The sequence below is a fragment of the Oerskovia enterophila genome, from assembly GCF_001692445.1.
Taxonomy (GTDB): Bacteria; Actinomycetota; Actinomycetes; order Actinomycetales; family Cellulomonadaceae; genus Oerskovia; species Oerskovia enterophila.
Genome location: NZ_MAQA01000018.1, coordinates 1 through 82,414, shown reverse-complemented (window position 1 = coordinate 82,414; position 82,414 = coordinate 1). Strand labels below are relative to the sequence as shown.

Below are 82,414 nucleotides of genomic sequence, written 5' to 3'. Positions count from 1 at the left end.
GTCCCCCGCTGCTCCCGCGTCCCCGGCCCCGACCGGGCCCTCCCGGCTCGTCGTGACCGCGGGCCCGCTGCGCGGGACCACGGTCCCGCTCTCCGCGTCCTCGATCCTGCTGGGCCGCGCCCCGAGCTGCACCCTTGTCCTCGACGACGACTACTCGTCGTCCCGGCACGCCCGGATCTTCCCGCAGGGTGGCACCTGGTACGTGGAGGACCTCGGCTCGACGAACGGCACCTACATCAACGAGCAGCGCATCACCGGGATCCAGCCCCTCGCCCCAGGAGTGAGCGTGCGGGTGGGGCAGAGCATCGTCGAGCTGCAGCGGTAGCGCGCCATGAACATCGCACTCAGGTACGCCGCGGTCTCCGACGTCGGCCTCGTCCGGTCGAACAACCAGGACTCCGGGTACGCGGGTCCGCACCTCCTCGTCGTCGCGGACGGCATGGGCGGGCACGCGGGCGGCGACGTCGCGTCCTCGCTCGCCATCGCGGCGCTCGCGCCTCTCGACGGGGAGTCGCACGGGCCCGACGACGCCCTGTCCCACCTCGAGGCGTCGATCGACAGCGCGCGTCTCGACCTGGTCGAGCGCAGCGAGCTGACCCCCGAGCTCGCCGGCATGGGGACCACGGTCACCGCGATCCTGCGCAGCGGCAACGCCCTCGCGATGGCGCACCTCGGCGACTCCCGCGCGTACCTGCTGCGCGACGGTGTCCTGAACCAGGTCACGACCGACCACACGTTCGTCCAGCACCTCGTCGACACGGGCCGCATCACCCCGGAGGAGGCCGAGTACCACCCGCAGCGCAACGTCGTGATGCGGGTCCTCGGCGACTTCGACGTCGACCTCACACCGGACATGTCGGTACGCGAGGCGCGCCCCGGCGACCGCTGGATGCTCTGCTCCGACGGGTTGTCGGGGTTCGTGAGCATCGAGACGCTCGAGCACACCCTGAGCACCGTCGCGGACACCGACGAGTGCGCCGACCACCTCCTCCAGCTCGCGCTCCGGGCCGGCAGCACCGACAACGTGACGGTCGTCGTGGCCGACGTCGTCGACCTGGACACCCTGGCCGACGGCGCGGGCCCGTCCACCGTGCCGGTCGTCGTCGGCTCGGCCGCGATCGACCGCGACCGCCCGACCTCGGCGCAGGACGGCCCCGCCGCGCGCGCGGCCACGCTCGTCGCCACGGCCTCGGCCGAGGAGTCCCCGGAGGCCTCGGCCGACACCGCCGAGACCCCCCAGGACGGCACGGATGCTGCGGGCGACGACTCCGACGTCCGCCCCGGCAAGCGGTCGCGCCGCTGGATCGCGCCCGTCGTGACGATCGCGATCATCGCGGTGGTCGGCGCAGTCGGCCTGTACGGCTACCGGTGGACGCAGCAGCAGTACTACGTGGGCGTGTCCGACGGCCAGGTCGCGGTCTTCCGGGGCATCCCGACCAGCGCGGGTCCCCTCACGCTCTCGACCCCGATCGAGCTCACGGGGGACAAGGTCGACGACCTGCCGCCCTACGTCGTCGACCGGCTCACCGAGACCATCAGCGCCACGTCGATCGACGACGCCCGGGACCGCGCGACGCGCCTCGTCGCCGACGCCCGGGCCGAGGCCGACGCGAGCGCGCAGGAGCCCGCGGGCACCGGCGCGACCACGCCCCCGGTCGACCCGGCGACGGACCCTGCCGCCCCCGCCGACGGCACCACGACCGAGACCACGACCGACCCGCCGGCGGCCCCGTGATGGCGACCGTCGAGCCCCACGAGGTACGTCCCTCGCGGCGGGCCGAGGCAGGCCTGCTCGTGCTCGCCCTCGCCCTCGGCATCGGGGCCTACGCGTCCGTGGGGCTGTCGATGCTGGGCGAGCTGCCCACCAACTTCTACGTCTACAGCGCGGGACTCGTCGCGCTCGCCGTCGTCGGCCACGTGGTCCTGCGCCTCAAGGCGCCCTACGCCGACCCGGTCATCCTGCCGGTCACGATCGCCCTCAACGGGATCGGCCTCGGGATGATCAACCGCATCGACATCGGCGGCAAGATCGTGGGCCGCGACCAGGACCTCGCGTCCAAGCAGCTCATGTGGACGGCTCTGGGCGTCGTCGCGGCGTGCGTGGTCGTGTGGCTCCTCAAGGACCACCGGACCCTGCGGAAGTACTCGTACACGGCCATGATCGTCGGCCTGGTGCTCGTCGTGCTGCCTCTGCTCCCCGTGATCGGGCGCAACATCAACGGCGCCCGCATCTGGGTCAACATCGCCGGCATGTCGCTCCAGCCCGCGGAGTTCGCCAAGATCGCCTTCGCGATCTTCTTCGCGGGCTACCTCGTGACCAACCGGGACACGCTCGCGCTCGCCGGTCCCAAGGTCCTCGGGCTCCAGCTCCCGCGCCTGCGCGACCTCGGGCCGCTCGTCATCGTCTGGGCCGCGTCGCTCGCCGTGCTCATCTTCGAGCGCGACCTGGGGACCTCCCTCCTGTTCTTCGGCCTCTTCGTGGCCATGCTGTACATCGCGACCGAGCGGTTCAGCTGGGTCGCGATCGGTCTGAGCATGTTCGCCGTGGGCGCGGTCGTCGCGGCCTCGGCGTTCCCGCACGTCCAGGCGCGCGTCGACGTCTGGCTCCACCCCCTCGACCCGGAGATCTACGGTCGTGACCCGGGCGGCTCGGGCCAGCTCGTGGGCGGCATGTTCGGCCTCGCCAACGGCGGGCTCACGGGCACGGGCTGGGGCGAGGGCTACCCCCGCCTCGTGCCGTACTCGTTCTCCGACTTCATCTACACCTCGCTCGGCGAGGAGCTCGGGCTCACGGGGCTGCTCGCGATCCTGGTCATGTACCTCATCCTGGTCGAGCGCGGTCTGCGCACCGCGATCGGCGTCCGCGACGGGTTCGGCAAGCTCCTCGCGGGGGGCCTCGCGTTCGTCATGGCGTGGCAGCTCTTCGTCGTCATCGGCGGGATCACCCGGATCATCCCCCTCACGGGTCTGACCATGCCGTTCGTCGCGCAGGGCGGGTCGTCGCTGCTCGCGAACTGGCTCGTGGTCGGGCTCCTGCTGCGCATCTCCGACAACGCGCGCCGGCCGTCCTCCCTGCCCGTGCGGGGACAGGTCGCCCCGTCGCGCGCGACCGAGCGTCCGGACACGGGCCCCCAGCCCGTCGCGGTCCAGGCCGGCGCCCACGGCGCCGCCGACCTCGCGGACGGGCGCTCCGCCGTCGGGCAGCGTGAACCCGGGGCGCACGGCGCGCTCCCGGACGACCAGCCCACGCAGGTCGTCCGCACCGCACTGCCCGAGGTCGGCGGTGGCCCGGACACCGGAGCCACCGAGATCATCGAAGACACCGAGTGGAAGACCCCGTGAACGTCCCTCTGCGCCGAGTGGCGACCGTCGTGCTGGTCATGTTCCTGGCACTCATGGTCTCGACCACCTACATCCAGTTCGTCCAGGCGGACTCGCTCAACAACGACCCCCGCAACGTCCGCCAGATCTACCAGGAGTACGGGAACTTCCGCGGCCCGATCGTCGTCGCGGGGGAGTCGGTGGCCCTCTCGACCCCCATCGACGACCCGTACGGCTACCAGCGCTCGTACACGAACGGGCCCCTGTACGGCCACGTCACCGGGTTCTTCTCGATCGTCAACGGGACCAAGGAGATCGAGCGCACCGAGAACGAGTTCCTCAACGGCCAGGCCAGCACGCTGTGGATCGACCGCCTCCAGGGCCTCATCACGGGCAAGAAGCCCCAGGGCGCGTCCGTCGAGCTGACGATCGACCCCGCAGCCCAGCAGGCCGCGTACGACGCCCTGGGCGACCAGCGCGGCGCGGTCGTCGCGATCGAGCCGACGACGGGCAAGATCCTCGCGCTCGTCTCCAAGCCGTCGTACGACCCCAACCTGCTCGCGACCCACGACACCAAGGCCGCGCGCGAGGCCTACACCTCGCTCATCAACGCGGACGACGACCCGCTCGTGAACCGCGCGATCTCCGGCAACACCTACCCGCCGGGATCCACGTTCAAGCTCGTGACCGCGGCCGCCGCGCTCGAGAGCGGTCAGTACACGCCCGAGACCGTGATCCCCGCACCGGACGAGTACCCGTACGCGAACTCGACCCAGACCATGAAGAACTTCGGCGGGGCGCGATGCTCCCCGACGGGCGAGCAGACCCTCGCCGACGCGATGCGCATCTCGTGCAACACCGCGTTCGCGGACCTGGGCGTGACGCTCGGGGGCGACGCGATGCGCGACCAGGCGGAGGACTTCGGTTTCGACTCGAAGCTCAGCATCCCCATGACCGTCACGCCCAGCCACTTCCCCGACGCGGAGGTCACCGACGACGCGGGACAGCTCGCGCGTGCCTCGATCGGCCAGGGCGACGTCCGCGTGACCCCGCTCCAGATGGCCATGGTCTCCGCGGCCATCGCCAACGGCGGCAAGCAGATGACGCCCTACACCGTCGCGACCGTGCGCGGCGCGGACCTCGACGTGGTCCAGCAGAACGAGCCGTCGCTCCTGCGCACGTCGGTCTCGCCGACCGTCGCGTCGCAGCTCACCTCGATGATGATCAGCGTGGTCGAGGGCGGCTCGGGCAAGGCCGCGAAGATCGACGGCGTCCAGGTCGCGGGCAAGACGGGTACGGCCGAGCACCAGAGCGGCGCCGCCCCGCACGCCTGGTTCACGGGCTTCGCCCCGGCCGAAAACCCTCAGGTCGCGGTCGCCGTCATCGTGGAGAACGGTGGGGACAGCGGCAACGAGGCCACGGGCGGCGCCGTGGCCGCCCCCATCGCCAAGGCCGTCATGGAGGCGGTGTTGAACAAGTGAGGCCGGTCGAGGGGCTCTGGCTCGGCGACCGCTACCGCCTGGTCCGGCGCATCGCGATCGGCGGCATGGGCGAGGTGTGGGTCGCCCACGACAAGGCGCTCGGCCGCGAGGTCGCCGTCAAGGTGCTGCGCGAGGAGTACGCGGGCAACGAGGACTTCCTCGAGCGCCTGCGCACCGAGGCACGCAACAGCGCGGCCCTGTCGCACCCGAACATCGCCCAGATGTACGACTACGGCGAGCAGAACGCCTCGGGCTTCCTCGTCATGGAGCTCGTCATGGGCGAGCCCATGGCGGACCTGCTCGAGCGCGAGCCCGTCCTCATGCCGGCCAAGCTGCTGCCGATCCTCGCGCAGACGGCGCGCGCCCTGCACGCCGCGCACGTCGCGGGAGTCGTCCACCGCGACGTGAAGCCGGGCAACATCCTGCTCGAGCCGCGGGGGGTCGTGAAGATCACCGACTTCGGGGTGTCGCTCGCGGCGAACCAGATCCCCATGACGGCGACCGGCATGGTCATGGGCACGGCCCAGTACCTGTCGCCCGAGCAGGCGATCGGCCAGGCCGCGACCGGGGCGTCCGACGTGTACGCGCTGGGGATCGTGGCCTACGAGTCGGTCGTGGGGAACCGGCCGTTCACGGGCACGACCCCGGTCGACATCGCGGTCGCGCACGTCAACGAGAAGGTGCCGCCGCTGCCCGCGCACGTGCACCCGTCGTTGGCCTCGCTCATCTACGCGATGCTCGCGAAGGACCCCAAGGCGCGCCCCATGCCGGCCTCCGCGCTCGCCCAGACGCTCGACGACCTGGCCGAGACCATCGCGCGCGACCCGTGGGGGGCCACGGCCCGGTCCGGGGCTGCCTCCGGGAGCAGGCGTTCGCGCCGCCCCCTGCCCGCACGGCACGGCGCCGCACCCGCGCCCAGCTCGCCCACGCCCCTCGAGATCCCCGCCGAGCTGCGCTCGCGCCCGCTGCCCACGGTCAGCCAGACGCCGGCGGCCGACGTCGCAGGGACGGCCACCTCCGGCTGGTCCGCACACTCCGGGCACTCGGCGCTCTCGGCGCCGTCGGGCTACTCGGCGCTCTCCGCTCCCTCTGCGGCGTCGGCCGCGTCGGTCGCGCGCGACGACGCCCCGTACGACGGCCAGGCCGTCCCTCCGCCTCCGCCGCCGCCTCCACCGTCGGTCGCGCCGTCGTCGGATGCGGCGCACCCTGGCCAGGCGCTCCCCTGGGAGCGCTCGGACGCGGCGGGCGGAGCGGAGCCCGCTGCCGCCCCGCGCTCGTACCCGCCCCGCCGGGAGATGCACGGCGCGGCGGCTTCTCGTCCGCGGCGCCCGGACGCAGGCCCGACGACGTCGCGCACCGCGGGGTCCTCGGCTCCCGCTCTCGCGGGGGCCCAGCCGGGCGGGGTGACGCGCGCCGAACGACGACGCGCCTCCCAGGAACCTGTGGGTGGCCGCACCTCGACGACGACGGGACAACGGATCGGCGGGTTCGCCAAGGGCCTGTCCTGGCCGCTCGTGGCCCTGCTGATCCTCCTGCTCGTGGTCCTCGTGGCGACCCTCGTCACGGGTGGCGGGGACGGCCCGGACGATTCAGCCGCAGCGACCGTGACCAGATCGTTGTACTCGTCCCAGGACTCGACGTCCAGCGATGGGATGATGCTCAGTACTGTGCCGGAGGCCTCTGCGTCCTCGGCTCCGACAACCTCGAAGGATTCCTAAGTGGTGGACAACGCTCCCCGGGTACTCGCCGGCCGGTACGAGGTCGGTGAGCTCATCGGCCGAGGCGGCATGGCCGAGGTGCACATCGGCCACGACACGCGCCTCGGACGGACCGTGGCGATCAAGATCCTGCGCTCCGACCTCGCGCGCGATCCGTCGTTCCTCGCCCGCTTCCGTCGTGAGGCCCAGGCCGCCGCCGCCCTGAACCACCCGGCCATCGTCGCCGTGTACGACACGGGCGAGGACACCCACACCGAGCCGGGCGGCGGGACGGCGCACGTGCCGTTCATCGTCATGGAGTACGTCGAGGGCCACACGGTCCGCGACATCCTCGGCGACGGGCAGGCCGTCCCCATCGACGAGGCCATCGAGATCACCGCCGGCGTGCTGTCGGGCCTCGAGTACTCCCACCACGCGGGCATCGTGCACCGCGACATCAAGCCGGCCAACGTCATGATCACGCCCACGGGCGCGGTCAAGGTCATGGACTTCGGCATCGCGCGCGCCGTCGCGGACTCCGCCGCGACCATGACCCAGACCCACGCCGTGATCGGTACGGCCCAGTACCTCTCGCCCGAGCAGGCCCGTGGTGAGACGGTCGACGCACGCAGCGACATCTACTCGACCGGCTGCCTCCTCTTCGAGCTGCTCACCGGCCGCCCGCCGTTCATCGGGGACTCGCCCGTCGCCGTCGCCTACCAGCACGTGCGGGAGGCCCCGGCCAAGCCGAGCGACCTCGCCCCCGACGTGCCGGAGGTCCTCGACCGCATCACGCTCAAGGCCCTCGCCAAGGAACGGACCGCGCGCTACAGCAGTGCCGCCGAGTTCCGCAACGACCTCGAGAACGCCGTCCGCGGCGGGCACATCACAGCCCCGGCCATCGGGGCGGCGGCCGCCGCGGCCGCGGGCGCCGTGGCAGGAGCCGCGGTCGCTGCGACCCAGGTCCAGCAGCCGCTCGAGAACGCGACCCAGGTCATGACCCCGGCCGTCGCGACGCCCCCCAACCCGTGGGAGACCACGGGCGCCGCCCCGGCAGCGGTCCCTCCGGGCCAGCCCGGCAACGGGCTGTCCGCCGAGGAACCCGAGGAGGAGCCGGCGAAGCGGCGCGGCCTGATGTGGGCCCTCATCGCCGTGGGTGTCCTGGCCCTTGCCGCGATCATCACGATGATCGTGATCAACTCCCGTCCGGACGCGCCCACCGAGGTGCAGGTTCCTCAGTTCGACGCCTCCACGACCCAGGAGTCGGCCAAGCAGGCGCTCGAGGCGGTCGACCTGGTCTACCTCTACGCGCGCGACACCGAGTCGACCGAGCCCGAGGGCACCTTCACCAAGTCGAACCCCGAGAGCGGGACGTCGGTCGCCACGGGCACCGAGGTCGAGGTCTTCTTCTCCGCAGGGCCGGACACCGTGCTGGTCCCCGACGTCACGGGCCTGACCCAGGAAGAGGCACGCTCCAAGATCACCGCCGCGAACCTCGTGGTCGACCCGACGGTCGAGGCCGAGGACAACGGGACCATCAAGAAGGGCCTCGTGACCCGGACGGACCCCGCCAACGGCGAGAGCGTCGCGGCCGGGGGCACGGTCAAGATCTTCATCTCGAGCGGCAACGTGAGCGTGCCGGACCTGATCGGCATGACCGAGGCGGACGCCACCAGTGCTCTCGCCAAGCTGGGTCTCACCCCGGTCATCAAGGAGCAGGAGAGCACCAAGACGCCGGGTACGGTCATCGACCAGACGCCCAAGCCGGGACCGACCAAGCAGGGACAGCAGGTCACGATCGTGCTGGCCAAGGCGATCGTGCCCGTGGGTCCCGAGAAGACCACGGTGCCCGGTGACCTGGTCGGCATGACCAAGGACAGGGCCATCGAAGCCCTCTACGCCAACGGGCTCAACCCCGGGAACGTCACCGAGAAGGAGTCGGCCGACGTGCCCAAGGGCCGGGTCATCTCGACGAGCCCCGGCGCGGGCGACGAGGTCGACGAGGGGACCAAGGTGGACCTGGTCATCTCGAGCGGTCCGCCCACCGGCGGTGGCGGCGGGGACGACGACAAGTCCACCCCCTGACACACTGATGCGAGTCGTGGTCGACCGCGCCGGCACGGCGTCGGTCGACCACGAACGTCAGGAGGGCCCGGCACCATCTGGTGCCGGGCCCTCTTCGTGCTTCAGCTGCGGGTCGTCGAGCCTCGCGGAGCGCTCAGAGGCGCACGAGGGGCGCGAGCCCCTGGGCGCGCTCGACCGCGTCGAGCGACCCGCACACGGTCAGCCAGTTCGCGAGCAGCAGGTGGCCCCCCTCGGTGAGCACGGACTCGGGGTGGAACTGCACGCCGTGCAGCGGGAGGTCGCGGTGCTGCAGGCCCATCACCACCCCGTTCTCGGTCGTCGCCGTGACCACGAGCTCGGCGGGGACCGTCTGGGGCACCACGGCGAGCGAGTGGTAGCGGGTCGCGGTGAAGGGTGAGGGGAGGCCGGCGAGGACGCCGAGGTCCTCGTGGACGACCGGGCTCGTCTTGCCGTGCATGAGCTCGGGGGCGTGCGTGACGGTCGCGCCGTAGACCTCGGCGAGGGCCTGGTGCCCCAGGCAGACACCCAGCATGGGCGTCCCGGACGCCGCGCACGCGCGGATCACGTCCTCGCTCTGCCCCGCCTCCTCGGGGGTGCCGGGACCGGGGGACACGAGGACGCCGTCGAACACGCCGTCACCGTCCCGGAACCGGCCGTCCGCGCCCACGGCCGGGACCGCGTCGTTGCGGACGACCACGGTCCGGGCCCCGAGCTGGTTCAGGTACCCGACGATCGTGTAGACGAACGAGTCGTAGTTGTCCACGACGAGGATGCGGACCATCCCTTACCCACCTGTTCCTTCGGATGTCGTTGCGTTGAGGCGCCCGGACGCCGCGCGGGGGGTGCGGCTCGTCCGGGGGGGTCGGGCGGGGCCCGGCCTGCTCATCATTGTCCCTGCTGCGTGGGGCCGGAGACCGTGTCCACGTGCGGGCCGGGCCGGTCGTCGGGGTGCGGGGTGGGCGTGCCCGTCCCCAGGCCCGACGGCGTCACGCGCCCTCGTCCTCCGAGCCGGTCACGCGCGCGTACTTCAGGTCGGTCGCACCCTCGAACACGGGCATGAGGAGGGATTCCGACTTGTCGACCTTCCACCCGAGGCCGTACTCGTCCACGTACTGCTTGTAGATGTCGATCGCCTCGGAACGATCGAGCGCCTTCTGGAGCTGGGCTGGGTCACCCACCGCGGACACCGTGTAGGGCGGCGAGAACACCCGCCCGTGGAGGTTGAGCACGTTCCCGACGCAGCGGAAGGCGGTCGTGGGGGTGACGCGCTGGCCCTGGAGAGTCATCGCTTCCGCACCTCCGGCCCAGAGCGCGTTGATGACCTCCTGCAGGTCCTGCTGGTGGACCACGAGGTCGTCCACGCGCGCCTTGGGGTGGTCCTGGGTCATGGGGGCGTCGTCGAGCGTGACGCTGAGTCCCGGACCCGTCACGGCGACCGCACCCGACACGATCCCGGTGCGCTCGACGAGCTCGGGCGACTCGGTCTCGGCCCCACCGGTCCCTGCCGCGAGGGTCGACACCTCTACCTCGAGGCCCACGACCTTCTCGGTCATGTCCTTGACCCGGCGCTCTTCGCTCTGCACGAGGTCCGTCAGGTTCTCGGGGTGGCGGCCGTCCTGGCCCTGCGCGAGCCGGGCGCTGGCCGAGAACATGAGCCCGGACAGCGAGAGCACCAGCAGCACCGTGACGCTGGACCGGATCCGACGCGCTCGTGTGGGGGGCTGGGTCGCCGCCGTGCCCACGGGCTCGCCGGCGTCGGCGCGCTGAGCGTCCCCGACCCCAGCGCCCTCCATGTCGTGCGTCGCTCCGTGGCGGCGATCCATCTGGCTCACTCCCGGCTCTCGTCCATCTGCCCGTGCACACGCTATTCTGTCCGCCCACTACGCTAGATGACGAATGGCGTCGCCGTTCACGACGTCGCGCAACGGCGCTTCGTCCCACCCGACACAGCTCCTGCACACGACTGGTGCCAGGAACACGCATCCCGAGGACAGGAGCCAGCTCTCGTGCCCGAGTCGAAGTCCCGTAAGAAGCCCGCCAAGGTCAAGGCGCCGCAGGTGAAGAAGCCTGAGACCGGCAACCCCCGCTGGCTGGTGCCGACCATGCTGACCCTGATGCTCCTGGGCCTGGCGTGGATCGTCATCTTCTACCTCACCAGCGGTGGCCTCGGCCTGCCGATCCCGGCGCTCCACAACTGGAACCTGGTGATCGGGTTCGTCCTGATCATCGCCGGGTTCGCGCTGACCACGCGCTGGAAGTAGTCGCTGGACGGCGTGCGTCCCGCCCACGTCGGCCTGGCTCGGTACAGGAGAGGGTGGGGCCCGCAGAGCTGCGGACCCCACCCTCGTGCCTGTCACCAGCGTGCGCGGGACGGACGGCTGTCCACAGATTCCTTGCCCTGTGGATAACTACATCAGTGTAGTTCCACACCTGTGAGTAACTCTGTGGATAACTATCCGAGATCGAGCAGTCTGCTCAGGACAGCGCGAACTGCGGGGCTGAGGCGTATTTCAGGACCGTGAGAACGACGAGCACCACCGCGACCGCGACCGTGATGCCGATGCTCCACAGCCTGCGCCGTTCCTTGGGCGCGTAGGCGTAGCCCGCCCCGAGCACGAGCCCCACGACGAGCCCACCCAGGTGAGCCTGCCAGGCGATGTTGCTGACCATGAAGCCGATCGCGAAGTTGATCCCGATCAGGACGAGGATCTGGGCGGCGTTCCGCCCCAGGCGCCGCAGCACCACGAGGATCGCTCCGAAGAGCCCGAACACGGCCCCGGACGCACCGACGACCGGCGTGAACCAACCGCCGTCCGGCGTCGGCTGAGCGAGCAGGACGACGCCGACGGATCCGCCGACAGCCGCGAGCACGTACAGCGCGATGAACCGTGCCCTCCCGAGCATCTGCTCGAGGAAGGGCCCGGTGATCCACAGCGCATACATGTTGAACAGGATGTGGAAGACGCTCGTCGAGTGCAGGAAGGCCGCGGTGAGGAAGCGGTAGGGCTGCACGTCACCGATGAACGGCGCGAACGCCAGCCGCTGGGTCCACTCGCCCCCGGTGGCCAGCTGGAGCAGCCAGCTCACGACGCACAGCGCGATGATCGTCAGCGTGACGACCGGGCGCCCCGTGCGGACGGTCCCGCCGAGAGCCGTCTTGGTCTGGGGTGCGGACCGGGCCTGCTCGCGCACGCAGTCGACGCACTGGATGCCGACGGCCGCCGGACGTTGGCACTCGGGGCAGGCCGGACGTCCACAGCGTTGGCAGCGGACGTACGAGACGCGGTCTGGGTGTCGGGGACACACCGGGGCCGGCTGCGCCGGCCCCGGTGTCCCGAAGGCGGGGACGGAGATGGTCAGTCCTCGATGGTGACCGAGGTGATGACGATGTCCTCGACCGGGCGGTCGCCCGGACGGGTCCGCGTCGCGTTGATCGCGTCCACGACCGCGCGGGACTCGTCGTCGACGACCTCGCCGAAGATGGTGTGCTTGCCGTTGAGCCACGGCGTGGGGACCGTCGAGATGAAGAACTGCGACCCGTTGGTGCCCTCGACCTCACCCGAGACCGGGTTGCGACGCGAGCCCGCGTTCGCCATGGCCAGCAGGTACGGGCGGTCGAACTGCAGCTCGGGGTGGATCTCGTCGTTGAACGTGTAGCCGGGCCCACCGGTACCGGTGCCGAGCGGGCAGCCGCCCTGCAGCATGAAGTCCTGGATCACGCGGTGGAAGATCAGACCGTCGTAGAACGGGTCGTTCCGCTCCGCGCCCGTGCGCGGATCCGTCCAGGTCGTGGTGCCCTTCGCCAGACCGGTGAAGTTCGCCACCGTCTTGGGCGCGTGGTTCGGCAGGAGCTCGATACGGATGTCACCAGCAGTGGTGTGGAGGGTTGCGAACATGCCCCCATTCTCACACGGTCGCCTGTGCCCCCGCCCTGTCGCTCGGCTCGTGTCCCGCGCCACGGCGCGCTTGCCTCGCGAGCCTCCGGGCACGGTGGCAGAGTGGAGTTCCAGCGCCTACAGCCCGCATCACGAACACCTGGAGTCTCCATGTCCGACCGAACCCGCCGTTCCGCACGCGCCGTGACCGACACGATCGATACCGAGAAGCTCAAGGATCAGGCCGCTGAGGTCGCTGCGCTCGTCGGGGAGGCCGGCGCCAAGGCACAGACGACCGCGGTCCAGCTCGCCGACCAGGCCAAGGGGGCCGCCGGTCAGGCGAAGGAGTGGGGCAGCCCCAAGGTCGAGGCCTTCGTCGAGTGGCTGACGCCTCGCGTCGAGAAGGCATGGCAGGACAGCCTCCAGGCCGCTGCACCACGCGTCGAGAAGGCCGCCGGGAAGGCAGCGCCTGCGATCGACACCGCGCACGACAAGCTCGTCGACGAGGTCCTGCCCAAGATCGTGGCGAGCTTCAACGCGGCGGCCGCAGCGGCGGCCGAAGCAGCGTCCCGCGCCGCCGACGCCGCGGCCGCCGCCACGGCCGAGTCCGCGGCGGCCACCGAGACCCTGTCCAAGAGGGCCACGAAGAAGGCCGCGAAGGCCGCGAAGAAGGGCATCGACGCCTCGGCGGCGTCGGCCAAGAAGGCTGCCAAGGCCGCACCGGCCAAGCTCACCGCAGCCGCTGAGGCCGCGGACCCGCAGAAGAAGAGCAAGGCCCTGTGGTGGGTCGTGGGCGGTGTGACCGCTGCCGGCGGCGCCTACGTCCTGTGGCGCCGTGCACAGCCGACCACGGACCCGTGGGCCGAGCCCTGGGACCAGGTTCCCGCCTCGACCTTCGACGACGCACGAGCCGCCGTGGGCAATGCCGCCGAGGCCGTCGGAGAGGCCGCCGGCGCCGCCGTCGCCAAGGGCCGTGAGACGGGGGAGAAGGTCCAGGGAGCCGTCGCCGACGCCGGTGACAAGATCTCCGGCAAGGTCCAGGACGCCGTGACCGATGCCAAGGAGGCGACGCGCAAGGCGACCGGACGTGCCAAGGACGCGGCGTCGTCGGGCAGCGAGGGAAGCACCGAGGGCGAGGACAAGAAGCCGACCGCCTGACCCGTACGAATGCGTGAGGGGCCCGTCCGGCGATGCCGGGCGGGCCCCTCTGGCATGTAAGGCTCGAACCCGACCGCCACGAGGGCCGGAACACGCAGAAGGCCGCCGGTCAGGTCATGGACCCGGCCGACGGCCTTCTCACTGTGTGGAGCCAGGGGGACTCGAACCCCCAACCCCCTGCTTGCAAAGCAGGTGCGCTACCAATTGCGCCATGGCCCCAGAACGCTCGGAACCGACGTGCAGAGAGCCGTCACTCGAAAGTGTCGGTGACCTCTGCCCAGAGATCGCGCTCGTTGTTGTCCTCGGACACCTTGCGCCAGATCAAGAATCCAGCGCCAGCAACGAGCAGCAGTACGAAGAACTTCTTCATGACGTTCCCCCTCGGGTGGGTTTCCGGCAGTGGGCCTAAGAGGACTTGAACCTCTGACCTCTTCCTTATCAGGGAAGCGCTCTAACCGTCTGAGCTATAGGCCCTTGCTGTGCTGCGGCAGCGCTTGAGACTATCGCACTTCTCGGGGTGTACCCAAACCGGGACATCGTCGGGAGCCGTCCGAGACCGCTCACGGCCTGCGACGACGCCCCGGTCGGGGGACGTTTTGCCCTAGTCGTCCGTCATCGTGAGGTGGATTCCGCCCACCATCGCGGCAACCAGGTTGTAGATGAACGCCATGATCGTGGACAGCGCTGTGATGAGCACCATATTCACGATCGCGATCAGGGTGGAGAGTGCGACGACCCGGTTGAACTCCACGAACTGGAGCACGTCGACGGGGCTCTCCTTGCCGACGATGCTCTCCACCAGGGAGTTCACCTCGGTGAAGACGCCCATGCCGTCCAGCACGGTCCAGAAGACCGCGGTCGCGACGACCGTCATGATCCCGATGGCCACGGCCAGCAGGAACGACAGCTTCATGACCGACCACGGGTCGACCCGCGACACCGTCAGGCGGACCCTGCGGGGACCGTCGGACGCCGGCCGTGAGGCGGGCTTCGCGTCCGTCGAGGGCGCCGCAGCGGCGGTGGCCGCCGCGGGCGCAGCCGTGGCCGGAGGGGCCGCCGCAGGAGTGGTCCCCGTCACCGGGCGGGCAGTCCCGCTGAAGCCGGCGGCCGTGTAGTGCATCGCCGGGACCTCCTGCGTACCGCCAGGAGCGGTGGTGCTCGTCGAGCTCTTCGTCACGCGCGGCACCGTTCGGTCGTCGATCTCGGTCGTGGACTGTGCGACGGGCGTGGCCGGCGCAGCCGCTGCGGGCGCCGGCCTCGCCGCGGGCTCGGCGGGCGCCGGGCTGGTGGCCGCCGTCCTGGCAGTCGCCGGAGGAGGGTCGGACAGCTTCTTCGCGGCTGCCTTGGCCGTGGCCATGGCGGCCGCGGCGGCCTTGAGCGCTCCGGAGCGCGCCGTGCCACCGCTCGAGGCGGGAGGCGGCGGGACGGGGGCATCGCTCCCGCCCGCCGGACCGCTCGTCGCGGGAGGCGGCGGTACCGGGGCGTTGGCCCCGGTCGGCGCACCGCTGGTCGTCCCGCCCCCTGCGGGCCGTGCCGTGCCGTTGGTCGCCGCAGGGCGGCTCGCGGTACCCGTCACGTCGTCAGGACGCGGCGGCACCACCTTGGGCACGATCGTCGGCGGGGACTTCTTCTCGCTGCTCATCTACCATCCTCGGTGGCTCCGGGGGCCGCTTCCGACGAAGCCTCCTGCCCGGTGGTGCTGGCGGGAGAGGCGACGTCAGGCTGCCCCTGCTCGGATGCTTCCTCGTCCACGGTATCCCGATCCTCCCCCAGTCGACGTTCGACATTACGGGCAACGGCGATGATCTTGTCGTTCTTGTCCGGCTTGGCGAAGATCACGCCCTGCGACGTACGACCCGTCGGCTTGACCTCGTCGACGGACGACCTGACGATCTTCCCCCGTTCCATGATGACGAGCACCTCGTCGTCGGCGTCGACCACGAGCGCACCGACCAGGTCCCCGTTGCGCTCGGGCAGGTTGGCCACCTTGATGCCGAACCCGTTGCGGCCCTGGACGCGGTAGTTGTCCTCCGTGAGCTGGGTCCGCTTGGCGATACCGCCCTCGGTGACCGTGAACAGGAACGCGTCGTCCCGGACCACGTCCATGGCCAGGAGATCGTCCTCCTCACGGAACTTCATGCCCGTCACGCCCGAGGTGGACCGGCCGAGCGGACGCATGGCGTCGTCGTCGGCCGTGAAGCGGATCGACTGCCCCTTGCGCGAGACCAGGATCAGGTCGTCCGTCGCGTCGACCAGCCGGGCCGAGACCAGCTCGTCGGTGTTGCCGTCCTGGTCCTCGCGCAGGTTGATCGCGATGAGACCGCCCGAGCGCGGCGAGTTGTACTCCGAGAGGCGCGTCTTCTTGACCAGACCGCGACGGGTCGCGAGCACCAGGTACTCCGCGGCGTCGTAGTCGCGCAGGTCGAGGACCTGGGCGATCTTCTCTCCGGGCTGGAACGCCAGGAGGTTCGCGACGTGCTGGCCCTTGGCGTCGCGCCCGCCCTCGGGAAGCTCGTACGCCTTGGCCCGGTACACCCGACCGAGGTTCGTGAAGAACAGGAGCCAGTGGTGCGTCGTCGTGACGAAGAAGTGGTCGACGATGTCGTCCTCGCGCAGCTGCGCGCCGCGCACGCCCTTGCCACCGCGCTTCTGCTGACGGTAGTTGTCGCTGCGCGTCCGCTTGGCGTAGCCACCACGCGTGATCGTGACGACGACCTCCTCCTCGGCGATGAGGTCCTCGATCGACACCTCTCCGTCGTAGGGCAGGATCGTCGTGCGACGCTCGTCGCCGTACCGGGCCACGATCTCCTCGAGCTCGTCACCCACGATCTGACGCTGGCGCTCGGGACGGGCCAGGATGTCGTTGAGGTCCTTGATCGCGGCCTCGAGCTCGGCGTACTCGTCGATGAGCTTCTGACGCTCCATGGCCGCGAGGGCACGCAGCTGGAGGGTCAGGATGGCACGGGCCTGGATCTCGTCGACCTCGAGCAGCGCCATGAGGCCCTCTCGGGCGTCCTCGACCGTCGCCGAACCACGGATGAGCGCGATGACCGCGTCGAGCGCGTCGAGCGCCTTGAGGTAGCCGCGCACGATGTGTGCCCGCTCCTCCTTGGCGCGCAGGTCGAACCGGGCGCGGCGCATGACGACGTCCATCTGGTGCGTCGTCCAGTGCCGGACGAACGCGTCGATGCTCAGCGTGCGCGGCACTCCGTCGACCAGCGCGAGCATGTTCGCGCCGAAGTTCTCCTGGAGCGACGTGTGCTTGTACAGGTTGTTCAGGACGACCTTCGCGACCGCGTCGCGCTTGAGCACGATCACGAGGCGCTGCCCCGTACGACCGGACGTCTCGTCGCGGATGTCCGCGATGCCCTGGACCTTGCCGTCCTTGACCAGGTCCGCGATGCGGAGCGCCAGGTTGTCGGGGTTGACCTGGTAGGGGAGCTCGGTGATGACGAGGCAGATCCGGTTCTGGATCTCCTCGACGTTGACGACCGCGCGCATCGTGATCGAGCCACGACCCGTGCGGTACGCCTCCTCGATGCCCTTGTGGCCGAGGATCGTCGCACCGGTCGGGAAGTCCGGGCCCTTGATCTTGGTCAGCAGCACCTCGAGGAGCTCCTCCTTGGAGGCCTCCGGGTGCTCGAGGTGCCACTTCACGCCGTCCGCGACCTCACGGAGGTTGTGCGGGGGGATGTTCGTGGCCATGCCGACCGCGATGCCGGCCGAGCCGTTGACCAGCAGGTTCGGGAACCGCGAGGGCAGGACGACGGGCTCCTGGGTACGGCCGTCGTAGTTGTCCTGGAAGTCGACCGTCTCCTTGTCGATGTCCCGGACCATCTCCGTGGCCAGCGGTGCCATGCGGCACTCGGTGTATCGGGGGGCCGCCGCCGGGTCGTTGCCGGGGGACCCGAAGTTCCCCTGGCCCGCAGCGAGCGGGTAGCGCAGCGACCAGTCCTGGACCAGGCGGACCAGGGCGTCGTAGATCGACGTGTCACCGTGCGGGTGGAACTTTCCCATGACGTCACCGACGACACGGCTGCACTTCGAGAACGCGCGGTCGGGGCGGTAGCCGCCGTCGTGCATCGCGTACAGCACGCGACGGTGGACGGGCTTGAGGCCGTCCCGCACGTCGGGGAGCGCTCGACCGACGATGACGCTCATGGCGTAGTCGAGGTACGAGCGCTGCATCTCGAGCTGCAGGTCCACCTGTGCGATCCGGCCGTGCTGCACCGCGACCGCGCCGTCGGCCCCCAGCGTCGCCTCGGTCCCGTCCCCGGGAAGGGTCCCCTGGTTCTCGTCCTGCTCGGGAGTCTCGTCCGTCACCGTCGTCTACCTCGTCCTGTCGTGGTCCTGCTGTGTGGTGAAGCTGTCGTCGCGGCTCGGAGGAAGCACGCCCGGTCGACCGTGAAGGTCTCCTGGTGGGCCGTCCGCCGTGTCGTCGCGCGGTAGGTCGTGGTCGGCGCGCGGACGGCCGGGTCTTCCACCCGGCCGTCCTTCGCCACCGACCACGTCCTACCCGCTAGATGTCCAGGAACCTCACGTCCTTGGCGTTGCGCTGGATGAAGTTCCGGCGCGACTCGACGTCCTCGCCCATGAGGATCGAGAAGATCTCGTCCGCGGCGGCCGCGTCGTCGAGCGTGACCTGGTTGAGCGTGCGGTGCTCGGGGTCCATGGTCGTGTCCCACAGCTCCGAGTAGTCCATCTCGCCGAGACCCTTGTAGCGCTGGATCCCGTTCTCCTTGGGGATGCGCTTGCCCGCGGCCTGACCCGCGAGCAGGAACGCGTCGCGCTCCCGGTCGGAGTAGACGTAGTCGTGCGGCGCGTTGGACCACTTGAGGCGGTAGAGCGGCGGCTGCGCGAGGTACACGTGGCCGTGCTCGATCAGCGGGCGCATGTACCGGAAGAGCAGCGTCAGCAGCAGCGTGCAGATGTGCTGGCCGTCGACGTCGGCGTCCGCCATGAGGACGATCTTGTGGTACCTCAGCTTGGCGATGTCGAAGTCCTCGCCGATGCCCGTGCCGAACGCCGTGATGAGCGCCTGGACCTCGTTGTTGCCCAGCGCACGGTCGAGGCGTGCGCGCTCGACGTTGAGGATCTTGCCTCGCAGCGGGAGGATCGCCTGGTTGTGCGGGTTGCGTCCACGGACGGCCGAGCCGCCTGCCGAGTCACCCTCGACGATGAAGACCTCGCACTCCTCGGGCCGGTTGGACTGGCAGTCCTTGAGCTTGCCCGGCATGCCGCCGGACTCGAGGAGCCCCTTGCGTCGCGTCGCCTCGCGCGCCTTGCGGGCGGCGAGCCGCGCCTGCGAGGCCTGGATGGCCTTGCGGATGATGTCGCGCGCCTCGGTCGGGTGCGAGTCGAACCAGTCCGTGAGCTGCGAGCGGACGACGCGCTGCACGAACGACTTGGCCTCGGTGTTGCCGAGCTTGGTCTTCGTCTGGCCCTCGAACTGGGGTTCGCCGAGCTTGATCGACAGGACGGCCGTGAGGCCCTCGCGGATGTCGTCGCCCGTGAGGTTGTCGTCCTTCTCCTTGATGATGGCCTTGGCCCGCGCGTACTCGTTGACGAGCGAGGTCATGGCCGCACGGAAGCCCTCCTCGTGCGTGCCGCCCTCGGTCGTCGAGATCGTGTTGGCGAACGTGTGCACGGACTCGGAGTAGGCGCTGGTCCACTGGAGCGCGATCTCGACCGAGATGCGCCGCTCCTTGTCCTCGGACTCGAAGTCGATGATCTCGTCGTGGATCAGCTCGACCTTCTTGGCCGCGTTGAGGTGCTTGACGTAGTCCACCAGCCCCTCGTCGTACTTGTACGACACCACGCGGGGCTTGAACTCGTCCTCCCCCTCGGGGGCCGCGACGAGGTCCTCGGCGGGGTCCGAGACCTGGCCCGTGACCTCGTCGTCGGTGTCCAGGAACTGACGGCGCTCGTCCGTGAGCGTGATGCGCAGCCCCTTGTTGAGGAACGCGTACTGCTGGAAGCGCGAGCGGAGAGTCTCGAAGTCGAACTCGGTCGTCTCGAAGATCTCCGGGTCCGGCCAGAACGTCTGCGTCGTGCCGGTCTCCGTGGTGGCCTCGCCCTCGACGAGGGGCCCGTCGGTCTTGCCGCCGTCCTTGAAGTTCTGGCTCCAGACGTGGCCGTCACGCTTGATCACCGTCTGGACCTTGCGCGACAACGCGTTGACGACCGAGATGCCCACGCCGTGCAGTCCACCGGAGACCGCGTAGCCGCCCCCGCCGAACTTCCCGCCGGCGTGCAGGATCGTCATGACGACCTCGACCGTGGGCTTGCCCTCGGTCGGGTGGATGGCGACGGGGATACCGCGGCCGTTGTCGGTGACGCGTACACCTCCGTCGGCCAGAAGTGTCACGTCGATCGTGTCGGCGTAGCCCGCGAGGGCTTCGTCCACAGAGTTGTCCACAACCTCGTACACCAGGTGGTGGAGCCCTCGCTCACCGGTCGAGCCGATGTACATACCGGGTCGCTTGCGGACGGCCTCGAGCCCTTCGAGGACGGTGATGTTGCTCGCGTCGTACGTGCCGCCCGAAGGGTCCTGGTCCAGGCCGGGACCTCCACCGCTCTCCGGGGGCAGGCTCGAAGGGACGTTGTCTGTGTGCTCTGCCACGGGCGGAAGCGCTCCTCGTCATCTTGCACGCGACAGGTTCACCCGCTGGGGAGGATCGCTGCACGGCTCATCGGTTCCGGCTCGCGCGCGTGCCAGTCGGCGCGCGCGGAGTGACCCGGAATGACCTCACCATTCTACCTGGGAGGCAGCCAAAACAGCGGATTATGAGCCCTTCGGAGCGAGTTCTCCACAAGGTTCTCCACAGGTCGGTGGATCTGTTCGCCGACAGCCTTGCCCGCGCACGGCGCGCGACCGTCATATCGTGACGAATCGCCCTCGCGATCAGCCGTAGGTGTCGCGCGGGCCACGGCCACGGACGGTCTTGGGACCGCGCCGGAAGCTGGGCCCCGCCGGCCCCAGGACGGTCACGGTCTCGACCACTCCCTCACCGACCTCCTGCGCCAGCCGCTCGAGCAGACGGGGGGTCAGCAGCTTGACCTGGGTCGCCCATGCGGTCGAGTCCGCGCGGACCACGAGGACCTTGTCCTCGAAGGTCTCGGGCACGCAGTGGTCGGCCACCTGGTCGCCGACCACCTCGCGCCAGCGCCCGATCACCCCGCCGACCGACACGTCCTGCACCCACCCCCGCTCGTGGAGCAGCCGCTGGACGACCGCACCGAACGTCTGGGGGTCGCGCCCACCGGGTCGGGCCCCCGACGACGGGGGAGGGTCGGCCAGGATCCGCCGGGAGGGCTGCCCGGGACGGATGCCCTTGGCCCGGGCAGCGGCCCGGGCCCGGTTGAGCGCCTCGCGCGCTACCTGGGCCGGAGGGGTCAGGTCGACGACCTCGCCCACGGGCAGGCCTGCGGGACGTGCGGGCTCGTCGTCCTCGTGGCCGGCGGCGTCCTCGTCCGGGTCCTGGCCCCGGTCACGCACGACGGGTCACCTGCCCGTCGAGGACGTCGAGCCGCAGCCCCTGGAGCTGGGCCGGGACGTCGTCGGGCACCGCAGCCGTGATGATGACCTGGTTGGCCCCGGCGACCAGGTCCGCGAGCCGGTCGCGGCGGCGCACGTCGAGCTCGGCGAACACGTCGTCGAGCAGCAGGACGGGCTCGCCGTCGGGCCCCCAGTCCGGCGACCACAGGAGCGAGCCCGACGCCTGGGGCGCCCCGTCCGTGAGCAGCCGGTACGAGGCGAGGCGCAGGGCGAGCGCGAACGACCACGACTCGCCGTGGCTCGCGTACCCCTTGGCCGGCAGGCCGCCGAGCGTCAGGACCAGGTCGTCGCGGTGCGGCCCGACGAGGCACACCCCGCGGTCGATCTCCTTGCTGCGCAAGGAGGTCATGGCGGTCAGGAGCTGGGCCTCGAGCTCGGCGACGCTCAGGGCCTGCCCTTCCTGCCCGACGACGTCGCTCGCCTCCTCGAGCGCGGCCGCGAGAGAGGAGCGGTACGCGACGTGCGCCTCTCCTTGACCGGAGCTCACCTGCTCGTAGGCTGCCGCCACGTACGGCTGCAGCGCCTCGACGAGCTGGAGGCGCAAGGCGATGATCTCTGCACCGGTCGCCGCGAGCTTGGCGTCCCAGACGTCGAGCGTGCGCAGGTCCGGCGACTGCGACCGCGAGGCACGCATGGCACCCCCTGCCGACTTGAGGAGCGCGCTGCGCTGCCGCAGGACTCGGTCGTAGTCGCTCAGGACGCCCGCGAACCGTGGGACCAGGAGCACCGCGAGCTGGTCGAGGAACTTGCGTCGACCGTCCGGGTCGCCCTTGACGAGGGCCAGGTCCTCGGGGGCGAACAGCACCGTGCGAGCGATGCCGAGCACGTCCCGGGGCCGGCTCGCCGGTGCTCGGTTGATCCTCGCCCGGTTCGCCTTGCCCGGGGTGATCTCGATCTCGACCGTGCTCGCCCGGTCCCCGCGGACGATCCTCGTACGGATCACGGCCCGCGACGCGCCGGCACGGACCAGGGCCGCGTCCGACGGGACGCGGTGGCTGCCGAGCGTCGCGACGTATCCGATCGCCTCGACGAGGTTCGTCTTTCCCTGGCCGTTGGGCCCGACGAAGGCGTTCACGCCGGGCTCGAGCTCGACGTCGACGGAGGTGTACGAACGGAAGTCCGCGAGGGAGAGGTGGGAGATGTACATCTGGTCCTACGGCTTGCGGTCGACGAGGTCGACGAGGTCGACGAGGCGATCTTCGTCCACAGGGCAGGGAGCGGCTGTGGACACGACGGTCAGGAAGGTGCTCCCACCAGTGTGACGCCTCGACCAGAGGTTGTGCGCGCGAGGTGCGAGGCAGCGTCGGGCAGGAGAGACCGGACCCGTCAGGAGGCCGGGCCCGCGGGCTTGACCGCGTGCCCGCCGAACTGCTGGCGCAGCGCCGCGACCGCCTTCATCGCGGGCGACGCGCCCTGCCGCGACGCGAAGCGCGCGAAGAGCGCTGCCGAGATGACCGGCAGCGGAACCGCGCTGTCGATCGCCTCGTCCACGGTCCAGCGGCCCTCGCCCGAGTCCTCGACCCAGTCGCTGATCGCGCCCAGCTCGGGGTCCTCCTCGAGCGCCTTGACCAGGAGGTCGAGCAGCCAGGACCTGACGACCGTGCCGCGCGTCCAGGCCTTGAGGGTGCCCGGGACGTCCGTCACGATGTCCTTGGCCTCGAGGAGCTCGTAGCCCTCGGCGTAGGCCTGCATGAGTCCGTACTCGATGCCGTTGTGGACCATCTTGGCGTAGTGCCCCGCGCCGACGGCCCCGGCATGGACGAACCCCTCGTCGCGCGGCCCGTCCGGGCGCAGCGCGTCGAAGACCGGCATCACGTCCTCGACGAGAACGGCGTCGCCGCCCACCATGAGCCCGTACCCGTTCTCGAGGCCCCAGACACCGCCCGAGACGCCGACGTCCAGGTAGCCGATGCCACGGGGCGCGAGCTGTGCGGCGTGCTCGGCGTCGTCCGAGAAGTGGGAGTTCCCGCCCTCGACGACCACGTCGCCGCTCGTCAGCAGCTCGCCCAGCTCGGTGACCACCCCGCGGGTGATGGGCCCCGAGGGAACCATGACCCACACGACCCGCTGCCCGGCCGGAAGTGCCTCGACCAGCTCTGCCAGCGTCGCGACGTCCGAGACGTCCGGGTTGCGGTCGAAGCCCGTGACCTCGATGCCGCCGGCACGCAGGCGCGAACGCATGTTCGCGCCCATCTTGCCGAGTCCGACCAGACCGATGTGCGTGACCATCGCGTGCCTCCGTGCCGTTGAGCTCGTGTACTGCGCGGGCCGGCCCCTGCTAGCTCGCGAAGCGGATGGGGACCAGCAGGTAGCGGTAGTGCGAGGAGTCCTCGCCGTCCAGCGACTCCTGACCGGTGAACTCCACCGGCTTGTTCGGGTGCGTGAAGCTGAGGCGGACGAAGTCCGTCCCCAGGGCCCCGAGCCCGTCCAGCAGGAACTGCGGGTTGAACGCGACCGAGATCTCCTCGCCCACGAGCACCGCCTCCAGGGCCTCGGACGCCTGCGCGTCGTCCCCCTGGCCGGCGTCCAGGACGACCTGGCCGTCCGTGAAGGACAGCCGGATCGGCGTGTTGCGCTCGGCCACGAGGGACACGCGCTTGGCCGCGTCGATCAGCGGAGCGGTCGCCATGACCGCGTGGATCGGTGTCTCGTCGGGGAACAGGCGACGGACCGCGGGGTAGTCGCCGTCCACGAGCTGGGAGGTCGTGTGGCGACCGCCGGCCTCGAAGCCGATGAGGTCGACGCCCGTACCGGCCGTGAGACCCACGTTGACCAGGCCCGAGCTCCCGAGCGACTTGGCGACGTCGTTGAGCGTGCGGGCACGGACCAGCGCGACGGCGCTGAAGTCGGGGGTGCCGGGGGTCCACGTGAGCTCACGCAGCGCGAGGCGGTAGCGGTCGGTCGCGAGCAGCGTGATGCGCTCGCCCTCGATCTCCATGCGCACGCCCGTCAGGAGCGGGAGCGTGTCGTCACGGCTCGCGGCGACCGTCACCTGGGCGACGGCGTGCGTCAGCTCGTCGCCCGACACGGTGCCCGAGAGCTCCGGCATCGCGGGCAGGGCCGGGTAGTCCTCGACGGGCATGGTGAGGAGCGTGAAGCGGCTCGCTCCACAGGTCACGATGACCTTGTTGCCCTCGACCGCGAAGTCGACGGGCTTGGCGGGCAGGGCTCGGGAGATCTCCGCCAGGAGTCGGCCGGAGACCAGGACCGTGCCCGGCTCGGTGACCTCCGCGGGGATCTCCGAACGTGCGGAGACCTCGTAGTCGAAGCTCGACAGACCGATCGTCCCGACGGCGTCGGCCTCGATGCGCACGCCCGCGAGGACGGGAGCAGGAGGTCGGGTCGGCAACGTACGGGCCGTCCACGTCACAGCGTCGGCCAGGACATCACGCTCAACCCGGAACTTCATCCCACACCCTCTCGTCCATGGATCGATCTTCACATGTCAGGCACTCCACCGCGCGGTGCACAGGTCCGGAGAGTGTCTGTGCAGAACTCTGCACGCACGTCACGGCGCTCTGCCGGCCTCCTCGTCGTCGGGGAGGACGAGACCTCGCTCGGGTCGTGCCCGCATGAACCCTACGCGAGTCTGCGCCGGGTGCGGTACCTCTGGCACGCTCGTGAGCGAGCGATCTCGAGCGCTTGTGCAGTGCGCGCTTCTCGGCTTCTCTGTGACGGCGGTCACACGTGCGAGATGGGGCAGCGTTGAGCTCTCGGGACCAGATGAAGGCGTGTGGATTTTTCCTGGTTAGAGATCATTCGTCGTAGTCATCGGTGCTGTGCAAAGTGTGGAAAAGCGGTCTCTTCCCAGGTCAAGTGCCCTTTTTCCATGTGGATGAACCGGGGACGGGCCTGTGGGTAAATCGGAGGCACTGTTGACGACCAGTTGTCCACAGCTCGCCGTCCACCGGTGAGGTCTCCTCTGTCCACACGATGTGCCCCTTCGTCCACAGTTATCCACAGGCACGTGCACAAGCTTGTGAGTTGAGGGCGCGGCAGGACGAGCCGTACACAGGACAGAGTGGCTTGTACACAGGGGATTGGGGACGCAGTGGTCCACTTCTGGGGACAGGGATGAGTCGCTGGTGGACATACCCCCAGCCCCTGTGGACAACTCTGGGGATGGCGGCCCCCTCCGTGCGGCTTGTACACAAGAGCTCGCGGGCAGTGTGCGTCGGTCGAGGCCGTCGGGGACGGAGACAGCGGTCGTGGTGAGTGCCCGCGCGTCCCTGCGCACATGGAAGGCGGGTCGTCGCCGAGGACCGACCAAGAAACCTCATAAGCCGCATAACGGGCGAACAGTTGCTCGATGCGACGGAGCGCCGGTAGCGGCGGCCGGGCGCGTCGACCGGGAGTCGAGGGTCCGTGCGCCGCATCGCGAGTGCTTGTCGTGGTCGACCTCCGTCGTGCCGGGGGTGCGGTGATCTGCCGGACCTTGCTGGTCGCCGAGAGGTGCCAACTGACGGGCGCGGGGCGCGGGGCGGCGGGCATCGGGAGGACGCTCGATGGTGATCGGTCGTGATCGAGGGCCTCCGCCGTCGGGCTCGGCACGCCGTTGACGGATGGTGACGGGTGCTAAAGGCCTGCGCTCCAGTTACCTGTGGACTGTGAGCGGGCAGGTGCGCTCCGGCCCGTGGCAGGGGTCGCGCTGCGCCGGCAGGGGTACCGAGAGTGCGTTGCCGCGTGATCGGGGACCACGCCCTCCCCTGCCTGCCGACTGAGGGCGGTGGACGGTGTCGTCCGTCGGTGTTGTCGTCTGGCGGCGTCAGCCTCGGTGCTGCTGCTTGATCCTGCTCGTCAGCTCGGTCACCTGGTTGTACGTCGACCGGCGCTCGGCCATCTGCTCGGTGATCTTCCGGTTCGCGTGCATGACCGTGGTGTGGTCGCGGCCGCCGAACTGCTGGCCGATCTTCGGGAGCGACAGGTCGGTGAGCTCACGGCACAGGTACATGGCGATCTGACGAGCCGTGACGAGGACCCTGGAGCGTGAGCTTCCGCAGAGGTCCTCGATCGTCAGGCCGAAGTACGCAGCGGTCTGCGCGATCACGCTTGCCGGGGTGATCTCGGACGCGTCGTCGTCGGTGATGAGGTCCTTGAGGACGATCTCGGCGAGGGCGAGGTCCACCTGCTGGCGGTTGAGGTTCGCGAAGGCCGTCACACGGATGAGTGCCCCCTCGAGCTCACGGATGTTCGTGGAGATCTTGGAACCGATGTAGGACAGGACGTCGGCCGGCGCCGCGAGCCGCTCGCTCGCAGCCTTCTTGCGCAGGATGGCGATGCGGGTCTCGAGGTCCGGGGGCTGGACGTCCGTGATGAGGCCCCACTCGAACCTGCTGCGCAGACGGTCCTCGAAGCCGTTGAGCTGCTTGGGTGGGAGGTCCGAGGTGATGACGAGCTGCTTGTTGGCGTTGTGCAGCGCGTTGAAGGTGTGGAAGAACTCCTCCATCGTCTGTTCCTTGCCCTGCAGGAACTGGATGTCGTCGATCAGGAGCACGTCGACGTCGCGGTAGCGCCGCTGGAACGTCCCGGCCTTGCCCTCGCTGATCGAGTTGATGAAGTCGTTGGTGAACTCCTCGGAGTTCACGTAGCGCACGCGGACGTTTGGGTACAGGTTGTGCGCGTAGTGGCCGATCGCGTGCAGGAGGTGCGTCTTGCCGAGGCCGGACTGCCCGTAGATGAAGAGGGGGTTGTAGGCCTTGGCGGGTGCCTCGGCGACCGCGACCGCGGCAGCGTGCGCGAACCTGTTCGAGGAGCCGATGACGAACGTCTCGAAGATGTACTTCGGGTTCAGCCTGGTCGGCTCGGCGGGAGGACGCTGCGGGGAGGGAGCGGGCAGGGGGCGCTCGTGCTCGACCTCGGTGCGCAGAGGCATCGGTTCGGGCGAGCTCGCCGTGAGCGCGGCGGGGGACGGCGGCTCGGAGCTGAGCTCAGGATCGACCGTGATGCCGAACCGGACGTCACGCCCGAGGGCGCCGGACATCGCAGAGACGAGCTCGTCGCGCACGCGCGTCTCGAGGTAGGTGCGGGTCTGCTCGTGAGGGACGGCGATGAAGACGGTGTCGTCGAGGATCGCCAGAGGCTTCGCGAGCTTGATGAAAGCGATCTGCCGCGGCGTCATGTCGGGGCTGGCCTCGAGGACGGCAATCGTCTGTGCCCAGACATCAGTGATGTTCTCGTCAGGGTGGGGCACCAGGTGATTCCTTCGTCGTCGGGTGGAGCATGAGGAGCAGGACCGCTCTGGAGTGTGCCACGCAGACCGGTTATCCACATAGTTTTCCACAACCTGTGGGCTGCTAGCAGAGCGCTCTTCCGGTGTCGGTGGGGTGCTGACGACGTGCGACCAGCGAATCGTCCGAACCTGCGTCGCGCCGGGCGGCGGTCGGAACGGTGCGCGCTGGAGGAACCGCAGTCGCGCAGCCAGCCTAGACGTATCGGCTACCGCACGACATATCATGACAGGCTCGACGCGTTCCAGCCCGGGTTTGACCCGAGGGGGTCCCGCGGCGTAACGTCATACAGCCGTTCCAGGTACTTTCGCGCGCCCTCACGGGGGCGAATCCACGGACACATCGTGGCGGGTACACGGACGGCTGGGATGCAGAACTGCATCTCTTCCAGCTGTAGCACTGCATCGTCGAGGACATAGACGGTGTACCTCCCCGACGTTCTTGGAGTACCTCGTGAGCAAGCGGACTTTCCAGCCGAACAACCGGCGCCGTGCGAAGACCCACGGTTTCCGGCTGCGTATGCGCACCCGCGCCGGCCGCGCCATCCTGGCTGCCCGTCGTCGCAAGGGCCGCGCCGAGCTCTCTGCCTGACAGCAGGTGCTGCCCGCGGCGCACCGCATGCGCCGTTCCGTAGATTTTGAACGGGCGGTGCGCAGCGGCGTGCGCGCGGGACGATCGACCGTGGTGGTTCATCTCACCCAGGATTCTGGGGGAGACGGGCCACCACAGGTCGGTTTTGTCGTATCCAAGGCTGTGGGCAACGCCGTGCACCGGAACAAGGTGAAGCGGCGTCTGCGCGCCGCCTCGCAGTCGTACCTGGATGCGCTCCCGCCGCAGACCCGCGTGGTGGTCCGAGCTCTTCCCGCATCGGCGTCCAGCGACTTCGCTCAGCTCGATCAGGACCTTGCGTCCTGTCTCAAGCGTGCAGTGACCCGGTGGGGCCAACGGACGGCGGACGCATGAGTGCGGCAGTCCCTGTGGAACCACCGGGTGTCAGCACCTCTGGGTGGGCGTCGCGGTCGTGGCGCTTCGTCCGCAGGATTCCCCTGCTCGTGCTCGTCGGCCTGATCCGGGGATATCAGAGCGTCATCTCCCCGATGACTGGCCCGACCTGCAAGTACTACCCCTCGTGCTCGCAGTACGCGCTCGTCGCGATACGACGGCACGGTGTGCTGCGAGGCGTACGGCTCGCCGTCTGGCGGCTGCTGAGGTGCAACCCCTGGAGCAAGGGGGGCGTCGACGACGTCCCCGAGGCGCTGAGGAAGCACTCGCACTAGTCCTCCCGCCGGCGACGTCGGCGGGACCCAGTTTGTTGAAGGTTAGGGAGTAGTACGGATGGACTTCTTCAAGTTCCTCGAGCCGATCGAATGGGTCGTCGCGTGGATCATGTACCTGTGCCACCAGGGGCTCGTGTTCCTGGGCATGGGCGACGGACCCGGTCTCGGTTGGGTGTTCTCGATCGTCGGGCTCGTGATCATCATCCGTATCCTCCTGATCCCGCTCTTCTTCAAGCAGATCAAGGCCTCCCGCGGCATGCAGATGCTGCAGCCGGAGATGCAGGCGATCCAGAAGAAGTACAAGGGCAAGTCGGACCCGGCGTCCCGTGAGGCCATGAGCCGCGAGACCATGGAGCTCTACAAGAAGCACGGGACCAACCCGTTCGCCTCGTGCCTGCCGATCCTTCTGCAGTCGCCCATCTTCTTCGCGCTGTTCCGTGTGCTCAACGGCCTGGTGCCGATCTCGACAGGCGATGCGGACCCGATCGGACCGATCAACGCAGCGGTCGCCAAGGACATCGAGAGCTCTTCGCTCTTCGGAGCCCACCTTTCTGACGTCTTCCTCAAGACGGATGACCTCCAGGCGAAGATCGTCATCGGTGCGCTCATCGTCGCGATGTGCGCCACCACCTTCTTCACGCAGCGTCAGCTGACCATGAAGAACATGCCGAAGTCGGCACTCGAGGGCCCCATGGCCTCGACCCAGAAGATGATGCTCTACGTCTTCCCGTTCATCTTCGCCGTCTCCGGCGTGAACTTCCCCGTCGGTGTCCTGGTCTACTGGACGACGACGAACCTCTGGTCCATGGGGCAGCAGTTCTACACGATCAAGCGCATGCCGGCACCGGGGTCGGAGGCCGAGCGGCTGATGCTCGAACGCAAGAAGCGCAAGGCTGCGGCCAAGGGGATCGTCGAGGAGGCCGCTCCGGTCATCGAGCAGCCGCGAGGGCAGCGTCAGCAGCCCAAGCGCAAGGACCGTCAGAAGCCTGGCACGCCTCGCGTCATCACCGGAACCACGGCTCCGTCCGACAAGGTCGAGGATGCACCTGTCGACGACGAGACCGGCGGCACGGCACAGGGAACCGGTAAGGGTTCTCCGTCCCCGAAGAAGCCGAAGAAGTAGCCCCAGTCCTGTTCCGAGAGCACCGAGGATCCTTGCGACCCGGGGTTCTCCTGACCCCCAAGGAGTCAGCATGTCGTCTACTGACGCACCCGCTGCCGAAGACCAAGCCCCCGACGAGATGACGCGCCTCGAAGAAGAGGGCGAGGTCGCGGCAGACTACCTCGAGGAGTTCCTCGATATCGCGGACCTCGACGGCGACATCGACATCGACATCGATCACGGTCGTGCGGCCCTCGAGATCGTGGCCGACGACGCGGCGTCCCTCCGTCACCTGGTGGGCAAGGAGGGGGAGGTGTTGGACGCGCTGCAGGAACTCACCCGTCTCGCCGTCCAGGCCCGGACGGGGGAGCGGAGTCGACTCATGCTCGACATCGCAGGCTTCCGGGCTCAGCGCAAGATCGAGCTCACGGAACTGGCCACCGTGGCGATCGCCAAGGTGCGAGAGTCGGGCGAGGAGCTATCGATGGAGCCGCTCAACGCGTTCGAGCGCAAGGTCGTCCACGATGTCGTGGCAGCCGCCGGCCTCACGAGCGACTCTCGGGGTACCGACCCGGAACGCTATGTCGTGATTCGCCCCGCCGAAGCGTCCTGATCCGCTCGGTCGTTCAAGGCCGCTGAGCCGCCCGATGTTTCACGTGAAACATCGGGCGGCTCTGTTGTGTCCGCAGAGCTAGCGGACGTGGGCTGAACGAGAAGTAGATCGACGGGCGTCTGACATGCTGCCCTGAACTGCTGGTTCCGTCACGCGCGGGGGAGCGATCCGCGAGGTATCGGTGAACGCCACCCATGGACCGCAATCGGCCTGCTCGCTGCCATGGTGCAGCAAGGGCTGGCTACGACCGACGAGCTCTTGGAACATCTTGATCGGGTGGGCGCAGCTTTCGGAGCGCCCGCCGCTCCACGTCACGGATGCGGGCCGAACCTTCTGCGCAGCGCCTCGCATGACAGCGGGGACCTGCAGGACGCGGAGGGGCGGCCAGGACCTGGAGCCCGAACCGAGGAAGTCGAGAAGGCTGGGTCACGCGATCGGCCCATGGAAGTCGATGGTGCGATCCGAGCTTTCCCGTGGATCGCGCGTACGGACAGCCGAACGTTCGGACCGGTCCGGGCCGGGACGTGACACCATGGACCCTGGTTGTCCGGCACTACGTGGATCTCGCCGCACAGGTGATCTGCACCGAAAGAGGAGTACATGACGAACGAGATGAGCGACGGCATCCCGAGCGACGTTTCACGCGAAGCGCTCGCGGATTCGCCCGAAGTCCAGGAGTACTTCGGAGACTCTTTCTCTCTCGTTTCGCGGTTTGCAGAGATGCTGCACGACCAGGGAGAGTTGCGTGGCTTGATCGGTCCGCGTGAGGTCTCTCGCATCTGGGAGCGCCACATCCTGAACTCCGCTGCGGTGGTGCAGTACCTCCCGACCGGTGGAACGATTGCAGACATCGGATCCGGAGCAGGGCTTCCAGGCATCGTCATTGCGGCGATGCTCCCGGAAGCGCAGGTCCTGCTGATCGAGCCCATGGAGCGTCGTTGCACCTGGTTGAACGAGGTGGTGGACGAGCTCGAGCTCACCAACGTGGAGGTCAAGCGAGGCCGGGCCGAGGAGTACCACGGTGCCTTCCAGTGTGAGGCGGTCACTTCTCGTGCCGTGGCTGCGCTCGAGAAGCTCGCCAGGATGTCACTGCCGCTCGTGGAGCGCGGGGGAGAGATGGTGGTCCTCAAGGGCAAGAACGTCCAGCAGGAGATCGAGCCGGCACGTAAGGTGCTGCGGAAGTACAAGACCGAGGAGCCTCAGATCCTGGAGGCCCTCAGCGTCGAGGGCGTCGAACCGACGACGGTGCTTCGGGTACGCCGCACTCCTGCCTGAGTCGTGAGCCTAGGGACAGCCGTGGAGAACGGTCTGACGACGGATCCGTGAGGTAGCGTCGAGAACACGGGACTCGCGGGCATGAGGCGGCAGAGATGCAGCCCCGATTGTCTTGTCCGCCGAGTTTCGGGGCGACACGCGCTCAAGACCTCGGTCAATGCCGGGTCTTGAGCGCATGCTGTGAGGTGGGTCAATTGAGGGAGATGGGCGTGACTGAGAGTTCCGACCGGTACCAGAGCATGCCGTTCGATCATCGAGAAGCGGTGCCGTTCGCGGCGGTTTCACGTGAAACATCGTCGACTGACTCCGGGAACCAGGGCACAGCGGCGATGGCCAGCGAAGACGATCGCCGAGCTGCCCTCATGGCCAGCCTGCCCGAGATGGACGACGACACGCCTCTCGCGGCCCAGCTCACCATCGATGCGCGGCGTCGCATCGATCTCCACGGACGACAGTTCCCCCGTCCAGCGACGACCCGCATCATCACGATCGCCAACCAGAAGGGTGGCGTCGGGAAGACGACGACGACAGTCAACCTCGCCGCTGGTCTTGCCCAGGCTGGGTTGAATGTCCTTGTCATCGACAATGACCCGCAAGGCAATGCGTCGACGGCACTCGGTGTCGAACACCGCGCCGGGACACCCTCTGTCTACGAGGTTCTGGTCGACGGTGCCCCGCTTGCTTCTGCGGTCCAGCAGTGCCCCGACATCCCGAGCCTCTGGTGTGTCCCTGCGACCATCGACCTGTCGGGTGCTGAGATCGAGCTCGTCTCCTTGGTTTCACGTGAAACACGGCTGCGTCGTGCGGTGGATGTCTACCTGGAGGAACGCGTCGCGCAAGGGCTTGAGCGCATCGACTACGTCTTGGTCGATTGCCCTCCCAGCCTCGGCCTGCTGACTGTCAATGCCTTCGTGGTCGGCCGGGAGGTACTCATTCCGATCCAGTGCGAGTACTACGCCCTTGAAGGCTTGAGCCAGCTCCTCAAGACGATCGAGCTCATCAAGGCGCACCTGAATCCCCAGCTGCACGTCTCGAGCATTCTCTTGACCATGTATGACGGCCGCACCAACCTCGCCCAGCAGGTCGCATCCGAGGTGCGCGAGCACTTCCCCGAGCAGACCCTCAGGACGACTGTTCCCCGCTCAGTACGCATCTCCGAAGCGCCGAGCCACGGGCAGACTGTCATCACGTACGACCCAAGCTCCACTGGTGCGCTCGCCTACCTCGAAGCCGCTCGGGAGGTTGCTGATCGTGGACGTCCCATACCCGTTCAACCCGTTGACGGAGCATCTCGCGACGTCTCCCGGCAGAACTACCTCGCCGAACGATGGGCAGTGCTGCCTAGCTACCAGGAGGATGCACGATGAGTGAGAAGCGCCGTGGGCTTGGGCGTGGTCTTGGGGCCCTGATTCCGACGAGCCCAGAGCGTGAACGCCCCGTGGACGTGTTCTTCCCGTCGGCGCCACAGGCTGCAGCGCCGGTCGAACAGAACACCAACCCGGAGGGCGGGGGAGTGGGGTCGTCGAGCCTGGGTGGCTCGACCGTCCTGACGATCGAGCGTGAGAGCTCCGACTCACCGGCTGGTCTGATTGGTCTGGACGATCCGACCACTGACCTTGCCTCGACATCTCGACCGTTGATCCCCACCGAACCTTCGACTGCGGCGGAAGGTGCACACGCCGGCGTTGTTTCACGTGAAACATCCGCGACGTCCGAGAGGACGCACACCGCAACACCTGCGGACGACGGCCTGGTCCCTGTCCCTGGCGCGACATTCGCCGAGCTCCCCGTAGGTCTGATCCGTGCGAACTCTCGCCAGCCACGCACTGTGTTCGACGAGGGCGAGCTGGACGAGCTGGTCGGGTCGATCAAGGAGATCGGTGTTCTCCAGCCCATCGTCGTACGACGCGACCCGGAGAACGAGGGCTCATACGAACTCATCATGGGGGAGCGGCGCTGGCGTGCGACGCAGGCCGCAGGACTGGACGTCATCCCGGCGATCATTCGTGAGACGGAGGACGCGGATCTTCTGCGGGACGCACTGCTGGAGAACCTCCATCGCAGCGCGCTCAATCCTCTCGAAGAGGCTGCCGCCTACCGTCAGCTGCTCGACGACTTCGGGTGCACGCACGAAGAGCTCGGCACCCGGATCTCTCGCAGTCGGTCGCAGATCTCGAACATGCTGCGCCTGCTGCGCCTGCCGCCACTCGTACAGCGCCGGGTGGCAGCGGGAGTGCTCTCAGCCGGACATGCTCGTGCTCTGCTGGGTCTGACTGACGGCGCTGAGATCGAACGCCTCGCTCAGAGGATCGTGTCGGAAGGACTGTCGGTCAGAGCGACTGAGGAGATCGTCGCTCTTGGTGGCCTCGACGCGAAGAAGCCCGTGGAACGCGCACCGCGACCAGGGCAGCGCATCGCAGCGATCGACGACCTCGCGGTCCGGCTCTCTGACCGGTTCGAGACACGGGTCAAGGTGGACCTCGGCAAGAACAAGGGCCGTCTGACGGTGGAGTTCGCGTCGGTCGAGGATCTCAACAGGATCCTCGACCTCATGGCCCCGGAGGACCCAGGTCTGCTGCGTCAGTAGGTCCAGCCGCCAACATGGTCGCTGCCCGATGTTTCACGTGAAACACGAAGCCCCGGTGAACTGACGTTCACCGGGGCTTCGTGCGGTCTGGAGGATGTTTGTCAGATCGCCGTGACTCGTGCCCCGACGCTCTGTGCGACGATCTGCCGATAGAGGCCGCCAAGGTCGAGCCCCGCAGCGTGGGCAGCCTGCGGGAAGAGCGAGGTCTCGGTCATACCCGGGGCGACGTTGACCTCAAGGAAGTGGGGCACGCCGTCGGGGTCGACGATCAGGTCCGACCGTGAGAGTCCGCGGAGCCCCAGAGCGACATGAGCGTCGACGGCCACTTGGGCCACGCGGGCGGCCACTGGTGCGGAGAGACGGGCGGGCGTGAAGTAGTTGGTTCGCCCAGGGTTGTATCGGGCGTCGTAGTCGTACGGGCCGTCGGTGACGATCTCGACAGCGGGAAGGGCATGCGGGCCATCGGGGCCGTCCACCACGCTGACGGCTACCTCGACACCCTGGACCGCCTTCTCGATGAGTGCGAGCTCGCCATAGGAGAAGCAGTCGACCATGGCTCGCGGAAGATCCTCAGCACGCGACACGAGGGTGACGCCCAGGGCTGAGCCCCCTTGGTTCGGCTTGACCACGAGCGGCAGTCCCAGCCTGCTGACGACCGCGTCGAGGACGGGCTGAGCGCCGAGCTCTCGGAAGAGGCTCTGGGGGAGGGTCACGTAGTCGGGAGTGTCGATCCCCGCTCCCAGCACGACGTTCTTGGCGATCGCCTTGTTCCACGCCGCACGAGAGGCCCTGGGGCCGGTGCCGACGTAGTCCAGTCCTAGGAGCTCGAGCACATCGCGGACGGACCCGTCCTCGCCGCTCGCACCGTGCAGGAGCGGCCACACGACCTCAGGCCGGTCGGCAGCCAACGCCGAGAGCAGCGATGCATCGACGTCGAGCACGGTCACGTCCATCCCTGCTCCACGCAGGGACTCCGCGACGCGTCGACCCGACCGGAGCGACACGTCGCGCTCGTGCGAGAGCCCTCCGGCGAGGATGACGACGCGCTTCATCTCGGGACGGGATGAGGTGCCAGAGCTCCCCGTCGTCGAGGCGGCGTCGGGCTCGACGACGTCCTCCGCAAGAATGGCATTCTCCGCAGCAGTACCCACGGTCTTGGTCCTCTCGACGTTCTGCAAGGTGCTCTCGTGCGCGGGGGTGGTGCTCACGCGAGGTTGGGGCCAGGGTTCTCGACGTCGGTCAGGTCCGAGTCCGGAGCGCCTGACGTTCCGAAGATCTCGACGAGGTCCCTCTCTGCGGACACGACGCCGGCAAACCGGCGGACGCCCTCGCGGATGCGCTCCGGCGTCGGGAAGCAGTAGGAGAGCCGCACGTGGTCCGCGCCGGAGCCGTCTGCGTAGAACGCCGTCCCGGGGACGTAGGCGACCCGGGCCGTGACCGCTCGCGGCAGCATCGAACGGGCATCGAGCCCGTCGGGAAGCTTGACCCAGGTGTAGAAGCCTCCGTCGGGAACGGTCCATGTCGCCGACGGCAGGTGCTCGGAGAGGGCGCCGATCATGGCGTCGCGACGCTCGCGGTAGAGCTCGCGGAACTGCTTGATCTGTCCCTGCCAGTCACAGGTCTCGAGGTACGTCGCGATCGCGAGCTGCGAGGCGTTCGAGGGGCAGAGGATGGCCGACTCGCTCGCCAGGACCAGCTTCTCGCGGACTGCGTGCGGGGCCACGACCCAGCCGACCCGGTAGCCCGGCGCGAAGGTCTTGGAGAACGACCCGAGGTAGAGCACGCCCTCGTCGTCGAGCGACCGCAGCGCCGGCAGGGGATCGCCGTCGAAGCCCAGCAGCCCGTACGGGTTGTCCTCGATCACGAGGACGCCGAATCGCTGCGCGATCTCGAGGATGCGGGGACGGCGCTCGAGCGACATGGTGACGCCGGCCGGGTTGTGGAAGTTGGGGACCGTGTAGAGCAGCTTGACGCGGCGCCCATCGGCGGCGAGGCGGGTCAAGGTCTCCTCGAGCGCCTCGGGGATCAGCCCGTGCTCGTCCAGAGGGACGTGGACGATGTCCGCCTGGTAGGACCGGAAGACGCCGAGCGCGCCGACATAGCTGGGGGCCTCGGCCACGACGACGTCGCCCGGGTCGATGAAGATGCGCGTCACCAGGTCGAGAGCCTGCTGTGAACCCGTGGTCACCACGACGTCGTCGGGGTGGCAGTCGATGCCCTCGAGCCGGACGATGTCGATGATGCGCTCACGGAGCTCCTCGGCACCCTGACCCGAGCCGTACTGGAGCGCGGTGGTGCCGCGCGTCGCGACGAGCCGCTGCATGGCGTCGGCGATGGTGTCGAGGGGGAGGCCTTCGAGGTAGGGCATCCCACCGGCGAGCGAGACGACCTCGGGGCGATTCGCGACCGCGAACAGGGCGCGAATCTCCGACGCTCGCATGCCGTGGGCTCGCTCGGCGTAGGCGCCGAACCACGGGTCGAGGCGGGTGCCCCCGGAGGGAGCGGGCTGAGCGGGGTGCGTCGGTGTCGTGCTCACGATCCCCAGTCTCGCACGACGAATCGGGGGGAACCGTGAAGGGGTCGCTCTCCGGACGTCGTCAAGGGTCCTGTCGTGCCCCGGCGTCGGCCTGGCCCGGTGCGGTAGGCGACCGCACCACGCGGGTCCAGGGCGATCGATGAGAGGGAGCATCGACGTCGAGGGAGCAGCCGGACGACGAAGGGGTGGCCGGTCGCGAGGACCAGCCACCCCTTCGAGGTGAGCTCCGCGCAGGCGCGGAGCACGTCACGTCAGGAGAGCAGCGCGTCGATCTCCTCGACGAGGATGCGCTTGGGGCGCCCCCCGACGATCGACTTCACGAGCTCGCCGCCCGAGTAGAAGTTGAGCGTCGGGATCGAGACCACGCCGTACGCGGCCGTGATCGCGGGGTTCTCGTCCGAGTCGAGCTTGGCGATCTTGACCTTGCCTGCGTACTCGCCTGCGAGCTCCTCGAGGATCGGGGCGATCTGCAGGCAGGGACCGCACCAGGTCGCCCAGAAGTCCACGATGACGGGAACGTCCGACTCGAGGACCTCGGCCTTGAACGTGTCGTCGGTGACCTTGACCGTGTTGCTCATCGGATCTCCTCCAGCGCCTGCGGCAGCTCGTCGGGGTTGGGGACGTCGGGGGTGCCCGCGATCTCGGGGAGGCCGGCGGCGTCCTCGAAGGCGTCGGCGAGCTCGGTGAGGTAGCGCTGGGCGTCGAGTGCCGCGGAGCAGCCGGAGCCGGCCGCGGTGATGGCCTGGCGGTACGTGTGGTCGACGGCGTCGCCGCACGCGAACACGCCCTCGATATTGGTCAGGGTCGTGCGCCCCTGGACCTGGATGTAGCCCTCGTCGTCCAGGTCGATCTGGTCCTTGACGAGCTCGGTGCGCGGGTCGTGCCCGATCGCGACGAACAGACCGGTCGCGTCGAGCGAGCGCTCCTGGCCGGTGACCGTGTCGCGCAGCGTCAGGGACTCGACCTTGTTCTCGCCGTGGATGGCGACGATCTCGCTGTTCCAGGCGAACTCGATCTTGGGATCGGCCTTGGCGCGGTCGGCCATGATCTTGGACGCACGGAGCTCGTCGCGCCGGTGCACCATGGTGACCTTGGACGCGAAGCGCGTCAGGAACGTCGCTTCCTCGACCGCGGAGTCTCCGCCACCGACGACCACGATGTGCTGGTCGCGGAAGAAGAACCCGTCGCACGTCGCGCACCAGGACACGCCACGGCCGGACAGCCGCTTCTCGTCGTCCAGGCCCAGCTCACGGTACGCAGAGCCCGTCGCGAGGATCACGGCGCGAGCGGTGTAGGTCTCGCCGTTGCCCGTGACCACGGTCTTGACCGGGCCCTCGAGCCGCAGCTCGATCGCGTCGTCCCACTCGACCTGCGCGCCGAACTTCTCGGCCTGCTTCTGCAGGTTCTCCATGAGCTCAGGACCCATGATCCCGTCGGGGAACCCGGGGAAGTTCTCGACCTCGGTCGTGTTCATCAGGGCGCCACCGGCCGTGATGGAACCGGCCAGGACCAGGGGTTCGAGGCCCGCGCGCGCGGCGTACACGGCGGCCGTGTACCCGGCGGGGCCCGAACCCACGATGATGACGTTCCGCGGCGCGGTCGTGGGGCTGTTCTCCGTCACGTGTACTCCTCAGTGGTGGGTGGTGCACCGGGTCCAACGCCAAGGGGCGTCCTTCTGTTCCGAGGGCACCGGTGTCGGTGGTCTGCTGTGCTCCCTCACGCCGGCGCGGGGAGCCCAGCAGGGCAGTCGGTGCTGATCAGTAGGCCGTGATCTCGTTGAGCTCGACGCGGAACGCGCCGTCAGGAGCCTGGGGCAGCTCGGTGATCATCAGGACGAACGTCGTGCCCTTCGCGGCGGGATCGAGCTCGAGCTCGACGGTCTCCGAGAACGTCCCTGAGGCCAGGATCTCTCCACCGTTGGGCTCGGCGGGAGTCACGGCGCGGACCTCGACGTGGCCGCCCGTGTTGTTCGTGCTCAGGACGATCCGCTGGACGGTCTCCGGCTCCCTGAACGAGAAGGTGTAGCCGGTCCGGGACTTGAGCCCGCCGAAACCACCGTCCTTGTAGGAGTACGTGAACCAGAAGGTCGACGGGTCTCCGTCGATCGCGAGGGGCACGGCCTCGGGCTTCTCTCCGACGTCACCGGGGTCGGCCACGTCGGGGTCGAGCAGCCCGCCGCTCGCGATCGTGAGGGGATCGGTGTTGACCGGCAGCTCCTCGTCGGTGCCGCCTTCCGAGGGGTCGGACCCGCTCGGCTGCTCGATCCCGTTGTCGTCGTTGGGCGAGGAGGTGTCACCGAACCCGCTGAGGCCGAACTTGACGCCCCACACGACCGCGACGATCACGAGGAGCAGCACGATCGGCATGATGATCCAGGTGCTCTTGGACCCGGTCTTCTTGGCGGGGGTGGTGGCGAAGGGGCCCGACGGCGGACCCGCCGCGGTCTGTCCGGCGGAAGTCTGTGCGGCCGGCGGCGGAGGCGGGGGCACGGCGACCGTGGGCTGCGCCGCCGAGACCGGGTGCGGCACGGCGGGAGCCGGCTGCGTCGGGTACCCGCCGGGGGGAGGCCCGGCCGGGACAGCGGCGTAGGCCGGGGGAGCCGGGGAGTCCGCGTAGGTGGGGGCCGGGTAGCTCGCGCCGTCGGGCAGCGTCGACGCGCCGCTCAGGGGGACCCGGTGGATCCGTCCCGTCGCCGGACGATGGAACGGAACCGCGGGCGGCGGGGTGCCGGGCGGGGTCGAGAGCGGGACGTCGAACGCGCTGCGGATCGACTGCCGGCTCACCCCGTTGGTGGGCTGCGGGGCGGGGCGCTGGACGAAGGTCGGGAGCGCGGCAACCACGGAAAGGGTGCCCCAGGGCTCGAGGGCCGAGACGATCTGGGCGGGCGTTGCGGGAGCCGGGCCGTCGTCGTCGGAGGAGGTGTCGTCTCCCGACGCGTCTGGACGTGCCGCGGTGTCGGCGAAGACCTGTGCGCAGAGCTCGGACAGGTCGTCGGGCGCCCCGGGAACCACTGCAGAGAGCGGGAGGATGCCCGAGGCGTCGCGCTGCGCCGGCAAGGGGTGGACGGAGTCGGGGGTGATCCACGGCACGTCGAGGCTGGGCCCGGCCCAGCGGGCGGTCATGGCGTAGTAGAGGAGCGCGACGAGCCCGACGGCGTCGAGGTGGGACGTGGCGTCGGCGTCCTGCTGGTCCTGCCCGCTGATCCCGGCGTCGAGACCGAGGCCCGTGACGAGGACCTTGTTGCCGTCGACGCGGACGGCCTCGGGGCGCAGCGCGAGGTGGTGGACACCGCGGCGCCGTGCCACCTCGAGCGCGGCCGCGGCCTCACCGACGATGACTCGGGCCTGCTGGGCGTCGACGATCCCGCCCGCGACGACCTCTGACAGCGTGATGCCTGCAAAGGGCTCGGTGATGACGTACGCGATGCCGTCGTCGGTCCCCACGTCGAGCACCCGGGTCAGGCGGGGGTCGGCGACGAGAGCCGCGCGTCGTGCCGAGTCGATCGCCTCGGTGACGTGCTGCCCGGTGACGAGCGAGACACGTACGGTGCGGTTGAGCACCGAGTCGTGCGCGGACCAGGCGGTGACGTCGACCAGGTCGCTCGCCAGTCGTTCGGCCAGCAGGTAACGCCCTACCAGCGTCGTGCCGGGTCCTGCTGCGGTCACCTGCCCACCTCGAACTTCCTTGCCGTTGACATCTTCCCCCCACATGGTACGGGCGCCTTCTATCTCGCGGCCGGACGTCGTCGCCCGAGCTTGCGGAGCAGGGGGTCTGCGAGCTGGTCGAGCTCGCGGACCCGCATGGCCTTGAGACCACCGATGTACACGGCGGTCATGACGATCCCGACAACTGCCGTGACGACCGCGGCGCGGAGCCACGACAGTCCGTACAGGTCACCGAACAGCTGAAGTACACCCCATCCGACCGCAGCGCTGGCTCCCGCGGCGAGGATGGTCTTGACGTGCATCCGGACGATCCGGAAGGCGTCCAGCCCGTGCAGCTTGCGCCGCAGGCCGGCGGTCCGCAGGAGCACGACGATCATGTTGGACAGCGACATCGCGGCACCGACACCGACGACCCACCACACCGGGTCGAGCGTGCGCGTCGCGAGCCACGCGATCCCCACGAGCGCGACGGTCGCGGGGACCTGGATCATGAACACGGTCCTGCCGTCCTCGTAGGCGAAGTACACCCACTTCATGAGGACCATGCCGCCGAGCGGCACCAGGCCGAACGCCATGGCGACCAGGATCTGGCTGACGGCGACGGCCCCGCTCGGCGAGACGTTGATGAGCAGGAGCTTGGTGAGCGGCAGTGCGAGGATCGCGAAGACGGCGGTCGCGAAGACCGTGAACACGCCCACGGTTCGCACGCCGCGCGACAGGTCGTGACGCACGCGCGCGAAGTCGCCGGCCCCGGCGGCCGCGCTCATGCCGGTGAACAGCGCGGTGGCGATCGACACCGTGACGAGCGAGTGGGGCAGCAGGTAGATCATGAGCGCCTGGGTGTAGGCGGCGTTGCCCGCGACGGAGAAGGCCTCGGGCGCGCCGGTCACGACGCCCGTGACCATCCCGAGCGCGGCCGGTTCGGAGGCGTAGTCGCCGAACGTCTGCCGCAGCGCGGCGGCAGGGGCGCTCGAGGCGAACTGCGTCGTGAACAGGACGCCGATCTGCTCGAGGATCACGGCGCCGAACGTCCAGATCGCGACCTGGCCCGCCGAGCGCAGCCCGATCCCGTGCAGGCCCAGGCGGAAGTGCCAGCGGAAGCCGGAGCGCCACAGGGGCAGGATCAGGATGAGCGCCTGGGACGCGACGCCCAGCGTCGCCGTCCCGGCGAGGAGCGCGATCTTGGCCCCGTCCCACGTGCCGAGGTCCTCGACCGCACCGGTCGCGTACGGGCCGTAGATCAGGATGAACGCGACGAAGCCGACGATCGACACGACGTTGTTGACCACGGGGGCCCACATGAACGGCCCGAACTGTCCGCGCGCGTTGAGCACCTGGCCGAGCAGCGTGTACAGCCCGTAGAAGAACAGCTGGGGGATGCACCAGAACGCGAAGGCCACCGCGAGCGAGAACTGCGCGGACCCCCACCCGTCGGTGTACAGCGACACGATGATCGTGGACGCCGACGTCAGGAGCAGGCTCAGGCCCAGGAGCAGGACCCCCGACAGCGTCAGCAGCTTGTCGAGACGTTCCTGCGGGTTCTTCGAGCGGAACGCGCGGATGATCTGGGGGACGAGGACCGCGTTGAGGACGCCGCCCGCCAGGATCGCGAAGAGCACGTTGGGGATCTTGTTCGCGACGTCGAACGCGTCGGCCGCGAGGCCCGTGGTCCCGATCGCGGTGATGAGCAGGACGTTGCGGACGAGTCCCAGGATGCGCGAGACCGCGGTCCCGGACGCCATGAGCATCGAGCTGCGACCGAGGCCGCCCTTGGTGCTGGTCACGGTCGTCGTCCCTGCCTCGGTGTCCTGGGTGCCGTCGGGCGCGGACGGCGTCGCTCCGGCGGCGGCGGGCGCCGCGTCGTCGTGCACGGGGCGGGGCCCGCGCGGGGTGCCGCTCGGGCGGGCGTGCTTCACTCCTCGCTCCCTGCCGAGGTGTCCGACGACGGCGCGGAGGCCTGAGCGGTCGGCACACCGGACGCAGGGGTCAGCTCCGCGACGCGGCGCGGGGAGCGCCCGCGTCGGATGGTCCGCCACAGCCCGCCGATCATGAGCAGGGCGACCAGGCCGGCGAACACCGCGGTACCGACGGTCTCCCAGTCGGCGCGCACCCTGACCGAGAAGTCGGAGGACGGAGCGACGACCGTCCCGGACGGGACGGCGAGGAGCTCGACCTCGACGCGGACGTTGCCGCTGCCGTAGGCCCGCACCGGGACCTTGAAGTCCACCTCGGTCCCCGGCGGGATGGGGCCGACGGGGAACGAGACGACCTTGAGGCGCGCGTTGTCCGGTCGGAGCGCGACCTGGACCGTGACCTCCTGGTCGAGCGTGTTCTGCACCCGCACCGGGATGTTGCCCGACGTGTTGATGAGCAGGACGCCCGACCCGCGGCGGACCACGGCGACCGACGAGCGGAGGCGGTCCGCGTCGGCGATCGCCGCCTGCACCGCGGCCGTCCGTTCCCCCGGTGCCGTGCGGTACGCCACGGCCGTGGGCACGACGAGCGCGGGCTCGGCCTCCTGGACGATCGCGGCCGGGTCGGTGGCGATCGTGGAGAACGTCGAGACCTCGGTCCGGGCCCGCTGGAGCGACGACATCTCGGGTGCCGGCAGGACCCCCTCGCCCCCGTCGGACTCGGGGAGCGTGCTCCGTTCGACGTCCGGCACCGGTGCGGACAGCAGGTCGTCGACGGGGGTGAGCGTGACCCAGGAGGCGTCGTCGAGCGCGTCGAGCACGGCGTCGAAGGCGGCAGGGTCCGGGTCGAACCCACGGGAGAGGGCGATCAGGAGGTGGCGCGGGTCCGCGGGGCGCTCCGAGGCGATCACCGCGGTCTCCGCGAGGAGGCGCTGCGTGGCGTCTGCCGTCGACCCTGCCCCCGAGGCCTGGGTGCCCGCCGAGAAGGCCTCGGTGAGCGCGGCGTCGGACACCAGAGCGATCGCGGGACCCGCGTCGGTCTCGACCGTGGCCAGGCCGGTCGGGGTGTAGCTCACGGAGTCCACGGGGGTCAGGCCGTCGCCCCGGACCACGACGAGGGGCGATCCGGCCTGCACGCTCGTGCGCACCGTCGCCCGGCCCGGGACCTCGTCACCGGGCAGGGTGAGGTCGGTGCGCCAGGAGGGATCGGTCGTCGAGCCTCCGGGCAGGGGGACCGTCGGCGCGGGGAGCGCGGCCCCGACCTGTGCGTAGGCCGCGGGGTCCGGGTCGTAGGGGCGGAGCGCGAAGACCGACCGGTCCGCGGACGCCTCGTCGAATGCGGACACCCACGCCGCGGTCGAGCTCTCGGTCGAGGTGCGGGCAGCGGCGACCAGCGCCGGGTCGACCGCCCAGGCGACCTCGGGGCGACCTGAGGTCGCGGAGAGGAGGTGGCCCAGACGCTGGTCGGCACCGAGCGCGTCGTCCACGGCCGCGACGTCGACGCTCGTCTGTTCCTGCCCCTCGGTGTCCGGGGCCGTGGTGAGGCCCAGCGCAGGGCCGGTCACGGGGGCGAGGAGGCTCAACCCCACGGGGGACGGCGCCGCGGTGTCCTCCCACAGGAGGAAGGTGCGCAGCACGTCGAGCCGCTCGGAGCCGTCCGTGACCGTGATCGAGAGGGGACGGGGGCCCCAGCCCGATCCCGGTTCGAGGTTGAAGTCGTCGGTGTCGAGGTCGAACGTCACGGTCGCGTCCTGGCCCGGGGCGATCGGATCGAGGGTCTCGGTCGCCATGGCCTCCGCGGACCGCTTCGAGGTGGGTTCGTCGGCCCAGGCGGCCAGGGCGGACCGGGTGCCGAGGAGGCGCCAGTTCACGCCGAGCGTGGCCCGGGGGGCCGTGAGCGCCTCGTCGGTGCCGTTGTGGATCCGCGCGACCACCGTGACGGTGCTCCCGGGTCCGACCGTGGTGGGCGTCATCGAGACGAGCGTGGTCGAGACGGCGCCTGGCTCGTCGACGACCGCAGGGTTGGCCCCGGCGACCCCGTTCACCCCGACCGAGGCGGACGCCGTGGCCTCACGGGTACCGCCGCCGGGGCTGGAGGGCACGACGACGAGCACGAGGGCGAGCGCCGCGGTCAGGAGCCCGCCGACGAGGTTCCTGGTCAGCGATCGAGGACCGGCAGCCCTGGCACCGGTGCGCGGGTCGTCCGAGGACGGCCGAGGGCGCGCTGGAGCCTGCACGACGGCCGAGGGCGCGGTGGAGTCTGCGGGACGACGGCTCGATGCACGGGCTGAGCCGACGGGGGAGAGGAAGGTCATGAGTGGTCGGTCGGGTTCCGGGGGTCGTCGGGTGCCGGCCGGCTGGTACGGACGACGGTGCGAGTCACGGTACCCCGGAAGCGGGCCGTCGTGCGCCGACCTCGGAGGACGTCGTGCGCGACGGCCGCGAGGCGCCGCTCGTTCGGGTACGACAGCCGCTCGGGGAGGTCCTCGAACGGGATCCAGGCGACGTCCTCGGCCTCGCCGTCGGGGTCGCCCTCGACGGTGAGGTACCCACCCGTGGCCTTGAGCAGGAAGTGGTGGACGACCTTGTGCACGCGCCGGTCCTCGCCCGTGAACCAGTAGTCGATGATCCCGAGCGGCAGCTGGACCGCGCCCGTGATCCCCGTCTCCTCGGCGATCTCCCGGACGGCGGCCTCCTCGGGCGTCTCGTCGCCCTCGAGGTGCCCCTTGGGCAGGCACCACTCGAGCCGTCCGCCACGGTTGCGGCGGGCGATGACCGCGGCTCGGTACAGGCCGTCGAACGTGTCGACGACGAGTCCACCTGCGGAGATCTCCTCGACGACGGGGAGCGGGGTGGCCGGGGCGGGCGTCGGGGTCGCGGCGCGCGCGGCCTCCGGGTCGATCCGCAACGCATGCCCACCGGGCGGTGCTGGGACACCGCGGTGGTCCGGAGAGTGCGCTGGGGTGGACATGACCCAACTTTACCGAGTGTGGAGTCGGCGCCTGATCTGGCACGCTTGGATGTCGTGCCGACTCCTTCCCAGATCTCCCCCGTCCCCGAACCTTCCGCGCAGCCCGCGGAGGGTTCTCGCGGGGTGCCGACCACGCCCGAACAGCTCGAGCTCCTCCGGCGCGCCCTGGCGGTGCTCACCGAGATGGCGCCCGCGGCGATCGAGCTCGGGGAGCTGTTCCACGCCGCCGGCCACGAGCTGGCCCTCGTGGGCGGTCCGGTCCGCGACGCGTTCCTCGGCCGCGCGAGCAACGACCTCGACTTCGCGACCTCGGCGAACCCGGACCAGACCCAGGCGCTCCTCGCGGCGTGGGGCGACGCGCACTGGGACATCGGCAAGGAGTTCGGCACGATCGGCGCCAAGCGGTTCGGGCCCAAGGGCAGCCCGCGGGGGACCGGCGACCTGGTGGTCGAGGTGACGACCTACCGCACCGACGAGTACGACCCGGCGTCGCGCAAGCCGCTCGTCGCGTTCGGGGACACGCTCGTCGGCGACCTGTCCCGGCGGGACCTCACGGTCAACGCGATGGCCGTCCGCGTCCCGGAGATGCTGTTCGTCGACCCGCACGACGGACTCGCGGACCTCGCGCTGGGCGTCCTGCGCACCCCGATCGCCCCCGAGCGCTCGTTCGACGACGACCCGCTGCGCATGATGCGGGCCGCGCGCTTCGCCGCCCAGCTCGGGTTCGAGGTCGAGCCCGCGACCCGCGCAGCGATCGTCGACATGGCCTCGCGCATCGAGATCGTCTCCGCGGAGCGCGTGCGCGACGAGCTGACCAAGCTGCTGCTGTCGGACGCGCCGCGCAAGGGTCTCGAGGTGCTCGTCGAGACCGGGCTCGCGGACCACGTCCTGCCCGAGCTCCCGGCGCTCCGCCTCGAGATCGACGAGCACCACCGGCACAAGGACGTCTACCAGCACTCGTTGACGGTGCTCGAGCAGGCGATCGCTCAGGAGACGGGGCCCGACGGCGCGGTGCCGGCCCCGGACCTCGTCCTGCGGCTCGCGTCGCTCCTGCACGACATCGGCAAGCCCGCCACGCGGCGCTTCGAGACCGGGGGCGGGGTCAGCTTCCACCACCACGAGGTGGTGGGGGCCAAGCTGACCGCCAAGCGGCTCAAGGCCCTGCGCTTCGACAAGGACACGGTCAAGGACGTCTCGCGGCTCGTCGAGCTGCACCTGCGCTTCCACGGGTACGGCGAGGGCGAGTGGACCGACTCCGCGGTGCGTCGGTACGTCACGGACGCCGGCCCTCTGCTCGAGCGGCTCCACCGCCTGACCCGGGCCGACTCGACCACGCGCAACAAGCGCAAGGCGCAGCGCCTCTCCGACGCGTACACCGACCTGGAGCAGCGCATCGAGCGGCTGCGGGGCGAGGAGGAGCTGGCCTCGATCCGTCCCGACCTCGACGGGCAGCAGATCATGGCGGCCCTGGGGATCGCTCCCGGCCCCGAGGTGGGCCAGGCCTACAAGTTCCTGCTCGAGCTGCGGCTCGACCGCGGTCCGCTCGGCGAGGACGTCGCACGCGAGGAGCTGCTGGCCTGGTGGGCAGCCCGCGAGGAGTGAGCGCGAGCCGGGCCGCCGGCTGACGCCGGACGCGGTGCTGGTCGGCTCCCGCGGTCGGCCGGTCGACCTCGGACCACCACGCACGCCGGGCACGACGAAGGGCGGGCACCTCGGTGCCCGCCCTTCGTGCGTCCTTCTGCTCGTGCGCGGCTCCGCCCCGGTCGGCCGCGTCAGCGGCGCTCGGGCGCCTCCCCGACGCTCTCGAGGACGGGAGCGTCGAGCGTGGCTGACGCGACGGCGTCGGGCAGGACGGGGGACGTCTCGACCGCTGCCGGCCTGCGCAGCAGGAACGTCAGCGCGACCGCGACCAGCGTGACCGCCGCTCCCCAGACGAACGCCGAGCTCACGCCCTCCGCGAGGGCGACCTGCTCGCTCGCGCCCTCAGCGGCCAGCGCGACCGAGCGCGACGTCATGACCGCGACGAACAGCGCCGTCCCGGCCGCACCCGCGAGCTGCTGGACCGTGCCGATCATCGCGCTGCCGTGCGAGTACAGCGACGGCTTGAGCGCCGAGAGCGCCCCCGTGAACAGCGGCGTGAACACGAACGCGAGGCCCAGGCTGAGCACGACGTGCGCGCCCAGGACGAACCAGGGCGACGTGCTCGCGCCCACGGTCGACAGCGCGGCGAGCGACACCGTGACCGCCACCAGGCCGGGCAGGACCAGGGGACGCGGGCCGACGCGGTCGTACAGGCGCCCGACCGTCGGACCCAGCAGACCCATGAGCAGACCACCCGGCAGCACGAGCAGCCCCGTGTACAAGGGGTCCATGCCCAGCGAGTTCTGCAGGTACAGCGGCAGCAGGATGATCGAGCCGAACAGCGCGATCATGCTGACCGCCATGATCCCGAGCGACACCGTGAAGCCGCGCGAGGAGAAGACGCGCAGGTCGAGCAGCGCCGCGTCGCGACGCTGGAGGACGAGCTGACGCGCGACGAACAGGACCAGGAACACGGGCCCGACGACGAGCGGGATCCACACGGGGACGACGGGCGTGGCGCGCGCGGCCTCACCCAGGTTGGACAGGCCGTAGACCAGACCGCCGAACGCGAGGGCCGCGAGGACGAGCGAGAGCGGGTCGAGGCGCGTGTGCGTCCGGTCGGCCGAGTCCTTGACGTACTTCGCGCCGACGACGAGCGCCACGAGGGCGACCGGCAGGACCAGACCGAAGATCCAGCGCCAGCTCAGGGTGTCGAGGATCAGCCCGGACAGCGTGGGACCCAGGGCGGGAGCGGCCGCCATGACGATCGCGACGTTGCCCATGATCCGGCCACGGGCCGTCGGGGGGACGAGCGTCATGATGGTCGTCATGAGCAGGGGCATCATGATCGCGGTGCCCGAGGCCTGCACCACGCGCGCGCCGAGCAGCCAGCCGAAGCCGGGCGCGAACGCCGCGAGGGCCGTGCCCGTGCTGAACAGCGACATGGCGAGCAGGAACGCGCCACGGGTCCCCAGGCGCTGCAGCAGGAAGCCGGTCGCGGGGATGACGATCGCCATGGTGAGCATGAAGGCCGTCGTGAGCCACTGGCCCGTGGTCGCGGAGATGTGCATCTCCGCCATGAGGTGCGGCAGGGCGACGCCCATGGTCGTCTCGTTGAGGATGACGACCGACGCCGAGACGAGCAGCAGCGCGATCACGAGGAAGTTCTCGCGCGAGAGCTTGTCGGAGGTGGGTAAGGACGGGGCGGTGCTCTGAGGTACCTGCATGGCTCTCCTGTGGGGTCGGTGCGCGCCCGCGCGGCCCGGGGGAGCACAGCGAGGGAGGTGGGGAGCGTCGGGTCGAGAAGTCGTACGCCCTACGAGAAACGACGCTCAACCATCCTGAGTTATTCCCCGCGACCCTGACGACTCCTTTTCCGGGCAGGACTCATCGGTCGTCCTCCGACGACGACGCCGACCGGGTCGCGAGGCCCGGCACGGCGCCGGTCTCACGGCACGCGTCCGCGCGGGCAGGGATCCGGGGTGAGCGACCTCACCCCACGCGCTACTCGCCGACGGCCGCGCGCGGGAGGTGAGCGGCGCCGTCGGGCTCCGCCGGGCGGCGTGCTCCGAACCGGCCGAAGACCACCGCCGCTGCCGCGTACGCGAGCGCGAGGACCACGAAGACCGGACGCGAGTAGCCCGTGTCCGGGAGCGTGAACGCGGCCAGGGCCGCCGCCCCCACGAACGCCGCGTTGTACAGGACGTCGTAGAACGCGAAGGCCCGGCCCCGGAAGGCGTCCGCGGTGTCACGCTGGACGATCGTGTCCACCGCGATCTTGGTCGCCTGCGCAGCGAGCCCCAGCAGCAGCGCCCCCGCGTACACGACCGTGCGCGACGGCGTCGTGACGAGCAGGAGCTGGCTCGCCGAGGCCAGGCCCAGCATGAGCGCGATCCACAGGTGCGGCCCCGTGTAGCGGGACAGGGTAGGGGTCAGCACGACGGCGAGAGCGCCACCGACCCCCGTGAGCCCCACGACGGTCGCGAACGTCGCCAGACCCGCGTTCGCGTTGCCCGGGTCCGACAGCAGGTTGCGCGAGATGAGGATCGACGCGATGAACGTGACCCCGTACAGGAAGCGGTGCGTCGCCATGACCATGAGGGCCTGACCCGGCGTGCGCCGCGCCGCGAGATAGCGTGCGCCGTCCGCGAGGCCGCGCGCGACCTTCGCGATCTCGGTCGTGATCGCGGCCTCTGCCGGCTCGTCCGGCCCCAGCAGCCCGCGCGACATGCGCAGCGCGAGCGCCGACGCCGCCCCGAACACGAGCGCCGCGCACATCAGCGCGACCGAGTCCTTCACACGACCCGGCTCGAACAACAGGCTCAGCAGGAAGCCGATGCCCCCACCGACGAAGGCCGCCGCGGCACCGAGGGACGGGGTCAGGGAGTTCGCCGTGAGCAGCAGCGGGCCGTCGACCACCCGCGGCAGGCCCGCCGACAGGCCCGCGAGCAGGAACCGGTTGACCGAGAGCGTCGCGAGCGCCAGGACGTAGATCCACGGCGTCACGCCCGACGTCAGCATGAGGACCGCCGTGGCCGCCGTCAGGACCACGCGCACCGCGTTGCCCCACACCAGCACCTGGCGCCGGCTCCACCGGTCCAGGAAGACCCCCGCGAACGGCCCCACGATCGTGAACGGGGCCAGCATCACCGCGAACGCCGCGGCGATCGACGCCGCCGTGCCCTGGGACTCCGGGGAGAAGAAGAGGAGCGACGCCAACCCGACCTGGAACATGCCGTCGCCCGCCTGGCTGACCAGCCGGACGGCGAAGAGCTTCCTGAAGTCGCGCAGCCGAAGCAGGACGCCGAGTTCCGAGATCACACCCACCGGTTCAGGGTATGCGGTGGTGGGAGCGGACCTCGCCCCGGGACGGCCCGACGGCGGTCCTCCCCCCGAGGCTCGGGGGTTGTCAGAAGCAGGGCGGGGTACAGCCCGGGCTGGTTCTGACAGCTCAGCCGACGGGTTGCCGGGGCCGAACGGGGTGGTGGTGCGCTCCGCCGTCGGGCATGCGAAGAGGGTCCGGAACCCTCAGGTTCCGGACCCTCTTCGCTCGGTCGTCAGAAGGAGGACGGGGTATCGCCCGGCCTGGTTCTGACAACTCGGCGGGTGCTACGGATCAGCGCAGGTACTTCTGGTCGCGCTGGTCCTGCACTCGCAGGCTCGCTACGGATCAGCGCAGGTACTTCTGGTCGCGCTGGTCCTGCACTCGCAAGCTCGCTACGGATCAGCGCTCGTTCTCGCCGGAGATGAAGGCCTCCAGAGCCGCACGGCCCTTCGTGTCCTCCATCTGGACCGGCGGGGACTTCATGAAGTACGTCGACGCCGAGAGGATCGGGCCACCGACGCCACGGTCCTTGGCGATCTTCGCAGCGCGGACGGCGTCGATGATGATGCCGGCCGAGTTGGGGGAGTCCCAGACCTCGAGCTTGTACTCCAGGTTCAGGGGCACCTCGCCGAACGCGCGACCCTCGAGGCGGACGTACGCCCACTTGCGGTCGTCGAGCCACGCGACGTAGTCCGACGGGCCGATGTGGACGTTGCGGTCCTCGGTCTTGCCACCGAGGGGACCCTCGAGGTTCGACGTCACGGCCTGCGTCTTCGAGATCTTCTTGGACTCGAGGCGCGTGCGCTCCAGCATGTTCTTGAAGTCCATGTTGCCACCGACGTTCAGCTGGTACGTGCGGTCCAGGACCACGCCGCGGTCCTCGAAGAGCTTCGCGAGCACGCGGTGCGTGATGGTCGCGCCGACCTGCGACTTGATGTCGTCGCCCACGATCGGGACGCCCGCGGCCTCGAACTTCGCAGCCCACTCGGGGTCCGACGCGATGAAGACCGGCAGGGCGTTGACGAACGCGACACCTGCGTCGATCGCGCACTGCGCGTAGTACTTCGCGGCGATCTCCGACCCGACGGGCAGGTAGCAGACGAGCACGTCCGCGCCCGACTCCTTGAGCGCGGCGACGATGTCGACCGGCTCGGCGTCCGACTCCTCGATGGTCTCGCGGTAGTACTTGCCGAGACCGTCGTTCGTCACACCGCGCTGGACGGGCACGCCCAGCGGCGGGACGTCGGCGATCTTGATGGTGTTGTTCTCCGAGGCGTGGATGGCCTCCGAGAGGTCGAAGCCGACCTTCTTGGCGTCGACGTCGAAAGCGGCGACGAACTCCAGGTCGGACACGTGGTAGTCACCGAACTGCACGTGCATCAGTCCGGGCACGGTGCTGCTCGGGTCAGCATCGCGGTAGTAGTGCACGCCCTGGACCAGGGAAGATGCGCAGTTTCCGACGCCAACGATGGCGACGCGGATGGAGGACATCCTCGCTCCTTGCTGTCAGTGCCGGGGGCGCTGCGCGCCGACGGCTTCGTAGTTAGTGGTTGTCTTGCCCGTGACGGTTCTCAGGGCCGCTCGACGGCCGGGTGCGACGACGGTCGCGCTCGGTCGTGATCAGTCCGTCGAGCCACCGAACCTCACGCTCGACCTGTTCCAGGCCGTGACGCTGCAGCTCGAGGGTGTATTCGTCCAGCCGTTCACGTGTGCGCGCGGCGGACTCCTTGACCGACTCCAACCTCTCGGTGAGCCGGCTGCGCCGGCCCTCGAGGATGCGGAGCCGGGTCTCGGCGTCGGTCTGCGCGAAGAACGCGAACCGGACGTCGAAGCTCTCGTCCTCCCAGGCCGCCGGTCCCGAGGTTGCGAGGACCGTCTGAAGACGTTCCTTGCCCTCGGCGGTCAGCTGGTACACGATGCGTGCCCGCTTGCCCGACAACGCGTGGGGAGGGGTGGTGGGTGACTCGGTACCGACGATGTAGCCGTGCGTGACCATCGCCTTGAGCGCCGGGTAGAGCGAACCGTAGGAGAACGCCCGGAACGACCCGAGCAGCAGGTTGAGCCGCTTGCGGAGCTCGTACCCGTGGAGCGGGGACTCGTTCAGGAGGCCGAGGATCGCGGTCTCCAGCACGTCGGAACGGCTGCGTGCCATGACACCTCCTCCTCGGTCCGGCTGTCACCGCGGAGGGCGGATCGGGCATGGTTCGACTACTCGATGTATCGAGTCGATACATCGACAGGTTAGGTGGATTCGCGGTGGCGCGCAATATGTCACGCCCTCGAGCAGATGTGAAGGACTGGGGGACCTGCGGCGTGGCTGTGGCGAAACAATGGCGGACCAGGCCCCGGAGGGCCTTGTCCTCACGGGAGGACGCCCTATTGTTCAGGGTGGTCTGATGCATGCTCTGCGCCTGGCGCGCCCTCTCCCGGGCAGCGGTGCGGAACAGGTCCTGACCGGTACAGACCCCCAGAGGAAGGTGAACCGTGGCGAGCTCCGCGAGGCAGACGAAGGGCACGGCGCGTGCCGGCAGCACGGCGCGCACGGGCACCTCGGCGCGCAAGCGCCGCTTCTTCAACTACCCCCGTTCCCACGTCAAGAGCTTCCGTCGCTGGCTGCCGTCCTGGCGCGTGCTGCTCGGGACCTTCCTCACCGGGACCGCGCTGGTCGCCGGCATCGTCATCGCCGCCTACGCGACGACCTCGGTCCCCAAGGACCCCGCCTATGCGGTGCAGAACCAGAAGACGACGGTGTACTACGCCGACGGCGTCACGGAGATCGGGACCTTCCAGGAGGAGAACCGTGTCATCGTCGACTACGCCACGCTCCCGGACTACGTCGGCAACTCCGTGGTCGCGTCCGAGGACAGCTCGTTCTGGACGAACTCGGGGATCGACCTCAAGGGCATCGCTCGCGCGATGGTGAACAACCTCAAGGGCGGGAGCACCCAGGGCGCCTCGACCATCACCCAGCAGTACGCAGAGCGCTACTACGCCGGCGCGACGGTCTCCGACTACGTGGGGAAGTTCCGGGAGGCGATGCTCGCGCTGCGGCTCACGCAGGAGCAGCCCAAGGAGGAGATCCTGGGGAACTACCTCAACACGATCTACTTCGGCCGCGGGGCGCACGGGATCGAGGCCGCCGCGCAGGCGTACTTCGGTGTCTCGGCCAAGGACCTCACGATCTCCCAGGCGGCGATGATCACCGCGATCATCCCCAACCCGACGGTCTACGACCCGGCCAACAACCCCGACATCACGCAGGAGAAGTGGCAGCGTGTGATCAACCGGATGGCCAAGGACGGGCACATCACGGCGGCGGAGAAGGCCGAGGCGGCCTTCCCGGCCGACATCAAGGAGAAGGCCGCGACCAACTCCAAGGGTGGGCAGGCCGGCTACCTCCTGGACCTGGTGAGGCGCGAGCTCGAGGCCAACGGCTACGGCGACGGAGACCTCGACACCAAGGGCTTCACGATCGTCACGACGATCGACAAGACCATGCAGGACCTCGCGGTCGCGACCGCGGAGAGCATCCCGCGCGAGGGCGACCATGCGGCTTCCGGATGGCTCAAGCCGTCCATCGTCTCGATCGACCCGGCGGACGGTGCAGTGCGGGCCGTCTACGGCGGCAGCGACTTCCTCAGCGACCAGTACAACTCCGCGACGCGTGGTGTGGCGCAGGCCGGCTCGACGTTCAAGCCGTTCACGCTCGTCGCGGCCCTCGAGCAGGGAATCGACCTGTCGGCGACGTACGACGGCAACAACGACGTGGAGGTGCCCGGCTTCTACGACAAGGGCCAGGGAGTCAAGAACTTCGGCGACCAGCCCTTCGGCCAGATCGACCTGGCGACCGCGACCGCGAACTCTGTCAACACGGTCTACGCAGCCCTGAACATGGAGGTCGGCCCGCAGGCGACGGTCGACGCGGCAGTCAAGGCCGGGATCCCCGCGGACACCATGGACCTCAAGGCCGTCCCGTCGAACGTGCTGGGTACCGCGTCGGTCCACCCGATCGACATCGCGCACGCCTACGCGACGTTCGCCGCGCAGGGCTTCGAGTCGACGCCGCACGTGGTCCAGTCGGTCAAGCGGCTGGGCACGGGCGCCGAGACCTACGACCCACCGGGCCGCAACGACCGGGTCTTCGATGCTGACGTCATGGCCGCGACGACCTACGCCATGACCCAGGTCGTCGAGGCGAAGGGGGCCTCCGGTGCCCCGGCCAAGGCGTTGAACCGTCCCGTCGCGGGCAAGACCGGTACGTCGAACGACAACAAGTCGGCCTGGTTCGCGGGGTACGTCCCGCAGCTGGCGACGGTCGTCGGGCTCTACCAGGACAACAAGGAAACTGGGGTCCAGGAGCAGATCACCCCGTTCGGCAAGTACTACAAGAAGTCGATCACGGGTGGAACCTGGCCGGTCGACGCCTGGACGTCCTACATGGAGGGCGTCCTCGCGCTGCCGCAGTACGCCGAGGTGCAGGACTTCCCCGAGTACACGATGAAGAAGGTCGCACCGTCCCCGACGCCGAGCGAGGAGCCCACGGAGCCCGCCCTCGAGGAGCCGGTCGAGCCGGAGGAGCCGGTCGCGCCGACCACCGTGACGGTCCCGACCGACCTGGCCGGAAGGTCCAAGGCGGACGTCAAGGCCGTGCTCGAGGGCATGGGGCTCAAGGTCTCGTTCACCGAGGAGTACTCGGCTGACGTGGCCCCCGGCGTGGTGCTCCGGGTCGGTGGGTCCGGCCAACAGGTCGAGACGGGCAAGACCGTCACGGTGGTCCTGTCCAAGGGGCCAGATCCCAAGCCCACGCCCGATCCCACGACGCCGCCTCCGACCACGCCACCCGAGGAGGGTGGCCGGCCGGGCAACGGCAACGGGAACGGCAACAACGGCGGGTAGCGACCGACGTCACCCCCACAGATTTCCCGAGCCCGGTCCCGACCGGGTACCTTGGGAACTTGCTGTGTCTCGATCTGTGCTGCCATCAGCACGGTGACCTCACAGCGACGCACAACCCTCCTGTCACGGAGATACCGTGACCGCTGAGTCCGCAGGAGGTGGGTTAACCGCATGCGTCAGTACGAATTGATGATCATCCTCGACCCCGAGATCGAGGAGCGCACCGTTGCTCCGTCGCTCGACAAGTACCTGACGGTCATCAAGACCGACGGTGGCACTGTCGACAAGGTGGACATCTGGGGCCGTCGCCGCCTGTCCTTCGAGATCAACAAGAAGTCCGAGGGCATCTACGCCGTCGTCGACTTCACCGCGACGTCGGACACGGCCAAGGAGCTGGACCGTCAGCTCGGCCTCAACGAGGTCGTCCTGCGCACGAAGGTCCTGCGCACCGACGCTCGCTGATCACCCCGCACTTCTGACTTCCCTCGTGGCACCTCCGGTGCGCTGCGCGTCCCCAGGACAGCGTCAGTGGCACGTGGTGGGATGTCCGCGGACGGGGGTCATCCCCTTCGAAGAGTCTTCGATACGTAACGAACAATGAGGAGCTGGCATGGCTGGTGAAACCGTCATAACGGTGGTCGGGAACCTGACCGGGGACCCGGAGCTTCGCTTCACCCCTGCGGGGGCTGCCGTCGCCAACTTCACCGTGGCGTCCACGCCGCGCACCTTCGACCGCCAGAGCAACGAGTGGAAGGACGGCGACACGCTGTTCATGCGCTGCTCGATCTGGCGCGAGGCCGCGGAGAACGTCGCCGAGTCCTTGACCAAGGGCATGCGCGTCATCGTTCAGGGCCGTCTGGTCCAGCGTTCGTACGAGACCCGCGAGGGGGAGAAGCGCACGGTCGTCGAGCTGCAGGTGGAGGAGATCGGTCCTTCCCTGAAGTACGCCTCCGCGAAGGTCACCCGGGCCCAGCGCTCGGGTGGCGGCAACTTCGGTGGTGGCGGCGGTTTCGGCGGCGGCGGCGCTTCGAGCGGCGGCGGCGGATTCAGCGCTTCCGGCGGTGGCCAGCAGAGCAACGACGACCCGTGGGCCACGGCTGGCCCCGCGTCGTCGGGTGGTGCCTCGTTCTCGGACGAGCCCCCCTTCTAGTCACCGCTCACCCCAGACAAACCCTTCCCGGCAGGGCAGGTGCCCGACGACGGCACTCGCCCCGGCCGGGGATAGCACCTTGTGAAGGAGCAACACCATGGCGAAGCCAGTGGTGCGCAAGCCCAAGAAGAAGTCCAACCCCCTGAAGTCGGCGAAGATCGAGTCGGTCGACTACAAGGACACGACCCTGCTGCGGAAGTTCATCTCCGACCGCGGGAAGATCCGTGCCCGTCGCGTGACCGGCGTCTCCGTCCAGGAGCAGCGCCAGATCGCACGTGCCGTCAAGAACGCCCGCGAGATGGCACTCCTGCCGTACTCGTCGTCCGCACGCTGATCGAGAGGGGATAGAACATGGCAAAGCTCATTCTGACCCACGAGGTCACCGGCCTGGGCGAGCCCGGCGACGTGGTCGAGGTCAAGGACGGGTACGCCCGTAACTTCCTCGTGCCCCGTGGTCTGGCGACCGGGTGGTCCAAGGGTGCCGAGTCGCAGATCTCTGCGATCCGCAAGGCACGCAAGGCTCGCGAGATCGCGACGCTCGACGAGGCCAAGGCGACGCGCGACTCGCTGCAGTCGAAGCCTGTCGTCGTGAAGGCCAAGGCGGGCCAGGGCGGCCGTCTGTTCGGCGCTGTCACCACCGGTGACATCGCCGAGGCCGTCAAGGCCGTCGGCGGCCCGTCCGTCGACAAGCGCAAGATCGAGATCGGCCAGCCGATCAAGTCGACCGGTTCGTACACGGTCACCATCCGCCTGCACGCCGAGGTCTCGGCGAACATCGCGGTCAACGTGGTGGCTGCCTGATCGACTGATCGCCCCTGTCCCGTGAGGGATGGATGGATCGGAGATCTCACCCGACGGCCCGGTCCCCTCTGCGGAGGGGGCCGGGCCGTCGGCGTTCCCGAGGCAGGCCTCCTCAGGCCCCCGTGACCATCCACCGGTCGCCGCGCGCCCTGAGGCCCGTGGTGAGTGCGCGCGCCGCCATGAAGACCCCTGCGAAGGCCGCCCACAGCCACGCGAGGCCCGCGGCGCCGTCGGGCGCGAGCTCACGGACCGCCAGCGCGAACGGCACGTACACGACGAACGTGACCATGCCGGCCCACGCGAGGTAGCGGCCGTCCCCGGCCCCGATGAGCACCCCGTCGAGGACGAACACCCACCCCGCCATGGGCAGCAGCAACCCGCACACGGCCATGCCGAGCGCGACGGCGGTGCGGACGTCGGGGTCGGACGTGAAGAACAGCGCGAACCACCAGCCGCCCACGGCCATGACCAGACCGAGCAGCGCCCCTGCCGCGACGCCCCACTGGAGCGTGCGGCGCAGGACCGAGCGCACGTGCGACCGGTCCCCGGCGCCCAGGCCGTGCCCCACCAGGGCCTGCGCCGCGATCGCGAGGGCGTCGAGCGCGAACGCCGCGAGACCCCACACCGACGCGACCACCTGGTAGCCGGCGAGCGTGACCTCGCCCAGGCCCGTCGCGACGAAGACCGTCAGGAGGATCGCGAGGCGCAGCGAGAGCGTGCGGACGAACAGCGGCGCACCCGCGCGCGCGTTGGACCAGATACCTCCTGCGGCGGGGCGGAGCGAGGCGCCCTCGCGTCGGGCACCGCGCACGACGACGACGCCGAGCACCGCGCCCATGGTCAGCTGGGCGACGGCGGTCCCGATCCCCGAGCCGGCGATGCCGAGGCCCACGCCGTACACGAGCACGACGTTGAGGATCGCGTTGAACGTCGCGCCCCCGGCGGCGACGTAGAGGGGCGTGCGGGTGTCCTGGAGTCCGCGCAGCACGCCCGTGGACGCCAGGACGACGAGCATGCCGGGCAGGCCCAGGCCCGACCACCGCAGGTACACCAGGGCGTGGTGCGCGACCTCGCCCGTGCCGCCCATCGCGCCGATCGCCCAGCCGCCGCCGAACCACAGGGCGGCGGCGAGCACGAGGCCCAGCCCGAGCGCGAGCCACATGCCGTCGATGCCGGACTGGAGCGCCTCGCGCCGGTGCCCCGCGCCGATGCGCCGGGCCACGGCCGCGGTGGTCGCGTACGCGAGGAACACGCACAGGCCGACGAGGGTCAGGAGGACCGTGGACGCGAGGGAGAGCCCGGCGAGCTGTGCGGTCCCCAGGTGCCCGACGACGGCGCTGTCCACGAGCACGAAGATCGGCTCCGCGACGAGCGCCCCCAGGGCCGGGACCGCGAGGGCCAGGATCTGCTTGTCGATGAGGCGACGGCTGGGAGGCTGGGGCGGGGACCCGGCGGGTGTCTCCACAGGCCCTGTGGACGAACCAGGTGACTGCGCGGCGGCCGATGCCTCCCGGGTGTCCTGGGGGCGGTGCTCGGATGAACGGGGTGAACGACCGGTGTCCTCGCCCTGACCGGGGGAGGGCTGGCGTGTCGGCGGCGTGTTGCCGGAAATTTCTTCGTCCACATGGCTGAGCCTAGTGAACTGGCTGCTCCCAGGGCTGTACAGGGGAAAACTGGTCACTTGTCCACATGGTTGTCCACAAGCCTGTGAACAGCATGGGGGCCTCTGTCCACAGGCTGTCCACACCTCTGTGAACAGGGCCGTTTGCGGGCTGTGGGAGCGCGATCTAGTGTCGCTGAGTCGCGCATGCTCGGGCCTTCCGAACGGTCGACGGTGCACCACCAGCGATACCCCTCGACGATGCGGGCGCAGGCGTGTCGGTGGGCCGGAGTAGAACAGACGTGCGACGCAGGACGATACCCGGCCGTGCCGGGGGAGTGAGGGGCCCGCATGTCGATCGACGAGCTCGAGTCGAGCTTTGGACCGCCCGCAGGCAGCGGCGGTCCCGGGTTCGACCGCACCCCGCCGCAGGACATCGCCGCCGAGCAGAGCGTGCTCGGAGGCATGCTGCTGTCCAAGGACGCCATCGCGGACGTGATCGAGCAGATCCGCGGCACCGACTTCTACAAGCCTGCGCACGAGTCGATCTACGACGTCGTCATCGACCTCTACGGACGCGGTGAGCCCGCGGACGCCATCACGGTCGTCGCCGAGCTCACGCGCCGCGGCGAGCTGGGCAGGATCGGTGGCGCGCCTTACATCCACGACCTCATGGCCATGGTCCCCACGGCCGCGAACGCGGGCTACTACGCGCGCATCGTGCGCGAGCGCGCCGTGCTGCGACGCCTCGTCGAGGCCGGGACCAGGATCGTCCAGCTGGGCTACGCGACCGACGGCGGCGACGTCGACGACGTGGTCAACAACGCGCAGGCCGAGGTCTACGCGGTCACCGAGCGCCGCACGGCCGAGGACTACATCGTGCTGGGCGAGGTCATCGGCGGGACGGTCGACGAGATCGAGGCCGCAGGGCACCGCGGCGAGGGCATGGTCGGGGTGCCGACGGGCTTCGCCGACCTCGACCGGCTGACCAACGGGCTGCACCCCGGGCAGATGATCGTGATCGCGGCACGTCCGGCGATCGGGAAGAGCACGCTGGGAATCGACATCGTCAGGTCGGCATCGATCAAGCACAACATGACCTCCGTCGTGTTCTCGCTCGAGATGAGCCGCAACGAGATCACGATGCGTCTGTTGGCTGCCGAGGCCCGCATCCACCTGCAGAAGATGCGCAACGGCTCCATGGGCGAGGACGACTGGCAGAAGCTCGCCGGCACCATGGGAAAGATCTCCGAGGCGCCGCTGTTCATCGACGACTCGCCCAACATGTCGCTCATGGAGATCCGCGCCAAGTGCCGCCGGCTCAAGCAGAAGCACGACCTCAAGCTCGTCGTGATCGACTACCTCCAGCTCATGACGTCGGGCAAGCGCGTCGAGTCCCGCCAGCAGGAGGTCTCGGAGTTCTCCCGTGCGCTCAAGCTCCTCGCGAAGGAGCTCGAGGTGCCGGTCATCGCGATCTCGCAGCTGAACCGTGGCGCTGAGCAGCGTACGGACAAGAAGCCTGCGATGAGCGACCTGCGTGAGTCGGGTTGCCTCACCGAGGACACCAGGATCCTGCGAGCGGACACGGGCGCCGAGACGACGATGGGCGAGCTCTACGCGCTCGGTGCCAAGGACGTCCCCGTGTGGGCGCTCAACGAACGACTCCAGTACGTACGACGCCACCTCACGCACGTGTTCCCCACCGGGACGCGCGAGACGTTCCGCCTCAGGCTGGCCTCCGGCAAGGAGATCAGCGCGACCGCGAACCACCCGTTCCTCACGTACGAGGGCTGGACGCCGCTCGGTGAGCTGCAGGTGGGCTCGCGCCTCGGCGTGCCCCGCCACGTCCCGGGGCCGGAGCAGAACGTCGCGTGGGACGACCGCAAGGTCGTCATGCTCGCGCACATGCTCGGCGACGGCTCGTTCGTGAAGCGCCAACCCATCCGCTACGCGTCGATCGACGAGAAGAACCTCGCGGTCGTCTCGGAGGCCGCGGGCGCCTTCGGCATCACCCCGATCCGCGACGAGTACGCGGTCGCCCGCTGCACCACGCTGCGGCTCCCGGCGCCCTACCGACTGGCCCGTGGCAAGCGGAACCCCGTCGCCGAGTGGCTCGACGACCTGGGACTCTTCGGAGCGCGGAGCCACGAGAAGTTCGTGCCCTCGACCGTGTTCCACCTGCCGAAGGAGCAGATCGCGCTCTTCATCCGGCACATCTGGGCGACCGACGGTTCGGTGACCGTCAACGCCAGCGGCCGCAGCGGCCGCATCTACTACGCCTCGACCTCACGACAGCTCGTCGACGGTCTGTCCCGCCTGTTGCTGCGCTTCGGCATCTCCACCCGCCTACGCACAGCTACCCCAAAGGGCGCGTACCGGACCGGGTACACGCTCGACATCTCCGGCGTGGACGACCAGCGGCGCTTCCTCCAGGAGATCGGGGTCCACGGTGAGCGCGGTGCCGCCGCCGAGCGCCTCCTCGAGATCATCCGGGACACCCGCGCGAACACCAACGTCGACACCGTGCCGCGCCAGGTGTGGGACGACGTCCGTGTGCTCCTCGAAGAGCGCGGCATGTCGCACCGGAAGTTCGCCGAGGCCATGGGGACGCAGTTCAGCGGGAGCGCGATGTTCAAGGCGTCGCCTTCGCGGCAGCGGCTCGGGAAGATCGCGGACGTCCTCGGAAGCGAGGAGCTCGAGATCATGGCGGTCAACGACCTGCTGTGGGACGAGGTCGTGTCCATCACCCCTGAGGGCGAGAAGCCGGTCTACGACGCGACGGTCGTCGGGACTCACAACTTCGTGGCCAACGGCATCGCAGTCCACAACAGCATCGAGCAGGACGCCGACATGGTCATCCTGCTGCACCGTGAGGACGCGTACGAGAAGGAGTCCCCGCGAGCGGGCGAGGCAGACCTGATCGTGGCCAAGCACCGTAACGGCCCGACCGACACGATCACCGTGGCGTTCCAGGGGCACTACGCGCGATTCGTGGACATGCAGGTTTAGCCCGTCTGTCTGTTGTCGTGACGGGTCGCGCGCCGCAGCGGGCGGCCTCGCCGTCGACGCAGGGTCAGCCGGCCGTGCCGAGTGCGCGGTAGGCGAGGACGAACGCCGCGCAGACGACGGCGGTGCCCGCCGTGGTCAGTGCCACGTGCAGCGTGCCGCGGAGTGCACGCCCGAGCATGACGGCGAGCAGGACGAGCGACACGAGACCGATCGCGACCCAGTAGCCGGCTCCCGTCGTCTCCACCACGGTTGTCAGCCCGTACACCGACTCGCCGAGGCCGATCCCCGCGAGCAGCGCTGTGCCCAGGGCGGCGCGTACGCCCGTCTCGCGCAGCCACGCCGCTCCGAGACCGACGAACGGACCGACGAGCAGGCCGACGACCCCGAACAGCACCGGGTCGTAGACGAACCCGCGGACGTCGGCGGCGACGGTGTAGCCGACGACGAGCAGCACGAAGCTCGCGGCTCCGAACACTGCGGCGTGCCACGTCCGGGCCCGCGGGTCGCCCGCCACCCAGGCGACGAGGAGCGCCGTGAGCAGGGTCCAGCCGCTCGCGGAGTTCGCGAAGGGAGCTGCGGCGTCGGGCAGGAGGCCCTGGGCGAAGGACGTGAGTCCCCCGAGCAGGAAGCTTGTGACGAGCACGACGGCGCCACGTGACCAGGGCTGTCCGGTGGGCGCCCCAGGTCTGTGGGAACGGACCGGTGCGAAGGGCGAGCGGTCGAGGGGTTCGTGGAGCGAGGTCGAGTCGGGCACACCCCGACGGTAGGCGCGCGCTCGCGTCCGGGCGTCACCCCGTCGTCGGACGCGAGTGCCACGGGGTCCTACCGTGGCAGGACGATCGAGCGCGAGGAGCCTGCCGCCCTCTCGGCAACGTGCCGACGAGCCGGGCCGCCGCCACGGGGCTGGCGGCGGCGCTCGGATCGGCAGGTGGTCAGGCGGGTTCGACGCGCAGCGTGGTGGCCCGTGCGGCGGGTGCCGTGATGTGGTCGACGGCCGAGCCGTCGCCGTACTTGGCGCGGTAGGCGGCATCGATGGCGTCGTCATGGCTGTCGTCGCGGACGAAGGTCACGTCGGTGCGGATTCCACCGGAGTCGATCTGACCCGTGCCGGTGCGCTGCACGCCGCGGTACCAGGCGCCGTCGGTGCCCCGCACGGAGCGGATGTACAGATGGTCGTCGACGACGACGTGCCACACGATGCGGGGGGTACGCAGTGTCCCGTCGGGGCGGTGCGCGGCGACGCGTAGCTCGCCGTCGGCGTCGATGGCCGCAAGTTCGGCGGAGTTCCAGTCGCTCATGATGCTGCTCCTTCGTGGTCAGGGGCCATGTCGGCGGTCCTGCACGTCCCCTCAGGATCGATGGTGCGGCGGCGCCTCGCCTGCTCAGGCGGGGGCGTGCTCGTCCAGCGCGCGCAGCGCGTTGAGGGTGCGCGGGTAGCCCACGTAGGGCAGCAGCTGGGTGATGACCGCCAGGAGCGTGGCGCGGTCGTTCCCGACGTTGAGGTTGGCGCGGACGTGACCGGCGACCTGGGGCTCGGCGCCGCCGAGGGCGATCAGCACGGCGAGGGTGAGCAGCTCGCGCGTGGGCACGTCGACCCCGTCGCGGGTGTAGTGATCGCCGAAGCAGTTCGCGGACAGGTACCGCTGGATGTGCTGCTCGTCGGCCGGCGCGTTCGCGTACATCGCGTCGACGGCCGCAGCGCCGACGATCTGCTTCTGCACCGCGAGCCCGGCCTCCTTGCGGGTGTCGGGGGTCGTCGTCGACTGGCCGGGCAGCGGCAGGCTCACGCCGTGCTCGGTCAGGAGGGTGTTCGTCGCGTGCAGGAAGTCGAGCACGCGGCCCATGCCGACGTACGGCACCGCCTGGTAGACGACCTCCTTGACCTCGACCGGCGTGATGCCGACGGTCAGTGCGGCGCCGGCCATCGTGCGGTACTCGTTCACGGCACCGCAGGCGATGAGCGCGGCGAGCTGGACCATGAGCCGGGTGCGCACCGGCAGGGGTGCGTCGCGCTGCACCTCGCCGAACGCGAAGCTGTCGAAGCACTCGACGAGCTCGGGGTCGGTCCGGGCGAGCGTCGAGACGTGGTCGGGGACCAGGTCGTCGTGGTGGGCGCGTGCGGACGGTGTGGGAGCCATGACCACTCCTCGGGCGGGGTCGGGGACACAGAACGGGAAGAGGGTGGGCGCCGGGGCGCCCACCCTCTGGTGGTCAGGGCCGCAGGGCGACCTTGAGGGACTCGCGGGAGTCCATGAGGCGGTAGGCCTCGGCGACGTCCTCGAGCGGCAGGGTGGCGTCGAACACCTTGCCTGGGTTGATCTCCCCGGCAAGGACCTGCGTGATCGCGGCCTCCTGGTAGGCGCGCACCGGAGCGGGGCCGCCGGCGAGGCGTGCGTTCTTGCCGAACAGGGACCCGAAACCGACGGGGGCGTCCTCGTACTGGGGGACGCCGACGCGGGAGATGATCCCGCCGGGGCGCACGACGCCGTAGGCCTGCTCGTAGGCGGGCATGTGGCCCACGGCCTCGAGCACGGCGTGCGAGCCTTCGCCTCCGGTGAGGTCCATGACCTTGCTGATGCCCTCGGCGCCACGCTCAGCGACGACGTCGGTCGCGCCGAACTCACGCCCCAGGTCGGTGCGCGCGGCGTGCCGGCCCATGAGGATGATCCGCTCCGCGCCGAGCTGCTTGGCGGCGAGCACGGCGGAGAGCCCCACGGCGCCATCACCGATCACGGTGACGATCTGGCCGGGCTGCACCTGTGCCATGTGCGCCGCGTGGTAGCCGGTGAGGTACACGTCGGACAGGGTGAGCAGGGAGTTCAGCAGTCCCTCGTCGGCGGTCGCCGGGTCGACGTCGGGGACGACGACGAGGCTGCCGTCGGCCAACGGGATGCGGGCGAGCTCGGCCTGCAGGCCACCCGTCTCGGGGGAGCCGTACCATCCGCCGTGCACGCAGGAGGTCTGGAATCCTTCACGGCAGAACACGCAGGTGTTGTCGGAGAACGCGAACGGGGCGATGACGAAGTCGCCCTTCCTGACGTTCGTCACGGCGCTGCCGGTCTCCTCGACGACGCCGATGAGCTCGTGGCCCATCGGGTTGCCCTGGGCTGAGCCGGGCATGGAGTGGTAGGGGTGCAGGTCCGACCCGCAGACGCACGCCCGCACGACGCGCACGATGGCGTCGGTGGGCTGCTGGAGGACGGGGTCGGGGACGGTCTCGATGCGGACGTCGCCGGCGCCGTACATGAGTGTTGCTCGCATGAGGTGGTGCCTCTCAGTGGTGCTGGGATGGTTCGGGGAAGAGGTGGTTCAGCGGCGCCGTGCCGCGGGAGTCAGCTCGTGCGTGCCGTAGCTGTTGTCGTCGGGGTTCACCGTGACCCCCGGGGCGACGAGCTCGTCGATCCGGTCGAGGACGTCGGCGCTGAGCGTGACGTCCAGGGCGGGCAGGTACGACTCGAGCTGCTCCATCGTGCGAGGGCCGACGATCGCGGACGTGACACCCGGATGACGGATCGCCCAGGCGATCGACATCTCGACGAGCGACATGCCCGCCTGCTCTGCGAGCAGGGCGAGCTCCTCCACGACGTCGAGCTTGCGCTGGTTGGCCGGGCTGCTCATGTCGAAGCGGGCACCGGGTCGCGCGTTCGACGTCGGGGTGGACGCGGCCCCCTTGCGCCACCGGCCTGACAGCCAGCCGCCGCTCAGGGGGCTGTAGGTCAAGGTCCCCATGCCGTGCCGCTGCACGGCGGGCAGGACGTCCTCCTCGATGCCGCGCACGAGGATCGAGTACGGCGGCTGCTCGGTGACGAAGCGCTCGAGGCGCCGCTCCCGGGACGCCCACTGGGCCTCGACGATCTGCGACCCGGAGTACGAGGACGAGCCGATGTAGCGGACCTTGCCCTGGCGGACCAGGTCGGTCAGGGCGCCGAGGGTCTCGGTCACGTCTGTGCCGGGGTCGGGCCGGTGCACCTGGTACAGGTCGATGTGGTCGGTCTTCAGCCGCCGCAGCGAGCTCTCGACCTCGCGCACGATCCACCGGCGCGACCCGCCCCGGTGATTCGGGTCGTCGTCCATCGGCATGAAGAACTTGGTCGCGAGAAAGACCTCGTCCCGGCGCCCGGTGATCGCGTCGCCGACGATCTCCTCCGAGACGCCGGCGGAGTACACGTCAGCGGTGTCGATGACGTTGATGCCGGCATCGAGCGCGCGGTGGATGATGCGCGTCGCGTCCTGGCGGTCGTCGTTGCCCCACGGGCCGAACATCATGGCACCGAGGGTCAGGGGGCTGACCTGGACGCCGGTGCGTCCGAGCGGGCGGTACTGCATGGTGGGCTCCTTCGTGCGGTGAGGCTCGGCGGGTGCTGGTGCTCAGGCTTCGGGGATCTCGCGGCCGAAGCTCTCGAGCGTGATGTCGGCGGGGTCGGGGCCGCCGCGAGCGCCCGTGTCCAGGGCGTCGATCGTGGCCAGCTCGTCGCCCGTGAGGTCGAAGTCGGTGACGGCGAAGTTCTCGGCGATGCGCGAGGGGGTGACGGACTTGGGGATCGCGGAGCGGCCCTGCTGCAGGTGCCAGCGCAGCATCACCTGCGCGGGCGTCCTGCTGTGCGCGGTGGCGATCTGGCCGATCGTCGGGTCGGCGAGGGTGCTGCGACGTTCCTCGCCGTAGCCGGGGTAGAACGTGATGCCGCCGATCGGCGACCATGCCTGGGTGAGGATGGCGTGCTCGGCGTGCAGCTTCTGGAGGTCTTTCTGCTGGAAGTAGGGGTGGACCTCGATCTGGTTGACCGCTGGGACCACCGTGGTGGCCTCGAGGAGCGAGGTCAGGTGGTCGGGCATGAAGTTGCTGACGCCGATCGCGCGGACCTTGCCGTCGGCGAGCAGCGTCTCCAGTGCTCTGTAGGCCTCGATCGTCAGGTCGAATCGGCTCGGCAGCGCCTGGTGCAGGATCAGCAGGTCGATGGTCTCGATGCCGAGCTTGCCGGCGGACTTGTCGAACGCGTGCAAAGTCGCGTCGTAGCCGTAGTCGCTGATCCAGACCTTCGTCTCGACGAAGACCTCGTCGCGCTCGAGACCGGATCCGGCGATCGCGCGTCCGACCTCGCGCTCGTTGCCGTAGGCGGCGGCGGTGTCGATGTGCCGGTAGCCGGTGCGTAGCGCTTCGGTGACCACGTCGACGGTCTCCTGCGGGGGCGTCTGAAAGACGCCGTACCCCAGGGCAGGCATCTCTGTGCCGTTGTTCAAGGTCAGAGTGGGGATCGGGTTCAACGTCATGCCTTTCACGCTAGGAGGTGCCCGCCGGATGAGGCAGGTCCTGCTGGTACCCCGCTCAGGACGGCCTGGGTGCGCGGGGGAGAACGAGGAGGACGGCGGCCAGCAGTGCTGCGCCGAGGGCAGGTTCCCCAGATTCACGCCCGGCGCGGGGAGTGTCGCCTACCTGCCAGCCGACGTTGTCGCCCGTCGTCGAGGGCGCCTTGGCGCATCGTGAACACCAGTTCCGCGACGTCTTCCGTCGATGGGTCGTCGCCGCGAACAGGTGTCTTGATCTGACTTACTCCGCAAGGGCAGCGACGGGCGCCGATCTCGCACGTGGGCACGCATCACCCCGCGCGGCAAGCAAGCACTGCTCGTCGAGGTGGAGCTCCTCCGTGGCCTGCTCGCCAGTCTGCCGACCGTGGGGCCTCCAGCGACGGGAGGCGAAGCATCGTGACCAGCCGAGCAGAGGCGGAGGGCGAAGGGCGACAGGCCTCCGGCCTGTGATGGCGCGTTGCAGCGTCGACCGACGTCGTCGCCCGGTTCGCTCGTTCGACGGAGAACGACGACCTCGTCTCTCGAGACTTCTACGAGCGGATGGCGACCGTACACACCGCTTCTCGCCGGTGTCGACCTGCCACTGCGGGCCCGCGCCCCGACGGCTCAGCTGTTGAGGCCCAGCCCCTTGCGGCCCTTCGCGAAGTAGGTGATCGGGCCCACCCAGTTCGCGAGCATCGCCACGCCCCATGCGAGCTTCGAGCCCTCGACCTCGTCGTCCGAGCGCTTGGCCAGGTCGCGGTAGCCCGCGACCGTGAGCGAGATCTGCACGATCGAGGCCACCACCATCAGTGCCTTCTTGCCGCTGCTGAACTCGCTCCACGACTTCTTGCGTGCCATGAGCACCCCTCCTGTGTCGGTACGACGGCTTGTGCCCTCGACGCTACGCGCGCTCGACCCGACACGCACGACGCCGGGTACCCGGACCAGGCCGTCGCCTGATCAGGAGCGGAACGCCCACACCGAGCGCCCGCACCCAGCGTCCCTCGGACACGACGCGCCTCACCGACGGCCCGTGGTCCCGATCCGTCGCGGCCACCGTCGCGCGGCCCAGATCGCGGCCCAGGCCAGGGCCGCGCCGATCACCGCGCCGATCGAGTTCGTGAGCCAGTCGTTGGTGTCGCACGAGCGCCCGAGACCGGGGGCCATCGCCTGCACCGCCTCGATCGCAGCGGAGCCGACGACACCCCCGACCAGCGCCACCACGGGGCGGCGGCTCGCGACGGCGGCGAGCAGGACCGGCGGGACGAACAGGATCACGTTGGCCATGAGCTCGACCCGGCCGAACGTCGGCAGGTACCAGGAGACGGCGCACCGTTCGAGGACCTCCCGGCTCGTCGGGACGAGCGTCAGCAGCACGATCGGCAGCAGGGACGCCGCGAACACCGTCCACGCGGTGCGCGGCCGCCAGTACAGCCAGCGCCCCGCGACCGGCCCGCCGAGCACGAGCACGGCGAGGACCACGGGGGAGAACCACGGGTGGGCGACGAGAAGGGTGGAGATCACGGGGGACGAACGCTCCGGCTCGGTCGGGCAGAAAGACCCCACCGTAGCCGGGGCGGACGCTCAGCCCCGACGGAACTCCGCCCGCCACGTCCCGGGCCGGCCAGGAGCAGCACCCGGCGCCGCGAGCTCCTCGATCGACACGGCCTCCAGGCCGTCCCGGCCGAATGCCTCGACCTCGGTGCGCGTCAACGGCCAGGGCGGGCCGTCGTCGTCGGGCTGGCGTGCAGCCCCCTGGACGGCGAGCAGGGTCCCGCCCGGCGCGACGAGCGAGCGGACCCCGGCTGTGAGCGCGTCGCGGACGCTGCGGTTCACGGCCTGGACGGTGTAGATCTCCACGACCAGGTCGAACGCGCCCGCCCACGCGGGCGGCAGGTCGAGCAGGTTCCCGACGGCGTAGGTCACCGACGATCCAGGGTTCCGTCCGCGGGCGGCCTGGACCGCGGTGGGCGAGACGTCGAAGCCCGTCGTCTGGTAGCCGAGCCGGTCCAGGTGCTCGGCGTCGGCCCCGAGCCCGCACCCGACGACGACCGCGGTCCCGCTCGCGCCGCCCGGTGCGGGGGCTCCGGTCCACGAGGCCAGCGCCGGGTGCGGATCGACCCGGTCCCACGGCATGGTGATGTCGCCGTGCGCGGCGGAGGACCAGAGCTGCTCGAACCAGCCCGTGGGGTCGGACGGCTCGGCGTTGCCGAGCCGCGCGGTCTCGGACTGCCAGGAACGAGGTGCGGGCATGCCGTCGACCCTAGCCAGGCTCGGGCGAGCCCGCGACGGGCTGGACGCAGCTCACGGGCGCGCCCCGACGTCGGGCACGAGCGCCGGGGTGATCGCCTCGCGGGCGGGCCGCGTGCGCTCGCGGACGACGAGCACGACGAGCGTCACCGCAGCCAGGACGTAGACGACCGGGACGAGGAAGTTCGCGCCCATGGCCGCACCGTTGTCGGCCGGGTGGACCCCGACCAGGAAGGACGAGAAGTCCCAGAGCGCGTGGAGGGCCATGGCGGCCAGGATCGTGCCGGTCCCGCGCCGCGCCAGGTAGAGGCCGGTCCCGGTGAGGGCGGCGAAGAAGATCTGGATGACGGCGCCGGGCTCGTTCAGCAGGAGGTTGGTCAGGTGGAACCCGCCGAACCACAGCGTCGTCCACAGGATCGCCATACCCTCGGACCGTTCCCCCTGCCGCATCGAGCGCAGGACGACCCCACGGAACAAGGTCTCCTCGGTGAACCCGACGAGCAGGCTCGCCAGCAGGACGGCGAGCACGTGCGCGGGGGCGAACAGGCTCCACTCGAGTCCCAGGAGGTGCAGCACCGAGATGAGGACCATGACGGCCGGCAGCGTCCAGAGGAACCAGCTCGTCGGCAGGCGCCGAGCGTCCCGGAACACGTGGTCCCAGCGCGCCCAGGCGAGGAAGGCGACGAGCCAGACGGCGCCTGCCGCGAGCGGCAGGACCGCGGTGCGCAGCGTGGTGTCCGCTGTGTCGAAGAAGTGCTCGTACCCGACGCCCGAGACCTTCATCAGGCCGACGACGATCACGCAGTAGACGACGAACACGACCGCCGCGACGGGCACCGAGGGTGCGATTCGCCACCGGGGGACGGGACTGCGACAGGTGAGGACATGGCCCGGGTCACGGGGTCACGATGGCGAAGTCCCGGTCCCCCGGGTCCAGCACGGCGGCGAGGCGACCCAGCACGGTTGCGTCACCGGTCAGCTCGATGCCCGCCTGGGCAAGCGTGTCCGGGGTGACGTTCCCGCTCGCGAGGACCGGCAGCGCACGCTTGGTCCCGGTGAGCGTGGCGTCGGCAGGGCTCTTCTGGACGGCCGTGTTGTAGCTGAGCACCCCGTTGGCGAGGCGCAGACGGTAGCGCTCGTCGACGTCGGTCAGCACGACGTCGATCGACAGGTTCTCGTCCCACGCCGCCGGCCCGTCGACCTGGATCGCGAGGGCGTCGAACAGCATCGTCGGGGAGAGCTGGGCGACCATGTCACCCGACACCGTGACGATGGGCGTCCCGAACGGGCCGTCGCGCAGCTCGGTCGTCCCCGAGAGGTAGACGCTGCGCCAGGTGCCGTTCTCCGCCCCGTACCCGAGCTGCTCGTAGGTGTCGGCGAGCAGCTCGCGTGCCCCGGCGTGGTCGGGCTCGGCGAAGACGACGTGGTTCAGGAGCTCCGCGACCCAGCGGTAGTCGCCCTCGTCGAACGCGGTCTGGGCCTTGGCGACCACGGCGTCCGCACCACCGCCGAGCTCGACGTAGCGCTTGCCCGCCTCGACCGGAGGGTGCTCCCACAGGTGCGCGGGGTTCCCGTCGTACCAGCCCATGTACCGCTGGTAGATGGCCTTGACGTTGTGGCTCACGGAGCCGTAGTAGCCATGGGTGCTCCACGCGTTCTCGAGCGCCGGGGGGAGCGTGAGGACCTCGGCGATCTCGATCCCGGTGAGTCCCTGGTTGAGCAGGCGCAAGGTCTGGTCGTGGAGGTACGCGTAGAGGTCGCGCTGGATGTTCAGGTACTCGAGGATGCGTGCGTTGCCCCACGTGGGCCAGTGGTGGGACGCGAAGACGACCTCGAGGTCGTCGCCGAAGAGCTCGATCGACTCGGTGAGGTAGTGCGCCCAGGCATGCGGGTCACGCACGACGGCGCCGCGCAGCGTCAGCAGGTTGTGCAGGTTGTGCGTCGCGTCCTCGGCCGCGCACAGCGCGCGGTGGTCCGGGAAGTAGACGAGCATCTCGGACGGCGCCTCGGTGTCGGGGGCCATCTGGAAGATCATCCGGACGCCGTCGACCGTCTTCTCCTCGCCGGTCGTGGTGATGTCCACGGTCGGGGCGATGAGGGTGATGGTTCCCGTCGACGTCGTCTGTCCCAGCCCGGCCCCGACCTGTCCCTGCGGCCCTCGCGCGAGAGCCGCCCCGTACATGTATCCCGACCTGCGCCCCATGGCCGTGCCCGCGTAGACGTTCTCCGAGACGGCGTGCTCGGTGAACCCCTCAGGAGCGAGGACCGGCACGCGCCCGGCGTCGACGTCCTCCTGGGTCGTGACACCCTTGACACCGCCGAAGTGGTCGACGTGCGAGTGGGTGTAGATGACGCCCGTGACCGGGCGGTCCCCGCGGTGCTCGCGGTACAGCGCGAGCGCCGCGGCGGCCGTCTCCGTCGAGATGAGGGGGTCCAGCACGATCACGCCGGTCTCGCCCTCGATGAAGGTGACGTTGGACAGGTCGAAGCCACGGACCTGGTAGATGCCCTCGACGACCTCGAACAGGCCCTGCGTCGCGACGAGCCGGGACTGGCGCCACAGGCTCGGGTTGACCGTGTCCGGGGCCTCGCCCTGGAGGAAGTCGTAGGTGTCGTTGTCCCAGACGACGCGGCCGTCCTCGGCGGTCACCGCGTTCGGGGTGCGTCGGCCGAGGAGCCCGCGACTGGTGTCGTCGAAGTCCTGGGTGTCGTGGAACGGCAGGCTGTCTCGCAAGGCCTGCTGCTGCCGGACGATGGCGGGGGAGGCTGGCTTGGATCGTGACATGTCTCGGAGCCTTTCAGCCGTTCACGACTTGCGCATCCGGAGCGGCGGACGGGTCTGCCGACCGCCGTCCACCATCCGCCGCGCTGCGTTCGGCGGGCCGACGGCAGGGGCGTGTGGCACTGTCGTCGCGACGGAGGCGCACGCGCTCGTGCGCCGTGGCCGCTCGCGCGGAGGGACCGGGATGAGGGTTCGGCCGGTACGTGCGGCGAGGGCGTGGTGGGACCGCGTCCGTCCGGCCGAGGGCGGGTTCTGGCAGTCGGCCGGGGCAGGTGTCCCGGGGGCCGTCGGCGGCGTCCCGGACGGCATGGCCGCGGCCACCCTCGTCGGGGTCAACCCCATCCACGGCTTGTATGCGACCGCGGTCGGCCGGATCGCCGGGGGCCTGACGGTCGACTCCCAGCTCATGATCGTCACGACCACGAGCGCGGCCGCCCTCGCGGCCGGTTCGGCGCTCGTGGACGTGGCCCCCGAGGATCGGCTGACCTCGCTCGTACTCTTGACGACGCTCGCGGGCGCGCTCATGGTCGTCGCGGGGCTCTGCGGGCTCGGACGCCTGACCGGGTTCGTGTCGCACTCGGTCATGACGGGCTTTCTCACGGGAGTCTCGGTCAACATCCTGCTGGGCCAGCTCGACGCTCTCACCGGGACACGGCCCGAGGGGTCGCTCGCGATCGTGCAGGCGTGGCACGTGCTGCGGTCGCCCGGGACGTGGGACGTCCCGACGGTGGTCGTCGGCGTCGGGTCGGTGCTCCTCCTGGTGCTCCTCGCCCGGACCCGGCTCGCGCCCTTTGCCGCGGTGGTCGCGCTCGTGGTCGCCTCGGTCGGGGTGTGGCTCCTGCACGCCGGGTCCGTGGAGCTCGTGAGCGACTCGGGGGCGATCCCGGTTGGGCTGCCCGTCCCTGCCCTTCCCGAGCTCGGGAACTTCACGCTCGACGTCGCCGTGGGGGCGTTCGCGGTCGCGGCGATCGTGCTCGTGCAGGGGGCGGGGGTCGCGGAGTCCGTGCCGAACCCGGGCGGGCGGCGTGCCAGCCCGGACCGGAACTTCATCGGCCAGGGGGTCGCGAACCTCGCGGTCGGTTTCATGCGGGGCATCCCCGTCGGCGGTTCGGTGGGCCAGACGGCGGTCAGCACGTCCGCCGGGGCGCGCGACCGCTGGGCCGGGATCATGTCGGGCGTCTGGGTCCTGGTCGTGCTCGTCGCACTGTCCGGACCCGTGGGGGCCATCCCGACAGCGACCCTCGCCGCGGTCCTCGCGGTCGCGTCGGTCGGATCGATCCGCCTGTCGGCGATGGCGACGGCCTGGCATACGGGGGGCCAGTCCCAGGTCGCCATGGCGACCACGTTCCTCGCGACGCTGCTGCTCCCGGTGGCCGCCGCCGTCGGGATCGGTGCGGCCCTGTCGATCCTGCTGCAGGCCAACCGCGAGTCGCAGGACCTGCGCATCGTCCGGCTCGTGCCCCTCGACGGAGGCCACTACCGCGAGGAGCCCGTCCCGCGCCGGCTGCAGGAGCGCACCGTGACCGTGCTCGACGTCTACGGGAGCCTGTTCTACGCGGGAGCCCGGTCGCTCGACGCCGCGCTGCCTGAGCCGGGGAGTGCGCGCGACACCGTGGTCGTGCTGCGGCTGCGCGGCCGGGCGAGCCTCGGGGCGACGGCGTTCACGGTGCTCGCTCACTACGCCGACCGGCTCGGTGAGCACGGCGGGCGGCTGTACGTGAGCGGCGTCGACGCGGCTCTCGCGGCGAAGTTCCGGACCGTGATCGACGTGCGGCTGCACGAACGCATCGAGGTCTTCCCGGCTCGCGCGGTCCTCGGGGAGTCCACGGCCGACGCCATGCGTCACGCCGAGGCCTGGCTGGTGCGCGGGGTCGAGACGGCCCCGGTCCCCGTCGTCCGGCCAGACGGCCCGGTCAAGCGGTGGTGGTCGCGGGTACGCGGGGCGCTGCGCCGGGGATGACGACCACCGGCGCAGCGCCCCGCGGACTCAGCCGATGGGCCAGGTGACCGGGGTCAGTCCCGCGTCCAGCATCGCGGGCGAGTACCACTGCACGGCGGTGGGGGCGGGGTTGCCCGCGGTGACGAAGAACCAGGTGCAGGTCTCCATGTAGGCGCCGGCCCCGAAGTTCTCGACCTCGTAGGCCGTGCCGCACTCGGCGTTCCCTGCGCTGAAGTTGGAGATGTCGTCCGTGACGTTCTCGTCGCCCGCGAGGAGAGCGAACGAGTTGAAGTTCGGCATGGTGAACACGGGACCGTTGACGTACGAGAGCTTGTACGACAGGTAGTAGAGCGTGGCGCCCTCGACGAGAGCGAGCGACGACTCGTCGAGGTTCAGGTCCTCGACCTTGCCCTCGGTCAGGGAGGTGAGCTCGACCTGGGCGACGGCCGGGTCCTCGTTGCCCTTGCCGTCGTAGACGAGGCTCGTCGCCGGGGTGGTGAACGTGGCCTGCGGTCCCTGGCTCACGACCGACGCGTCGAACGGGACGGCCTCCGTGCTCCCCGCGGCGAGGCCGTGCTCGGACCCTGCGAGCACGCCGCTCGGAGCGGACGGCGTGGGGGTCGGGGAGGCCTCGTCCGCCCCGCCCGAGCAGGCGGACAGCGCGAGGACGAGGGCGATCGGGGCGGCGAGAAGGACCGTGGCGCGCCGGCTCGAGCCCGTGCGGGCCGTCACTGGCGGCGCTGGCGTCGGCCGCCGACGATGGTCAGGACGAGCAGGCCCACCCCGACGACCACGGCGAGGATCCCCGTCACGAGGAAGCCCCCCGAGTCGGAGCCGGCCTGCGAGACGAGGATCAGGAGGATCCCGACGATCGTCAGAAGAATCATGTGTCGGGTGTACCGGGCAAGCTGGGTGATCATGGACCGCGCCTCGCGTCTTGGGGGGAGGTGAACTGCGAGACTGTAGCACCGGCGGCATTGCCCGCGGTAGCGACTGGACGCCATGACTGTTGCTGTCGGAAGAGCATCGGCTCGCCCCTCCTGCTGGTCGAGATGTCCGGTTCTCGGTCCGGCCTCCGCGCTGTCCGCGGGACCGATGAGTTCTCGGTCCGGCGCCCGTCTACCGTGCGACACCAGTCCCACCGCAGGAGGATCGCACCATGGCCCCGAGCTCACGCACCGTCGTCGGCAACGTCTCCGTCTCGCTCGACGGCCGCATCAACGGCCCGGGCGGCGAGAACGACATGGGATGGGTGGCCCCGCACGCCGTGAGCGACGCGGCATTCGGCCTCCTGGAGGACCTGATGCGGACCAGCACCACGGTCCTGCTCGGCCGCAAGAACTACGAGGGGTTCCGCTCCTACTGGCCCGCGGTCGCGGGCGACGAGTCCGCGGACCCGCGCAGCCGGGAGTTCTCGCGCTGGCTGGACGACGTCGAGAAGATCGTCTTCTCGCGCACGCTCACCGAGGCCGGGTGGTCGGGGGCGCGCGTGACCGCGCAGAGCCCGCCCGACGTCGTCGCGCACCTTCAGGAGCAGTCCGGCGGTGACGTGTGGGTCATGTCGAGCGCATCGATCCTGCGGCAGCTCGTCGCCGCGGGGCAGCTTGACCGCCTGAGCCTCATGCTGTGCCCCGAGGTCTCGGGCGGGGGAGAGCGGCTGTTCGACGACGGCCTGCCGCCGTCGAGCTGGCGCCTCGCGGCTTCCGAGCCCACAGGGACGGGCGCGCTGCGCCTGACCTACGACGTGGCGCGGTGAGCCGGACGCGTCGCTGAGCCAGCGGGTGGGCCCGGCGCCGTCGGGCGCGCGGGGCGGGACCGCCGGTCGGCGTCGCATTCCTGCCGGACAGCGCCCCGAAGTCCACGGGCGCCTCCTCGTACTGGGGGCACCCGGCTCACGAGGGCCCGGGCAGTCCCGGGTACCACCAGTACCTCCCCTGGACCGGACCCTGGTCGTACCGTCGTAGGCATGGACCTGAAGGCGGAGACCCGCGACTTCCTCACCACGCGCCGCGCCCGGATCACCCCGGACCGCGCCGGTCTGCCCGCGTACGGCACCAACCGTCGGGTCCCTGGCCTGCGTCGCGAGGAGGTCGCGATGCTCGCCGGGGTGAGCGTCGACTACTACACGCGGCTCGAGCGCGGGAGCCTCGGCGGGGTGTCCGAGGAGGTGCTCGAGGCCCTGGCCCAGGCGCTGCAGCTCGACGAGGCCGAGCACCGCCACCTGTTCGACCTGGCGCGGGCGGCCAACGCGTCGGGCGCCGCGCGGTCACGCGCCCGTCGCACCCCGGCGCCGGTCCTGCGGCCCGCCGTCCAGCGGATCCTCGACGCGATGGACGGCGCGCCCGCGTTCGTGCGCAACGGTCGGCTCGACGTGCTGGGCACGAACACCCTGGGCCGGGCCCTGTACGCGCCGATCTACGACTCGCCCGAGCGGATCGCGAACAAGCCCGTCAACACGGCCCGGTTCCAGTTCCTCGACCCGGACGCCGCACGCGAGTTCTGGGGCGACCGGTACGACCGGATCGCGCACGACGCGGTCGCGATCCTGCGCGCCGAGGCCGGGAAGAACCCGTTCGACTCGGCGCTCACCGCGCTGGTCGGGGAGCTGTCGACCCGCAGCGAGGACTTCCGTCGGCTCTGGGCGTCGCACGACGTGCGGCTCCACCGGACGGGGACCAAGGTCTTCCACCACCCGGCGGTGGGCAGGCTCGAGCTCGACTACGAGGCGTTGGAGCTGCCCGCGGACGCCGGCCTGCAGCTCAACGTCTACACCGCGGTGCCCGGGTCGCCGTCCGACGACGGGCTCAAGCTCCTCGCCTCGTGGGCCGCCACGCGCGCCACGGAGGCCGACGGCGCGGCCGCCGAGGGCCACGGGGTGCAGGCCGGTGCTCCCGCCGGGAGCCCCGGGCCGACGGGACGCCCGACCACCACCCCCACCGAGAGGGACCTCTGATGCAGAAGCTGACCAAGCCCGCGACCACCAAGAACCCGCCCGAGCAGTTCACGGGCGACGTGTGGCTCGACCCGATCGCCCTGCCGCAGGACCCCTCGCAGCGCATGGTCGTCGCGCTCGTGCGCTTCGCGTCGGGGGCACGGACCGCCTGGCACTCGCACGCCAAGGGGCAGACGCTGCACGTGGTGTCGGGCGTGGCGCTCGTCCAGTCCCGCGGGGAGTCCGTGGTCGAGGTGCATCCCGGCGAGACGGTCTACTGCCCGCCGGGCGAGGAGCACTGGCACGGCGCGACCGCGGACGACTTCATGGAGCACCTCGCGATGCTCGAGAACGCCGACGACGCGGCGACCACCACGACGTGGCTCGAGCACGTGACCGATGAGGAGTACGCGGCGCGGTAGCGCTCGCGCGTTACGCGACCGGGTCCGGGCGCCGTGCTCAGCCCCGCCACCGGTCGCGATGGACGACCTCGGAGAGCGGTCGGCGGCGCGGCTCGGACCAGCGCCCCCGCTCGGGGTAGCCGAGCGGGACGAGCCCCATGGTCGCGGCGTCCGCCGGCAGGCCGAGGAGTGCAGCGACGTCGGCCTCGCGGGCGGCGTAGAAGCTCGTGAGGGTGGCGCCGATCCCGTACGCGCGCGCCGCGAGGACCAGGTTCTGGACGGCCCCGTAGATCGAGGCCCCCAGTCGAGGGTCGGTCGAACCTGCCGCGTTCCGCAGGACAGGGAGCACCCACACGGGCGCTTCCTCGAGGTGGAGCGCGAGGTGCTCGATCGCCCGGTAGGTCGCCGGGCTCACCCCCGTGCCGTCCGTCGCCGCCGCCAGCACGTCGTCGCGCCGCCGCCCGTAGGCCGTGCTCCAGCCCTCGCGGTACCACTCGGCGATCTGGGCCTTGACCGCCGGGTCGGTCACGACGATCCAGGCCCACTGCTGCCGGTTGCCACCGCTCGGGCCGCGGATCGCCGCGTCGAGGATCGCGTCGAGCACGTCGTCGGGGACGGGGTCGGCCGACAGGTAGCGCCGGGCCGGCGTGGTGTGCAGGGCTCGCAGGATGGACAGTTCCTCGGATGCGGTCATGGCAGCGGATGGTACGGGCTACCATCCGCTCGTTCGCGGGGCACCTGGCACCGTCTCGAAGGCTGGCCGAACCACGTGGTGCCGTGGTCGACAGCCCCGCGCGAGGAGGAGAGTCATGAGCGGGACAGTGCTGGTCGCGGCCCACGTCGACACCGGGGAGGACGGCACGGCCGAGTCGCTGCGAGCCCGGGTCGTCGCGCTCGAGGGGGCCGGGGCTCACCTCGTCACGTTCGCGGGCGGGCGGGGCGGCGCTGGGCTGACGGCCGTCGAGGCGGCCTCGTTCGCCGCGGCGTGGACCGACCGGATCGGGCTGGTACCGGTCGTGAACCCGGTGCACACCGAGCCCTTCCACCTGTCGAACCAGCTCTCGAGTCTCGACCGGGTCTCGCGGGGACGCGCGGCCTGGTGGGTCGAGGTCGTCGACGACGAGGCGCACGCGCGGGCCCGCTCCACGTCGCCGGTCGGCGACGCCCTGCGGCAGGAGGTGCGCGAGGTGGTGCAGGTCGTGCGGCTGCTGTGGGACTCGTGGGAGGACGGCGCCGTCGTCGCGGACCAGGCTTCGGGTCGCTTCCTCGACGCCGACCGGATCCACTACGTCGACTTCGTCGGACAGCGCTTCTCGATCAAGGGGCCCGCTCTGCTGCCCCGCCCGCCGCAGGGACGGGTCCCGGTGCTCGCCTCGGCCGGCTGGCTCGACGAGGACCCTGCCGAGGTGACCGTGCTGCCGGCGGCTCCCACGGCGTCCTCGGGCGCAGAGGTGGACGACCGACCGACCGTGGTCGACGTCGTCGTGCGGGCCGGAGGCGACGAGGGCACAGGACGCGCCCCGGACACCGCTGACCTCGCCCGCGTCGTGGGCTCCGTCGTCGACCGTGTACGCGGGCTCGTCGGTCGCGTGACGGCGGTCCGCCTGGTCCCGGCCGGACCCCAGGGGGCGCGCGTCGTCGTCGACGACGTGCTCCCCGCGCTGCGCGCCGCAGGCCTCGTCGCCCGGGCGCCCGAACCCGGTCGTACGCTGCGCGACCTGCTCGACCTGCCCCGCCCCGCGGGCGCACTGACCGCGGTGCGCAGCGGCGCGCCGTCCACCGAGGACGAGGACGGGACCCCATGAGCACGTCACGGCGAGAGCTCCACTTCGCAGGATTCTTCCCGTTCGGACCGCACTACGACTGGTCCGCACGCGAGGACCCGTACGACTACTACGACGTCGAGTCGTACGTCGGGCTCGCCCGCTCGGCCGAGCGAGGACTGTTCTCGGCCTTGTTCCTCGGTGACAGCCAGCGCCTGCGCGAGCACCTGGGGAGGGTGAACGACAGCGTGGTCACCGGGCGGCCCGACCAGCTCGTGCTCTTCGCCCACCTGGCCGCCCGTACCCGGCACCTCGGATTCGTCGCGACCCTCAACACCACGTTCTCCGACCCGGTCGAGCTGGCCGCGCGCGTCGCGACGGTCGACCGCCTGTCCGGTGGACGGGTCGGCTGGAACCTGGTGACCACGGAGAACGCCTGGACGGGGGCGAACTTCCGGCGCGGAGGCTACCTGCCGGCTGCGGAGCGCTACCGGCACGCCGAGGAGCACCTCGCGGTCGCCCAGCGGATCTGGGACGCCGACCCGGGCGCCGAGGTGCGTCACTCCGGGGCGCACTACGACCTGGTCGCGCGGACGCCACTGCCGCGGTCGGTCCAGGGGCGGCCGGTCCTGTTCCAGGCCGGAGAGTCCGACGAGGGGCGAGATTTCGCCGCCCGGCACGCCGAGGGGATCTTCTCCAGGTACCTCGACCTCGACGCCGCGACCTCGTTCGCGGACGACATGCGCCGACGGCTCGTGGCGCACGGGCGCCCGGCCGACTCCCTGCGGATCTTCCCGGCGGCGAGCATCACCCTGGGGGACACCGAGGCCGAGGCGCGGGAGAAGGCCGAGTGGTTCCACCGACGGACGTGGACCGACCGCATGGTCGTGTCGGTCGTCGAGGCCGTCTGGGGTCGCGACCTCTCCTGGCTCGACCCCGACGGACCTCTGCCCGACGTCGACCCGGTCTCGGCCGAGCAGACCAGGACCCACGGCGTCGTCAACACCCGCGACCGGCCCTTGGAGACGGCGGCGCGCTGGCGGCGGATCACGGCCGACGAGGGGTTGACCGTCAGGCAGCTCGTGGACCGGCTCAACGCTTCTGCGGCGTTCGTCGGGACCCCCGGCGGGGTCGCCGACCGGCTCACCGAGTACGTCCACGCCGGAGCTCTCGACGGGATCAACCTCACCCCGCAGTCGGTCCCCGACGGGTTCGACGACGTCGTCGACCGGCTCGTGCCCGAGCTGCAGGCTCGTGGGGTGTACCGCACGAGGTACCCCGGCACGACGTTGCGGGAGAACCTCGGGCTGCGGGACGTGGTCGCCCAGGACGCCTAGCGTCGGCGCGGGTCCCCGGGGCCCCGGGGCCGGGGACCCCGGACGCGCACCCCGGAGCCGTCCCCGCCATCATGGGGGCATGACCTCCCCGCTGCAGGTCGTCCGGTCGCTCGTCGCCCCGCTCACGCGCACGCGCGCGTTCCGCAGGATCGGGCCGGTCGTGCTGCCGCCGGCCGAACGCTTCCTCGCGCGTATCTCGGGAGGTCGGGTGCAGCTCAGTGCGATCCTCGTGCCCTCGCTCGTCCTGCACACGACGGGCGCGCGGTCGGGCGAGCCGCGCAGCACGTACCTCATGTACACGCCCGACGGCGATGGCCGGGCGATCGTGGCAGGGACGTCGTTCGCGCGGGACCGGCACCCGGCCTGGACGTACAACCTGCTGGCGCACCCCGACGCCGCGATCACGGTGCGCGGTCGGGACATGAGGGTGCGGGCGTCGCTCGTCGAGGACGACGGCGAGCGAGAGGCCGCGTGGGACCTCATCCAGGCGCAGTGGCCGGGGTACCGCGCGTACGAGCGCGAGTCGGGCCGGGTGGTCCGCCTGTTCAGGCTCCAGCCGCTGGCGTGAGCCTCGGTCGCTCCCGGCCGCGCCGAACACGCGACCCAGGCTGCGCCGTCGGGCATGCAGCCCTGGCGCGTCCCGCCGGGCGCTCCCCGCGAGGAGCGCCCGGCAGTCCCGTCAGGACCCCGCGCAGGTCACGCCCGTGCCCGACGGTGCGGCACCCGTCCCGATGAACCCGAACGTCGCCGCCCCGCCCGCCGCGAGCGTCCCGTTCCAGGCTGCGGGGGTCACGACGACGCCGTCGGGCGTGGACGTGCGGACCCCGCCCCAGAGCTGGGTCACCGAGGCCCCCGCCGGGAGCGGGACGCCGACCGACCAGCCGTCGACCGGCGCGGACCCCGCCGTGACCGTGACCTCGCCCTGCCATCCGCCGGGCCACGAACCCACGACGCGCAGCGCCGCAGTGCAGTCCTCGGGCCCTTCGGTCGGCTGCTCGGTGGGCTCCTCGGTCGGTTCCTCGGTGGGCTCGACCGTGCCGCCGAACCACGACGCCTCGACCGCGGTGTCCCGCAGGCCGTCGGGCCCGTCGACGATGCGCGTGCCCCACGCGCTCGGGTTCGCCGGGTCGAAGCCCAGGACCATGTCGAGGTACGGGTCGGTGTTGCCGCTCCACGACCAGGCGAGCCACCCGAGGTCGAGGCGCTCGGCCTCGGCCAGCACGACGTCCTCGTCGACGTCCGACGACGTCTGCCGCCAGCCGAACTCCCCGACGATCAGAGGCAGGCCTGCGTCCACGAAGTGCTCGAGGTACTGCGTGACGGTCGAGGCCTGCGCGTACACGCCGTACATGTGGATCGAGAAGATCGTGTTGGCGTCGGGGTCGGACGCGAAGACCTCGTCGGCCTCGGCCCGCATGATGTTCGTCCAGTCCTGCCCCCAGTTCGGGGCGTCGACGACGATCGCGTGCTCGTACCCGATGTCTCGCAGGCGCTCGATCGCCGCGGACGTCTCCGCACCCCAGCGCGTGTTGGTCGCGGCGTCGTTGCCGAACGGCTCGTTGCCGATGTTGACCATGACGAAGTCCTCGGTGCCCGCGAGCGTGGGGTACAGGTCCTCCCAGTAGTCGACGGCCTGGTCGAGCGTGCCCGCCGCGGGCGCGTACTGGTCGCCGTAGCCCGTGGTGTCGTGGACCTCGAGGACGCACACGAGCCGGTTCTCCTCGCAGAGGTCGACGATGTGCGCGACGTCCTCGGGGGTGTTCCGCGTCCACTGGTCGCCGCTCGAGAGCACGACGCGCACCGAGTTCGCGCCCGCGTCCTTGATGGCCTCGATCGACGAGGTCTGGCCCGTGAACCAGGTGTGCGCGTGGTTGACGCCGCGCAGCACCAGGTCGGTGCCGTCGCCCTCGACGATCCGGCCCTCGGCGACATGGATGCCCGGGGTCTCGGCGGCGTGGGCCGTGCGCGCGGCGGCTCCGACGCCCACGGCCGCGAGGGTCGCGAGCAGCGCGGCCGTGGGC

General features: G+C 70.3%; 71 protein-coding genes and 2 tRNA genes. 30 read left to right on the top strand and 43 right to left on the bottom strand.

Features of this window, described 5'->3' with window-relative positions:
* From OERS_RS09290 to pknB, 6 genes are all read left to right on the top strand, one after another.
* A partial coding sequence (locus OERS_RS09290; protein ID WP_068625558.1) for an FHA domain-containing protein FhaB/FipA occupies positions 1 to 325 on the top strand: 325 nt, incomplete at its 5' end.
* Positions 326 to 331: 6 nt separating this feature from the next.
* Positions 332 to 1,735 carry a protein phosphatase 2C domain-containing protein gene (locus OERS_RS09285; protein ID WP_068625548.1) on the top strand — a complete coding sequence of 468 codons (1,404 nt, stop codon included), beginning with the start codon at positions 332 to 334 and terminating at the stop codon, positions 1,733 to 1,735.
* Entirely contained in the window at positions 1,735 to 3,342 is a 1,608-nt protein-coding gene (locus OERS_RS09280) for an FtsW/RodA/SpoVE family cell cycle protein (RefSeq protein ID WP_083201341.1), read from the top strand. Before OERS_RS09285 ends, OERS_RS09280 begins: the two co-directional genes overlap by 1 nt.
* Positions 3,339 to 4,802 carry a peptidoglycan D,D-transpeptidase FtsI family protein gene (locus OERS_RS09275; protein ID WP_068625547.1) on the top strand — a complete coding sequence of 488 codons (1,464 nt, stop codon included), beginning with the start codon at positions 3,339 to 3,341 and terminating at the stop codon, positions 4,800 to 4,802. The genes OERS_RS09280 and OERS_RS09275 overlap by 4 nt, the downstream gene beginning before the upstream one ends.
* Positions 4,799 to 6,520: a serine/threonine-protein kinase gene (locus tag OERS_RS09270; RefSeq protein WP_068625546.1), complete on the top strand. Its 1,722-nt coding sequence runs from the start codon at positions 4,799 to 4,801 to the stop codon at positions 6,518 to 6,520. Before OERS_RS09275 ends, OERS_RS09270 begins: the two co-directional genes overlap by 4 nt.
* The gene (gene pknB / locus OERS_RS09265; protein WP_068625545.1) at positions 6,521 to 8,584 is read left to right on the top strand and encodes a Stk1 family PASTA domain-containing Ser/Thr kinase; all 2,064 of its coding nucleotides are present in this window, start codon (positions 6,521 to 6,523) and stop codon (positions 8,582 to 8,584) included.
* A gap of 133 nt (positions 8,585 to 8,717) precedes the next feature.
* Here pknB and OERS_RS09260 read toward each other — a convergent pair whose 3' ends face one another.
* Complete coding sequence (locus tag OERS_RS09260; RefSeq protein WP_068625544.1) at positions 8,718 to 9,365, bottom strand: aminodeoxychorismate/anthranilate synthase component II; 648 nt, start codon at positions 9,363 to 9,365, stop codon at positions 8,718 to 8,720.
* Between the two features lie 205 nt (positions 9,366 to 9,570).
* Complete coding sequence (locus OERS_RS09255) at positions 9,571 to 10,407, bottom strand: DUF881 domain-containing protein (protein ID WP_231907824.1); 837 nt, start codon at positions 10,405 to 10,407, stop codon at positions 9,571 to 9,573.
* A gap of 183 nt (positions 10,408 to 10,590) precedes the next feature.
* Here OERS_RS09255 and OERS_RS09250 point away from each other — a divergent pair, with 183 nt between their 5' ends.
* Complete coding sequence (locus OERS_RS09250) at positions 10,591 to 10,845, top strand: cell division protein CrgA (RefSeq protein WP_068625543.1); 255 nt, start codon at positions 10,591 to 10,593, stop codon at positions 10,843 to 10,845.
* Positions 10,846 to 11,059: 214 nt separating this feature from the next.
* Here the strand turns inward: OERS_RS09250 and OERS_RS09245 are convergent, their stop codons facing one another.
* Both OERS_RS09245 and OERS_RS09240 read right to left on the bottom strand, forming a co-directional pair.
* Positions 11,060 to 11,776, bottom strand: coding sequence for a rhomboid family intramembrane serine protease (locus tag OERS_RS09245; RefSeq protein ID WP_322788288.1), 717 nt, complete (start codon positions 11,774 to 11,776; stop codon positions 11,060 to 11,062).
* Positions 11,777 to 11,940: 164 nt separating this feature from the next.
* Complete coding sequence (locus tag OERS_RS09240; protein ID WP_056648078.1) at positions 11,941 to 12,480, bottom strand: peptidylprolyl isomerase; 540 nt, start codon at positions 12,478 to 12,480, stop codon at positions 11,941 to 11,943.
* A gap of 150 nt (positions 12,481 to 12,630) precedes the next feature.
* Here OERS_RS09240 and OERS_RS09235 point away from each other — a divergent pair, with 150 nt between their 5' ends.
* Entirely contained in the window at positions 12,631 to 13,617 is a 987-nt protein-coding gene (locus OERS_RS09235; RefSeq protein WP_068625542.1) for a hypothetical protein, read from the top strand.
* 146 nt (positions 13,618 to 13,763) lie between these two features.
* Here OERS_RS09235 and OERS_RS09230 read toward each other — a convergent pair.
* The 11 genes from OERS_RS09230 to dnaA all read right to left on the bottom strand — a co-directional run bounded on the left by OERS_RS09230 (position 13,764) and on the right by dnaA (position 27,365).
* Positions 13,764 to 13,836: transfer RNA gene (locus OERS_RS09230), tRNA-Ala, on the bottom strand.
* A 31-nt stretch (positions 13,837 to 13,867) separates the two neighbouring features.
* Entirely contained in the window at positions 13,868 to 13,987 is a 120-nt protein-coding gene (locus OERS_RS21730) for a DLW-39 family protein (protein WP_210410998.1), read from the bottom strand.
* A 30-nt stretch (positions 13,988 to 14,017) separates the two neighbouring features.
* A tRNA-Ile gene (locus OERS_RS09225) sits at positions 14,018 to 14,091 on the bottom strand.
* A gap of 127 nt (positions 14,092 to 14,218) precedes the next feature.
* Positions 14,219 to 15,259 carry a DUF3566 domain-containing protein gene (locus OERS_RS09220; protein WP_248948480.1) on the bottom strand — a complete coding sequence of 347 codons (1,041 nt, stop codon included), beginning with the start codon at positions 15,257 to 15,259 and terminating at the stop codon, positions 14,219 to 14,221.
* The gene (gene gyrA, locus OERS_RS09215) at positions 15,256 to 17,940 is read right to left on the bottom strand and encodes a DNA gyrase subunit A (RefSeq protein WP_083201340.1); all 2,685 of its coding nucleotides are present in this window, start codon (positions 17,938 to 17,940) and stop codon (positions 15,256 to 15,258) included. Before gyrA ends, OERS_RS09220 begins: the two co-directional genes overlap by 4 nt.
* 196 nt (positions 17,941 to 18,136) lie before the next feature.
* Positions 18,137 to 20,176: a DNA topoisomerase (ATP-hydrolyzing) subunit B gene (gene gyrB, locus OERS_RS09210; protein ID WP_225220065.1), complete on the bottom strand. Its 2,040-nt coding sequence runs from the start codon at positions 20,174 to 20,176 to the stop codon at positions 18,137 to 18,139.
* Positions 20,177 to 20,521: 345 nt separating this feature from the next.
* Complete coding sequence (locus OERS_RS09205; RefSeq protein ID WP_235534155.1) at positions 20,522 to 21,115, bottom strand: DUF721 domain-containing protein; 594 nt, start codon at positions 21,113 to 21,115, stop codon at positions 20,522 to 20,524.
* Positions 21,108 to 22,322: a DNA replication/repair protein RecF gene (gene recF / locus OERS_RS09200; RefSeq protein ID WP_068625541.1), complete on the bottom strand. Its 1,215-nt coding sequence runs from the start codon at positions 22,320 to 22,322 to the stop codon at positions 21,108 to 21,110. The genes OERS_RS09205 and recF overlap by 8 nt, the downstream gene beginning before the upstream one ends.
* A 179-nt stretch (positions 22,323 to 22,501) precedes the next feature.
* Positions 22,502 to 23,404 carry a phosphogluconate dehydrogenase (NAD(+)-dependent, decarboxylating) gene (gene gnd, locus OERS_RS09195; RefSeq protein ID WP_068625540.1) on the bottom strand — a complete coding sequence of 301 codons (903 nt, stop codon included), beginning with the start codon at positions 23,402 to 23,404 and terminating at the stop codon, positions 22,502 to 22,504.
* A gap of 49 nt (positions 23,405 to 23,453) precedes the next feature.
* Positions 23,454 to 24,584: a DNA polymerase III subunit beta gene (dnaN, locus tag OERS_RS09190; protein WP_056648090.1), complete on the bottom strand. Its 1,131-nt coding sequence runs from the start codon at positions 24,582 to 24,584 to the stop codon at positions 23,454 to 23,456.
* Between the two features lie 1,356 nt (positions 24,585 to 25,940).
* Positions 25,941 to 27,365, bottom strand: a complete 1,425-nt coding sequence (gene dnaA / locus OERS_RS09185) for a chromosomal replication initiator protein DnaA (RefSeq protein ID WP_056761796.1) — start codon at positions 27,363 to 27,365, stop codon at positions 25,941 to 25,943.
* 490 nt (positions 27,366 to 27,855) lie between these two features.
* Between dnaA and rpmH the strand changes: the two genes are divergently transcribed.
* The 8 genes from rpmH (at position 27,856) to OERS_RS09155 (ending at position 34,256) form a co-directional block, all read left to right on the top strand.
* Positions 27,856 to 27,993 (top strand): 50S ribosomal protein L34, encoded by a 138-nt coding sequence (gene rpmH, locus OERS_RS20670; protein WP_010849920.1) that lies wholly within the window; start codon positions 27,856 to 27,858, stop codon positions 27,991 to 27,993.
* A gap of 6 nt (positions 27,994 to 27,999) precedes the next feature.
* Positions 28,000 to 28,365, top strand: a complete 366-nt coding sequence (gene rnpA, locus OERS_RS20665) for a ribonuclease P protein component (protein WP_082608662.1) — start codon at positions 28,000 to 28,002, stop codon at positions 28,363 to 28,365.
* Entirely contained in the window at positions 28,362 to 28,679 is a 318-nt protein-coding gene (gene yidD, locus OERS_RS09180; protein WP_082618210.1) for a membrane protein insertion efficiency factor YidD, read from the top strand. The genes rnpA and yidD overlap by 4 nt, the downstream gene beginning before the upstream one ends.
* Before the next feature lie 58 nt (positions 28,680 to 28,737).
* Positions 28,738 to 29,802 (top strand): membrane protein insertase YidC, encoded by a 1,065-nt coding sequence (gene yidC / locus OERS_RS09175; protein ID WP_068625539.1) that lies wholly within the window; start codon positions 28,738 to 28,740, stop codon positions 29,800 to 29,802.
* 70 nt (positions 29,803 to 29,872) lie between these two features.
* Positions 29,873 to 30,394 carry a Jag family protein gene (locus OERS_RS09170; RefSeq protein ID WP_068625538.1) on the top strand — a complete coding sequence of 174 codons (522 nt, stop codon included), beginning with the start codon at positions 29,873 to 29,875 and terminating at the stop codon, positions 30,392 to 30,394.
* 600 nt (positions 30,395 to 30,994) lie between these two features.
* Positions 30,995 to 31,669 (top strand): 16S rRNA (guanine(527)-N(7))-methyltransferase RsmG, encoded by a 675-nt coding sequence (rsmG, locus tag OERS_RS09165; protein ID WP_082849117.1) that lies wholly within the window; start codon positions 30,995 to 30,997, stop codon positions 31,667 to 31,669.
* Positions 31,670 to 31,998: 329 nt separating this feature from the next.
* Positions 31,999 to 33,036 (top strand): ParA family protein, encoded by a 1,038-nt coding sequence (locus OERS_RS09160; RefSeq protein ID WP_068625552.1) that lies wholly within the window; start codon positions 31,999 to 32,001, stop codon positions 33,034 to 33,036.
* A complete protein-coding gene (locus OERS_RS09155) occupies positions 33,033 to 34,256 on the top strand; it encodes a ParB/RepB/Spo0J family partition protein (RefSeq protein ID WP_068625537.1) in 1,224 nt (407 codons plus the stop codon). The genes OERS_RS09160 and OERS_RS09155 overlap by 4 nt, the downstream gene beginning before the upstream one ends.
* A 101-nt stretch (positions 34,257 to 34,357) precedes the next feature.
* Here the strand turns inward: OERS_RS09155 and OERS_RS09150 are convergent, their stop codons facing one another.
* The 8 genes from OERS_RS09150 to OERS_RS09115 all read right to left on the bottom strand — a co-directional run bounded on the left by OERS_RS09150 (position 34,358) and on the right by OERS_RS09115 (position 45,341).
* On the bottom strand, positions 34,358 to 35,308 hold the full coding sequence (locus OERS_RS09150) for a D-alanine--D-alanine ligase family protein (protein WP_068625551.1): 951 nt from the start codon (positions 35,306 to 35,308) through the stop codon (positions 34,358 to 34,360).
* A 152-nt stretch (positions 35,309 to 35,460) separates the two neighbouring features.
* Entirely contained in the window at positions 35,461 to 36,792 is a 1,332-nt protein-coding gene (locus OERS_RS09145; RefSeq protein ID WP_068625536.1) for an aminotransferase-like domain-containing protein, read from the bottom strand.
* Between the two features lie 251 nt (positions 36,793 to 37,043).
* Positions 37,044 to 37,370 (bottom strand): thioredoxin, encoded by a 327-nt coding sequence (gene trxA / locus OERS_RS09140; protein WP_068625535.1) that lies wholly within the window; start codon positions 37,368 to 37,370, stop codon positions 37,044 to 37,046.
* Positions 37,367 to 38,413, bottom strand: a complete 1,047-nt coding sequence (gene trxB, locus OERS_RS09135) for a thioredoxin-disulfide reductase (RefSeq protein WP_068625534.1) — start codon at positions 38,411 to 38,413, stop codon at positions 37,367 to 37,369. Before trxB ends, trxA begins: the two co-directional genes overlap by 4 nt.
* A 136-nt stretch (positions 38,414 to 38,549) precedes the next feature.
* Entirely contained in the window at positions 38,550 to 40,457 is a 1,908-nt protein-coding gene (locus OERS_RS09130) for a protein kinase family protein (protein ID WP_068625533.1), read from the bottom strand.
* Between the two features lie 59 nt (positions 40,458 to 40,516).
* Positions 40,517 to 42,373: a murein biosynthesis integral membrane protein MurJ gene (gene murJ / locus OERS_RS09125; protein WP_248948477.1), complete on the bottom strand. Its 1,857-nt coding sequence runs from the start codon at positions 42,371 to 42,373 to the stop codon at positions 40,517 to 40,519.
* Positions 42,370 to 44,685 (bottom strand): DUF6049 family protein, encoded by a 2,316-nt coding sequence (locus OERS_RS09120; RefSeq protein WP_068625532.1) that lies wholly within the window; start codon positions 44,683 to 44,685, stop codon positions 42,370 to 42,372. Before OERS_RS09120 ends, murJ begins: the two co-directional genes overlap by 4 nt.
* Complete coding sequence (locus OERS_RS09115; RefSeq protein WP_082849118.1) at positions 44,682 to 45,341, bottom strand: NUDIX hydrolase; 660 nt, start codon at positions 45,339 to 45,341, stop codon at positions 44,682 to 44,684. The genes OERS_RS09120 and OERS_RS09115 overlap by 4 nt, the downstream gene beginning before the upstream one ends.
* A gap of 123 nt (positions 45,342 to 45,464) precedes the next feature.
* Between OERS_RS09115 and OERS_RS09110 the strand changes: the two genes are divergently transcribed.
* Positions 45,465 to 46,943: a CCA tRNA nucleotidyltransferase gene (locus OERS_RS09110; protein WP_068625531.1), complete on the top strand. Its 1,479-nt coding sequence runs from the start codon at positions 45,465 to 45,467 to the stop codon at positions 46,941 to 46,943.
* A 170-nt stretch (positions 46,944 to 47,113) separates the two neighbouring features.
* Here the strand turns inward: OERS_RS09110 and OERS_RS09105 are convergent, their stop codons facing one another.
* From OERS_RS09105 to OERS_RS09090, 4 genes are all read right to left on the bottom strand, one after another.
* Positions 47,114 to 48,649 (bottom strand): MDR family MFS transporter, encoded by a 1,536-nt coding sequence (locus tag OERS_RS09105; RefSeq protein ID WP_068625530.1) that lies wholly within the window; start codon positions 48,647 to 48,649, stop codon positions 47,114 to 47,116.
* A gap of 277 nt (positions 48,650 to 48,926) precedes the next feature.
* A complete protein-coding gene (locus OERS_RS09100; protein WP_056654024.1) occupies positions 48,927 to 50,249 on the bottom strand; it encodes an MFS transporter in 1,323 nt (440 codons plus the stop codon).
* 397 nt (positions 50,250 to 50,646) lie between these two features.
* The gene (locus OERS_RS09095) at positions 50,647 to 51,738 is read right to left on the bottom strand and encodes an inositol-3-phosphate synthase (protein ID WP_056654026.1); all 1,092 of its coding nucleotides are present in this window, start codon (positions 51,736 to 51,738) and stop codon (positions 50,647 to 50,649) included.
* A 52-nt stretch (positions 51,739 to 51,790) separates the two neighbouring features.
* Entirely contained in the window at positions 51,791 to 52,399 is a 609-nt protein-coding gene (locus OERS_RS09090) for a PadR family transcriptional regulator (RefSeq protein WP_056654029.1), read from the bottom strand.
* Positions 52,400 to 52,731: 332 nt separating this feature from the next.
* Here OERS_RS09090 and OERS_RS09085 point away from each other — a divergent pair, with 332 nt between their 5' ends.
* The 5 genes from OERS_RS09085 to rplI all read left to right on the top strand — a co-directional run bounded on the left by OERS_RS09085 (position 52,732) and on the right by rplI (position 57,094).
* Positions 52,732 to 55,143 carry a transglycosylase domain-containing protein gene (locus tag OERS_RS09085; RefSeq protein WP_068625529.1) on the top strand — a complete coding sequence of 804 codons (2,412 nt, stop codon included), beginning with the start codon at positions 52,732 to 52,734 and terminating at the stop codon, positions 55,141 to 55,143.
* Positions 55,144 to 55,314: 171 nt separating this feature from the next.
* Entirely contained in the window at positions 55,315 to 55,605 is a 291-nt protein-coding gene (rpsF, locus tag OERS_RS09080) for a 30S ribosomal protein S6 (protein WP_056654034.1), read from the top strand.
* Positions 55,606 to 55,753: 148 nt separating this feature from the next.
* Positions 55,754 to 56,293 (top strand): single-stranded DNA-binding protein, encoded by a 540-nt coding sequence (locus OERS_RS09075; protein WP_056765068.1) that lies wholly within the window; start codon positions 55,754 to 55,756, stop codon positions 56,291 to 56,293.
* Between the two features lie 97 nt (positions 56,294 to 56,390).
* Positions 56,391 to 56,627, top strand: coding sequence for a 30S ribosomal protein S18 (gene rpsR / locus OERS_RS09070; RefSeq protein ID WP_030152654.1), 237 nt, complete (start codon positions 56,391 to 56,393; stop codon positions 56,625 to 56,627).
* Between the two features lie 17 nt (positions 56,628 to 56,644).
* The gene (gene rplI / locus OERS_RS09065) at positions 56,645 to 57,094 is read left to right on the top strand and encodes a 50S ribosomal protein L9 (protein ID WP_056654042.1); all 450 of its coding nucleotides are present in this window, start codon (positions 56,645 to 56,647) and stop codon (positions 57,092 to 57,094) included.
* A gap of 112 nt (positions 57,095 to 57,206) precedes the next feature.
* Here the strand turns inward: rplI and OERS_RS09060 are convergent, their stop codons facing one another.
* On the bottom strand, positions 57,207 to 58,559 hold the full coding sequence (locus OERS_RS09060; protein WP_068625528.1) for an MATE family efflux transporter: 1,353 nt from the start codon (positions 58,557 to 58,559) through the stop codon (positions 57,207 to 57,209).
* 486 nt (positions 58,560 to 59,045) lie between these two features.
* On the opposite strand from OERS_RS09060, the gene OERS_RS09055 reads away from it, so the two are divergent.
* Positions 59,046 to 61,703 (top strand): replicative DNA helicase, encoded by a 2,658-nt coding sequence (locus OERS_RS09055; RefSeq protein WP_068625527.1) that lies wholly within the window; start codon positions 59,046 to 59,048, stop codon positions 61,701 to 61,703.
* A gap of 64 nt (positions 61,704 to 61,767) precedes the next feature.
* On the opposite strand, the gene OERS_RS22245 is transcribed toward OERS_RS09055, so the two are convergent.
* From OERS_RS22245 to OERS_RS09000, 11 genes are all read right to left on the bottom strand, one after another.
* Positions 61,768 to 62,733, bottom strand: a complete 966-nt coding sequence (locus tag OERS_RS22245; RefSeq protein ID WP_282956063.1) for a DUF6518 family protein — start codon at positions 62,731 to 62,733, stop codon at positions 61,768 to 61,770.
* A complete protein-coding gene (locus OERS_RS09045; RefSeq protein WP_068625525.1) occupies positions 62,636 to 63,001 on the bottom strand; it encodes a DUF2255 family protein in 366 nt (121 codons plus the stop codon). The genes OERS_RS22245 and OERS_RS09045 overlap by 98 nt, the downstream gene beginning before the upstream one ends.
* 84 nt (positions 63,002 to 63,085) lie before the next feature.
* Positions 63,086 to 63,841: a carboxymuconolactone decarboxylase family protein gene (locus tag OERS_RS09040; protein ID WP_068625524.1), complete on the bottom strand. Its 756-nt coding sequence runs from the start codon at positions 63,839 to 63,841 to the stop codon at positions 63,086 to 63,088.
* A gap of 73 nt (positions 63,842 to 63,914) precedes the next feature.
* Positions 63,915 to 64,964, bottom strand: a complete 1,050-nt coding sequence (locus OERS_RS09035; protein WP_197487091.1) for a zinc-dependent alcohol dehydrogenase family protein — start codon at positions 64,962 to 64,964, stop codon at positions 63,915 to 63,917.
* 48 nt (positions 64,965 to 65,012) lie between these two features.
* Positions 65,013 to 66,029 carry an aldo/keto reductase gene (locus OERS_RS09030; RefSeq protein ID WP_068625522.1) on the bottom strand — a complete coding sequence of 339 codons (1,017 nt, stop codon included), beginning with the start codon at positions 66,027 to 66,029 and terminating at the stop codon, positions 65,013 to 65,015.
* A 42-nt stretch (positions 66,030 to 66,071) separates the two neighbouring features.
* Positions 66,072 to 66,971 carry an aldo/keto reductase gene (locus OERS_RS09025; protein ID WP_068625521.1) on the bottom strand — a complete coding sequence of 300 codons (900 nt, stop codon included), beginning with the start codon at positions 66,969 to 66,971 and terminating at the stop codon, positions 66,072 to 66,074.
* Positions 66,972 to 67,613: 642 nt separating this feature from the next.
* On the bottom strand, positions 67,614 to 67,847 hold the full coding sequence (locus OERS_RS09020; RefSeq protein ID WP_056654376.1) for a hypothetical protein: 234 nt from the start codon (positions 67,845 to 67,847) through the stop codon (positions 67,614 to 67,616).
* Between the two features lie 162 nt (positions 67,848 to 68,009).
* Positions 68,010 to 68,513 carry a VanZ family protein gene (locus OERS_RS09015; RefSeq protein WP_068625520.1) on the bottom strand — a complete coding sequence of 168 codons (504 nt, stop codon included), beginning with the start codon at positions 68,511 to 68,513 and terminating at the stop codon, positions 68,010 to 68,012.
* A gap of 60 nt (positions 68,514 to 68,573) precedes the next feature.
* Complete coding sequence (locus tag OERS_RS09010) at positions 68,574 to 69,242, bottom strand: class I SAM-dependent methyltransferase (RefSeq protein WP_068625519.1); 669 nt, start codon at positions 69,240 to 69,242, stop codon at positions 68,574 to 68,576.
* 51 nt (positions 69,243 to 69,293) lie between these two features.
* A complete protein-coding gene (locus OERS_RS09005; protein WP_056765112.1) occupies positions 69,294 to 70,076 on the bottom strand; it encodes a CPBP family intramembrane glutamic endopeptidase in 783 nt (260 codons plus the stop codon).
* 58 nt (positions 70,077 to 70,134) lie between these two features.
* Positions 70,135 to 72,024: an alkyl/aryl-sulfatase gene (locus OERS_RS09000; RefSeq protein WP_068625518.1), complete on the bottom strand. Its 1,890-nt coding sequence runs from the start codon at positions 72,022 to 72,024 to the stop codon at positions 70,135 to 70,137.
* A gap of 181 nt (positions 72,025 to 72,205) precedes the next feature.
* Here OERS_RS09000 and OERS_RS08995 point away from each other — a divergent pair, with 181 nt between their 5' ends.
* Positions 72,206 to 73,981 (top strand): SulP family inorganic anion transporter, encoded by a 1,776-nt coding sequence (locus OERS_RS08995; RefSeq protein ID WP_083201338.1) that lies wholly within the window; start codon positions 72,206 to 72,208, stop codon positions 73,979 to 73,981.
* 27 nt (positions 73,982 to 74,008) lie between these two features.
* On the opposite strand, the gene OERS_RS08990 is transcribed toward OERS_RS08995, so the two are convergent.
* Both OERS_RS08990 and OERS_RS21070 read right to left on the bottom strand, forming a co-directional pair.
* Positions 74,009 to 74,692 (bottom strand): hypothetical protein, encoded by a 684-nt coding sequence (locus OERS_RS08990; protein ID WP_068625516.1) that lies wholly within the window; start codon positions 74,690 to 74,692, stop codon positions 74,009 to 74,011.
* Positions 74,689 to 74,880: a hypothetical protein gene (locus OERS_RS21070; protein WP_139107762.1), complete on the bottom strand. Its 192-nt coding sequence runs from the start codon at positions 74,878 to 74,880 to the stop codon at positions 74,689 to 74,691. The genes OERS_RS08990 and OERS_RS21070 overlap by 4 nt, the downstream gene beginning before the upstream one ends.
* A gap of 239 nt (positions 74,881 to 75,119) precedes the next feature.
* Here OERS_RS21070 and OERS_RS08985 point away from each other — a divergent pair, with 239 nt between their 5' ends.
* The 3 genes from OERS_RS08985 (at position 75,120) to OERS_RS08975 (ending at position 77,314) form a co-directional block, all read left to right on the top strand.
* On the top strand, positions 75,120 to 75,716 hold the full coding sequence (locus tag OERS_RS08985) for a dihydrofolate reductase family protein (RefSeq protein ID WP_068625515.1): 597 nt from the start codon (positions 75,120 to 75,122) through the stop codon (positions 75,714 to 75,716).
* Between the two features lie 210 nt (positions 75,717 to 75,926).
* Complete coding sequence (locus OERS_RS08980) at positions 75,927 to 76,913, top strand: helix-turn-helix transcriptional regulator (protein WP_082849125.1); 987 nt, start codon at positions 75,927 to 75,929, stop codon at positions 76,911 to 76,913.
* Positions 76,913 to 77,314 (top strand): (R)-mandelonitrile lyase, encoded by a 402-nt coding sequence (locus tag OERS_RS08975; protein WP_068625514.1) that lies wholly within the window; start codon positions 76,913 to 76,915, stop codon positions 77,312 to 77,314. The genes OERS_RS08980 and OERS_RS08975 overlap by 1 nt, the downstream gene beginning before the upstream one ends.
* Before the next feature lie 37 nt (positions 77,315 to 77,351).
* On the opposite strand, the gene OERS_RS08970 is transcribed toward OERS_RS08975, so the two are convergent.
* Positions 77,352 to 77,987: a nitroreductase family protein gene (locus tag OERS_RS08970; RefSeq protein ID WP_068625513.1), complete on the bottom strand. Its 636-nt coding sequence runs from the start codon at positions 77,985 to 77,987 to the stop codon at positions 77,352 to 77,354.
* Between the two features lie 115 nt (positions 77,988 to 78,102).
* Between OERS_RS08970 and OERS_RS08965 the strand changes: the two genes are divergently transcribed.
* From OERS_RS08965 to OERS_RS08955, 3 genes are all read left to right on the top strand, one after another.
* On the top strand, positions 78,103 to 79,098 hold the full coding sequence (locus OERS_RS08965; protein ID WP_169834205.1) for an LLM class flavin-dependent oxidoreductase: 996 nt from the start codon (positions 78,103 to 78,105) through the stop codon (positions 79,096 to 79,098).
* Positions 79,095 to 80,393, top strand: a complete 1,299-nt coding sequence (locus OERS_RS08960; protein ID WP_068625511.1) for an LLM class flavin-dependent oxidoreductase — start codon at positions 79,095 to 79,097, stop codon at positions 80,391 to 80,393. The genes OERS_RS08965 and OERS_RS08960 overlap by 4 nt, the downstream gene beginning before the upstream one ends.
* A 79-nt stretch (positions 80,394 to 80,472) precedes the next feature.
* Complete coding sequence (locus OERS_RS08955) at positions 80,473 to 80,961, top strand: nitroreductase family deazaflavin-dependent oxidoreductase (protein ID WP_068625510.1); 489 nt, start codon at positions 80,473 to 80,475, stop codon at positions 80,959 to 80,961.
* A gap of 111 nt (positions 80,962 to 81,072) precedes the next feature.
* Here OERS_RS08955 and OERS_RS08950 read toward each other — a convergent pair.
* On the bottom strand, positions 81,073 to 82,414 hold a 1,342-nt coding region (locus tag OERS_RS08950), incomplete at its 5' end, for a cellulase family glycosylhydrolase (RefSeq protein WP_211268456.1).

Bases quoted from the DNA above. Each gene is read 5' to 3' on its own strand.
- OERS_RS09010 (WP_068625519.1), bottom strand. From the start codon at position 69,242: ATGCCCGCACCTCGTTCCTGGCAGTCCGAGACCGCGCGGCTCGGCAAC.
- OERS_RS09025 (WP_068625521.1), bottom strand. From the start codon at position 66,971: ATGACGTTGAACCCGATCCCCACTCTGACCTTGAACAACGGCACAGAG.
- OERS_RS08965 (WP_169834205.1), top strand. From the start codon at position 78,103: ATGAGCGGGACAGTGCTGGTCGCGGCCCACGTCGACACCGGGGAGGAC.
- OERS_RS09075 (WP_056765068.1), top strand. From the start codon at position 55,754: ATGGCTGGTGAAACCGTCATAACGGTGGTCGGGAACCTGACCGGGGAC.
- recF (WP_068625541.1), bottom strand. From the start codon at position 22,322: ATGTACATCTCCCACCTCTCCCTCGCGGACTTCCGTTCGTACACCTCC.
- OERS_RS09000 (WP_068625518.1), bottom strand. From the start codon at position 72,024: ATGTCACGATCCAAGCCAGCCTCCCCCGCCATCGTCCGGCAGCAGCAG.
- OERS_RS09055 (WP_068625527.1), top strand. From the start codon at position 59,046: ATGTCGATCGACGAGCTCGAGTCGAGCTTTGGACCGCCCGCAGGCAGC.
- OERS_RS09240 (WP_056648078.1), bottom strand. From the start codon at position 12,480: ATGTTCGCAACCCTCCACACCACTGCTGGTGACATCCGTATCGAGCTC.
- OERS_RS09030 (WP_068625522.1), bottom strand. From the start codon at position 66,029: ATGCAGTACCGCCCGCTCGGACGCACCGGCGTCCAGGTCAGCCCCCTG.
- OERS_RS09255 (WP_231907824.1), bottom strand. From the start codon at position 10,407: ATGGATCGCCGCCACGGAGCGACGCACGACATGGAGGGCGCTGGGGTC.
- OERS_RS08955 (WP_068625510.1), top strand. From the start codon at position 80,473: ATGACCTCCCCGCTGCAGGTCGTCCGGTCGCTCGTCGCCCCGCTCACG.
- OERS_RS22245 (WP_282956063.1), bottom strand. From the start codon at position 62,733: ATGCCGCCTACCGCGCCAAGTACGGCGACGGCTCGGCCGTCGACCACA.
- OERS_RS09155 (WP_068625537.1), top strand. From the start codon at position 33,033: ATGAGTGAGAAGCGCCGTGGGCTTGGGCGTGGTCTTGGGGCCCTGATT.
- OERS_RS08970 (WP_068625513.1), bottom strand. From the start codon at position 77,987: ATGACCGCATCCGAGGAACTGTCCATCCTGCGAGCCCTGCACACCACG.
- OERS_RS09035 (WP_197487091.1), bottom strand. From the start codon at position 64,964: ATGCGAGCAACACTCATGTACGGCGCCGGCGACGTCCGCATCGAGACC.
- OERS_RS09045 (WP_068625525.1), bottom strand. From the start codon at position 63,001: ATGAGCGACTGGAACTCCGCCGAACTTGCGGCCATCGACGCCGACGGC.
- OERS_RS08985 (WP_068625515.1), top strand. From the start codon at position 75,120: ATGGCCCCGAGCTCACGCACCGTCGTCGGCAACGTCTCCGTCTCGCTC.
- rsmG (WP_082849117.1), top strand. From the start codon at position 30,995: ATGACGAACGAGATGAGCGACGGCATCCCGAGCGACGTTTCACGCGAA.
- OERS_RS09170 (WP_068625538.1), top strand. From the start codon at position 29,873: ATGTCGTCTACTGACGCACCCGCTGCCGAAGACCAAGCCCCCGACGAG.
- OERS_RS21070 (WP_139107762.1), bottom strand. From the start codon at position 74,880: ATGATCACCCAGCTTGCCCGGTACACCCGACACATGATTCTTCTGACG.
- OERS_RS09120 (WP_068625532.1), bottom strand. From the start codon at position 44,685: ATGACCTTCCTCTCCCCCGTCGGCTCAGCCCGTGCATCGAGCCGTCGT.
- trxA (WP_068625535.1), bottom strand. From the start codon at position 37,370: ATGAGCAACACGGTCAAGGTCACCGACGACACGTTCAAGGCCGAGGTC.
- OERS_RS09160 (WP_068625552.1), top strand. From the start codon at position 31,999: ATGGCCAGCGAAGACGATCGCCGAGCTGCCCTCATGGCCAGCCTGCCC.
- OERS_RS09280 (WP_083201341.1), top strand. From the start codon at position 1,735: ATGGCGACCGTCGAGCCCCACGAGGTACGTCCCTCGCGGCGGGCCGAG.
- OERS_RS09115 (WP_082849118.1), bottom strand. From the start codon at position 45,341: ATGTCCACCCCAGCGCACTCTCCGGACCACCGCGGTGTCCCAGCACCG.
- rplI (WP_056654042.1), top strand. From the start codon at position 56,645: ATGGCAAAGCTCATTCTGACCCACGAGGTCACCGGCCTGGGCGAGCCC.
- yidD (WP_082618210.1), top strand. From the start codon at position 28,362: ATGAGTGCGGCAGTCCCTGTGGAACCACCGGGTGTCAGCACCTCTGGG.
- OERS_RS09150 (WP_068625551.1), bottom strand. From the start codon at position 35,308: ATGAAGCGCGTCGTCATCCTCGCCGGAGGGCTCTCGCACGAGCGCGAC.
- OERS_RS08975 (WP_068625514.1), top strand. From the start codon at position 76,913: ATGCAGAAGCTGACCAAGCCCGCGACCACCAAGAACCCGCCCGAGCAG.
- gnd (WP_068625540.1), bottom strand. From the start codon at position 23,404: ATGGTCACGCACATCGGTCTGGTCGGACTCGGCAAGATGGGCGCGAAC.
- OERS_RS08980 (WP_082849125.1), top strand. From the start codon at position 75,927: ATGGACCTGAAGGCGGAGACCCGCGACTTCCTCACCACGCGCCGCGCC.
- OERS_RS09040 (WP_068625524.1), bottom strand. From the start codon at position 63,841: ATGGCTCCCACACCGTCCGCACGCGCCCACCACGACGACCTGGTCCCC.
- OERS_RS08995 (WP_083201338.1), top strand. From the start codon at position 72,206: ATGAGGGTTCGGCCGGTACGTGCGGCGAGGGCGTGGTGGGACCGCGTC.
- OERS_RS21730 (WP_210410998.1), bottom strand. From the start codon at position 13,987: ATGAAGAAGTTCTTCGTACTGCTGCTCGTTGCTGGCGCTGGATTCTTG.
- OERS_RS09105 (WP_068625530.1), bottom strand. From the start codon at position 48,649: ATGCAGGTACCTCAGAGCACCGCCCCGTCCTTACCCACCTCCGACAAG.
- dnaN (WP_056648090.1), bottom strand. From the start codon at position 24,584: ATGAAGTTCCGGGTTGAGCGTGATGTCCTGGCCGACGCTGTGACGTGG.
- OERS_RS09235 (WP_068625542.1), top strand. From the start codon at position 12,631: ATGTCCGACCGAACCCGCCGTTCCGCACGCGCCGTGACCGACACGATC.
- rpsR (WP_030152654.1), top strand. From the start codon at position 56,391: ATGGCGAAGCCAGTGGTGCGCAAGCCCAAGAAGAAGTCCAACCCCCTG.
- OERS_RS09220 (WP_248948480.1), bottom strand. From the start codon at position 15,259: ATGAGCAGCGAGAAGAAGTCCCCGCCGACGATCGTGCCCAAGGTGGTG.
- OERS_RS09285 (WP_068625548.1), top strand. From the start codon at position 332: ATGAACATCGCACTCAGGTACGCCGCGGTCTCCGACGTCGGCCTCGTC.
- OERS_RS09020 (WP_056654376.1), bottom strand. From the start codon at position 67,847: ATGGCACGCAAGAAGTCGTGGAGCGAGTTCAGCAGCGGCAAGAAGGCA.
- rpsF (WP_056654034.1), top strand. From the start codon at position 55,315: ATGCGTCAGTACGAATTGATGATCATCCTCGACCCCGAGATCGAGGAG.
- OERS_RS09095 (WP_056654026.1), bottom strand. From the start codon at position 51,738: ATGTCCTCCATCCGCGTCGCCATCGTTGGCGTCGGAAACTGCGCATCT.
- OERS_RS09260 (WP_068625544.1), bottom strand. From the start codon at position 9,365: ATGGTCCGCATCCTCGTCGTGGACAACTACGACTCGTTCGTCTACACG.
- OERS_RS09090 (WP_056654029.1), bottom strand. From the start codon at position 52,399: ATGGCACGCAGCCGTTCCGACGTGCTGGAGACCGCGATCCTCGGCCTC.
- OERS_RS08960 (WP_068625511.1), top strand. From the start codon at position 79,095: ATGAGCACGTCACGGCGAGAGCTCCACTTCGCAGGATTCTTCCCGTTC.
- yidC (WP_068625539.1), top strand. From the start codon at position 28,738: ATGGACTTCTTCAAGTTCCTCGAGCCGATCGAATGGGTCGTCGCGTGG.